We start from the raw sequence: 88,344 nt of genomic DNA, 5'->3' as shown, positions 1-88,344 counted from the left end.
GGGGGCGCCCCCCCCCCCACGACGGCTGCGGCGGCCGGCCGGCCACAGCTCGTGCTGCCGCACATGTACGACCAGTACTACTGGGGTGAGCAGGTCGAGCGGCTGAACATCGGCCGATCCGCGAAAGCCGTGACCACCGAGGTCCTTGCCGAGGTTCTCGAACTGGACGCGGCGCAAGTGGGCGCGCAGGTCCGCACGGACGGTGCGCGGGTTGCCGCAGAACGGTTGATGGCGTTGAACCAAGCCAACTGAGACGTACGTGTGGTGGGTGACCGCGCGCCATAAGGGGTGACCCGCTCATGTCGTACCAGGTTGGGCTCGATCTCGGTTCCGCAGGCACCACCGTCGCCACCGACCGGGGTGTCACGACCAGCGGCCACTCCGGCCGGCGCGGCCCGCTCGCGCCGGCCGGGGAGATCGCGAGGATCCTCGACGACCTCGCGCTGCGGCACGGTGAGGCGCCCAGCCGGGTGGCGATGACGCATCCGTTGTCCTGGCCGCACGAGTACCTGGAGCAGGTGCGGCAGGACCTGATCGAGCTGGGGCGGGCGGACATCCTCTTCCTGCCCGCGCCGCACGCCGCGGCCATCGCGTTCGACGCCGATGCGCAGGTGCCCGAGCACGGCACGGTGGCGGTGTTCGACTTCGGGGCGACCGGGTGTGAGATCACGGTGCTGCGCAAGCAGGGCGTGTTCCTGCTGGCCGGGCGGCCGGAGCGGGTCGACATCGGCGGGTTCGACCTCGACGACCTCGTTGCTGAGCACGTCATCGCGAAGATCGGGACGCACAGCGCGGAGCTGGTGCGGAGCTGCGTCGAGGCGAAGGAGTTGCTCGGCAGCTATCCCGAGGTGCGGATTCCCGTCGTCGAGAGCGGGGAGGTCAACGAGGTCAGGCTCAGCCGGCTGGAGTTCGAGGCGATCATCCGGCCGTCGGTCGAGCTGACTGTCGACGCTCTCGAACGGGTCGTGCGCGCCGCTGGCCTGTGCGAGCCGGACGTGATCCTGCTCGTGGGTGGGTCGGCGCGGATTCCGTTGGTGGCCAAGGAGATCGCGCAACGGCTGCACATCCCGGTGATGCGCGCCCCGGACGGCGCGACCGCGACCGGTGCCTACCTCGAAGCCAAGCAGCTGGAACCCGAGCCGGTGGACGAGCCGGAGGTGTGGGTGCCGCAGCCGCGCGAAGAGGTCACGCCGAAGCGGCGGCTGCCGACGACGCCGTTCGTCGCGGCGGGACTCCTCGCGCTCACGCTCGCGGGTGGCTGGGCCGCGCACGAGGCGATGGACCGGCCGAAGGTCATGATGGAGACCACGAGCGTGGAGCTGGCGCCGCCGGGAACAGCGGTGCTGCCTCAGATCAACGAGTGAATCTCCTTCAGCGTCCGGTCGATCTCCGCCGTGGTGTTGATGACCGCCGTGCCGACCCTCGCGTACGGGATGCGGTAGGACGCCGTGGTGATCTGGATGCGTTTCTGCGCCAGCCGTGACACGAGATCGGGGCCGGTCATCCCGGGCACGTCGAAGCACACCATGCCCGCGGACATCCGGGGATCGCGCGGGGTGTGGATGACGACGCCGGGCATCGCGGCGAGCCCGTCCTTGAACCTCGTCGCCAGTTCGGTGATCCGGCCCGCCACACGGGTGCGGCCGAGGCGTTGGTGGAACCGCACGGCCGCCTTCACCGCGTAGAAGTGCTCGAACGCGTGGAAGCCGCCGGGGCCGAGAGCCACCGCCGGGGTGCGGCCGATCAGGCTCGGCAACAGCGGCACGATCTGATCGTTGACCTGCGGGTTCACCCACACCATGCCGGTGCCGCGCGGCCCGAACAGCCACTTGTGCGTGCCCGCCACGAACACGTCCGCACCCATGCGCGCCGCGTCGTCGTCGACCGCAGCCAACCCGTGCACACCGTCGACGATGAGTAGACAGCGGTCTTCTTGTTTGCGGCCCTTGTTGGCCTCGGCGACGACCTGCGCGCACGCCCGCACGGGCATCTTCAGGCCAGTGCTCGACTGCACCCACGTGATGCCGACGGCACGGGTCTGCGGCGTGATGGAGTTCCGCAGCCGAGTGACGATCTCGTCCTCGGTCGCCTTGGCCGAGTTCTCGTAGAGCGTGCCGATCCGGACCCTCGCGCCGACGCGTTGCGCGGCGAGGTCGGCGGCCTGCCGGTGCCACGCGTGGTCCTGGTCGTTGAGCAGAAGTTCCTGGTCCGCGCGCAGTTTCAGACCGCCGTAGATGATCGAGAGCCCGATGGTGGTGTTCGGGACGAACGCGATGTCGTCCGGGTTGCCGCCGACGTACTCCCCGAGTGCGACGGCGACCTCCTGCGCCTGCTCGAGCATGAGGTCGTGCGAGTTGGCGTCCAGCTTGCGCTTGAACGCGTCGATCTCGGCACGCACCTCGCGCGGGTTCGACGCGAGGTAGAACAGCCCCAGGTTGATCAGTGACGGATCCAGCCGGAACTCGCGGCGCACGGCACCCCAGTCCACTCCTGGCGCGGCCGACGCTGCAGTCGGCGTGACGGCGAGCAATCCGGTCCCCACGAGGAAGTCACGACGATCCATGCCTCCCATGGAACCGCGCCTGCACCTCATTGCGCAGCGTTTTCTCTGGTGCGAACGGAATTCCGGTGTTCAAAGCCTTCGCGCCGACGGTGAACAACTCGCCGAGCATGCTCACTCCAATGGACAACTGCGTCGGCGCGTGATGGTCCGTGAGCAGCGCGAGACCGAAGCTCGCGCCGATCGACGTCACCCACACGAGCAACGTCCACGGCGTGTACCGCTGCCAAAGGTGGCCGTCGCGCTCGAACAGCCGGATCGTCATGCCCCGCAGCGCGCCGAACGCGAACCCGGCGGCGAGCGGCACGAGGTAGACCAGGTGGAACTCGCCCAGCGCCCGGACGCCGAAGAACAACAGGAACACCGGCGGCGCCAGCAGATCGCGAGCGTTGAGCGGTTCGCCCCTGAACCGACGCACGAGCACGTACAGCACACCGGCCGCGATCAGCACATATGTCACCGCACACCCCCCTAAGTAGCATGCCCCTGCTACTTAAACTAGCAGGGGCATGCTACAAAAGGCGAGTGTCGCCCAGAGTCGTGGATCCCGTCGCCCGCCGCCAAGCCGTCGCGGAGGCGGTCTTCCGCGTGGTCGTGCGGGACGGCGTCGAGCAAGCCTCACTGCGCAACGTCGCACTGGAGGCGGGCCTCGCGATCGGCTCGATCCGGCACTACTTCGACAGCCACGACGACATGATCATCTTCGCCGTGGAGGCGTTGATTCACTCCACCGAGCAACGGGTTCTGGCCCACGTCCAGTCGTTGGAAGACCGCACGGACCCGCGCCGCCCGGCCGAGCGCGTGCTGTCGGAGGTTCTTCCGCTCGACGAACGCAGGCGCGACGAGGCCGTGCTCTGGCTGGCTTTCGCCACCGCCGCGCGCACCCGGCCGTCGCTGCTGCCGCACGCCGAACAGCTCTACGACGGCCTGCGCCAGCTCTGCCGCCGCGCGCTGACCGTGATGGTCGAGTCAGGCACGGTGGCCGCGGGTCTCGACGTCTCGCTGGAGGCGGAACGGCTGGCGTCGCTGCTGAACGGGCTCACCGTCGACGGCGTGCTGCACCCGGACCGGATGACACCTGAGCTCACGGTGTCGTTGCTGCGCAAGCATCTCGACTCGTTGCGGTAGCTTCCACCACTCAGGAGGGTAGTTCGGGGAGGTCGTTGACGCCGGTCAGGGTGACGGCGTCGAGTTCGAACCGGGTGATCTCCCAGTCGGCCTGCTCCAGGGCGGAACGGAGCTCGGATTCGTGACGGCGAACGGTCCGTCCTCGACCGCGCGGCCGCCACCACGGGTCCGGCGAACCTGGTCGCCAGCGTCACGTGCCGGAGCAGCGGTGACCTGTACCGGTACCTGACTGAGCGCATCGGTGCGCTGGACGGCGTGACCGAGACGGAGACCGCACCAGTGATCCGCACGCTCAAACGTGTCGCAATCAGCGCGGATGAGGCATTCTCTTAGCGCACCGAAAGGTCATCTGGGGGATGGGGGTGTGAGCGTGCGAGCGCTCGTACTTGGGCCGATCGAGGTTTGGGTCGGCGACAGACAGGTGAGTCTCGGCGGACCGAAGCCGAGAACGCTGCTGGCTGCGCTCTTGCTGCAGCCGCGACAGGTCGTGCCGGTGGAACGGCTGATCGACCTGATCTGGGACGAGTCACCGCCGCAAACGGCCGGTGCGCTTGTCCACACATATGTGTCGTCGTTGCGCCGTGCGGTGGGGAAGGCGCTGGTCACGAGGGCGCCGGGGTACGTGCTGGACGTCGACAGCGACGTGGAGGAGTTCAACAAGCACCTGACAACGGCGCGGCAGGCCGAGAGGGCCGACGATCCGGCCACCGCGATCACGCACTACCAGCACGCGCTCGCGTTGTTCCGCGGACCGGCGCTGCACGGCGTCGAGGCGCAGTTCGCCCGCGGGCACGCGATGGCGCTCGAAGAGTCCAGGCTCAGCGCCGAGGAGGGGCTCGGGCGGTGCGAGCTGGCGCAGGGCCGCATCGAGGACGCCATCACCAGGCTCAACGCGCTGGCGAACGCGCACCCGGCGCGCGAGGACACGCGTGAGCTGCTCATGCGGGCGTTCCACCGGGCCGGACGGCAGGCCGACGCGCTCAACGTCTACCGGGACGCGCGGGAGTACCTGCTCGACGAGCTCGGCATCGAGCCGGGGGAGAAGCTGCGCGACCTGCAGACCGCGATCCTCAACGGCTCGATCGAGGTCTCCCGGCCCACGACGCCGGTGCCGCCCACGCCGGCCGTGACGCCCCAGCAGGTGATTCCGCACCACCTGCCGCCGGACATCAGCGACTTCACCGGCCGTGAGGAACCGTTGAAGCAGGTCCTCGGGCTGACCGAGAAAACGGAGGACCGGACCGCGACGCCGACCGTGGTCGTGTCCGGGTTCGGCGGGGCCGGGAAGTCCGCGCTGGCCGTCCACGCCGCGCACCTGCTGCGCAAGTCGTACCCGGACGGGCAGCTGTTCGCGGACCTGCGCGGTGCCGGGCGCGATCTCGAACCGCAGGAGGTGATCGGGCGGTTCCTCGGGCTGCTCGGCATCCCCGGTCACGACCAGCCGGTCGCGCCGGACGAGCGGATCGAGCTGTACCGGCGCACGGTGGCGGATCGGCGGCTCGTCATCGTGCTCGACAACGCCCGCAGCGAGGCGCAGGTCCGGCCGCTGCTGCCGGGCAACGCGAACTGCTTCGTGATCATCACCAGCCGCAGCCGGCTCACCGGGCTGGAGGGCGCTGAGCCGATCGAGCTCGGGTTCCTCAGCGACGAGGTCAGCGGGGAGATGCTCAGCCGGATCGTCGGGCCGGAGCGGATCAGCGCGGAACCCGAGTCGGCGCAACGGATCGCGCAGCTGTGCGGAGGTGTGCCACTGGCGTTGCGGGCGGCGGGAGCCAAGCTGCTCGCGCGGCCGCACTGGCCGTTGAAGACGCTCGCCAAGCGTCTTTCCGACGAGCGGCGAAGGCTCGACGAGCTGGAGATGGGCGACCTGGCCATCCGGTCGTCGCTGAAGCTGAACTACGCCGAGCTGGACGGCCTGCACCGCACGGCTTTCCACCTGCTGTCGCTGCTCGACCTGCCGGACTTCGGCGCGTGGATCGCGGCGCCGTTGCTGGACATCTCGCCGTACGACGCGGAAGACGTCGTGGAGCACCTCGTCGACCTGCGGCTGGTGGACGTCGCGGGGGTCGACCAGATCGGCCGGGTGCGCTACCGGTTCCACGACCTGGTGCAGCTCTTCGGCGCCGAGCAGGCGGCGAAGGAACCGGCCACCGAGGCCGTCACGCGGATGCTGGAGACGTGGCTCGCGCTGGTCGAGACCGGGGTGAAGAAGCTGCCGCGCGTGACCCTGGGGCTGCGACCGCAGTTGCACACCGAGGTGGAGCTGGATCCGCGGCTCGCCGAGGACGTCGAAGAGGACCCGACCGGCTGGCTGCACTCCGAAACCGGCGCAGTCGTGCGTGCCGTTGAACGTGCGCACGACCTCGGCGTCGACGAGCTGACCACGACCGTGATCACATCGCTGCTCTCGTCACCGTTCGCGGCGCGCAACGAGTTCGGCAACTGGCAGCGCACCCACGAGGTGGCGTTGCGGTCGGCACGTGAACGGGGCAACCGTCGTGCGGAGGCCGTGCTGCTCGCGGGGCTCGGGCAGTTGCGGTACGAGCAGGACGACTTCGTGGCGGCGCTGACGAACTTCCAGCAGGCGGCGGAGATCGCGGCCGACATCGACGAACCCGAGACGCTCGCCGTCGCGTACGTCGGGCTCGGCACGGTGCACCGCGACCTGGCCGAGTTCGAACGGGCGCGCGAGCTGCTCGACAAGGCGATCACGTTGGGGGACAACGGGGTTGTCGCGGCGGCGAGCTACGGCGTCGGTGCGATCCACCGCGACCACGGCGACCTGGCCGAGGCCACGCGGGCGTTCGAACGCTGTGTCGAGCTGTACCGCGAGCAGGACGACAAACGCGGCGAAGCGCTGGCGTTGCGCGGACTCAGCCTGTGCCACCGGGCGGCGGGCGCGTTCGCGGACGCGGTGGAGCTGAGCCGGCAGGCCGAGCAGATCCTGCGCGAGGCCGGCGATGAACTCGGTGCCACGTATGCGGTTCAGTCGTTGGCGAAAGCCTCACTGCGGGCAGGCGAGCTCGAAGGCGTCGAGGATCTGCTGGCCGAGTGCCTGGAGGTCTGCACGCAGCAGCACGACCGGTTCGGCGTCGCGTTGATGACGCGCACGCTCGGCGAGGTCGCGCTGGCCCAGGGCAAGGACGACGAAGCGGCCGGACTGCTCGAAGACGCGCTGGACCAGTGGACCACGCTGGGGTTGCCGCTCTGGCAGGCCCGCACGATGCGTGATCTTGCCGCGGCGACGGGCAACGACGAGATGTGGTTGCGCGCCAAGGAGTTGTTCACCCAGCTCGGCGCACGCGAGGCGAAGGAGCTGGAAGGGCTGAGCGCCACGGAATGGCGCTCAGCCCTGTAAGTCACGACAGACGCGGGGCGTCCACGGCCCAGTACCAGTTGTTGCCGGCGTCGAAGAGGCGCCAGGCGACGCGAACGGTGCGGGCACCCGACGGGACGGCCACGTTCAGCGAGATCTGCTGGGCGAGGCCGTCCGCGTTGTGGGTCCGGACGATCTGCTCGGGTCCGCCGTCGAACGACACGCTGACCGTGCCGCGCTGCGAGCCTTCCTGCAGGTAGTGGGAGCCGTACTCCAGACGCGCGTTGGACTTGCCCGTCACGTCGTAGGCGGGAGAGGTCAGCGTGGAGTCGAACTTGCCGCGTGAGGACGGCGAACCCTTGTCGTCCCACTCATCGGGGTCCGCGACCGCGAAGACGCCACGCGCGCGCACGTTCGCCTCACGAGACTGAGAAGGCGCGGTGCGGGTCCAGAAGTCGTCGGTGGTGAACGACCAGCCCTGCCACTCCGCGACACCCTGCGGCATCGACGACGCCGTGGTCACGGTCCAGCCCGCCGGACCCTGGTGCGTCCAGCCCAGAACCGAAGCGGGCACCCCGGTTTCGTCCTGGCGCGGCTTCAGCGTCGCCGAGTCGAACGCGTCAACGGGTGCGGTGCCGATCGCGTAGCCGTCCAAGGAAGCGGCGACACCGAGGTGCTTCAAAGCGGAAGCGGCGACGTCGACCAGCTTCGGTGCCACGGCCGGGCGCGCCGAGCCCGTGGAGATCACGAACGTCATCCGTTCCTCCGGCGAGTCACCGCCGTGACCACCTGACGCCGTGTGGCCGTGGTCGGTGGTGATCATGATCAGCCAGTCCTCGGACGCGTACGTCGAGCGCGACTCGATGGCCCGCACCAGGCGGCCGATCTGGGCGTCGTTCGTGCGCATCGCGGCGGCGTACTGCGAGGAGTCGGCGCCGTGGTCGTGGCCCGCGATGTCGATCTGGCCGAGGTAGACGAACGAGGCGTCCGCGGCGTTCGTGCGCAGGTGCTGCTCGGCGTCGACGGTGATCTTCTCGTCCGAGCCGGTGTAGCCGGCGGTGTCGCCGTCCAGCACGAACTTGCGGTCCTGGCCCGTGCGCAGGATCCGGTCGCTGATCGGCTTCCAGTCCACCGCGGCGTACGTCGACAGGGCCGGGTTCGCGGTGTTGGCGCGTTCGAGCCAGCTCGGGTACGACGCGAGGGCGTTGCCGGAGAAGGAGTTGTCCTTGACCTTGTGCTTGTCCGGCCACACGCCCGTCAGGATCGTCGACCAGCCGGGACCGCTGGAGGTCTGGGCCATGCCCGAGCCGTACAGCGCGCTGCGGGCGCCGTGACCGCGGTCGAGCAACGCGTGGATGGTGGGGGTGTCAGCTGAAAGCAACTTGTCGTAGCGTGCGCCGTCGAGTCCGATCACGAGCACCTTCGGCGTCTTCGCGGGTTCCGCGACCGCGGCCGGGGTGATCAGCAGCAGGGGCAGCAGTAACGCAAGAGCAGCTCTTGTCATGACAAGCACACTTGCGGCCTGCAACCGTCTTCAGCAACGGCAACGACCCGAAGTTCACCCGGGCTTCCGCAGTTGTCAGTACAAGTTCACGAACGCGCCGTCACCTGCACGTCCCGTGCGGTCAGCTCGACGCCGCATTCGGTGCACTCGACCTTCGCCCGCACGCCACCGCCGCAGTCGCGGTGGTGGAGGTGGAACGACTCCTCCTCGTCGGGTGCCATCCACTTCTCGCCCCACGTGCGCAGTGCCATCAGCACGGGGTAGAGCTCCTTGCCCTTGGTGGTGAGGCGGTACTCGTACCGTGTGCGGCCGTCTTCCTGATACGGCACGCGCTTGAGCACGTCCTCTTGCCGCAGCACGTTCAGACGGTCTGTCAGCACGCTGCGGGAGATCTCCATCGAGGTCTGGAAGTCCTCGAACCGGCGGGTTCCCAGGAAGATCTGGCGAAGCAGCAGCAACGTCCAGCGCTCGCCCAGCAGAGCGGCCGGGCGGCTCAGAGTGCACGGCATGCTCGCGAAGTCCGAGTACGGCATGAGCTGAGAATACTCCTTGCGTTCGTTTTTCGAACTCAGCTACAGTTCGGATTCCGAACCCAGGGAGTCGATCCTCATGCGCGTCACCGAGCTCAACCGCGACACCGCGCCGGAAGTTGTCGACGCGGTGTTCGCCGGGCTGTCCGCCCGGAGCCGTTACCTGCGGTTTCACGCCCCAACGCCACGTCTCACGGCATCCGCGCGCCGAGTGCTGGTCGACGTGGACGGCGAACGGCACGCGGCCGTGTGCGCCAGGATCGGCGGCGACCCGGTCGGCATCGCCCGGTTGATCAAGACCGGCGAGTGCGGAGCGGAGATCGCGGTGGCGGTCGTCGACCTGTGGCAACGACGGGGCGTCGGCAGGCGTCTGCTGGAGGAGCTGACCACCATCGCCGCGCGAATGGACCTCGCCGAACTGCACGGCGAGGTCCTCCCGGACAACGAGGCCATGCTCGCGCTGGTCCGCAAGGTGCTCCCCGGCGTGCGTCTGACCAGGGAAATCGACGCGATCAGGCTGAGCTATCCACTCGCGTGGGTGACCGCGGAGATCACGGATGCCGATCTTATAGACAGCTTGCAGGGGATTTAGAGGTCATGATCCGACCATGGCCGCGTGACCACCGCACGTGCCGCCGGCCGCCAGATCAGCCGCTCCGAGATCGTGGAGCGCGCCTGTTCCTGGCTGCGTGACGCGGTCCCGTACAGCCAGACGAAGTTCCACCAGAACGAGCACGGCATCTACCGCGCGGACTGCTCGGGCTTCGTGTCGATGGCGTGGGGGTTACCCGGCAAGCCGGAGGACCGGCACGGAGGCCTCGACACCGAGGGCCTGGCCGATGTGAGCTCGTTGATCGTGGCCGACGACCTCCGGGCGGGCGACGTGATCATCCGCACGGACGGCACCAGCCAGACCAGACACGTCGTGATCTTCGCGGCGTGGGCGGAGGAAGACGGCAGGTACTGGGCGTACGAGCAGGCGGGCGGCCAGCGCACCCGCCTGCGGCACATCGCTTATCCGTACGACAGCGCGGCCGAGCTGTACCTGCCGCGCCGCTACCTCAGCGTTCTCGAACCGTGAACGAGTAGTCGCCGGTCCTGCCGCTCTCCGACCAGATCAGGATCTGCGTCTTGCCGTTCTCGCTCTCGTGCTTCGGGTTCCAGCAGACGTAGTGCGGCGTGTAGGTCTTCGCCTCGTCCGCGGGGTCGGTCGAGAAGCCGAGCTGGATGTCCTCGCACGGCTTGCCGTCCTCGATCACCACGTTCGCGGCCTCGATCACGTGGACGTTCACGCGGCCGGGCACGTCGAGACTGCCCTTGATCTCGCCCGGCTCGGACTCCAGCTGCCGCTTCTTGATCGTGACCAGGCGGAAGCTGTACTTGCCCGGCACGCCTTCGTGTCCGGAGACGACGAGCTTGTGCTTGCCGGGCGCGGAGACGCCGAACTGGTTCGGGCCGGGCAGGCCGTTGCCCTTCGAGCTGGTCTCCTCCTGGGTGGCGATCTTGAAGTCGACCTCGCCCTGGACCTCGACCAGTTCGAACTCCGTGGCGTCGCCGAGGTCGATGTCGTAGGTGTCCTGCTCGTCCGCGCTCACGATCTCGCCGCTGCGGGACTGGCCGTCCTGCACGTCGCCCTGGTCGGTGGCGTTCGCCTGCGTCTGCGTCGGTGCGGCCGTCGGGGCGGTGGTCTTCGGTGCCGGTTGGGCCGCCGCGCACCCCGCGAGCAGCGCAACGAGTGCGGCGATGATCGTGGTCTTCACTGTTCTCCCTCGTGGACGGTCCATCCCTCGTGGTGCGGGACCAGGACCCTCAGTGCGGTGCTCGTGTCTTCGAAGTGGCGCAGCAGGTCCGGCGTCAGCTCGGGGACCTCGGCGGTTTCGCAGCGCAGATGGTGCGGCACGTGGTCGTCGAACAACGACTGCTGTTCCACATAGGCCAGTGGCCGGGCCTGATCGACCAAAGGCCTTGCCTTGACCCGCAACGGCCTGGCACAAGACGCCCCGATCACGGGGTCGCCGACGAACGTGGGGACGACCGCGAGCACCCGCCGCCCGACCAGGTCGCCGGGCACGAACCGTTCCGGCGGCGCCGTCACGTAGGCGGCCAGCCCGGCGAACTCGCGCCCCCTCGACGCGAGTTCGCCGAGCACCCCCAGTGCGGTGGGCGCATCGGCCAGCCGGTACAGCAGCACGCCGCCGTAGACCTTGTGGGCCAACGGGTGCAGCTTCAGCGTGACGCTCGTGATCACGCCTTCCGGTTCCTCGGTGGTGATGAGCCGACCATCGGCCGTGATGCACTCGGCGCGAACCAGGTTGTCCCTGGTCGTGCCGTACAACGGCGTCAGCCAGCCCGGCGCCCTCCCCAGCACCGCGCTCACCACCGAGCAGCGCGACAGCCGCGGCCCCGGAGTGACCAGGCCGTGCGCCTGCGTCGCCGCGTCCAGCTCCGCCCACGTCGTGCCCGCCTGCACCTCGACGGTCCGCTCCCCGGCGTTGACCGTGACCCCCTTCAGCGCGGTCAGGTCGAGGACGACGTCGTTCTGCAGTGGCCGGCGGCTCGTGGTGACCCTCAGCTGTTGCCGTGCCGCGAACCGCATGGTCGCCGCGATGTCGTTCGGCGTCGCCACATGCACCGTGCCCAACGTCGTGATGTCCATGGAACAGAGCGTGGCGACCGGGAGTTTCACGGACGTCTCACGTGAGATGCTGACCTTGTGCCAACCCTCTCGGTCCACCTTCTTGGGCCTGTTGACGTGCGGGTTTCCGAGGTGACGATCACGCTGGACCGGCCGCTCGAACGCGCGCTGGTGGCCCGGCTGGCCCTGGCGCGCGGCGTCGCGGTCTCCGACGAGCGCCTCGCCCGCGACCTGTGGGGCGACGTCGACCTGGCTCGTCCGCGCGAACGTTTGCGCGTGCTGGCCTCCCGGCTGCGGGCGAACCTGGGTGACGCTGCTTCGGCCTTGTCACGCACTTCGGCGGGCTACGTGCTGGACGCTTCTCCGTCCGATGTGGTCGCTGCCGAGCAGGCCTTGTCCGTTGGGTCACGAGAGGCGATCGCGGCTGCTTTGGCGTTGTGGCGCGGCGACTCGTTGGCCGACTTGCGCGCGGTGCCGTTCGGTTTCGCCGAGGGGGAGCGCCTTGACGCTCTGCGCGTGGACCTCCGTGTTGCCCGTCTGGCCGTTGAACAGGAGGCCGGCGCGGGCATCGAGCTGCGGGCGGAGCTGGAGGAGCTCGTTGGCGCGCATCCGTTGCACGAGCGGTTGAGCTGCATGCTCGCGCTCGCGCTGTATCGCGGTGGGCGTCAGGCGGACGCGTTGACCGTGTTGTCGCGTCTGCGTTCTCGGCTGTCCGATGAGCTCGGGGTGGATCCGGCACCGGAGACCGCGTCGGTGGAGCTGCAGATCCTGCGGCAGGAGGCTCCGGGTGGCGCTCCTCGGCGTTCGTTGCCCGCTGCCGGCACGACCTTCCTGGGTCGGGACGCCGATCGGGCCGCCATCGCGGAACGTCTGTCGGTGACGCGGTTGGTGACGCTGACCGGTGTGGCGGGTAGTGGCAAGACACGGCTCGCTTTGGAAGTCGCGCGCGTTGTCGAACGTCCGGTCGTGTGGCTGGACTTGACGGCTGTCCGCGCCGAGGACGAGATCCTGCCCGCGTTGATCGCCGTGGCCGGCGACGACTACCTGACCGAGCTGGAAGGCGCGGTGCTCGTCGTCGACAACGCAGAACACCTGCTGTCGGCCGCTTCTGCCGTGGTGACGGACCTGTTGTCCGCCACGGGAAAGCTGTCCGTTCTCGCCACCTCGCAACGGCCTCTGCTGGCCGAGGGCGAGGAGGTCCGGCACGTCGGTGCGCTGCCTCCTGCGGCCGCCACTCTGCTCTTCTGCGATCGCAGCGGTGCCGAACCTTCTGCCGATGTCGACGCCATCTGCGCGGCGGTCGACCACCTGCCGTTGGGCGTTGAGCTGGCGGCCGGTCTCACGCGCACGTTGTCCGTTCCGCAGTTGGCACGCCGTCTGGACGACCGCCTGCGTCTGCTCGTGGGCGGCCTGCGGGGAAGCCGCCAACGCCACAGCAGCCTGCGCGCTGCTCTCGACTGGAGCCACGAACTGCTCGACGACGTCCAACAGGCCGTGCTGCGCCGTGCGGGCGTGTTCCTCGGCGGCTGGACCCTCGAAGCAGCCGAGGAGGTCCTGGCGTTCGACGGCGTGGAGGTCTCGGACGTCGCCTCGGCGCTGACCGAGCTGGCCGACCGCAACCTGATCGCCGTGTCCGAGGGCCCGCGCTTCCGGATGCTCGAAACCGTCCGCCACTACGCCCTCGACAAGCTGGCCACCGAGTCCGAGACCGTGCGGGCCCGGCACCTGGCCTGGTGCTCGGCGTTCGTGACCGCCCGCGACATCCGCGCGGACACCTCGGTGGTGATGGCTTCGTTCTACGAGGAGTGGGCGAACCTCCTGTCGGCCATGGAGACCGCGGTCGGCACACCTCGCGCCGGCGACGGCCTGCGCCTGGCCGTCGACATGTACGACGCGTGGATGGTGCGAGGCCTGGTCGTGCAGGCCGCCCGCGTGTACGAGGCCCTGATCGACGCCGACGTTCCCGACGAGGTCCGCGCCCCGGCCCTGTGCAACTACGGCTTCTTCTGCACCCAGATCGGCCGCCTGACCCTGGCCTCCTCGCTGCTGGACCGCGCCGCTCCGTTGGCCGAGGGCGACGACCTCCTGACCATCCGCGTCCTCTACTACCGCGCCATCACCGACATCCAGCGCGGCCGCCCGGCCGCCGCCATCTCCTGGGCCGAACGCGGCTACGCCGTGGCGAAGCGCATCGACCACGTCACCTACGTCTCCGCCCTGCGCTGCGTGCTCGCGATCGCGCAGATGTACGCGGGCGACCTGGACGCGTCCCTGGAGAACCACGTCGCGGCCAACGCCATCGACCGGTCTTCGGGTGACGAACACGGCCTGGCCCGCGGCCTGGTCAACGAGAGCATGACGCTCCTCAGCGCCGGTGACGTCATGACCGCTGTGGATCGCGCGGAGGAGGCCGAGGCACTCTCCGAACGCCTGGGCGACGCCATCGGCCTGACCCACGTGGGCATGATCGGAGCCCGCGTGTGCCTGTTGGCTTGGGACTTCGACGAGGCCGTCGACCGCCTCCGCACCGTCCTGGACGACGCCGAGGCCGGGGCGGACACCGGGCTGCTGCGGGTGGACCTCGCCTACGCCCTGCTGTGCCGTGAGGACCTGGCCGGAGCCGCCGCGGAGCTCGCCCTCGCGTTGTCGTACAGCGACGAACAGGACCTCACCTGGCTGGCTGCCCAACCCGTGGCCGCCCAGCTGGCCGAGGAGGAAGGTGACGCCGCCCGCGCGAACGAGATCGCGACGGCCGCGAGGGCGGAGTTCGCTGCCCGCGGGTTCGGATGGCCCTTCACGGTTGACCGGCTGCCGGTCCTCGACGACTGACTCCGGGCTCTGTACGTCTGCTGGACCAATGCCCGCCTTCTTGGCGTTCGAGTCGATTTGCGGCGGGTGGTTGCGTTTCAGCGGAGAGGTCGCCTTGCGTGGGTGGTTGCTCAGGTCCTTGGACGGGCTTTGGTTGCGTTATCGCCGCTGCGCGACGATTGCGATTGGGGCTTGACTTCGGGGCCCTTACGAGGCGCTGGTCGGCCTGTAAAAGCCGGGCATGTAAAGCGCNGGTCCTTAGACGGGCTTTGGTTGCGTCATCGCCGCTGCGCGACGATTGCGATTGGGGCTTGACTTCGGGGCCCTTACGAGGCGCTGGTCGGCCTGTAAAAGCCGGGCATGTAAAGCGCCCGGCCGATCCGAACAGGGTAGCGCCTCGAACCCAAAGTCAAGCCCCAATCGCCGTCGTGCGTGCTTGCGCTGACACCGCACGTCACCATTACCGGTACCCAGTCGGGCATTAGGCCTTTACGGGCTCGGCTTCGCCTTCGCCACTAGCGGGCGAGATCGGTCGATTCATCCGATCGTGTGTCGCTTTACGCGTAATCTAATCGTGATCTTGCGGTAGATTAGAACACGTGATCGAAGGCCTCCCGCTTCTCTCCACCGACGATGTGCTCCGCCACATCGTCGGTAAAGCGATGGAGATTCGTAGTGGCGAGCACGAGTTGATGCGGATGATCGCCGAATTGGATCGGCGAGGCGCCGCGGCCGAGCTTGGTTATAAGGATTTGCCGTATGTGTTGAAGCATGCCGTGCGGTGGGATCGGACTGTCGCCAAGTAATGGGTTGAGAACGCGGCGTTGCTGAGCGCTGAGATCACACCCACCGGCGCCGAACTCGCGCCGGAACTCCCCGCTACCGCGTCCGCGGCGGCGGAGGGCGCGTTGTCGGTCGAGCACGTCAAAGTGGTCGCCGAGGTCATGAAGAAGCTGCCCGCCGAAGCCGAGGCCGCGGTGGTGGATTTCGCCCGTGAGCATGAGCCGAGTTCGGTGCGGTCGTTCGGCAGGGAGCTGGCCTACCGGCTCTATCAGGACGATCCCGAGCCGCGTGACGCCCAGCCCGCGCCACAGGTCAATGACCTCACGCTGGAGTGGCGGGGCGACCGGTTGAAGGTCTCGGGAACGTTGGACAAGATCACCGGCGCGAAGTTCGAGGCGCTGATCGACCCCTTGGCCAAGCCGCGCCCGACCACGCCAGAAGGCCCAGACCCGCGTATCCGCAGGGAACGTCAGGGTGACGCGTTCGCCGAGCTGGTCGACTTGATGCTGCGCGCCGACCAGCTGCCCTCGCATGGTGGCGAGCCGGTGACGCTGACTCTGACGATGCGCTACGAGGACCTGGTAGAGCAAGTCGGCGCGGCGATGCTGGACACCCGCGACCGCGTCCCGGCCGAGCAGGTCCGGCAGCTGGCCTGCAGCGCTGGGATCATCCCGCTGGTCTTGGGCACGCAGTCGCAGCCGCTGGACGTCGGCCGCAAGGCCCGCACCTTCACCGCCGGAATCCGCCGACTCCTGGTCACACGAGACCGAGGCTGCGCCTTCCCCGGCTGCGACAGACACCCGAAACACTGCGACGCCCACCACATCCAGCATTGGGCCGACGGCGGCGCCACCTCCGTCGACAACGGCGTGCTGCTCTGCCACCACCACCGGCTGATCCACCACAGCGGCTGGACAGTAAGAATGGCCAACGGCATCCCGGTCTTCACTCCACCGAAGTGGCTAGATCCGGACCGCAGACCCAGACGCAACCTCATCAACGCCTTCTAACGGACAGGCCGATAGTCGCCGCGCCGTCGAACGGCCACGCCGGATAAGGGACCGCGCTGGGTAAAGGCCTGCGCTGCCCATCGGGCGTGCGGGGAAAGGGCGCAGACCGGCCCGCCGCCACCCCCAATCCCGCGCGCAGCCAATGCCGAAGGCGAGGCACACCCCCAATGGCGATGCGAAGCGAGCCCGTAAGGTCCAATACCACGCACGGGAACCGGAAATCGCGAAGCGAAGCGAGCCCGTAAAGGCCTAATGCCCGACTGGGTACCGGCAATGGTGACGTGACGTGTCAACGCAACCACGCACGACGGCGATTGGGGCTTGACTTCGGGTTCGAGGCGCTACCGTGTTCGGATCGGCCGGGCGCTTTACATGCCCGGCTTTTTAAGGCCGACCAGCGCCTCAGTAAGGGCCCCGAAGTCAAGCCCCAATCGCAATCGTCGCGAAGCGGCGATGAAATGACCCGGCCCGTAAACCTGCCTGAGCAACCACCTGGGCAAGGTGATCGCCCGCATGGCAAGCGACCCCTCCGCTGGAACGGGACCTGGCCGGTGAAGGCCGACAGCCGGCACGGCACACACCTTCCGCCGCACCGGGACCCGCCCCGACGGCCAGACCAATCCAGGCACATAACCGCTGAGCAAACACCCCGCCACCCACCGTTCAAGATCGTCACCCGACCAGGCGGTGAGGTGGAACATGGGACCTTCGACTGGACCAAAACTTCACATCGCCTTGCTACGGTGACCCGCATGAGATCGTGGGGGATGTTGGCGGTCGCCGCGGCGGCCATCACGTTCGGCTCGACGCTGGCCATGCCTGACGTCGCGGTCGCGGCTGCCGAGGGCGGGGTCAGCTGCGGGACGTACGCGGCGAACCAGAAGATCACCCGGAGCGAGATCCTGGCGCGCTCGCGCACGTGGATCAGCGCGCGGGTGCCCTACAGCCAGGCTGACTGCTTCGGCAACAAGTACGGCGCGTACCGCACGGACTGCTCCGGCTACGTCTCGATGGCCTGGGGCCTGCGCATCTCCTACACGACCCACATCCTCGAGCAGGTCGCGCACCGCATCGACTGGGCGGACCTCCGTCCCGGCGACGCGCTCAACGACCGCGAGAACCACGTCGCGCTGTTCATCGGCTGGGCGGACGCGGCCAAGACGCGGCCGATCGTGCGCGAGCAGGCCGGTCCGGACGGCTCCCGGCCCGTGCAGCGGGTGTGGAGCGCCGCCACGGCCAAGCGTTATGTGCCGCTGCGCTACAACAACCTCGTCGAGGCCGGCGGCAGCAAGGACACGACCAGCGACACCCCGGTGACGGACAAGCCGGTCGTCAACGCGGGCCCGCAGATCTCCAACACCGCGCAGCAGCAGCTGGAGATCTACCAGCGCGCCGCGGACGGCACGATCATCACGAACTTCCACAAGACGAGCCGGTGGGCCGGCTGGCAGCAGCTCGGGCCCGAGCTCTTCGCCAGCGACCCGGTCGCGTTGATGAACCCCGAGACGAAGATCGTCGAGGTGTACGCGCGCGGCACGGACGGCAGGATCTACCACCGGGCCGACGGCAAGTGGCTCGCGGTCGGCGACTCGATCGTCGAGGGCAACCCGGTGCTGTTCTGGAACGACAAGAGCAAGGCCGTCGAGGTTCTCGCTCGCGGCGTCCAGGGCGACCTGCTCCGGTTCACGGACAAGTGGGCGCCGGTCGGCGACCGCAAGATCCAGGGTGACCCGGCCGTCGCCGACAAGGACGTGTACGCGCGGTCCGCGGACGACAAGCTCGTCAAGTGGGACGGCGAGAAGTGGCAGGACCAGGGCGTGACGAAGATCGTCAGCGACCCGAGCGTCGCGGTCGACCAGGTCTTCGTGCGCAGCGCCACCGGCTCTGTCGAGCAGTACGCGGCCGGCGTCTGGAAGTCGCTGGGCGGCAAGGGCACCGGCGCGCCGTCGGCGGTGTTCAACACGACGACCGGGTCCATCGACGTCGTGCAGCTCGGTGAGGGCGGCATCGTCGAGCACACGCGTGCCACGGCCAACGGCTTCACCGCGTGGGCCAAGCTCGGCACCACCAAGGTGTCCGAGGCGCCGACCGCGATGTACCACGCGCAGACCAAGACCATCGAGGTCTTCGCCCGCACGGACGACGGCAAGCTGATCCGCCGCTTCTACAAGGAGAAGGCGGGCTGGAGCCAGTGGGCGCTGCTGAGCGACCGCGCCATCGGCTGACCTGAACAGCGAAAAGGGCCGCGACCTCGAGTCGCGGCCCTTTTTCGTCTGCTCAGCAGTGCGTGAAGATCTCGCGCCCCGCAGCCTCGCCCTTGGCCTCGTCGTTCGCGATGGCCGCCGCCCGCAGCGCACGTGCCGCGTCATTGCACTTCTGCGAGCTCACCGCCGACTCCTCGGCCCGCTTCTGCGCGGCTTCGGCGGTCTTCTGCGCGTTCAGAGCCTTGGTGGCGTCGTCCTTGCTGTCCTTGGCCTGCTTGCCGAGGTCGGTGATCTCCCGGTTCTTGCCGTCGATCTCCGTGGACAGCTCGGTGGAGTGCTTCTTCTCCAGGAAGAAGAGCGCGCCGAACGCACCCGCCGCGCCGAACATCAGCACGGTGAACACCGCGAGGATCACCACGCCGGTCCGCTTCGGCTTCGGTGCGAGCGGCGCGACCGGTGGCGGCATCTGCTGCTGGACGGGCAGCACGAACTCCGGCGTGTGCACCTCGAACTGCTGCTGCACCGGGTTGTCCGCAGGCTGCTGCTGCGGATCGAACACAGGGTTGGTCATGGTTCCCCCCAAGGAAGTCGCCCCTGCGCCTATCATCGCCGCGCAGTCAAAGCCGTTACCCGTTGAACGCCGAAAGCCGCGACTCTGTTGAGCCGCGGCCTTGGTTCCGGTGCGTCAGATCAGCACTTCGACATCATGCTGAGGACCGCGGTGAGGATCTTCTGCTGGTCCTGGGAGAGACCGGCGGCGGTCACCTCGCGGGCGGCGTCACGGCAGACCTTGGCCGACTCCAGCTCCTTGCGAGCTTCTTCCGCCGCAGCCATGTGCTTGCGCTGCGATTCGAGGTTCTCCTGGGCCAGGATGGTCTGCGCCGTCAGCGACTTCTGCTTCTCCTCGACCTGCTTGGACAGGTCGGCGGCGCGGTTGCGCTCCTGCACGTAGAGCGCGCCGAACGTGCCGGCCGCACCGAGCAGCAGCACGACGAGCACCGCCAGCACCACGACACCGGTCTTCTTCGGCTTCGGCGCCACCGGAGCCGGCGCGACGGCGGCCTCGGGCTGCGGCACGAACTCGGGCGTGTGCGCCTCGAACGTCGGCTGCGGCACGAACTCGGGCTGCGGCTGCGTCTGGGCAGGCTGAGGCTGAACAGGGTCGGTCATGGTTCTTCCCCCAGGTGGATTGGTCTCTCGGGGCTAACATCGCCACCCGGTCGGCGGTGTTACGTGAGCCGGGCCACTGCATCGATCACCCGGTCGAAGAACCGATCCACGTCGAGCCCGACGGCCACCTGCGCGTTCGGCTCGAAACCCATCCGTCCGTGCAGGTCGACCACGGTCGCGCCACGCGTCAGCGTCCCCGTGGTCTCGATCCCCACGAACGCCTCGACGCACGTCACCAGGGACGGGTCGATCACCCGCGCCACCGCCACCGGGTCGTGCAACGGCGGCGCGGCGAACCCGAACACGTCCCGGTAGGTCGCCGCGAAGAACGTCATCAGCTCCCCGCACAACCGTCCCAACGGCCCCAACGCCTCGAACCGCGCGACCACCGAGGGTGTCACCAACGCCTGGTGCGTCACGTTCAACCCGATCATCGTGACCGGCACGCCGCTCGCGAACACGACAGCGGCGGCCTCGGGATCCACGTAGATGTTGAACTCCGCGTACGGCGTGGTGTTGCCGCGTTCGGTCGACCCGCCCATCAACACGATCTCGCGCACCCCGGAAGTCCCGTAACGCTGCAGGTACAGAGCCACGTTCGTCAACGCCCCGGTCGCGATCAACGTCACCGGCTCACCGGCGTGCATGATGTCGACAGCGTGATCTTCAACAACGCCAACGGAAATCGCACCGAACGACGGACCGTCCAATCCGGACTCGCCGTGGATGTCCTCGGCCACGTACAGCGGACGGACCAACGGCCGTGAACACCCGCGCGCGATCGGCACCGAAATTCCGGCCGCCGAACAGATCCGCTGAGCGTTCAGAGTGACCTTGTCGAGAGTCTGGTTCGCGGCGACCGTGGTGATCGCGCGCAGGTCGAGCTCGGGTGCGCCCGCCGCGAGCAGGATCGCGATCGCGTCGTCGTGGCCGGGGTCGCAGTCGAGCACCACAGGGGTCGGCATGGACCCATCTTCGCCGTTCACGTCCATGAAACAGCTGAAAACCTTTTCGCCAAGCCTTGACGAGGTCAGGGCATGTGCGGCTAGCGTGTGGAAACCGTTTACCGGGGAGGTTTGCGATGACCCGCAGGCGCTATGCCGTGGTCGGCACGGGATCGCGGGCGGAGCGGCACATCCACGCCATCGCGGTCGAGCACGCGGACACCTGTCAGCTCGTCGCGTTCGCCGACGTGAACCGCACCCGGATGAACGTGCACAACGACCGGCTCGCCGATCTGGGGGTCGGGCCGGTCCCCACGTACGACGCCGCCGACTACCTCAAGATGCTCGACGAGCAGCAGGTCGACGTGGTCGTTGTGACCACTGTCGACCGATTTCACGACATGTACGTCGTGGAGGCACTGGACTCCGGTCGCGATGTCGTGACGGAGAAGCCGATGACGACCGATGTGCCGTCGGCGGGCAAGATCCTCGACGCCGTGCACCGCAACGACGGCAACGTCACCGTCACGTTCAACTACCGCTACAACCCGATCCACGAGAAGGTCCGCGAGCTGCTGGCGGACGGCGCGGTCGGCGAGATCGGGTCGGTGCACTTCGAGTGGCTGCTCGACACCCGCCACGGCGCCGACTACTTCCGCCGCTGGCACCGCGACAAGGCCAACTCCGGTGGTCTCATGGTGCACAAGGCCACGCACCACTTCGACCTGCTCAACTGGTGGGTCGGTTCGACGCCGGAGACCGTCTACGCGCACGGCCGGTTGTTCTTCTACGGCGACGAGAACGGCAAACGGCACGGCTACACCGATGACGAGCGGTTCGCGCTCAAGCTGGAGCAGAACGACTGGCTCAAGAAGCTCTACGTCGACGCGCAGCACGAGGACGGTTACCGCCGCGACCAGAACCCGTTCGGGTCCGGTGTGTCCATTGAGGACGACATGTCGGTGCTCGTGCGCTACGCCAGTGGCGCGAACCTGACCTACCACCTCACGGCGTACTCGCCGTGGGAGGGCTACCGGCTGATGGTCAACGGCAGCAAGGGACGTCTCGAACTCGAAGTCGTCGAGAACTCCTGGGTGTCGAGCCAGAACCCGACCGTGCACGGCGTGAACGCCAACCCCGAGGACGGGTGGGCGAAGCTCTCCGTGCAACGGTTGTTCGAGGAACGGGAAGAGATCCCGCTGGAGTACGACCGGGACGGTCACGGCGGCGCCGACCAACGCATGGTCGACGCGCTGTACGGACCGGCCGGGCAAGAAGACCCGTTGGGACGCAAGGCAACGCACTACGACGGAACGCTCTCGCTGCTGACTGGTTTCGCCGCCAACCGCAGCTTCGAGACCGGGGAACCGGTCCGCGTCGTCGACGTCATCGACCTTCGATAGGAGAGATGTGAAAGCGCACAAGGTTGTGGGCTTGATGCTCGGCGCCGCGCTCGTCGCGTCGGGATGCGGTGGCGGATCGGCGAGCAGCGGACAGGCCGAGATCCGGTTCATCTGGTGGGGCAACGACGATCGCGCCAAGGTGACCAACGAGGCGGTGAAGCTCTTCGAGAGCCGCAACTCGAACATCAAGGTCTCGACGTCGTTCCAGAACTTCCAGAACTACTTCGAGAAGCTCTCCACCGAGATCGCCGGCGGCAACGCGCCGGACGTGATCCAGATGGACTACCGCTACCTCAACGAGTACGCGGGCCGCAACGTGCTGCTGGACCTGAGCCCGTACGTGGGCAAGGAGATCCGCACGACGGACTGGGACCAGGGCTTCATCGGCAGCGGCAAGCTCAAGGGCAAGCAGGTCGCCATGCCGTTGGCGCAGAACTCGACCACGATCGTCTACGACCCGAAGCTGTTCCAGGCGGCCGGCGTCAAGACGCCGGAGATCGGCTGGACCTGGGCCGACTACAAGGAGGTCGCCGGCAAGATCCAGGCGAGCACCGGCGGCAAGATCGCGGGCTCCACGGACTTCGGCGGCACCGAGGACGTCTTCGAGACCTGGCTGCGGCAGCGCGGCAAGGCTCTCTACGACGACGACGGCAAGCTCGGCTACTCGAAGGACGACCTGAAGGCGTTCTGGCAACTGTCCAAGGACTTCCGCGACAGCAACGCCACCACCCCGGCGGAACTGGTGACCACGCTGAACGCCGGTGCGGAGCAGACCCCCATGGGCAAGAAGCTCAGCGCGTCCGAGCACAGCTACGACAGCCTCTACGGTGGCTACAACACGGTGCGGCCCGACGAGCTCAAGCTCGGCCCGTACCCCAGCGACAGCAAGGAGACGCTGGGTTCGTACCGCAAGCCGTCGCAGCTGATCAGCGCCTCCGCCCGCACCAAGAACAAGGACGCGGCGGTCAAACTGATCGACTTCCTGCTGAACGACCCGGACGCGGGCAAGATCCTCGGCGCCAACCGCGGCCTGCCGGCGAACCTGAAGATCCGCGACGCCGTGGCGCAGAACCTCAGCGGTGCCAACAAGGTGATCTTCGAGTACCAGAAGTCGGTCGACGCCAAGCTCGGTGACGCGCCGCCCGCACCGCCGAAGGGCGACGGCACGATCTACAAGCTGATGCAGCGCAAGCACGAGGAAGTCGTGTTCGGCAAGAAGACCATCGACCAGGCGCTGGACGAGTTCTGGCGTGACGCGGAAGACGCGCTGAAGTAGTGCCGTACCTGTTCCTCGGACCGTGGTTGCTCGGCGCCATCGGTCTCACCGTCGCGCCGATGGTCGTGTCGCTGTACCTGTCGTTCACCGACTACGACCTGTTCAACGAACCGAAGTGGGTCGGGTTCGACAACTACGCCAAGCTCTTCAGCGACGACCCGCGGTACCTGGACTCGGTCGGCGTCACGCTGAAGTACGTGACGTGGTCGGTGCCGTTGAAACTCCTGCTCGCCCTTGCCGTCGCGTTGCTGCTGAACTCGTTGCGCGGCAAGGGCCAGGCGTTCTTCCGCTCGGCCTTCTACGCGCCCTCGCTGCTGGGCGCGTCGGTCGGGCTGGCGTTGGCGTGGCGGGCGATCTTCGACACCTGGGTCGACACGCCGGACTACGCGCTGGTCACCATCGTGCTGCTGTCGGCGTGGCAGTTCGGCGCACCGATGGTGATCTTCCTGGCCGGGTTGCAGCAGATCCCGCGCGACCTGTTCGACGCGGCCGCGGTGGACGGCGCGGGCTGGTGGCGCAAGCTGTGGTCGATCACGCTGCCGATGCTGTCGCCGGTGCTGTTCTTCAACCTGGTGCTGGAGACGATCCACGCGTTCCAGGCGTTCACGCAGGCGTTCGTGGTGAGCGGTGGGCGCGGCGGACCCGCGGACTCGACGTTGTTCTACACGCTCTACCTGTACGAACGCGGCTTCACGGAGTTCCGCATGGGGTACGCGTCGGCGATGGCGTGGGTGTTGCTGATCGCGATCGCGCTGATCACCGCGGTGCTGTTCCGGACCTCGCGGTACTGGGTGTTCTACGGAGACCAACGATGAAGCGGGCCGCGATCTTCCTGCTCTGCCTCGCCGCGCTGGCCCTGGTGCTGTACCCGATCGTCTGGCTGATCTCGGCGTCGCTGACCCCGGTCGAGGACCTCGTCTCGAACCTGCGGTCGCTCTTTCCCGGCCGGATCACGGCGGACGGCTACGCGGGTGCGCTGGAGGGGGCGGGCGGCGAGTCGTTCTGGACGTTCCTCGGCAACTCCACGATCGTCGCTTCGGGCGCTGTCGTCGGCAACGTCGTGTCGTGCTCGCTGGCGGCGTACGCGTTCGCGCGTCTGCGGTTCCGGCTGTCAGGTCCGCTGTTCGCGTTCGCGCTGATCACGATCATGCTGCCGGCGCACGTCACGCTGATCCCGCAGTACGTGGTGTTCCAGCAGCTGGGGATGATCGACACCTTCGTGCCGCTGATCCTGCCGAAGCTGCTGGCGACCGACGCGTTCTTCGTGTTCCTGATGGTCCAGTTCATGCGCGGGATTCCGTACGAGCTGGACGAGGCCGCGAAGATCGACGGCTGCGGGCCGATCCGCAACTACCGCTACGTGGTGCTGCCGCTGTCGAGGCCCGCGATGGTGACGACGGCGATCTTCACGTTCATCTGGACGTGGAACGACTTCTTCTCGCAGCTGATCTACCTGTCGTCGACCGAGAACTACACGATCCCGATGGGGCTGCGGCTGTACATCGACCAGACGTCGTCGTCCTCGTACGGGCCGATGTTCGCGATGTCGGTGTTGTCGCTGGTGCCGATCGGGCTGTTCTTCCTGGCGTTCCAGCGGTTCCTGGTCGCCGGCGTGGCCACGACGGGGTTGAAGGGATGACGCGCGAACGGTTGGAGACGCTCGCCGACACCCTGTTGGTGGGGTTGTTCGTGTTCGTGGCCTCGCTGCCGTTGGTCACCGCGTACTCGGCGTTCGGGGCGGGGTGCGAGGTCCTGCGCTCAGGGGTCCCCGTGGGCCGGTTCTGGTCGCTGCTGCGTGTTCAGTGGGTGCCGGGCGTGGTGTTCGCGGTGGCGTGGGCGGTGCTGGTGGTGGACGTCGTGGTGGTGCTCACCGTGCTGCCGGCGCCGCTGCCCGTCCGGGCCGCCGTTCTGTCCGCTTCGGTGGCCGTCGGGGCCTGGTTGCTGTCACAAGCGTGTCTTGGTTGGCGCGGCGCATTGAAATTGAGGGCACCTCGGCCGATGCTGATGGCCGCGTTGGTGGTCGCCGGTGTGCTGGTGTGGGCCCTGCCTCCGCTGGCGCTGGTGATCGGCGGACCCCTGGCGCTGGCTGCGGAGTCCACCCGAGAAGGGTGAGAACGATGCGTGTTGCGCTGGTTGGAGCGCGCGGGCACGGGGCGCGGCACGTGGAGAACCTGCTCCGGCTCGGCCACGACGGCACAGCGACGTTCGTCGGCGTGGTCGACGTGGCGGACGTCGACGTTCCGGTGCCGTCCTACCCCGACCTGCCGTCGCTGGCCGCCGAGCTCCACCCGGAGATCGTGGTGATCTCCTCGCCGCCGTCGACCCACCGGGATCTGGTGCTGAGCGCCTTCGCGCTGGGGTGCGACGTGCTGGTGGAGAAGCCGGCCGTGTTGTCGGTCACCGACTTCGAGGAGATCTCCGCCGCGGCCCTGGAGCGCGGGCTGGTGTGCCAGGTCGGGTTCCAGTCGCAGGGGACAGGGTCGTACCGGCGGCTCTGCTCGTTGATCGGCTCCGGCGCGTTGGGCGACATCTCCGGTATCGGCGCCGCGGGCCGTTGGGTGCGCGCGGACTCCTACTACGAACGTGCCACGTGGGCCGGGCGGCAGGGCGAGGACGGGACGTTGGTCAACCCGTTCGCGCACGCCCTGCAGAACGCTCTGTTGCTGGCCGACGTGGAAGAACGCGCGGACATCTCGGTCGAGCTGGAACTGTTCCGATGCCGCGACACGATCACTGCTGACGACACCGCCTGTGTGCGCGTCACGGCTGATGGCGCGCCTCCGGTCACGGTCGCCACGACGCTCTGCGCGTCGGCATCGTTGCCACCGGTGGTGCTCGTGCACGGCTCGCTGGGTCAGGCCGTGTGGTGGTACGACGACGACAGGCTGACCGTCAACGATCACCGGATGGCGGGCTCGCCTCCGGTGGATCTGCTGGAGAACCTGATCCGGCACCGCCAGACCGGCGAGCCGTTGGTCGCCCCGCTGGCCGCGGCGCGGGCGTTCACGTCGGTCGTCGAGCAGTGCGGGAAGGCGGATGTGCCGCTGCTGCCCGCCCGCCGCGTGGGCGACCGGGTGGTGCTGGACGGCATCGACGAGGTCGTCGTGCGCGCCGCGGAGAAGATCGCGACCTTCGACGAGCTGGGCTGCGGTTTCGGGCGGTAGTCTCCCCGCCGGGTCCGTCAGTGCTCGGGGAGTTTCGTGTGGACACCTACATCGACTTGAAGGACGTCCGGCTGACCGGTTACGTCAGCCAGGGCCTCATCGCGCTGGTCGCCGCCGAGTCCGTCTGGGGCACGGTCAACGACTGGCAGGACGGGTCGTCCTCGTGGAGCTTCCTCGCCATCGTGCTGCTCGTGCCGGCGGCCGTGGCGTTCGTCCTGTGGTTCCGCGCCGCCACGCACAACGCCGAGGCGATCGCCCTGCACGGCGTGCGGATGATGCCGCAGGTGTGGAAGGCCAGCGACCCCGCGCAGCGCGACGTGCCGTTCGACCAGCGCGTCGCCAGCCCGTTGATCAAGCCCTGGCAGTACGCGTTCCTCGCGATGGTGATGTGCGACATCTTCGAGTCGCTGCTGCTCGACACCCCCGCCTACGTGGTGTTTTCCACGCTGTCGACGCTCTGCGCGGTCGTGGCGGCCGGTCTCGCGTGCTTCCTGATCTTCCGGATCTCGACGATGCAGCAGCGGTTCGCGGTGCCTCAGCGGAAGCGGCGCTAGACGTTCGTCCGGATGCGCTACACTATGGCGTTGGTTGCGGTTTTGTGTTCGTGTCATTTCACGCTCGCCGAACTTCAGTTGCGAGCGCTTCTCCTTCTTCGCGTAGGGGCAGGTCGGCTCACGACCAACCACAGGGCGGCCCGCAAAGTGCGGTCCGCAGCATTGAAGGAGCAGTAAATGGCTAACGGCACCGTCAAGTGGTTCAACGCCGAAAAGGGCTTCGGCTTCATCGCCCCCGAGGACGGCGGCGCTGACGTCTTCGTCCACTACTCGGCCCTCAACGGTGGCGGCTACCGCAGCCTCGAGGAGAACCAGAAGGTCTCGTTCGACGTCACGCAGGGCCAGAAGGGCCCGCAGGCGACGAACGTCACCGCTCTCTGAGCTGACGTGTGAAAGCAGGGCCTCCGGACGTGTTCCGGGGGCCCTGCTTCTTTAGCGGTGTGACTCGGAACGTTGCCGTGCGAACTCGCGGTCAGACGGGTGCATCGCGGTGCCGCGAGGCGCCCTGCCGAGCGTGAGTTCACCGCCAACGTTCCGAGTCGCGCCGCTAGCCTGGGCCGATGCCGTTGCTCGGACCCGCAGATCCGCTGCCGCACGTCCCTCGGCGCGTCCTGGTCGCCGGTAACGCCGGATCCGGCAAGTCGACCCTGTGCCTGCGCATCGCCTCGCAGTGCGACCTGCGGCGGGTGGAGCTGGACAGCCTCTACTGGGGTCCACAGTGGACACCGCGTCCGGAGTTCCGCGACGAGGTGGCGGAGTTCGCCGACCAGGAGCACTGGGTCACCGAGTTCCAGTACAACGAGGTGCGCAAGGCGTTGCTCACCCGTGCGGACACCGTGGTGTGGCTCGATCACCCGTTCGCGACCGTGATGGTCCGGCTCGTCAGTCGCACGATCAGACGTCGCGCGGGTGGGGTGGAGTTGTGGAACGGTAACCGGGAACCGTCGTTGTGGTCGGCGTTCACGGACTCCGAGCACATCTTGCGGTGGGGCTGGAAGACCTACCGGCGCAGCCGGACCAGGGTGCTCGCCCTGGTCGACGAGATCGTGGTCGTGCGGCTGCGCGGGCAGGGGCAGGTGGAGCGGTGGCTGGCCGGGCCGCTGGCCTCGGTCGGGGAGGAGCGTGCTCGGTGAGAACGGCTCTGGTGCTCGGTGGGACCGGCATGTTGGCCGGATGCGCGCAACGGCTGGTGGCGCGCGGGTGGCAGGTGGTGTTGCCGTCGAGGACGCAGCCGCTGATGGCCGACGACGGGCCGGGCCGGGCGGCGCGGGCGTCGATCTCCCGAGGACACCGGCCGACGTGGGTCAAGGCCGACTGGGCCAAGCCCGAGGAGCTGGCGTCCGAGGTCGAGTACGAGCTGCAGGGCCGGCCGGTGAACCTGCTGGTCGCGTGGGTGCACGAGAGCTATCGCGTGGGTGTGATGCGGGCCGTGCGCCACCTTCTGGCTGAAGACGCGCCGGTGGTGGAGGTGCACACGCACGCGCCGGTGCCGGACCCCGTGCTGGCTCATCCGACGCAGCAGGTGCTGCTGGGCCACTTCGCGCACGACGCCGCGCAGCGCACGACCCGGGCCGTGCTGGACGCGGTGGAACGGGCGTTGGAAGGGCGGGCGCCCTCGCTGCACCACGAGGACGCCCGCTGAGCTGTCAGCCCTTGATGATCTTCGTCCTGCCGATCTCCGCCTGGACCTTGATGCCTGCGGCCACGTCCACGAGCTGGCGGACGACCACGTCCTCGTTGCGAATGTCGGCGATCTTCTGCTTGGTCTTCGTGGTGAACTCGAATTCGGCGACCCCCGCCGCCTCGATCTCCGCGACTTCCTGGAAGTCCTTGCTGAAGTCCAGGATCACTGTCGAGTTGTCGAGCACCAGCAGTTGATAGTCCGCGGGCTTGTCGGAGGCGAAGCCCTTCTGGAACGTGCCGGTCACCTTGATGCCGTCGGCGGTCTCCTCGAAGTCGAGGGTGCCGTCGACGGGGTTGAACAGGGCTTCCTGGAAGTCGGCGGTGGCGGTCACGGGTTCGGCGGCGAGCGCCGGTGATGTCGTGAGTGCGGCGCAGGCGAGAAGCGTGACGAATATGCGTAGCGGTTTCGACATCCTTCGTTGGTACCGGCAGTCATTTTGCCCCGCACGACCAAACACATCGCCCGATCGGTCAGTTGTCGGTTACTCTTCGCGCCGACGTCGGGGGACGTGCTCATTTCTGGGGGTTTCGCCGTGAGCGCTCTTCGACCTGTGCGCGGGGTGGGCTTGGCCGCGACGATCCTGATCGGCGTCGTGGCGTTGGCCAAGATCCTGCTCGCCGCCCTCGTCTGGACGGTGCACGACGCCGACGTGCTCACGCCGCTCGGTGCCGCGGTGTGGGACTCGCTCAACCTCATCTGGATGGTGGCGTTCTTGGGCGCGGGGGGCGCCTTCATGGTGTGGCTGGACCGCGCGCGGCAGATCTCCGTCGCCATGATGGGGGCTGACCAGCACCGCTTCACCAAGGCGTGGGTGTACGCCGGTTGGTTCGTCCCGTTCGCGAACTTCTACATCCCCTACGCGGTGGTGCAGGACGTCTGGCGCGGGTCGGACCGCTCGCAGGCCGCGCTCGGGTTGCCGCAACGCGAGATCAGCGGCGTGATCCTCGTGTGGTGGCTCTGCTTCCTGTTGTCGAACGTGTCGGTGACCCTGCCTCAGAAGGACGCGGTCGAGCTCGCGGTGTTCGCGACGATCTCCGCGGCGCTGTCCGTCGTGGCCGGGGTGCTCGCCGCGCGGATCATCCGGCAGATCAACGACATGCAGATCGATGACCGTCAGGTCGTCGCTTAGTTCTGGGGGATTTTCATGAATGACGTGGTTGTGAGACCGGTGCAGGGCATCGGCACGGCGGCGACGGGGGCGATCGCGTTCGCGGCGGGACTTCATGTCGTCACGGCCGTCCTGCTGTGGGTCTCCGTGGGCGAGGCGTCGAGCAGGGCGGCCAACTGGATGGCCTTGTTCGTGCAGGTCGTGGCCGGTGTGCTGTTCATCGTGTGGATGGTGAGGGCACGGCTCAACTCCGACGACATCACGTCCAGGCACCAGCACCGCTACACGAACGTGTGGGTGCCCCTGGGGTGGTTCATCCCGTTCGGGAACCTGGTCATCCCGTTCGTGGTGATGCAGGACATCTGGCGCGGCTCGGACCGGACGCAGCCCATGGTCGGGTTGCAGCAGCGGGCCAAGAGCGGCCTCGTCACCGCCTGGTGGATCACCTACATCGGTTCGAACGTGCTCGGCGTGATCGCCGGCCGCAGTGCCGTGCAGGACGGCCCGCTGTTGTACACGATCTCCGCGCTCGGCCTGGTCGCCGCGGCCGTGCTCGCCGGGCGGATGATCAATCAGGTCAACGGGATGCAGGCATGAGCAGGGCGCTGATCGTCCTCATCGGACTGACGTCGGTCATCTCCGTCGCCGAGGCCCTGCTGCGGTGGCTGATCATCTACGCGGGTCTCTACGGCGTCGTCACGACGCTCTCAAGCCTGTGCTACCTCGCCGCCGGCATCACGTTCATCGTCTGGATGTTCCGGGCGCGGGGCGTCGCGGACACCATCGTGTCGACGCGGCAGCACCGGTGGTCCAAGCCGTGGACGATCGCCGCGTGGTTCGTCCCGATCGTGAACGTGTGGATCCCCGGCGTCCTCGTGCAGGACATCTGGCGTGCCTCGGATCGGTCGCAGCGCCTGGTCCCGGTGACCGACCGGCGCAAGAGCGTGCTGGTCAGGGCGTGGTGGGTCAGCTACACCGTGTCGCTCCTGGCAGGTGTGCTGACCGAGGCCGTGGACGATCCGGAGACCGCCACCGCGCTGTACTCGGTCTCGGTGGTGGCGCTGGCCCTGGCGGGCGTGCTCGTCGTCCAGGTCATCCGGCAGATCGACGAGATGCAGCTCAGCGCGCCGAACGCATGCCCCGCACCAGCAGCATGACCGACTCGCGCACCTGAGCTCGCGACCGTTCCGGCTGGAAGACCTGCCAGTCCAGCGCGATCACGAGCAGGGTGCCGAACAACGCCGCCGACGCGGTGCCGACCTCGACCCCTTCGGGGAGGCGGCCCGCGTCGGACAAGCGCTTCATGTGACCGCGCACGATCGACACGATGTCGTCGCGCAGTAACGAGAGAGTGCCGTGCCACTGGCCCGGCGTGCGCCACAGCTCGGAGACCAGCAGTTGGCCGAACGCCGGGTACTCGGCCCAGAAGCCGAGCATCTCGTCGACCAGCGCCTCCAGCGAGTCCTCGGACTCCTCGGCGGAGCGCAACCTGCCCGCGAGGATCTCGACGCCGTGCCGCAGCAGGGCCTCGACCAGGGCGTCCTTCGAGGCGAAGTTGTAGTAGATCGTGCCCTTGGCGACGCCTGCCTCCGCGGCGATCTCGTCGACCGTCACCGAGGCCGCGCCCCGCTCACCGACCAGCTTCAACGCCGCGTCGAAGAGCTTCTGCTTCGTCGCGGTGGTTCGCGCGCTCACAGCACGAGCTCCGGCTTCAGCTTGGACGCTGTCCACACCCGCTGCTTGTAGGCCGCCACGGAAGTCAAGGCTAGGGCCCCGACCAGCCAGGCGAGAAGGATCAAAGCGTCCTTGCCCACGCTGCCGAGGTCACCGCCGTACATCAGATGACGCAGGCCGTCGACCGCGTAGCCCATCGGCAGGCCGTAGTGCAGCGGATACAGCGGCACGGGGATCGTCTGCCACGGGAACGTGCCGCCCGCGCTGACCAGCTGCAGGATCAGCAGGATCAGGCCGAGGAACTTGCCGACTGCGCCGAACGCGGCGTTCAGGGCGTGCAGGATCGCGACGAACGTCAGTGACATCAGTGCGAGGAACCCGAACGTGCCGAGGGGGTTCGACGGCTCGATGTCCACCACGAACCGCACCACCGAGAACATCACCAGCACCTGCACGATGCCGAGCAACGCACCCGGCAGCCAGCCGCCCAACGCGACGCGCAAAGCTGACTGACCAGCGGCCAGCGCACGGCGTGACAGCGGCCGCAGCAGCAGGAACAGCACGAACGCGCCGATCCACGTCGCGAGGCCCAGGAAGAACGGGGCCAGGCCGGCGCCATAGGTGGCGGCCTTGGTCTGGGACAGGCCCTGCACCGCGACCGGGTCGCCGATCGCCTGCGCCATCGCGGCCCGCGTCGGGTCGTCCGGGTTCGGGATCCCGTTCACGCCACCGGTCAGACCGTTCCGCAGCTGGGCGGAGCCGTCCGCGAGCTGTGCAGAGCCGTCCTTGAGCTTCGTCGTGCCCTCCACGGCCTTCTGCTCGCCGTCGCGGAGCTGCGCGGTGCCGTCCGCGAGCTGGGTGAGGCCGTCGTCGACCTTCACCACGCCGGCCGCCAGCCCGGGCATCTTGCCCGCGAGATCCTCGGCGCCGTCGGCCACCTGGTCCGCGCCGTTCGCGAGCCGGCGCAGGTCGCTCGCACCACCCTGGACCTTGGCGTTCGCGTCGTCCACCGGCTTGCGGACCGCGCCGAGCGTGTCCAGCACGCGCTGGACCTGGTCGGGAGTGAAGCCCAGTGCGCGCAAACGGTTGGCCACGTCACCGTTCGCCTGGTCGAGCACGCCCACGAGCGCCTGGGCCTTCACCGCGTACTCCTCGACCTGGCGCGCCGCCTGCTCGTTGCCGTCCGCGACCTGCCGGGCGCCGTTCGCGAGCTGACGGGTCTTGTCGGGGAGCTGGTCCGTGCCCGCGCGGATCTGGTGCGTGCCGTCGCGGAGTTCGGCGGAGGCCGTCGCGGCCTTCGTCACACCGTCGAGCAGCTTGCGCTGGCCGGCGTCGAGCTCGTTCACACCGCTGCGCAGCTGACCGGCGCCGTCCGCGAGCTTCGTCGCGCCGTCGGCCGCCTCGGTCGTCTTCTGGCGGATCGTGGAGAAGCCGAGCAGCAGCTTGTCCGCGGCCTCGGAGGAGACCTTCGCCGTCACCACCCGGCGCACCTCGGCGACGACCTGGTTCGCGATCGTGCTGCCGAGGTAGTTGTTCGCGTCGTTGGTCGTGAGAGTCAGCACGCCCTGGCGCGGCTTCTGGGACTCCGGCGACGTGAGCGCCTCGGAGAAGTCCTCCGGCAAGGTCAGCGCGAAGATGTACTTGCCCTTGCGCACACCCTCCTCGGCCTCGGAGTCGTCGACGAGGTTCCAGTTGAACTTCTTGCCGTTCACCAGCTCGTCCGCGACCTCCTTGCCGGCGTTGAGGTCCTTGGCTCCCTTGTCCTTCACGACCAGCGCGGCGGGGACCTGGTTGAGGTTCGCGTACGGGTCCTTGTTGGCGTACAGGTAGAGCGACGCGTAGAGCAGCGGCACGAGCGCCAGCGCCAGCACGGCGAGCTTGGGCAGCGTGCCGGAGGTGACCCGGCGAAGTTCGTTGAAGGCCATGCGAAGGGCGCTCATGCGGTGATCTCCATCTTGGTGTCGTTGTCCTCACCAAGGCGCGCGTGCGGGAGGTCGAGGATGTGAGCGGAGGAGTTCGAGCACAGGGCGATGACGGACCGTTCGGGGGTCACGTAGTCGTGCGCCAAGGCGAACCACTCGCGCGGGTTGGGGTGGTAGCGGTCCGGGCAGTCGAGGACGAGCGACGTCACGCCGGGGCGTGCGGAGGCCAGTTCGAGCATCACTGCGCAACGGGTCTGCGCCGGCACGTGCTCGAAACGCTTCGTGGCGTGCTCGTCGGCGGCGTGTTCGACCAACCAGTCGTGCACTGCCTTCTTGCCGGAGGGCATGCCGTTCATAGCGAGCTCCTCGCCGACGACGGCGGCCAGGGAAAGGGAGTCCTCCGGCTCGTTCACCTCGGGGGCGTCGACCAGCACGACCTTCTTGCGCAACGTCTTCGCGTCCGGTGACACGGTGCCGGTGGAGGGCTTGATCCGGCCGGAGAGCAGCAGGCCCAGCGCGGTGTGCCCGGCGCCTGGCTCGCCCGCGACCAGCGTCAGCTCGCCCGGCTTCACGACCAGCGAAGTCGGCCGGAGCAGAGGACCATGTGCCCCGTTGACGCCTGCGCGTTGGGCGTGGATCTCCACGGCTTTACCTTCCGTTTAAACTGACCGGTCAGTACAAATTCTCCCGCAGACGTCGGCCGGTGGCAACTCGGACATAGGTCACCTAAGGGCGGAGGCGGGGCGTACTTCCCACACGGTCCACAGCGGCCGGTAGCCGTGGCGCGGCCAGAACACGCTGCTCAGCGGGTTCGGCGGGTTGTAGTAGAGGTACGTGCCGACCGTGCCCATCCGGTGAAGCTCCTGGTGGGCGTGGGCGACGAGCTGCTGGCCGATGCCGGTGCCACGGGCTCCCGGCAGCACGGAGACGCAGTTCACATAACCCCAGCGGCCGCGCGGCAGCCTCATCGACGCGTTCGTGCCCGGTTCGGACGACACGATCGCGCACTCGGCGAGGCCCACCGCGATGCCGTCGCGTTCCGCCAGCCAGATGGGGCTGGCGTTGGCGAGGCGTTCGGTGAGCGCGCGTCGTTTGAGAGCCGGCGCTTCGGGGCGCACGACCGTGGAGCCGACGAACGACGAGTACTCCAGCTCGGCGAGCGACAGCTCCAGCACGGTTTCGAGGTCGTGCGGGGTGGCTCGGCGGATCGTGAGCGTGCGGGGGACGGGTGGCTGGGGAGTCCGCAGTCTGACCGCGAGCACCGAGAGCGGCACGAGGCCATGGTCGAGGAACGCCCGTGCGGCCTTCGTGTCGCGGCTCGGCCAGTGCACGACGCACGCCGTGTCCTCGCCTATCTCCTGTGTGTCGAGGTGTTTGCGCCAACGTGTGAGCAGCGCGTCCATGCCCTGCGTCTGGCCCACGAGCGGAAGCAGTTCCCACACTTCTGCCGCCGACCACAGGCGTGTGATGGATTGCCGGTCGAACTGCTGGTGGCTGATGACCCCGGCCACGCGCGCGCCGTCCGCCAGCGCCGCGGTGATGACGTGACCGTCCGTCGGTGGCTCGGCGGCGGGCGGGAGTAACGGGTCCAGTGCCGCGAAACGTGCTGACTGGGCCGCCACTAGTCCGCGCGCCGAGGTCATGACAGTGAAGATTACGACGTCAGGCGGGTCCGGAAGATCGCGGTGCCGGGGAAGAGCTTGCCGCGCAGCGGGCTCCACTGGCCCCAGATGCGCGTGTGCCCCTTCGGCCACTCGGGCTCGACGAGGTCTTCGAGCACGAAGCCGGTGTTCGTGAGTGCGCGGATGTAGTCGCCGAGCGTGCGGTGGTGCTCGACGTAGGTGGCGCGGCCCTCGCCGTCCACCTCTACATAGGGGGTGCGGTCGAAGTACGACTGGGTGACGGTGAGGCCGAGCGGGCCGGGGTCGTCGGGGAAGATCCAGCGCATCGGGTGGTTGACCGCGAAGACCCAGGGCGAGCCGGGCCTGAGGACGCGGGCGACCTCGCTGAAGACCTCCTGGACGTCGGCCACGAACGGCACCGCGCCGAACGCCGAGCAGGCGGCGTCGAACGAGCCGGTCCTGAAGGGGAGCTGGTCGGCGCTGGCCTGCACGAGCGGGATCTCGATACCGGTCTTGGCGTTGTTCTCACGCGCGTGGCGGAGCATGCCCTCGGAGATGTCCAGGGCGGTGACGTTCGCCTTGTTCGCCTTGAGCCAGCGGGCGCACGGGGCACTACCGCAGCCGACCTCCAGGACGTTCTGACCTGCTACTTCGCCGAGGAAGCGGGTTTCCTCCTCGCGGAGCCCCTCGGGGCACCAGACGAAGTCCGCCGCGCCCAGGAAATCGCCGTGCGTGTCGTGGTAGGCATCGGCGTCCGCGTCCCACCAGATGCGGTTCGCCACGCGTGACTCGGAGGCGTCCGCCCCGCGCTTGACGATGCCGGCCGTGCCGAGCGCTTGTTCAGCGCTCGCGTGCTGGTTGGACACACTGCTCCTTCACATGGGGGCTGGTTTGCTCGGGGGTCTCGCGGCCGCGTACGATATCGCGTGCGTAGTGGGTTAGTGCTGCCCATGATCCAGAACTGTCGGGATTCCAGGTCGCTGCGACGCTGCGCGCGCACCACTACCACTCATTAATGCCAATCCGTACCGGAGCCACCTACCTAATGTCCACCGACACCACCACCGCCCCCGTTGCCGCTGCGCCCAAGCAGGTCGCGATCAACGACATCGGGACGGAGGAGGACTTCCTCGCTGCTATCGACAAGACGATCAAGTACTTCAACGATGGCGACATCGTTGAGGGCACGATCGTCAAGGTCGACCGGGACGAGGTCCTGCTCGACATCGGCTACAAGACCGAGGGCGTCATCCCCTCGCGCGAACTGTCGATCAAGCACGACGTCGACCCCAACGAGGTTGTCAAGGTTGGTGACGAGGTCGAGGCACTTGTTCTCCAGAAGGAGGACAAGGAAGGTCGCCTGATCCTCTCCAAGAAGCGCGCCCAGTACGAGCGCGCCTGGGGCACCATCGAGGCCCTCAAGGAGAAGGACGAGCCCGTCAAGGGCACGGTCATCGAGGTCGTCAAGGGTGGTCTCATCCTCGACATCGGTCTCCGCGGCTTCCTCCCCGCTTCCCTCGTCGAGATGCGTCGCGTCCGCGACCTCCAGCCGTACGTCGGCCGCGAGCTCGAGGCGAAGATCATCGAGCTGGACAAGAACCGCAACAACGTGGTCCTGTCCCGCCGCGCGTGGCTCGAGCAGACCCAGTCCGAGGTCCGCAGCGAGTTCCTCAACCAGCTGCAGAAGGGCCAGGTCCGCAAGGGCGTCGTGTCCTCGATCGTCAACTTCGGTGCCTTCGTGGACCTGGGTGGCGTCGACGGTCTCGTCCACGTCTCGGAGCTGTCCTGGAAGCACATCGACCACCCGTCCGAGGTTGTCGAGGTCGGCCAGGAAGTCACCGTCGAGGTCCTCGACGTCGACATGGAGCGCGAGCGCGTCTCCCTGTCGCTGAAGGCGACCCAGGAAGACCCGTGGCGCCAGTTCGCCCGCACCCACGCGATCGGCCAGATCGTGCCGGGCAAGGTCACCAAGCTGGTTCCGTTCGGTGCGTTCGTCCGCGTGGACGAGGGCATCGAGGGCCTGGTCCACATCTCCGAGCTGGCCGAGCGCCACGTGGAGATCCCGGAGCAGGTCGTCCAGGTCGGCGACGACGTCATGGTCAAGGTCATCGACATCGACCTCGACCGTCGCCGCATCTCGCTGTCGCTCAAGCAGGCCAACGAGGGCTTCACGGTCGACACCGAGTTCGACCCGACCCAGTACGGCATGGCCGCCGAGTACGACGACCAGGGCAACTACATCTACCCCGAGGGCTTCGACCCGGAGACCCAGGAGTGGCAGGACGGCTTCGACAAGCAGCGTGAGGAGTGGGAGCGTCAGTACGCTGAGGCCCACACTCGTTACGAGGCCCACATGAAGCAGATCCGCAAGGCTGCCGAGGCTGAGGAAGAGGCTTCCGCCGAGGGTGCCGGCAACTACACCTCGGGTGGGGACGCTCCGTCCGCTTCCGTTGGTGCGCCGGCTCAGTCCGGTGGGACGCTGGCTTCCGATGAGCAGCTGGCTGCTCTGCGGGAGAAGCTGTCTGGCGGTATGTGAGTCGCGGCTCGTCAGAGCTAGTTAGACCTTGAAGGCCCCCGCACTTCGGTGCGGGGGCCTTTTTGTTGTTGCGTGCGGGTGGTCGCCTTGCGGGCGGCGAGTCCTGTTTCGTGCTTCTGGGAGCTCCGCCCCAGACCCCGCCAATCTGATCAAAGACCGGCCAGCGCCACACGCAGGCTGATGGCACGCCTGTTGATTTCGGCGGCCTGCGGTTTCGTAGTGTGGTTGCGGTGACGGGACCACCCCACCCGGCCCGTTCGGGAAAAGCGGGCTCGGCTTCGCCATCGCATCGGCTCGCCTTCGGCTTCGCTGTGGGTGGTCGTTCTCTGACCGTTCACTCTGTGGTGGAGGGCTTTGTCCGTTGTGTAGGTTGGCAAACCTATGCGTGGGAACAGGTTCTTCGTTGTGCTTGGCGCGGTGGCGCTGTCGGTTTGTGCCGCCTGTTCGGCTGCCGTTCCGCAAACTCAGGCGCCTCCGCCGCAGATCCCGAAGATCACGCCGCCCACCACGCCGTCGAAGGTTCCGGTGATGGTGGATCGGCCGTTGCCGGACGACTGTGAGCTCGTCGTGCCGGTTGACGTCATGAATGCCACGCTCGGGCAGGAGTTGCCTGGGGAGCCTCGGATCATCATCGGCATCAAGGAGCCGGGGATCGGGCGGACCGGGAAGATCGACTGTTACTACGGGATCCCGCCCAAGCAGAACCTGCCTGCCGCGAAGATCGTGATCGGGCTGTCGACGTACACGGATGAGTTGACTGCTCGTACTCGTGTCACTGAGAGCATCGAGGCTGAGCGGGCCGACGGGGCGAAGATCACCGAGGTTGATGTCGGGCGGCAGAAGGGGACGTTGGTCGAGGGCAAGGAGGAGCAGTTGCTCATCGGGTCCCTTGGCAAGTCGACGTTCGTCGTGCGCAACCGGAACAACTTCATCCCGCAAGCGAAGTTGATCGCGATTCTGCCGGTGCTTGCGCAGCAGTCGATGACGCCGCCGGTTTAGCGGTGATGATGGCGTCCAAAGCGGACTGAGCTTCCTGGAGGGAGCGGATCGAGTCGGCGATTCGGGCTCGTTCCACGAGTAGTTCGTCGACTAGTTCTGGGCAGATGGAGGCGATCAGGCGTTCGCCGTCCACGCCCATGCACGGCAGGACTTCGGCGATGGTCTCTGTCGAGAGGCCTGCTGCCAGGAGGCTGCGGATGTGGGCGACGCGGAGTTCGTCGGCGGGCTCGTAGACGCGGTAGCCGCTGGTCAGGCGGTGTGGGGTCAGCAGGTTCTGTTCTTCGTAGTAGCGCAGCAGGCGTTGGCTCACGCCGGTGCGGCGGGACAGTTCTCCGATGCGCATGCGATTTCCCCCTTGACTCTCACACCCATGTGAGACTTTAGCGTCGCGCCATGACAAATCGATCAAAGGAGGACGTGCGGTCCTGGCTGGGGCTGGCTGTTCTCACGTTGCCCACGGCGATGCTCGCCATGGACGTCACGATCCTCTACCTCGCGTCGCCGCACCTTGCGCGGAGTTTGCAGCCCACGGACGCGGAGTTGTTGTGGGTGCTGGACAGTTACGGGTTCATGATCGCTGCCCTGCTCATTCCGATGGGGGTGCTCGGGGATCGGATCGGGCGGCGGAAGTTGCTGCTCATCGGGGCTGCGGCGTTTGCTGGTGGGTCTGTGGTCGCTGCCTGTGCACCTTCGGTGGAGGCCTTGATCGCGGCGCGGGCCCTGTTGGGGGTTGCTGGGTCGGCGTTGATGCCGTCGACGTTGGCGTTGATCAGTTCGATGTTCCGGGAGCGGCGCGGTACTGCGATTGGGATTTGGGCTGGGGCGATGTCCGGGGGCGTTGCGCTTGGGCCTGTGGTGGGTGGTGCCCTGCTGGAGACGTGGTGGTGGGGGTCGGCGTTTTTGGTTGCTGTGCCGGTGATGGTGTTGTTGCTGGTCACTGGGCCGTTTGTGTTGCCGGAGCAGCGGGGGCCGGTGCAGCGGGTCGATCTGGCGAGTGTTGCGTTGGTGCTCGTTGCGACGGTTTTGACGGTGTACGGGATCAAGCACTTTGAGGTTGTGCCTGCTGTTGTCGGGGTTGCGGTCGGGGTCTGGTTCGTTCGGCGGCAGGGGCGGGTTGCGCGGCCGTTGATCGAGGTCGCGCTGTTTCGCGGGCGGTTCGGGCGGGCGGTTGTGGTGTTGGTGGCGGACGCTGCTGTCACGGCTGGGGTGTATTTGCTTGTGACGCGGCAGTTGCAGGAGGAGTTTTCGCCGTTGCAGGCCGGGTTGCTGTTGTTGCCGGCTTCAGTGGCCATGATCGTCACGTCGGTGCTCGCGCCGCGGTTTGCCGGGGCGTTCGGGGCTGGGCGGACTGTGGCGGTGGCGCTGGGGGTGTCGGCTGTGGGGTTTGTGGTCGTGCCGCATGCGGCTGTGCTCGGGATCTTTGTCGTTTACCTCGGGCAGGGGCCCGTGATGGCGTTGAGCACGGAGTTGATCGTTGGGGCTGCGCCTGTGGAGAAGGCCGGGTCGGCTGCTGCGTTGTCGGAGACCGGGATGGAGTTCGGACTGGCGTTGGGGGTCGCGGTGATCGGGACGTTGGGGGTGGTGACCGGGTTTGGGACTGTTGCTGTGGTGGCGGCGGTGGTGTCGGTGCTGCTTGCTGCGGTGGCGCGGTTAACCTGACGGCATGCTCAGGGTGGGGTTGACCGGGGGAATCGGGTCCGGCAAGTCGACGATCGCGCGGCTGCTCGAGGAGCGCGGCGCGGTTGTCGTCGATGCGGACAAGCTTGCTCGTGAGGTGCTGGAGCCTGGCACCGAAGGGCTCAAGGAGGTCGTCAAGGCGTTCGGGGAGGACGTTCTCCACGACGACGGGACGCTGAACCGGGGTGCGTTGGCGGCCAAGGCGTTTGCGTCCGAGGAGGCTCGGCAGACGCTCAACGGGATCACGCATCCGCGGATCGGGGCGTTGACGGGGCGGCGGATGGCGGAGGCTCCTGAGGACGCGATCGTGGTGCACGACATCCCGTTGCTGGTGGAGCGGGATCTGGCGGCGGCGTACCACCTGGTGATCGTGGTTTACGCGGATGCCGGGACGCGGTTGCACCGGCTGGTGAGCAGCCGGGGGATGGATCGGGCGGACGCGGAGAACCGGATTGCCGCGCAGGCCACGGATGAGCAGCGCAGGGCCGTTGCTGATGTGTGGCTGGACAATTCCGGGGAGGTTCCGGACGTCACGGGTCTGTGGGATCGGCTGGTGGGGTTCGAGAAGAACGTTCGGACGCAGTCGTACGCGTCCGGGTCGCCGATCGTTGTGCCGTATGACGAGCGGTGGCCCGCGCAGGCGCGGCGGGTTGCGCGGCGGATCAGCTTGGCGGCTGGTGGGCGGCACGTCGAGCACATCGGGTCGACCGCGGTGCCCGGGCTGGCGGCGAAGGACGTGCTGGACTTTCAGCTTGCCGTGGAGGACATGGAGACGGCCGACGCGTTGCGGGACACGTTGGCGCAGGCCGGTTTTCCGTATGTCGGGCCGTACGTGGACACGCCGCGTGGTGAAGGGGACTGGAGCAAGCGGCTGCACGCCGGAGCGGATCCTGGGCGGCGGGTGAATCTGCACGTTCGGGTCGAGGGCGCGCCGAACTGGCGGTGGGCCGTCGATTTTCGTGACTGGCTGCGGCACGACGCGCAGGCGCGTGATGAGTACGCGAACCTCAAGCTTGAGCTGTCACAACGGTTTGCGGCCGATTCCGGGGCGTTTGCCTACGGTGAGGCGAAGGAGCCGTGGATGGAAGCCGCGGTGAAGCGGGTCGAGGCCTACAAGGGTGGCCAGGTGTCGTAGATGCCGTGCCACGTCAGCCACGAGGTGAGGTTGTGGTTGACGTTGCTCAGCTCTTCGAGCGTGCGGTGGACCGTGCGCAGGGCCTGGTCGGCGTCGCCGGGGCGCAGGACTCGGCCGGCGACGGCGGCGGCGAACTCCTCGCTGCGCACGATGCGGGCCGTCGTGCCGCCGGGAACTGCCAGGCCCAGCAACAGATCCGTGGTCTGCCAGTGGCGGTGGTCGCGCTCCACGCGGACCGCGGACAGCACGCTCGGGCCGCCGCGGGCGTGCCGGGAGCGGGCGCGGTAGGTCGTCAGGCGCACGCCCAGCTCGGGCATCAGCCAGGTGACCTCGGCGTCCGAGAAGGGGTCTTCCGGGGTGGGATGCTCGATTCGAAGACCCCAACGTTCGACATCGCACGAACTAAGAGTTCGTGTGCCACCGGACGAATAGCTGCGCACGCCCGAAATGGTGTCGACGACATCGACCAGCTGAGGTGTAGTGACCGCTCCCACGCCGCCGAGGGTAGTCAAATATGTGCTCGCAGTTACACGGCGGGTCGATTCGTTACGTCACGGTCAGATGACGACCACACTCTGTGTATCAACGCCAGGTGGTGGGGCAACCCGAAGAGGTGAGCCACCTGACCACATCGTGACCGTGCGCTGAAATGCCGGACACCGCTGAGTAGGTGGTTTCCAGCGCCCATTGCGCGCGTTCCGGGGAGATCAAGTTGCGTTGAACTGCGGCGATCAACTCGTCCGTGTCCAAAACAGTCACGCTGTGACCCGTTCGGACGATCAGATCGAGGTACAGGTCGGTCGTTTTCCAGACGCTGCCGATCGCGTTGATCTCCACGACGTCGACGTAGAAGTCGAAGTCGAGCTGGTGCCCGGGGTGCCAGGACTGGCGGGTGACCCGGATGTTGAGCTTGGGCAGGAACCAGCTCTCGAAGTGGCTGATCTTCGGGTGCCCGGCGAGCGGCCGGAACATGTACAGGCCCGTCGGGGTGAGCCGGTACTCGTCGACGCTCCTCAACTGTCCCTTGGGATCTGTGTTGCTCTTGGCGTCCAGGTCGAAGTACTCGATCTTCGGCGGATGGATGTGTGCCACGTGGCCGATACTGCCATCGTTGGGCCGTCCGGCCACTTAGGATGCGCCGCATGTTCGGGATCATCCGCCCTTGCCGCAACAGAATGGGCGCTGAGCTGCGGTCCGCGTGGCTCGCGCACCTGTGCGGAATGTGCTTGTCGTTGCGCGACGAGCACGGTCATCTCTCGCGGCTCGTCACCAACTACGACGGGCTCATGATCTCGGCGATGGTCGAGGCGCAGAGCGGTCTCTCGCGTCGGTCGGCGGGGCCATGCGCGTTGCGCGGCATGAAGTCCGCGGACGTGGCCATCGGCTCTGGTGCGCGGCTGGCGGCGTCGGTGTCGCTGGTGCTGGCGTCGTTGAAGATCCGCGACCACGTGGACGACGGGGACGGGCTGGCCGGCAAGGTCGGCTGGGCTGGTCGGGCGGTGGCGCAACGGTGGGCCGCCAAGGGGCTTGGTACGGCCGCTGATCTGGGATTCGACGCGTCGGTGATGGTCGACTCGGTGCGCCGGCAGCCTTCGGTGGAGGCCGCGGCGGGGCTGGGGAGCTCGGTGCTGGTGGTCACCGAGCCGACGGAGACCGCGACCGCGTTCGCCGTGGCGCAGACGGCGTTGATCGCGGGCAGGCCTGAGAACGTTGAGCCGTTGCGCGAGGTGGGACGGCTGTTCGGGCGTGTGGCGCACCTGATCGACGCCGCGGAGGACCTGGAGTCGGATCAGGCGTCGGGTTCTTGGAACCCGTTGCTGGCCACCGGAACCTCGGTCGAGGAGGCGCACCGGCTGTGCCTGGATGCGGTGGCCGGGATCCGGCTGGCGCTGGCCGAGGCGTCGTTCACGGACGGGCGGCTGGTGCACAAGCTGCTGGTGCACGAGCTGGAGGAGTCGATCATCCGGGTGTTCGGCAAGCGGCACCGGCACCAGTACCCGCCGGACAAGCACCGCTGGTCGGATCCGGGCAGCGGGCTGTGGGCGTACCCCAGGCTGAACTGGCAGCCTCAGCCGCGCGGGTGCTTCGCCGGCTGCGGTGCGTTCCTCTACATGTGCGGGACGTGCCAGTTCTGCTGCCGCGACCCGTTCCCGGGTCCGTGGAGCGACAAGCGGCGCGACGGGTGCGATCCGGGTGGCGACTGCGGCCCGAACTGCGACTGCGACTGCAATTGCTGCCCGTGCGATTAGGGCTCTGACCTGGGCCGATCTGAAATTGTCAGACCCCCGGCGTAACGTGCATGCCGTGGCTTTCGCAACCGAGCTCCCGCCAGAGGAGAGCACCGTCAGGGCGCACTCCGAGCACCGTCCCGTCGGCGACATCGTCCGCTCCGACGGGCAGTTCCGCGTGGTCAGCGACTACCAGCCGGCCGGTGACCAGCCCGCGGCCATCGACGACCTGGAACGCCGCGTGCGCGGCGGCGAGCGCGACGTCGTGCTGCTCGGCGCCACCGGTACCGGTAAGTCGGCGACCACGGCGTGGCTGGTCGAACGGCTGCAGCGCCCGACGTTGGTGATGGCGCCGAACAAGACCCTGGCGGCGCAGCTGGCGAACGAGCTGAAGGAGCTCTTCCCGCACAACGCGGTGGAGTACTTCGTCAGCTACTACGACTACTACCAGCCAGAGGCGTACATCCCGCAGACGGACACGTACATCGAGAAGGACTCCTCGATCAACGAGGACGTCGAACGGCTGCGGCACTCCGCCACGATGTCGCTGTTGACCCGGCGCGACGTCATCGTGGTCGCCTCGGTGTCGTGCATCTACGGCCTGGGCACGCCCCAGTCGTACCTCGACCGCTCGATCCGGCTGGAGACGGGCGTGGAGGTCGACCGCGACGCGTTCCTGCGCCTGCTGGTCGACGTCCAGTACACCCGCAACGACATGTCGTTCACCCGCGGCTCGTTCCGCGTACGCGGCGACACCGTCGAGATCATCCCGTCCTACGAGGAGCTCGCCGTCCGCGTCGAGTTCTTCGGCGACGAGATCGACAAGCTGTACTACCTGCACCCGCTGACCGGCGACGTGGTGCGCGAGGTGTCGGATCTCCGGATCTTCCCGGCCACGCACTACGTGGCGGGCCCGGAGCGGATGGAGCGGGCGATCCGCGACATCGAGGCCGAGCTGGAGACGACGCTCGCCCAGATGGAGCGCCAGGGCAAGCTGCTCGAGGCCCAGCGCCTGCGCATGCGGACGTCCTACGACATCGAGATGATGCGCCAGGTCGGCTTCTGCAACGGCATCGAGAACTACTCGCGCCACATCGACGGCCGCGGCGCGGGCACCGCACCGGCGACGTTGCTCGACTACTTCCCCGACGACTTCCTGATGGTCATCGACGAGTCGCACGTGACGGTGCCGCAGATCGGCGGCATGTACGAGGGCGACGCCTCCCGCAAGCGCAACCTGGTGGAGCACGGCTTCCGCTTGCCCTCCGCGCTGGACAACAGGCCTTTGACCTGGGAGGAGTTCGCCGACCGGATCGGCCAGGTCGTGTACCTGTCGGCGACGCCGGGACCGTACGAGATGGGTCAGGCCGGCGGCGAGTTCGTCGAGCAGGTCATCCGGCCCACGGGTCTCGTCGACCCCGAGGTCGTCGTCAAGCCGACCGAGGGTCAGATCGATGATCTGGTGCACTCGATCCGTGAGCGCGCCGAGCGTGATGAGCGGGTCCTGGTCACGACGCTGACCAAGAAGATGGCCGAGGACCTCACGGACTACCTGCTGGAGCTGGGCATCCGGGTTCGCTACCTGCACTCCGAGGTGGACACCCTGCGGCGCGTCGAGCTGCTTCGCCAGCTGCGGCTGGGTGAGTACGACGTGTTGATCGGTATCAACCTGCTGCGAGAGGGGCTCGACCTGCCTGAGGTCTCCCTGGTGGCGATCCTTGATGCCGACAAGGAAGGGTTTTTGCGGTCTGGGACCTCGCTGGTGCAGACGATCGGGCGTGCGGCTCGCAACGTTTCCGGTGAAGTTCACATGTATGCCGACAAGATCACCGATTCGATGCAGCACGCGATCGATGAGACCAATCGGCGGCGGGCCAAGCAGATCGCTTACAACACCGAGCGCGGGATTGACCCGCAGCCGTTGCGGAAGAAGATCACTGACATCTTGGAGGCGGTTTACTCCGAGGTGGAGGATGAGGTTCCGGTTGGTGGGTCTGGGCGTAACCAGTCCCGGGGTAAGCGGGCTACCGGGGAGGGTGGTCGGTCTGCTGGGGTGCTGCAGTCGCATGAGCGGGCCGGGATGGCTCGGTCTGAGTTGGCTGATCTGGTGCAGTCGTTGACTGATCAGATGATGAATGCGGCTCGGGAGCTTCAGTTCGAGTTGGCGGCTCGGTTGCGGGATGAGATTCAGGATTTGAAGAAGGAGCTGCGCGGGATGGATGCGGCTGGGGTGAAGTAGGGCGGGGGTGGCGCACTCGCCTTGCGAGACGCGACCGGGCGGGTGGTCGCCTTGCGGGCGGCGACCGTGCGTTGCGTGCTTTCCCTGGGGGACTCTGTCCCCCAGACCCCTGCCAATCTGATCAAAGACCGGCCAGCGCCGCGGGCGGGTTGATGGCACGCCTGTTACTTTGGGCGGCTGCCTGTTGCGTAGGGGTGCGGTCCAGTGGGTCCTGTCGCGAGTCGAGCTTGAGCGAGCGGCAAACGATCAGGCACGACTCGTGACGGGACCCACCGGACCACACGGAAAAGCATGCCTCGGCTTCGCCTTCGGGGCGCCTCGCCTCGCCTTCGGCATTGGCTGGTCAGAAGTCCCCGGCGTGCTTGAAGATCCAGCGTTGGTTGGTCTGGGACTCGCTGCCGATCAGGTGCCAGAGCTGTACCGGGGTGCCGTTGGAGCCGGTCTTGCTGGCGTCGGCGTCCACGACTTTGGCGGAGTGCTCGCCCATGATCCACCAGTAGCCGGGGGTGTTGGTGCGCAGTGACTTCCAGATCTGGTTCGTCTGGTTCGGGCCCAGGCAGTCCCACAGTTGCAGTCTGGTGCCGTCTGCGGTGCCCAGGTTTCGTGCGTCCAGGCAGCGGCCGCCTGCGACGCTGATCAACTGGTAGGTGTAGTTGGTGACCCAGTGGACTCGCCACATCTGGTTGTACTGCGTGGGTGGGTAGCAGTCCCAGAGTTGGATCGGGGTGTTGTTCTGGCCGTTCCATTGCGCGGCTGCGTCCAGGCAGCGGTTGTTGGCGCGATTCACGATGTAAACGACGTCGTCTTCGGCGTGTGCTGGGCCTGCTGACACCAGTACGCCGAATGCGGCCACCGCCAGGGTCGCCCACAATTTTCGGAACATGGATCCCTCCCTCAATTCCATGCGAACAGCGGCCAACTGTCCGGGAGGTGAACGGCGTGGTCAACGGCTTGGGAAGCGTTGAGAACACATGAGAAGCTGGGGTCATGGAGCAGGCTGGACTGCCGGGTGAACCGAAGACCTGGCGGGAGTTTCGCGGTGCGCTGAGAAACCTGATGAATCGGGCGGAGATGACCGCGCTCGCGGTTGAGCGAATGTCTGTCGATCCGGAAGTGCGCGGTGGGGGAGCGGAAAGCATCTCGGATGCGACGGTTGGTCGGAAAATCGCCGACAAAGACGAACCCGTTGACGCTCGGTCGGTGCGGACGATCGTTGTCACGTGTGGTGTTGCGGTTCAGCGGCGGGGGAGAGTGCCGGTCGACGCTGATGTCGATGCCTGGCTGCGGGCTCGTACTCGGCTTGTTGAGGCGCCCGTCGAGGAACCCGCTGTGGAACCTGTTGAAGAACTCACCGAGGTACCCGTCGCGGAGCCGTCGCGGCGCAAGGTCAGGCTTGGGTGGCTGGCGGCCGTGCTCGTGGTTGTGGTGGTGGGAGTGGTCGCCGCTACCACGAACGCCTGGCAGACGAAGCAACCCCAGACTCAGCAGCAGGTCCAGAAGCAGCCGCAGTCCTGTGCTAGTCCCGACCAGCCGGAGGTTGCGGGACTCACGATGACCGCGCCGGCGCCGGGCACGGTGGTGAGCGGTGACTCGGTGGCGGCGAGTGGGACTGTTGACGCGAAGCAAGGGGAAAGTTTGTGGCTGATGCTGCATGCCACGGTCGCGTGCAAGTACTACCTCGTGTCGCCGGTGGAGGTGTCGGGGCGGGCGTGGAAGAGCACGTTGTACGTCGATCCGGGGCAGCACGGGGTCTTTGGGGCTTACGTCGTGGTGGTTGGAGCGGCGGAGAACGATCGGTTGCTTGAGCTTGTTGCCGCGGGTGGGTCGCCGTTCATCGAGCGGTTGCCGGAGGGGGTCAGGGCGGTGCATGTGAGTGTGCGCTGCTGCTCCTGATGGCGCTTGACGGAAAACCTTTTCCCGGCCAGTGTCGATCTCGCGCACTCGCCGCTGCGCTATCGGGTTCGCTCGTCGGCGGGAGGCGTTCATGCTGCGCGGGGTGGCAATTGGTGCTGTGGTCGTTGCGGTCGCGGGGGCGTTCCTGGTTCCGAACGCCGGCGCCGAACGACCACCTGCGCCGCACCAGCTGCCGGTGGCGCCCAAGACCGTCACGCTTGTGTCTGGCGATCGTGTTGTGGTGCAAGGGGATCAGGTCACGATCATGCCTGGAGCAGGGCGTGACGAGGTGTTGTTCCACCAGCGGCGGACCAAGGACGGGCACGTTCACGTCGTGCCGCAGGACGCAGTGCAGCCGATGAGAAGTGGCAAGGTCGACAAGCGGCTGTTCGACGTCACGGCACTCATTGAGCAAGGACGTGACGACGGCAGCCGGGACACGTTGCCGTTGATCGTCGATCGCGAGGCGCGGGCGACGAACAAGAGCGAGCTCGGAGCTACCTGGGACGCGGTGAAGAGTGATCCTGGGATCCGGAACGTGTGGCTGGACGGGCGCGTCCGGTTGATGGACGCCGAGAGTTTTCCGCAGATCGGTGCGCCTGCAGCATGGGATCTCGGGCTCACCGGGCGTGGGGTCACGGTGGCGGTGCTGGATGGCGGGTACGACCCGGCACATCCCGATCTGCAGGGGAAGGTGCTGGAGGCCAAGGACTTCACCGGGACCGGGGTGAAGGACACGTACGGGCACGGGACGCACGTTGCGGCGACCGTGGCCGGTGATGGGGTGTTTGGGGGCGTTGCCAAACAGGCGCGGTTGCTCGTCGGGAAGGTGTGTGCGGCTGACACCTGTGACGAGTCGGCGATTCTGGAGGCGATGGAGTGGGCTGCGCCGCGGGCCGAGGTGGTCAACCTCAGTCTTGGCGGCGGGGCGACGGACGGCACGGATCCCCTGTCCCTTGCCGTCAACCGCCTCTCCGAGCAGCACGGCACGTTGTTCGTCATCGCTGCGGGCAACGAGGGTGATCCGCAGTCGGTGAGCAGCCCGGCGGCGGCTGACGCGGCGCTGGCGGTGGGCAGTGTCAGCAAAGGCGATCGGCTGAGCCGGTTCTCCAGTCGTGGGCCGCGGGTCGGTGATCTTGCGATCAAGCCTGACGTGCTGGCGCCCGGTGAGGACATCGGGGCGGCGCGGGCGGCCGGCACGTCGATGGGGGAGCCGATCGACGCGTTGCACACGCGGGCCGACGGGACGTCCATGGCCACGCCGCACGTTGCGGGAGCGGCGGCTCTGTTGAAGCAGGCGCATCCGGAGTGGTCCGCGCGGGAGTTGAAGGCAGCGCTCACCGGGACGGCCAAGTCGATCGGGCGCAGCGTTTACGAGGAAGGTAGCGGGCGGCTCGACATCGCGGCGGCGGTGGCGAGTTCGGTCGTTGCCACCACGTCGAGTCTGAACTTCGGGACGTTGAAGTTCCCGCACACCCAGCTGCCGCCGATCACGAAGAAGCTGACCTACCGGAACGCCTCGGCGCAGGCGGTGACCGTGCCGATCAACGCGAATCACGCGGCGATCACCACAAGTGCCAAGGAGATCACGGTTCCCGGCGGTGGATCGGCGGACGTCGAGGTGACCCTGGATCCGGCGAAGGTCGCGGTGGGGTCGGGCGGGGCGCGCATCACGGCGGGGAACAGTGCGCTCGCGGTCGGGTTCACCGCGGAGGCCGAGATGTACGAGCTGACGGTGACGACGATCGGGCGGGACGGGAAGCCGTCGGTTGCCGAGGTCAGCGCGTTGAACATCGGCAGTGGCGACGGCGAGGACTTCGCGCCGCCGGTCGACGGGGTCACGAAGCTGCGGCTGTTGAAGGGCAGCTACTCCGTGGACGCGCTGGTGCACGGCGATCACGAGCACACCTGGGCGAGCACCGGGAAGATCGAGCTGGACCGGCCGTTGGCGATCACGATCGACGCACGCCAGGGCAAAGGTGTCGGCGCGAAGTTCGACCGGACTGTGGCACGGAAGTACGTGGGGATCGACGCGGTCTACCAGGCCGGTGGCAGCAGGGTGCAGACCGGGGTTTCCACGCGGTCGCAGGACGCGTTGTTCGCGGTGCCGGCGAAGGCCGACCCCGCCTACTTCAACTTCGGCACGTTCCAGGTCTGGAGTGGCGGCGGGCACGAGTACTTCGTGGCGTCGCCGCACGAAGGAGGGATTCCTGACGCGCTGACGCCGCGCGTGCGGGACAAGGACCTCTACGCGGAGAAGGTGCGGTATCGGGCGCAGGGCACGCCGGCGATCGGGTCGCGTTCGTCGTCGCCGTTCTACGTGAAGGGGCAGAGCATCACGTTCGGCGTGGTGTTCGACCTGCCCATCCCGCAACGGCGCGTGGAGCACTTCACCGGGCGGCCGGACGTCAAGTGGGTCATGGACTTCTTCCAACGGCCGTTGTCGCAGCCGAACGTCGGGTTCGACGGGCACATCAGCGCCGGGCGGCCGGTGTTCCCGGCGGGGAAGACGGCTTCCAGGTCGTGGAACAGCGTGGTGGCCACGACGGATCTGAACCTGCGCGGGTTCCACGGGTTGGTGCGCTACGGGAACAACGGATACGTGCAGCACTGGCCGTTCGCGCCCGGTGAGCCGGACGCGTCGGACGAGTTCGTCTTCGGTGGACCGTACGTCCAGGCCAGGACACGACTGTCCACTGTGGATGGTCGCGTGCTCGTGGACAGCAGCGGCGTGTTCGCGAACTTCTCCCGGTTGCCGGAGGAGCCGACGCGGTACGTGCTGGACGTCGAGGCGTCGCGGAGCCCTAAGTGGACACCGTTCGCGCCGAAGGTGTCGTCGCGGTTCGAGTTCACGTCGGGCAAGACGGACGGGCAGGTGTACCTGCCCGTGCCCACGGTGCGGATCTCCGGGGCGTTCGACGACCTGAACCGGGCGCCGTGCGGTGTGTTCCCAGTGGACGTCGGTGTCGTGCCCCAGACCGGGTCGGTCGGGGCCGCGGAGGTGAAGAGCGTGACGGTGCAGGTGTCCACGGACGACGGCGTCACCTGGCGGAGCGTACCGGTCGTGGGGTCGAAGGCGCGGTGGAAGGCGCTCGTGCGGCATCCCGGCGGGGCGGAGTTCGTGTCGCTCAACGTGAAGGCGGTGGACGCGGCGGGTAACTCCGTCGAGCAAACCACTATCCGCGCCTACGGCATAAATCGCTCTCTGGGGTGAGATGTCGGCTGACAGCTTTCGTCACGGCCGATCACGGCAATGATCTCACGGTGGATGTGGACTACCACCTCGCCGCGGTGGAGCAGGCGCTGATCGCGATGCGGCGAAGTCAGTCACGTCGAGCCCTGGCCGAGCTGGCCGTGCCCGCTTTCGACGTGCTGGACGTCGTCGAGACAGCCGAGCGCACCGGCTTGCAGGCGACGGTTTCCAGTGTGGCGTCGGCGTTGCACGTCGATCAGCCGCGTGCCAGCAAACTCGTCACGAGCGCGGTCGACGCCGGCCTGGTGTCGCGGGTCGCGGACAAGGCGGACGGGCGGCGCGTGCTGCTCGTCCGCACGCCACGCGGCCGCGCGACCTCGGCCGAGCTGCACCGCGCCCGGCAGGCCGCCTGTGCCACGGCCATGGCGGACTGGTCCGATGCGGAACGGGTGGCGTTCGCGGAGCTGCTCACACGTTTCGTCGCGGTGTTCGGCGCGCGATAATCCCGTTGTGACAATGGATGAGCTGATCGCCTACTGCGCGGGGAAACCGGGCGCGGAGGAGACGTATCCGTGGGGCGACGCCGAGCTGGTGTGCAAGGTGGGAGGGAAGGCGTTCGCCTTCATCGGCCTCGACGTGCACACCGTCGGAGTCAAGTGCGGGGCCGACGCCGAGGCCGCCGCGTTGTGGCGGGAGCGCTTCCCCGACGACATCACGGTCAGCGGGTACATCGGGCGTTACGGCTGGAACACCGTCGCGCTCAAGGGGTCGGTGCCCGACGACGACCTGTTGGAGCTGGTCGACGGCTCCTACGAGGCCGTTGTCGCGCGGTTGCCGAAGCGCAAGCGTCCCTAGCCCTCTTCGGGCTGCAGGATGCCGAAGATGTTGTTCTCGGTGTCCTTGTAGTAGGCGAGCAGGCCGACGCCGGGCATCTTGTCCTTGGGCAACGCCACCGTGCCTCCGTTGACCTCGATGGCCGCGATGGTGACGTCGATGTCGACGACGCTGATCGTCATGACGTACCCGTGAACGGGCGCGTCGGGCGCGGGGTCGGGACCCCTGCGCGGCAACAGGCCGCCGTTGACGCCGGGCTGGTCGTCATCTCCGGTGGTGATGACCCAGTAGGGGATGTCGCCCCACTGCTCGATCTTCCAGCCGAAGACGGAGGAGTAGAAGTTCCGCGCTCGCTCGGGATCTGCGGCGTGGATCTCGAAGTGCACAGGACGTGACATGAACCGGCACGCTACTCCGGACTGTGGTTGTCCGCATTGGCTTCTACGGTGCCTTCATGGCTATCGAAATCCAGGTCTCGTTCGACGCGGCGGACCCCGGCAAGCTGGCTGAGTTCTGGGCGGAGGCACTCGGTTACGTGGTGCAGCCGCCCCCTCCCGGCTTCGACTCGTGGGAGGCGTTCGCCGAGGCCAACAACATCCCGGCGGACAGGCGGAACGACTACTCGGCGATCATCGATCCCGAGGGCAACGGCCCGCGGTTCTTCTTCCAGCGCGTGCCGGAGGGCAAGACGGCCAAGAACCGCGTCCACCTCGACGTGAACGCGGGTCTTGAGGCCGTGGATCGGCTCGTCGCCCTGGGCGCGACCAAGGTCGAGGAGTTCGACCAGGGCCCGATGGGGCACTGGGTCGTCATGCTCGACCCCGAGGGCAACGAGTTCTGCGTGCAGGGCTAGCGCGGTGACCACCGGCCTTTGCCCGTGGTCACCGCGCTAACTCGTGATGTCCTTCGTCTTGAACTGACGTGCCGCGAGCAACGTGAAGATGCCGCCGTAGACGAGCGCGGAGAAGGTTCCGCGGGTCATCTCCGACCAGTCGATGTCGGTCGAGAGCAGGTCGGCCCACGCCATCGCGTAGTGCGTCGGCAGGTAGTTGCGCAGGTCCCCGAGCGGCTCGATCTGGTCGAGGATCTGCGACAGGATCGACACCAGCACCGTGCCGCCGACCGCACCGAGCGGTGCGTCGGTGGACACGGACAGGAACAGCGCCAGGCCCGCGACCCAGAACAGGTTGATCGCGATGTAGCAGACCGCGAGCGCCATCCCGAGCACGCCGTCCGCGAACGGCGCCGCCTCACCGGTCGGGCTCACGACCTCGCCCGCGCCGTACCAGATGACACCGACCCCCAGTGCCACCGCGGGAAGCAGTGCCAGGGCGAAGACGCTCAGGATGCCACTGGCGAGGGCTTTTTGGCGGAGCAGGCGGTGTCGTGGGATCGGTGCGGCCAGCAGGTACTTGAGGCTCGACCACGACGCTTCGGAGGCGATCGTGTCGCCGAAGAACAGCGCCACGATCATCGGCAGCAGGAAACTGCCGCTCACGAATAGTGTCAGCACCACGAAGTTGATGCCGGAAGCCGTTGCGAGGTCTACGAAACCGCCGCTTCTGCGGTTCGGGTCGGACTGGCCGATCTCGAAGCTCAGGGCGAGGATGAACGGCAGGAGCACCAGGAAGCCCAGCACGAGCTGGGTTCGCCTGCGGCGGATCTGGCGTTGCAGTTCTACCCGGATTCGCAGCGTTTTCCGCGCCTTGTAACCCGTGGAGGAGCCGTCCGGGGCCACCTCGGTGTGCTGGTGGGCGGCCGCGTCGGTGAGTTCGGCGATCGCGCTGGGGTCGGTGTGGACGTCGTGCTCGTTCACCGGTTCACCTCCTGTCGGGCTGGTGCCTTCGTGCGGTTCGGGTTCGCGGTCAGCACCGGCTTGAGCGCGGGGGTGTCCGCGATCTCGGCCGTCACGTCGAGACCGGCCTCGGCCAGCACCTCGAGCGCGCCGGTGTCCGGGGCGCCCGCCGTGGTGGACGCCGCTGCCATCAGGAAGTCATTCACCGACCAGCTCCAAGAACGCGTCTTCCAGCCTGCGTCGCGGACCCGCCTGGTCCACCGCCACACCGGCGGCGACCAACGCCGTCAGTGCGGTGGAGCGCGGGACCCCGTTCATCGACGCGTGCACGGCACCCTCGTCCTCGTGCACGTCGTGCACGCCTTCGAGGCTGCGCAGGACATCGGCTGCCTTCGACGGGGAGTCGACGCGGAACGTCGCCTCGCCGCCGCCCGCCGCGATGTCCGCCACCTCGCCGGCGGCGACGAGTTGACCCTTGTGCATCACGACCACGTGCGAGCAGGTCTGCTCCACCTCGGCCAGCAGGTGCGAGGAGACCAGCACCGTGCGGCCCGCTGCGGCGTAGCGGCGCAGGACCTCGCGCATCTGGTGGATCTGGGGCGGGTCGAGACCGTTGGTCGGTTCGTCCAGGATCAGCAGGTCCGGGAGGCCGAGCATGGCTTGCGCGATCGCGAGCCGTTGGCGCATGCCCTGGCTGTACGTGCGCACGCGCCGGTGCACCGCGTCGCCGAGGCCCGCGATCTCCAGGGCCTCCTCGACGTGCGCTTCCTCCAGCGGCCGGCCGGTGGCGGCCCAGTACAGCCTCAAATTGGCGGCACCTGAGAGGTGCGGCAGGAAGCCGGAGCCCTCGACGAACGAACCGATGCGCGACAGCACGGGCGCGCCGGGCGTCACCTTGTGGCCGAAGACCCTGATGTGGCCCGCGGAGGGATGGATCAGGCCCATCACCATGCGCAGAGTGGTCGTCTTGCCGGCGCCGTTGGGGCCCAGCAGACCGAGCACCTGGCCGTGCTCCACGCGGAACGACAGGTCCTTCACCGCGGTCAGGCCGCCGGGGTAGGACTTGGTCAGACCGGAGATGACCAGCGGCACCTCGGACAACGAAGGATCCGAGTCGTGGGCCAAACGCCTCCGGAACATCGCGATGACGCCGGCGCCGATCAGCACCAGCAGCGCGATCACGATGCCCCACAGGGCACTCGTCGGGAACCCGGTCGTCACGTTGCGGCCCGGCACCACCGGCACCGAGATCTCGTCGGAGGCCAGCGAGATGCGGTACGCGGCGGGCTGTTCGGCGTTCGCGAACGCCTGGTCCGTGGTCGACACCACCAGTGCGAGCTTGTGCTCACTCTCTACGGGGCGCACGGCGGGAGGCAGCGTCACGGTCACCTCTGAGGCCGAACCGTCCGGCGGCAGCGCCACGCGGAACGGGGCGACGGCCGAGCCCGGGAGGACGCGGGTGCCGTCCGCGGACACGTCGTAGAGCTTGGCGAAGAGGATCGCCTCGCCGGTGTTCTGGTCGCCACGGGCCACGCGCAGCCGGACCGTGGATGAACCGGTCAGCAGCAGCTGCGAGTCCAGGGCGTCCGAGGTGAACACCGCGGCCTGGCCCGGCAGGTCGATCGACAGCCGTGAAGAGATCGCCGACGAACGGGACAGCGCGGAACCCAGGCCGGGCAGGTTGCTGATCGCCGCCGGGTTGCCGCCCGCCGGGTTCACGGCGACCTGCTCACGTCCGGACAGCTTCAGCGTCCGCCGCTCAGCAGACGACCCCGAGGACAGACCGGGGTAGGACGGCGCGACGACCGTGCGCAGCGAAGGCGTGCCGGACGAGCGGAACGCGCCCTGCACCGCGTACTCGAAGCCGGTGCCGGGGTCGTTGCCCTTGTTCTGCAGGTGGAACGCCATCCAGTCGGCAATCTCACCGCGCAGCGACGTGCCGGGGTTGCCGCCGTCGTGGCCGCCCGCGTACCAGACCATCTTCACCTTGCCGCCGGCCGCGGCGATCTGGCGCGCGGTCGCGTCGGACTGGTCGAGGCCGAACAGCGTGTCCTGCTCGCCCTGCACGAGCATCGTCGGCTGGGAGATCTGGTCGGTCACCGCGACCGGGGACGACTTGCGCAGCAGTTCCAGCGTCTGCTGCGACGCACGGCCTGTCGTCGCGACCTCCGTGTAGGCGGTGCACACCTCGGGGCGGAAGCGGCCGCACGCGCCCAACGAAGGCGTGGGCGGCGGCTGGGACCCCGCACCGGAGTTCCCTCCAGGCTGTTGAGCCGGCTGGTTCGCCTCGGTCTGGCCCATCTCGGGCGCTTCACCCGTGGGCGACGAGAGGTCGATCGACGTCATGCCGGCCGAGAAGAAGATGCCCGCCCACGACCGCTTGAAGACGCCGTCCTCGCTGAACGCGGTCGCCGCCGGGGTGGCGTCGGAACGCGGTGTCGCGAGCGCCGAGTTCGGCAGCAGCGACTGGGCGAGGTCGTTGTAGGTGATGACGGGCACGAGCGTGTCGACGCGCTTGTCGACACCGGCCAGCAGCAACGACAGCGCTCCGCCGTAGGAAGCGCCCGTGACACCGACGCGGGGGTCGCCGCCGCCGTCCTTCTGCACCTCGTCACGCGTGGCGAGGAAGTCGAGCAGCTTCTGGGCGTCGCGGACCTCGCGGTCGAGCGAGTTCAGCGCGATCTGGCCGGTGCTGCGGCCGAAACCGCGCGCGGACCACGTGAGCACGACGAATCCGCGCCGGGCGAACTCCTCGGCCTGGGTGTGCACGCTGCGGAGGCTGCCGCCGAAACCGTGCGCGAGCATGATCGCGGGCGCGGGAGTCTGCTGGGGGAGGTAAAGACGCGTCTCGATCGTCACCGTCTGAGCGCTGTCGGGGCTCTCAGGTGCGTCGATGTTCGCTTCTTTGAAGGAAACGGCCACGGGGTCGTCCCCAGATCGAGTGAAGTACACGCCGCCTGCGACGAGGGCGAGAACCACGATCAATGCGGGGATCGTCCACCTGCCGCGAAGGCGGGAGAGGCGGGACACAGTGATGACGATATGCGAGTTTTGCTGAGAACGGCCTGTCGGGATCCGGTCCCGGTCTCAGCATGAGTGGATCTTCAGCGGGGCTTCAGGTAGCCGCAGGTTCTGATCCGAACGACACGCTGTGTATTCCCGTTGCTCCAGGTTGCGTGGGTCTGCTCACCCTGTGTGGCGCTAACCGGCCTTCGTAGAGCACAATATTCACGCAGCATGGAGGGGAGTACTCCCTAAGCGGCGGTGTCGTCAATACGGAGCTCGGCGTGGAGCTTCCGGTGCCGTCGGTCGTTCGAGAGATCATCTCGGCGGCGGAGGAGACCTCCGGGTTACTTGGCGTGCGCTAAAAGTCCCGGAGGTTGGGTTGTGAACGTCCCCGCATGGATGTGGATCGCGACGATCGTAGGTCTGCTCGTTCTGCTAGCCGTCGACCTCGTCATCGTCGATCGAAAGCCCCATGAGGTGACGATCGGTGAGGCCGCCCGGTGGGTGGTCTTCTACGTGGCGATGGCCGTGGTCTTCGGTGTCGGCATCTGGTACTTCTCGGGTGGTCAGTACGCGACGGAGTTCTTCGCCGGGTACATCACGGAGTACTCGCTGAGCGTCGACAACCTCTTCATCTTCTTGATCATCATGACGACGTTCAAGGTGCCCGCGATCCACCAGCACAAGGTGCTGCTGATCGGCATCCTGCTCGCCCTCGTCATGCGCGGCATCTTCATCGCCGCCGGCGCCGCGCTCATCAGCCAGTTCAGCTGGGTGTTCTTCATCTTCGGCGCGTTCCTCATCTACACCGGCTGGCAGCTGGCGCGGGAGAACCACGACGAGGAAGAGGAGTACAAGGAGAACCTGATGCTGCGCATGGTGCGCAAGGTTTTCCCGGTGACGCCCGACTTCCACGGCTCCAAGTCGTTCATCAAGATCGACGGCAAGCGGTTCGTGACCCCGATGTTCATCGTGATGGTCGCGATCGGCTCCACCGACCTGCTCTTCGCGCTCGACTCGATCCCCGCGATCTTCGGCCTCACCAAGGAGCCGTTCCTGGTGTTCACGGCCAACGCGTTCGCGCTGATGGGTCTGCGCCAGCTGTACTTCCTGCTCGGCGGCCTGCTGGCGAAGCTGGTCTACCTCTCGATCGGCCTGTCGGTGATCCTCGGCTTCATCGGCGTGAAGCTGATCCTGGAAGCGTTGCACACCAACAACCTGCCGTTCCTCAACGGCGGTGAGCCCTTCCACGTGCCGACCATCGGCATCGAGGTCTCGCTGTCGGTGATCATCGGCGTGCTGGCGATCACGACGATCGCCAGCCTGCTCAAGGTGAAGCGCGACCCGGAGTCCGCGAAGCACGTTGGTGCCAACCACTAACTGATGGCGGCGCCGTTCTGGTAGACGGCGCGGATCGCCTGCTTGAGGGTGCCGGCCTTGACGTGCTGCTCGGCGTCACCCTCCACGAGAACGAGATCGGCGAGCTTGCCCGGGGCGAGCTCGCCGAGTTCGTTTCCGAGGCGCATCAGCTCGGCGGCGGACGTGGTGGTCGCGTAGAGCGCTTCCGCCGGCGTCATGCCGTACTCGACCATCAGCGTGAGCTCGTTGAGGTTGTTGCCGTGCGGACCCACGCCCGAGTCGGTGCCCATCGCGATCTTCACGCCGGCCTGATACGCCTTCTGGAACGCCTGGAAGTGCTGCGAGACAACGGCTTTCGCCTTCTCCAGGATGACGTCCGAGATCGCCACGCCGGCCGCCGCCTGGTCGAGCACCATGCGCGGGGCCATCAGCGTCGGTACGAGCCACGTGCCGTTCTTGATCATCTCTTCGACGCCCTCGTCGGTGAGGAACACGCCGTGCTCGATGGACCGGACACCGTTGCGCACGGCGGTGAGGATGCCGTCGCCGCTCATCGCGTGCGACATGACCGCGATGCCTGCGGCGTTGGCCTCCTGCACGATCATCGCGATCTCCTCGTCGCGGAAGTGCGCGTGGCGAGGGTTGCTGCGCGGTGACATCACGCCGCCGCTGGACGCGATCTTGATGATGTCCGCGCCGTGCCGGACGAGCGTGCGGATGACCTTGCGCAGCTCCTCCGGCCCGTCCGCGACGGTGTTCGGCAGGCCGGGGTGCAACGGCGGTGAGATGTGCGCGCCGCACTGCATCCAGTCGTCGTTGTGGCCGCCGGTCTGCGACACCATGTTGACCGCGATCTGCATGCGCGGCCCCTGGATCAGCCCGCGCCGCACCGCTTCCGCGACACCGAGGTCGGCGCCGAGCGCGTCGCGAACCGTCGTGATGCCGCAGTCGAGCGTGGCTTTCATGTTGCCGATCGCCTCGTAGAACGGCAGCGAGAACGGCGTGTTCAGCGACCGCACCAGATCGGCGCCGCTGAACATGAAGTGCACGTGGCAGTCGAACAGCCCCGGCAGGATCGTGTGGCCGGTCGCGTCGACCACGGTGTCGCCGTCGAGCCCGATGCCGACGTCGACGATGCGGTCGCCCTCGACCACCACGTCGCCGGGCTCCGTCGCCCGGCCGGTGAAGACCCTGCCCCCAGAGAACACGATGCGCGTCATACGCGGAAATCTATGCGGCGAGTCAATTTTTGTGATCGGTCAACAACCGGTGATGAGCTTTGCTAACAAGTTCTGTTAACGTCCTGCTCGTGCGCCCCGAAGACCTGTCGCTGCTCACCACACCCGGCACCGTCGCCGTGTCCGGGGACCTGGTGCTGGTCAGCATCGCGAAGCCCGATCTCGACTCCAACACCTACCGGGGCGGTCTGCACCGGGTTCATCCGGACGGCACGACAACGCCGTGGACACACGGTGATCGGGACAATGCGCAGCGCATTTCCCCGGACGGTCGTCTGGTCGCGTTCCTGCGCGTCACCGGAAAATCCAAGCCGCAGCTCTACATCATGCCGGTGGACGGCGGTGAGCCCCGCAGGTTGACCGACCTGCCGCTGGGCGCCGGCGCCCCGGTGTGGTCGCCGGACTCGACCCGGATCGCGTTCGTCGCCCGCGTGCCGGAGGCCGGCCGCTACGGCACGACCGATGACGGCCCCGAGTCCGAGGCGCCGCGCCGCATCACGCGCATGGACTACCGGATCGACGACGTCGGCTTCCTGACCGACCGCCGCCCGCGCCTGCACGTCGTTGACCTGGACGGTGTTGTCTCCGAGGTCACCGACGGCGCGTTCGACGTCGCCGACCCGGCCTGGATCGACGACTCGACGCTGGTCTTCGCCGGCCCGCGCGACTTCGGCGCCGCCGAGACGCTGCACTCCGACCTGTACACCGTGCCCGCCAGCGGTGGTGAGGTCTCGCTGCTCGTGCGCGGGGCCGGCGAGGTCTCGATGCCGCTGGTGGTCGGCTCGTCGCTGTACTGGCTGGGCACCGAGTTCACCGGGATCGACGCCGTCGCGCGCAACCACGGTCTGTGGCGCGCGCCGCTCGACGGCTCCGCTGAGCCGGTCCGGCTGACCGACGTCGAAACCGTTGACGTGGAACGGCAGTCCGGTCCACCCGTCGCCGATGCTTCGGGCGTGCTGCTCGTCGTTCGCAACCGCGGTGCGCTGGAGCTGCGGCGGATCCCGTTCGACGGCGGGCCCGGCGAGGTTCTCGCGGGGTCTTCCGCGGCCGTGAAGTCCTTCGCGTCCGACGGGTCCACTGTGGTCGCCGTCGTGTCCACTCCGGACAGTCCCGGTCAGGTCGAGTTCGTCGGAACCGGTGTGCGCACGGCGTTCTCGTCGGTGTCGGCTCGTTCTGTCGTGGAGCTCTCCGGCTCGGCCTCCGACGGCTACCCGGTTCACGGCTGGCTCGTGCTGCCCGAGGGCGAGGGCCCGCACCCGGTCGTCCTGGCGGTGCACGGCGGCCCGTTCATGTACCACGGCTGGGGCTTCTTCGACGAGGCCCAGGTCTACGCGTCCGCCGGTTACGCCGTCGTGCTGCCGAACCCGCGCGGCTCGGCGGGCTACGGCCAGTCCCACGGCCAGGCGGTGGTCGGCAAGTTCGGCACGGTCGACGTCGACGACGTGCTGTCCGTTTTGGACGTTGCCCTCGCTCGCCCTGACTGCGACTCCGAGCGCGTCGGCGTGATGGGCGGCTCCTACGGCGGCTTCATGACATCCTGGCTCTCCGCGCACCACGGCGAACGCTTCCGCGCGGCGTGGAGCGAGCGCGCCGTGAACGCGTGGGACTCGTTCTCGGGCTCCTCGGACATCGGTTACTTCTTCACCGACGCCTACTGCGGCACCGATCCCGAGGCGCAGCGGGTCATGTCGCCGCTGACCTACGCGGAGAAGATCAACCTGCCGTTCGCCGTCGTGCACTCCGAGCACGACTGGCGTTGCCCGATCGAGCAGGCTCAGCGCATGTTCGTGGCTTTGAAGCGACGTGGCGTCGAGGCGGAGATGCTGATCTTCCCGGGTGAGGGGCACGAGCTGACCCGGTCCGGGCAGCCGCGGCACCGCAGGCAGCGCTTCGACGCGGTGCTGGAGTGGTGGGGCCGCTACCTCAAGGCCTGACCCGGTCGCCGGTGACCGCCCTGAGCAGCTGCTCACGTGGCGGTCCCGGTGGCGCTGGGTGGGTCAGCCCCGCCCAGATCCGTTCGATGCGATCGTGCAGATCGCTGTCGGTGTCGAAGACCGAGACCCGGTCGAGCAGCCCCACGCGGCCGATGGTCCGGCGCAGCACGTGGTCGTCGTGCGGTGCCGTGGCCAGTGCTGTTCCGAAGGCGAACAGGGGATAGCAGCCGTCGCGGCGACTGGGGTCGACCGGCGTGCCGCTCCAGGCTTCGTTGCGTGCCGCGTCGGTCTCCAGCGCGAACCTGTGGCGTTCGCGGGCTTCGGGGCCTACTTCGGCGAGGTAGGCCTCTGTCAGGTCCGCGGGCGTGGTGTGCGTTGCGCTGACCCGACCTAGAGCCTGCGCGTGCACCAACGCGAACGACAGCCCGTAGGCGAACGCGGGATCGGTGTGGCACAACGCGTCGCCGACAGGGATGAGACCTGGCACTCCGGGGCCTGCGGCGCGGTCGATGTTGGCGAGGCCGCCCATCGGCAGCACGTCGGTGATGGGGCGGGCGTGGTCCGGTGAGGTCATCACGTCGAGCGGTGTGATGGTTCCGGCCGCCGCCATCCAGGTGTCGTTGTCCCGCAGCACCCGCAGGTCGTGGTCCGCGGTCGGCACGAGAAGGATCACCGCGAAGGTCCGGTTGTCGCCGCGGAAGGTGTTGAACCCCATGTACCCGAGGTCGCCGCGCGGGTTGAGCAACCACGGCCCGGTGAGGTGCTCGGCGCCGGGGGCGAGGGCGAAGTAGCGGCAGTAGTAGATCGCGCCGCACTCGCTGGGCTTGGCTGCGGCTCGTGGCCAGCCCGGCGGGCAGCGGTACCGGCCGAGCGCGTCGACCACGACGTCCGCGGCGATCTCCTGCCCGTCGTCGAGGTGCAACCCGCGCGCACCGGGCACCAGACAGGTGACCTGCCTGCCCGCGATGAGCCGCACGCCGGGTTCGGCCACCGCCGCGCGGCGCAGGGCCCACTCGATCATCGGGCGGCGCACCCAGAGGTAGACCAGGTCCTCGTCGCCGGGCTGCCGCGGGCCCGACAGCTTCGCGGCCACGTCCTGCTCCTCGGCGCCCGCGTCGAGGAGCGCGGCGATCACGTCCGGAGCGAGTTCACGCAGGACCTTGCGGCCTCGCGGCAGGAAGGTGTGCGGCTGCTGGAAGTGCGGAATGCCCTTGCGCACGACGTCGAACGCGTCCTCCGGGCCGTCCTGCGCCGTCACGTGGTCGCGCTCGACCACTACGGCCGAGTGCCCGGCACGTGCCACCGTCAGGCCGGCGGCCAGCCCGGCCACACCACCCCCGGCGATCGCGAACCGCATCCGTTCAGGCTAGGCACGCGGCCGTTCGGAGGACAGGGTCGTCGGACCTGTCAGTCCGGAGTGGACGGCAGTGGCTGAGTGTCGAGGGCGCGGAAGCGGTCGAGGAGTTCCTTCTCGCGCGCGGATTCCGAGCGAATCGCACACGGTGCTGGGGTTGCCCAGGCTCGTGCATGGCCACAGCCCTGCACGGCAGTGGAACTCCCGGTCGAACCCAACCTCGGTCACGTTCGACACAGCGAGCCGAGCAATCTGGGCTGGCAGCTCTGCCACGCTTCCCCGCGCGTTTCCTCCTGGCGCAACGCGCGAACCCCCGATTTGGTTCCTGCACTGTCCACAGCCTAGCCGAGGACCGATAGTGCCAGGTCAGAGGCTTGCGCGCCTGTGGATAACTCGAGATCAAGCCAGCGTGATCAGCCCAGCAGCGTGTAGTTGAGCTCCTCGCACACCCGCGCCAACGGCAGGTCGAGCCCTGGATGGTCGAGCGGCAGCAGCACGTCCGGGGCGGCCGGTAACCCGGAGGCACCGGGCGGGTCCCACAGGCAGATCGCCGGGTCCCCGGAGTCCATCGACGACCGGTACCAGAGCCCGTCCAACTCCGGATAAGCCGCCCGGATGGCCCGCGACCAGGCCTGCGTCACGATCTTCGGCCCCGTGGAGATCTCCTGCGACGCACCGACCCGAGTGGGCCACAGGCCGCCCAGATCGAGCAGGCGGAGGGTGCGGCGCGGCCGAAGCACGACGAGGAACGGGCTGCGGGTGCGCCGGTCGACGATCGAGGTGGCCTGGAAGACCTCGGCGATCGACGTGCGCACGGACAGACCGAAGTAGAGGACGCCGTTCTCGTGGTCCTGGACCGGGGAGCCGTCTTCGGCTGGAAGCTGGGCGTCGAAGCGGGCGTGCGGGAGCGGGCCCGTGTAGCGGAACGTGTTCCAGCGCTGGGGGTGGGAGCCCTTGGCCGTGAACACGCGGACCAGGCGGGTGGCGCGGTGTACGGCCACCACGTCCTCGGTGCGGCGCAGGTGCGCTTGCAGCACGGCAGGGGCAGGTGGCTGCGGAAGCCGTGACATTCGGGTCCTGTCGGGTGTTCGGGAGCGCTCAGGCAGGGGTGCCGAGCACGGAGGCCAGGTCGGCGACGTGGCGCGGGTCCCCTCCGGCGAGGAGCCACTCGCGCGGGGTCGCGGGCTTGCCGTCTACGGGCAGGTCCTCCTGGGGGGTGGTCATGAACGCGGCGACTACCAGTGCCGGTTGGTCTGACGGGATCGCCGCCAGAACGGTTTCCAGGCCTGGGAGAACGCCGCTGCCCGCGAACTGCCACGCGGGCAGGCGCCAGCTGCCGCGGTCCTTCCAGCCGACGAGCCTGCCCACGCCGAGCCGGTGGCGGATGCGGCTCGTGTCGACCTGGAGCTGGCGTGCGGCGTCGGCGACGGTGAGGGCGGAGTCGCGCAACACGGCGTGGGCGACGACGGTGCGGGTGCGGGGCTTGGCGTCACCGGCGCCCGCCGGCGACAGGTCCAGGCCCACGTCGGTGAGCGCGGACTGCTGGTCCGGCGTGAAGTAGCTGGCTGGTTCCGGGTGCGGTGGAGCGAGCCTTCGTGCCGCGTCGGTCACGAGTGCCAGGAACTCGTCGGGGCTCACCTGCAGGCCGGCCTTGGCCAGCACCGTCTCCAGTGCGGGACTCATGCGCACAGAGTATCTCGCGCGTGCGCATTTGTGCGCCCTACCAACGGCCCAATACGAGAACGTCTACGTTGTGCGCTCACGCAACGACGCTACGTGAGTTTTCGGGTTCTGAGCAGTGACGTGGGCCTCACGCCCGGCGCACGAGACCGCCGTCGAGCTGCTTCAACCGGAAGCTGAACAGCACCAGCACGACGCCCCACAGGATCGCGAACACGCCGATGGTGATCACGAACGCCAGCGCGCCCGCGGTCGGGTTCACGACCAGGATGATGCCGAGCAGCACCGTCAGCACGCCGGTGACGACGTAGAACCACTCGTTCGTCATCACCTTGCGCAGGCGGATGGCGTCGACGATCTGCAGCACGCCGGTGACCAGCGCCCACGCCGCGATCAGGAGCAGCAGTGCGGTCGCGGTGATGCCCGGCCAGAACAACGCGATCAAGCCGGTGACCAGGCCGAGCGCGCCGATGAGGCCGAGTGCCCAGCGGGCCGGCCACTCCTTGTGGGTCAGTGTCAGGTACAGCATCATCGCGCCGTCGACGAACGCGTAGGCGCCCCACAGGATGATCAGGGCGATCAAGGTGAGGCCCGGCCAGACGAGGGCGGCCACGCCGAACAGGACAGCGAACACTCCGCGCACCGTGAAGAGCCACCAGCGTTGCATGGCCCAGATCGTCTCGGCTGTCGTTCGGGTCGGCAACCTGAGACCCTCGTTCGGTGCTGATCCGAGTGGCTGACTGGGAGCGCATCCGGTCCGGTGAGGTCACGTTGCAGTTCCGGCGGTGGAAACGGCCGACGGTGCGGGCCGGCGGGACCTTGCGGACGTCGTTGGGCGTGCTGGCGATCGACGCGGTGGACGTCGTGTCGAGGGTGACGCGTGCCGAGGCGAATGCCGCCGGGTTTCCGACCGTGGTCGCTTTGATGTCCTCAGTGGACGGTCGGGAGGGCTCGCTTTACCGGATTCGCTTGCGGTTCGTGGGTGAAGATCCACGGATCGCGCTGCGTTCGTCGTCCGATGTGGACGGATTGGAGCTGTCCGACGCGGCGGTGGCGTTGCTGCGGTTGATCGCTGCGCACCCCGGCGTGCGGGCGGCGGATCTGGCCGCGTCTGTGGGGCGCGAAAAGCTGCCCTTCAAAGCGGATGTGCGCAAGCTCAAGGCTCGCGGGCTCACCGAGTCACTTGAGGTGGGCTATCGCCTCTCCCCGCGGGGAGAGGCGTACCTGCGTTCGTTGGATTCCTAGCCCTGGCCCGTGATGATCGACACCGCGAGGTCCTGCGTCTGCTCACTGACCTCCGCGATCTGGAACCCGCGCGCCTGTGCGTGCGCGACCAGCTCCGGCTCCGGCGGCAGGCCGTACTTGCGCAGGTAGTGCGGCACGGCGCCGGCCCAGATCCAGGTGCCGTCGGTGCGGAAGTTGAGCGGTACGTCCTGCTCGCCGCTCTGCGAGAACTCGTCCATGTCGTAGCTGCGCGCGGCCAGCACGACCGGCGCCGACTCGAGGTAGGTCAGCAGGCTGTCGACCAGCTGCGGGTCGATCGGCTGCCGGTTGACGATGATGCGGCCCTCGTCGTTCTTGCCGTCGTACACCCTCGCCGTGCGCAGCTCGCCGGACTGCTGTTGCTGCTGGTCCGCCGGCGGGACCTGGTACTCCTGCTGCGCTGCCGGCTCGGGTTCGGGCGCGGGCAGCGGCGGCAGGCCGACGCGCTGGCGCCACCAGTCCGGGATGAGCCGGTCCGGGCGGGGGAACGTCTGCAGCTCGTCGCGGAAACCGATGGGCGGCGGCATGTTGCGCCACCGCGGCTCGTCCTCGGCGTTGAAATCGACCGTGAACGCCGCCGGCGCCTCGATCTCGTAGGTCGCGCTCAGCCACGTGCCGCGGTCCGCGTGGTACATGCCCGCGCGCAGCTGCCCGAACATCTGCACGACGTCCATCGGCGGACGCACCGGCCGCAGCTGCCCGTCCGGACCCGCGAACGCCAGGTCGACCTCGATGTGCCGCCCGGCCGCGCGGTACTCGGCCCGGATGCGCTGCCAGCCCTGCGGTACGGCCGGCAGCATGGCGCGGCCGATCTGCCGCACCAGCTGCTGCTGGTCCTGTTCGCTCAGCGGTGTCGCTGGCTGGCTCATGTGCTCCTCGCCCCTCTCCCCGAAAACGCCCGCTGATCTTATCGGGCCGACGCTGTGCGCGCGGGCCGGTCGGTCAGTCGTGGCCGTTCACACAGATCTGATGGGCCGGGGAGCGCCGCGGTTCCGGTTGCCGGAGCGCGGACTCGCGATGGTCAGGCGCCGGATTCGTTCGACTGCGCCTCGTCCAGCTTCTCGCGCAACCAGTCGGGGGTGTGCTCGTCCGAACGCGGGAAGAACTCGAAGTCGAGCTCGTACGCGCTCGGCTTGAGCGGTGGCACGAACGTCGGCTCGCCGTCGTAGTCGTAGTCGATCTGGTAGCGCCCCGGAGGCTCCAGGGTGAGGGTGCTGGTGAACCAGGTGCCCCTGTCCTGTTCGTACATCCCGTTGCGCAGTTCGCGCATCTTGCGCAGCGCCGAGGTCGGGGTCGGCGTGCGCTGCTCGGTGCCGGACGAGTCGGTGACGATGAACGTGGCCGTGTCGACGCCGTAGGTGGAGCGGAACGAGAGGTTCGCCCGTTGCCACCCCGCGGGGAGCTTGGCCAGGAGCATACCGCCCACCTCACGCACGAGCTCTTCCTGCTCCGGCGGGCTCAGCGGTGCTGGTTCCGTCATCAGATGTCCTCACTCGGCGATCGGTCGGTCGGCTGGAGGTTACCCAGATCGTCCATCACGTCTTCCGGGGCGGGATGTTGTTGTAGACGATTTCGTCCGCCAGCACGCCGTCCACCCAGTACCTCGCGGTGATGTACTCCGGCGTCTTGTTGCTGCCGGACGGGTAGTCCATCTCCACCTCGACGTTCAGGGTGGGCCTGGGGTCGCGGCTGAGGATCTCTCCCCAGTGCTCTTCGAGCGCGCGGTAGTTGTCCGCGAAGGTGCTGCCGGGCTGGCGCTGGTTCAGGGACTCCAGCATCGGCACCATGTTGACGTACTCGCCGGGTCCGTCGAACTCGGTGCCCGCGAGGTGGCCGCCGTTCCAGCCGACGTCCTCGAACAGCTGGACCTCGTGAGGTTCCGGGTCGCGTCCGTGCTGCTCCCGGAAGTTCTTGATGGTCTCCTCGTTGTGCTTGCGGTACTCGTCGCGGCCCTCGTGACCGACAGGGCCCTGGTCCGGGCTGCGCCGCGCGTCGTCCGAGCCGGTGTGGACGAGCTCGCCCTCCATCCTGGACGTGCGGGCCTCGGCGTCGGTGTGGAAGTGGTAGACGCTGCCGGCCTGGCCGGTGACGTGGTAGGTGGCGTTCGGGAACGGCTGCCTGCTGTCCGGCCGCCAGTTGCCCTTCTCGCCCGAGGTCGTGTGGACCTCCACGATCCGGCCGGTGTCGTCGGTGATGAACGTGCCGCGCTCCCGGCCCGCCCTGTCCGTCACCTCGTAACGGGTGTTCGGCTCCAGCACGCTCGGCGTGCCGTCGGGCTCGCGACCGAACGGCTTGCTCTTGAGCGGGGCGTCCGGGCTGTTCGCGTCGATGGTGATCTTCGGACGCGGATCCGGATCGGGTTCGGACCCGTCGCGCGAGGTGTCCGCGTCGTCGGCCGCGCGGTCGCGGGCGTCGGTCGGGTCGAGGTCCTTGTCCTTGTCGTGCGTGCCGGGCGCGAAGCCGTCGTCGCCCGCCTTGGACTTCGAACCGTCCGGGTAGTGGGTCTCCCACTCGCCGTTGGGCGGGATCTTGGGCTGGCGCGTGCCGTCCGGGCGGATCTCGGGGTCGCTGGTGAAAACGCGGCCGTGGCTGTCGGTCCAGGCGGGCTTGGTCGGGGCCAGGACCGGGGCGTCGAGGTGCCGGGAGAGCTGCTGGGCGAAGTCGTTGCTGGCGGCGTCGCAGCCGATCAGGCGAACGGGCCTGCTGCCGTCGTAGCCCGCGCGGCGAAGCATGTCCGCGTACTCGGCCGGGGTGTAGTCGTGGCCGCCGATGCGGGCTCTGCCGTCCGGGGTGATGTGGACGTCCGCGGTGAAGTAGCGCGGGTCGTTGGGGACCCTGTGGGGCAGGTCGCCCATGTCCGTGTCGCCACCGTGGTGGGAGACGCCGGCCGGGGTGCTTTCGGCGTGGCGGGCGTGCGCCTCTTCCGGGCTGGGGCGGTCCGCGGGCGGGGCGTCCGGGTCGTGGCTGTTGGGGTTGTTCGGGTCGCTGTCGTGCGGCTTGTCCGGCGCGTTGTCGCGCGGCTTGTCGGCGTCCGGGCCGTGGTTGGGTGCGTCCGGCTTGTGCGGCGCGTCGGTGTCCGGGCGGTGCGGAGGTGCTGCCGTGTCGGTGCCGCGGGAGCGGGGGCCGTCCGCGCTTTGCGGGCTGTGCGGACGTGAGCCGTCTGGGCGCGTGCCGTCTGGGCGCGTGCCGTCTGGGCGCGTGCCGTCGGGCCGGGTGCCGTCGGGCCGGGTGCCGTCCGGACGCGTGCCGTCTGGGCGGTTGCCGGGGCCGCTGCCGTCGGGACGCGACGGGGCGTCGGGGCGGTGGGGAGCATCCGGGCGCGACGGCGAGTTGGGTCCGTGCGGCGTGTTCGGGCTGTGGGGTGCGTTGGGGCCACCGTGGGGAGCGTTCGGCCCGTGTGGAGCGTTCGGTGCGTCGGGACGCGACGACGGCGTGTTGGGTCCGCCATGCGGTGCGTCGGGACGCGACGGCGCGTGTGGCGCGTCAGGTCGCGACGACGGCGCGGTGGTGCCGGCGTGTGGTGCATCAGGACGCGACGGACCGCCATATGACGCGTCGGGGCGGGACGGCGTGTTCGGGCCGTGTGGTGCGTCGGGGCGCGATGGCGCGTTGGGTCCGCCGTGCGGTGCGTCGGGGCGCGACGGTGCGTTGGGACCGCCGTGCGGGGCGTCAGGACGCGACGGTGCGTTGGGTCCGCTGTGTGGTGCGTCCGGACGAGAGTTGGGCGCGGTCGGGCCGCCGTGTGGAGCGTTGGGGTTGTGCGGTGTGTTCGGTCCGTGTGGTGCGTCTGGGCGTGACGGGGCGTGTGGCGTGTCCGGTCGGGACGGTGCGGACGGGCCACTGTGCGGTGCGTCGGGACGCGTTGGTGCGGACGGGCCGTTGTGTGGAGCGCCAGGACCGCCGTGGGGTGCGCTGGGACCGCCATGAGGTGCACCGGGACCCCCGTGGGGTGCGCCGGGTCCGCCGTGCGGAGTGCTGGGTCCGCCGTGGGGTGCGCTGGGACCGCTGTGGGGCGCGTTAGGACCGCCGTGGGGAGCGCCTGGGGTGGTGTGGGGTGCGCTGGGGCGGGTGTTTGGCGCTTCTGGGCGCGAGGACGGGGCGTTGGGGGCGTCCGTGCGGGCCGAAGGTGCCGATGGGGTGTTGGGGGTGTGGGGTGCGTTCGGAGCCGTTGGGGTGGACGGCTGGCGCATCGGGGTGTCGGTGCGGGGTGCGGACGGGGAGTTCGGGGCGCCGGTGGACGGAGCGTGTGGGGTTCCTGCCGACGGGGTGTTGGTCGGCGTGGATGGTGCTGCCGGGGTGTGTGGGGGCGCGGCGGAGGGGGCCGTTGCGCGGCTTGGTGGGGTTGCGCCTGCGTCTGGGCGGGCGGCGTTCGGGGTGCCCGCTGAGGGAGCGCCTGCGGACGGGGCGTGGGGCATTCCGCCGGTTGGGGCGGAGGGGGAGTGCGGCATGCCGCCTGACGGCATTCCGCTTGAGGGGGCGGAAGGCATTGAGGGTGCCGAAGGTGTCGAGGGCATCGACGGGGACGATGGCATCGACGGCGGGCGTGGTGGGGCGTCTGCTCGGGAGGCCGACGTCGACATGTCCGGGGTGCGCGGGGCCGACGGGGCCGAAGGGGCCGACGGGGTGCTGGCGCCTGGGCTGCCTGGAGTGCCGGTCCAGCCCTGGCCGCCTGTGGACGGACGGCCTGCGGCTGGGGCGGCTGGGGCGTTGCCGGGGGCGTTCGGGGCGCCGCCCATCGGGCCCGCTTGGGACGGCGTCGAGGACGGGGAGGTGTCCGGGGTGCGCGGTGGGGCGGGGGCGTGGGGGACTTCCGCGCGGGTCGGGGCTTCTGGGGCCGAGACCGAGGACTGGGTGGTTTGGCCTGTGTTGCGGGCCGGGGACGGGGTGTCCGGAGTGGAGGACGGGCCCGTGTGCGGGGTGCCGGGGGACGTCGGGGAGCTGTCCGGGGTGCGCGACGACGGGGAGCTGTCCGGAGTGCGTGACGGCGCGTCCGGCGTCGAGGAGTTGTCGGGCGTGCGCGACGGGGACGAGCTGTCCGGGGTCCTGGAAGGGGAGTCCGGGGTGCTGTCGGGCGTCCGGGAAGGCGACGGGGCGGACGACGGCGACGAGCTGTCCGGTGTTCGGGACGGGCTTGGCGCGTCCGGCGTCGACGAAGTCGAAGAAGAAGAGGGCGACGACGAGGAAGGCGAAGAGGAAGAAGGCGAGCTGTCCGGAGTGGACGAAGGCGAGCTGTCCGGCGACGAAGGTGACGAAGGTGACGAGTCCGGCGACGACGGAGAAGAAGGCGAGCCGCCCGAAGGCGAGAGGTCCGGGGTGTCGGTGCGGTGGAACAGACCGCCGGGCTTGATGGACTTCGTGGAGATCACGTCGAGACCGGTGACCTTGCCGACCAGCTTGCCGACGACCTTCATGATCTTGGTGAAGATCTCGACCAGCTTGCCCAGCATGGGCGAGACCTTCTTGATGGTCTTGATGAGCTTCTGGATCAGCTCGCCGATCCTGGTCGCCCACTTCGAGATCGCGGTCACGGCCTGCGCCACGATCACCGGCGTGCCGAAGCCCAGCGTGAAGACGGCCTCCAGCACCCACGTGATCAGCTTCGCGACCAGGTCCGCGATCAGGTCGCGCACCATCTCGCGCACGAACCCGACGACCATGCCCATCACGCCGACGACGGTGCCGACCGAACCCGCGGTGGAAGCGGCACCGGACAGGGCGTCCAGCTGTTCGCCGGCGGCCTTGCGGTACGCGTCCGCGGCGGCGCCGGTCCACTCCGACGTGGCGTCGACGGCGGCCTTGTAGTCGGCCGTGACCTTGCCCAGCTCGGTGGAGACGTTGCCCCACGTCGTGGAGTACGACTGGATCACCGGCGGGTCGCCCGCCAGCCAGTCCAGCGCCTCCTTGAGCGGCTGCATGTGCTCCATCAGGAACGACGCCGCGGACGACAACAAAGTGCCGAACGGGTCGATCGCCATCGACGCGGCGTCGGCGACCAGGCCGACCACGCCGAGGCCGCCCTCGATCCAGTTGCCCTCGGAGATGCCCTTGTAGGCGTCCACCGCGGAGTCGGCGATGTGGAAGCCGGTCGCCCAGCCGTTGTCACCGGTGCCGGCGTTGAAGAAACCGGAAGGCTCGGCGGGAGCCTTTGCCACCAACGGGTTCGGTGAGGACATCAGGCGCCGCCCTTCAAGGTCTTGGCGATCTGGTCCTCGACCTCTTGGTAGTCCTTCGCCGTGTCGGCGACCTTCTTCGCGGTGGAGTCCATCGCCTCGGCGACGCCCTTCAACGCGTCCATGCCCCACTGCTCAACGGGGTCGAGCAGCATCCGGAACGGCTGGCAGATGATCCCGTACGCGTCAGTCGGCATCGACACGGTGTTCGCCGCGTCCACTGCCCCCTGCAACCGCCCGTGCAGGCCCTGCAGAGCCTTGGCGTGCGCTTCCAGCACGTCCGAGGTGACGTTGAAGCCGGTCATCGAACCCCCTCAAGTTCGTGCGGCGAACGGGACAGATCAGGTGAGCACGGACTCCCCGCCGAAGTCGTCGTCGTCATCTGACGGCGGACGGCGGCGCGCAGGAGGTGCGGGCGGTCGCGGCGGCGGAGGAGGCGCGTCGTCCTCCACCCGGAAGTTCATCTCGTTGCTGTCGTACGGCGTGCGGGCCGGCTCTTCGGCCGGCGGCGCCGGGAAGTTCTTCTTGGCCTCGTTGAACAGCACGTTCGCCGTCTCGTCCTGCGTGCCGATGGTCTCGGCCATGGCTTCCTGCAGGAGCTCGGGAATCCGCGACTGCGCGCGCTGCAGCAACTTCATGATCTCGCCGCTGATCTCGGACATCCGTCGTCCCGAGGCGGACTCGTTGATCACCAGGTTCTGCAGGATCCCGTTGGACCCCACGGTGATCTCGACAGCACCGTCCGAGGAGCGTTCGGAGATCGTCATCCCCTGCACGCGCGTCGCCATCTCCTGATAGCGGGCAGCGCGCTCCTGGATCTGCTGGTTCCAGTTCGCGAGCATCTGCTCGGACCCGGCGATGTCCTCGGGCACCCGAAAAACCCCTCCCACAGCGGCAGCGGACTCAAAGGATGACGCAGCCGGGCGTGATCCAGTTCCGTCGGCTCGGCAAATCGACCGCACAGACCAGCGGCGTTCCACTGAGTGGACCAGTGGAACGCCGCCCGGTCAGTGTTTGATGCCCTGCTTCGCAGATGGCGTCGAGATCGTCGAGAAGTCGCCATCCGGCCACCGCTTCGGGCCGAATCGCCTTCGGCGGTTGACCCGAAGGGACGTCCGGATGACCGACACGACCTCGATGTTTCAGTTCACGCCGAGCAGGTCGACGACGAAGATCAGCGTCTCGTTGGGCTTGATCACGCCGCCGGCGCCGCGCGCGCCGTAACCCAGGTGCGGCGGGATGACCAGCTTGCGCCGGCCGCCGACCTTCATGCCCTGGACGCCCTGGTCCCAGCCGGCGATGACCCGGCCGCCGCCGAGCGGGAACTGGAACGCCTCGCCGCGGTCCCAGGACGCGTCGAACTGCTCACCCGTCGAGTGCGAGACACCGACGTAGTGGACGGACACGAACTGGCCGGCCGTGGCCTCCGCACCCTCACCGACGGTGATGTCCTCGATCAGCAGGTCGGCGGGCGCCGGGCCGTCGTGCGGGTCGACCTCAGGCTTCGTGGGGGCCATCAGAACTTCCTCTCGGAACGGGATTGTTCGCCGTCGATCCAATCACGCGCGTGCGCACGCGGCCGAATGGCCTACGAAGACCAGCCCTAGCCCGTCTCGAAATTCTCTGTTGATCTGTAAACGACCCCGGCCCTGCACCGGGGGCACACAACAGAAGAAGGAGATGATCATGGCGGCAACCCTGCACCGCCTCCGGTCATGGCTCGGCGCGGCATTGGCAGCAGCGACGCTGTCGATGGCGTGCGTCAGCGTGGCCGAAGCAGCTCCGACCCCGGACGGCGAGGTCGGCACGCAGATCGTCGGCGGCCAGCGCGCGAGCACGTCCACCTACCCGTGGGTCGTCTACCTGGCGACCAGCAGCGGGTTCCAGTACTGCGGTGGCACGCTCGTCGCCCCGAACAAGGTCGTCACCGCCGCGCACTGCACCGAAGGCGACTCACCCTCCGCGGTCCGCGTGGTGGCCGGCCGTGACGACAAGAACTCCACCGCGGGCACCGTCGCCCGCGTCACGAAGATCTGGATCCACCCCAGCTACACCGACGTGACCCGCGGCTACGACGTCTCGGTGCTCACGCTCGACCGCAACCTGTCGCAGACTCCGATCAAGTTCGCGACCAGCGCGGACAGCGCGCTGTACGCCCCAGGCACCAGCTCGACGATCCTCGGCTGGGGCACCACGAGCTCCGGTGGCTCGGCCTCGCGCTACCTGCTCAGGGCCACCGTGCCGCTGACCAGCAACTCCAGCTGCACCAGCTCGTACGGCGGCGACTTCAACGCCACGCACATGGTGTGCGCCGGCTACGCGCAGGGCGGCACCGACACCTGCCAGGGCGACTCCGGTGGCCCGCTCGTGGCGGGCGGCAAGCTGATCGGCATCACGTCGTGGGGCGAGGGGTGCGCGGCCGCGGGCTACCCCGGCGTCTACGCCCGCGTCTCCACCTACGCGACGCAGATCCAGGCACAGCTGTAGAACAACGGCCGGGAAGGGCGCGCAACCCTTCCCGGCCTTGTTTACGTCCTGGAGGCATGAACGGCAGAAAGCTGTTGGCCGGTGCCGCCGTGCTGGCCCTCGCCGGAGTGTGTGTGAGCTCCGCGGTGCGGGACGAAACCCCCGTGCCACCACCGATCGTGGACTACGGGCCGGTGCGCCTGGTCGCGTTCGACTCGTGCGACAACGCACTGACCGAACTGCGCCGAGCCATGGCCCCGTACGTCAGCGCGTACGGCCTCGGGGGCAACGCGCGCATCTTCGCCGCCGAAGGCATGGCCACCGACTCGAACGCGGCCGGCAACGCGCAGAAGAGCATGCCGCAGGCCGCCACGCCGCCCGCGCAGCAGCAGGAGCACTCGACGACGAACGTCCACGAGCAGGGTGTCGACGAGCCCGACATCGTGAAGACGGACGGAAAACGCGTCGTCTCCATCGCGGACGGCAAGCTGCGCGTGGTCGACGTCGCGAGCAGGACCGTCTCCGGCACGCTCGACCTGGGCAACAACCGTTACGCCACGCAGCTCCTCGTCGCCGGCGACCGCGCGCTCGTCGTCACCAACGGCTCCAGCGTGATCTACGACCGCCCGGTGCCGCAGGGCAAGCCGATCATGCCGGAGCTGTACGCGGGCACCGAGCTGATCCTCGTGGATCTCAAGGCGCTCAAGGAGATCGGCAGCCTCAAGACCGACGGCCTCTACCTCGACGCCCGTCAGATCGGCAACACCGCGCGCGTCGTCGTCCGGTCCCAGCCGCGCATGCCGTGGGTCTACCCGGACCAGACGACCAACGAAGCAGGATCCTTGCGCCGCAACAAGGAGATCCTGCAGAGCGAGCCGATCACGTCCTGGCTCCCGCAGTACGAACTGAACGAGAACGGCGCCAAGTCCAGCGGAACCCTGGTCGACTGCGCGAACGTCAGCCACCCGGTCGTGCACTCCGCGACGTCGATGCTGACCGTGCTCACGTTCGAGCTCTCCGGCCAGCTCGGCACCGGCCAGCCGGTCTCGATCGTGGCCGACGGCGACACCGTCTACGGCACCGAGCGCAACCTCTACGTCGCCGACGACCACCGCTTGACGCCCGAACTTCCCGGCAGGCAACCGGTTCAGCGTCCTGTCACGACGGCGATCCACCAGTTCGACATCAGCCAGGCCGGGCCGCCCAAGCACGTCGCGTCCGGTGACGTCGGTGGCACGCTGCTGAACCAGTACTCGTTGTCCGAACACGACGGCATCCTCCGCGTCGCCACCACCACGGGCACCGAGACCCGTTGCTGCTGGCGCATGCCTTCAGACGTCGTGCCGAACCAGGCCCCTGCGCCGCCTTCGGAGAGCTTCGTCACGACCTTGCGCCGCGACGGCAACAAGCTGGCCAAGGTCGGTGAGATCGGCGGACTGGGCAAGGGTGAGCGCATCTACAGCGTCCGGTTCATCGGCAAGATGGGCTACGTGGTCACGTTCCGCCAGACCGACCCGCTGTACACATTGGACCTGAGCAATCCCGCGCAGCCCAAGGTGACGGGAGAGCTGAAGATCACCGGCTACTCCGCCTACCTGCACCCCGCGGGCGACGGCAAGCTGATCGGCGTGGGCCAGGAGGCGACCGAGCAGGGCCGCGCGACCGGCACACAGGTCTCGCTGTTCGACGTGAGCAACCCCGCGTCACCGCAACGGCTCGCGCAGCACCACCTGCCGGGCACCAGCTCCGAGGCCCAGTTCGACCCGCACGCTTTCCTCTACTGGCCGCAGGACGGCACGCTGGTGATCCCGGTGTCGAACTACAAGACGGCCCCGGAGATCAGCTCGCTGGTGCTGCGGATCGAGGGCAACCAGATGCGCGAAGCCGGCAAGATCGTCGAGCCGCAGAACACCAACTTCGGCGGCGCCAGGCGGACGATCGTGATCGGCGACCAGCTGTGGTCGATCTCGACGAACGGCGTGCAGATCAACGCGCGGAACGGCCTGGCCCAGCAGGCCTGGCTGCCGTTCTAGGCTCCGACGCGGTCTCCGTTGAGCAGGCGGTGCGACAACACCGTGCCGCCTGCCATCGCCGCCGGGATCACGATCATCGCGGCCAGCGGGATCAGGCACAGCAGGTAGGCGGGCACGGCGAACCCGAGCACCATCGCACGCCGGGTCGCGAGGATCTGCCGGCGCTGCTTGAACGACCTGCCGCGCCGCGTGAACGGGATGCCGGTGAGCTCGATCCCGAGCAGGTACCCGTTGATGCACACGGCCAGAACGGGCACCAGCGTCTGCCCGACGATCGGGATGAACCCGCAGAAGAACAACGGGATCGCGAACAGGATCGACACGCTGACCAGCAGCAACGTGCTGCGCAACCCGACCAGGAACCCGCGCCACCAGCCGACCTGCTCCGCCTCGGGCACGCCGCCGAGCTCGTCCTCGACCTCCTCGGCGATGTACTCGTAGAACGGGCCGCCGATCATGATCGTGATCGCGGTGAACAGCAGCACGCTCAAGCCGAGGATGCCCGCGATCACCGAGATGCCGACCGCGACCTCGACGACGTTGCGCCAGGTCTCGCTCCACGAGTCGGCGAACCCCGTCAGCCAGCCCGCGATCGAGTCGATGTGCATGATCAGCAGCACCCAGCCGGTGATCATCAACGCGGCGGTGATCACCGCGGGCAGGGCCCCGACGAGCACGCGCTTGGGTGAGCTGAACACCAGCCTGAACCCGCGCAGCAACAGTCCGACGCCCGCACCGAAATCCTTGATCACGCGCGCAGAATAGTCGGTTCGAACCGGACGGTCCCCGGACACGTGTTGTGTGAGGGACCTTCGGGACCCATTTGAGATGCGGGAAAGCACGAAACCGCTCGACCGGGCATGATCGATCGGCCTAGCCCGGATGGCGGTTCTTGCACACCCGAACCCGCTGCCACCATGCGAGCTGATTGCGGGAGGCGTTGAGGTTGAGCACACCAGCTAAGAACGCCGTCGTCGTCCCGGACGGGCCGCTGCCGATGCTGCCGCCCGCCATCTGGGAGTCGAAGGAAGTGCAGGACGCGGTCGCCGCGGAGTCACCCGGCGCCGTGGTCGCCATCGCGCGCAAGGCGCACGGGTTGCGGCAGGACGAACTGGGCACGCTGGCCGGGTTCTCCCAGTCGGCGATCTCCCGCCTGGAGGCCGGCAGCAACATCGCCTACGACATGCGCGTGCTCAGGACGTTGCAACGGCTGCTCGGCATCCCCGCCCACCTGCTCGGGCTCACGGACCGCACCGTGCCGATGCGCTCGGGCGAGGCGCGGCGGCTCGCGGCCGGGGTGCCGGAGTTCGCCGGGCTCGACGGCGTGGCGAAAGACCTGGTCGTGGGCATGGAGGGCAAGGCGCTGATGGCGTTGTGCGCCTCTGCGGTCTTCGGCGCGGTGAACGGCAACGGCGCCATGGCCGACGACGCCGTGAGCCAGCTGCTCGTGCTGCGCCGGATCGTCAACGACGCGCACAACTGGCGTGGCACCGGTGCGCTCATGCCCGCCGTGCGCAGCATGTACGACTTCATCGACGTGCTGCGTCGTAACGCACGCGGTGACGTGAGGCGCAGGCTCCTCGGCACTGGTGCGATGTACGCGGAGTTCTACGGCTGGCTGCACGAGGAGGTCGGCGACCTGCGCAACGCGGCCGTGTGGACGTCCAGGGCGCTCGAACAGGGACAGGCCGCGGACGACCGGGACGTCGTCGCGTACTGCTACGTGCGGATGAGCCAGCTCGCCGAGGTCGAAGGCGACGACGACCGCGTCATCGGCCTGGCGCGCGCCGCCCAGCGCGAGACGGGGCTGAGCCCGATCGTGCGCGCGATGGCGTTGCGGCAGGAGGCACGCGGGCTCGCTAGGGCCGGTCAGGACGCGTGCATGCCGCGGTTCGACCTCGCGCAGACGCTGGTGCTGAGCGCGGAACGGCCGCAGACCGACGAGTACTCCATCGGCTACTGCTTCAGCGACCTGCACGTGTCGATGCAACGCGCCGCGAGCATGGTCGACCTCGCCGACCACCGCCGGGCCATCAACGCGTACTCGGACCTCATGCCGCGGTGGGGCGCCATCTGCCAGTGGGAGCAGGGCGTGCACACGGCCAGGCTCGCCTACGCGCACGCCGCCAACGGTGACGTCGAGCGGGCCGTCGACTACGGGTTCGCGGCACTGGACCTGGCCCGCGCGACGGGATCGCAGCTGATCGTGAACGAGCTGGACAGGCTCGACCCGTGGAACGAGACGCCCGCGATCGCCGCGCTGGCCGCCGAGGTCACCCAGCTGAGGTAATGCCGTATGCGAGTTCCGCATACGCGACCCGCAATTGGTATGTAACCCTCCCAATTGCGGGTCTGACATCGCACGATCTATGACGTGATCGACCTAGCCGAACGAACGCCGCGCTCGGACGAGGTCAGTTCCGAGATGTTCTGCGCGGCCGTGGCACAGCAGAACTCGGGCCCGTATCGGCTCAAGTTCTACGCGACCACGCACGCCGTCGTGTGTGTGGTGGACGACGCCGAGGTGAAGGCATGAGCATTCAGGAACGAACGGAAGCGCGCATGCCCGTGTTGCTGGTCCGCAAGCGTGCGGGTGTCGTAGGCGAGACACAACGCACGTGTCACCTCGTACCCATGCCCGACGACGACCACACGCCGCTCGCGCTGACCGCGTACTGCGGCGAGCTCATCCACCGCGGTGAGGCCGAACTGCTCGCCCAGCCGTCCGGCATGCCGTGCGTCGGCTGCTTGTTTCGCGTTCCGATGCCACGCAGCGGAGAACTGAGCGGCAACGACTGGTAACGCGAGATCCCGGTCGGGCCACAGACTCGTAAAGCTCCACCGGAACGGTCCACCCGGACGATCACGATGGCTACCTTTGGCGGCATGAGGATCCTGGCGGGGCTGGTCGCACTTCTCCTCGTGCTGACGGGATGCGGCAGCGACGGCGAGGACCGCTTCGCCCGTCCCGGCGCGCCCAAGCAGTCGCCGAGCGGGAAGTTCGTCGCGCACGCCGAGAGCGCGAGCGAGGTGCGGGTGGTCGACCGCAACGGCGGTGACGTGTTCCGCAAGTCCTACGAGTACGCCACGAGCTCGCGCGCCGACGGCATCGGCGTGGTGTGGTCGTCCACCAAGGACCAGCTGTGGGTGCTCGTGCCCGGCGACACCAGCGAACGCATCGAGGCCGGGCCGGACGGCGTGTGGACGGCGACCCAGGCCGAGCTACCCGGGGAGATCACGCGGCTCGGGTGAGGCGTCCTGCTCGCCCTGCTCCAGCCGGCGGCCGCGCTCCAGTTCCGCGTCGAGTTCGGCGCCCAGCAGCACGGCGATGTTGGAGATCCACAGCCACACCAGGAAGACGATCACGCCACCGAGCGAGCCGTAGGTCTTGTTGTACGACGCGAAGTTCGCCACGTAGATCGCGAACCCGACGGTCGCCAGCGCCCACAGCACGATGGCGAGCAGACTGCCCGGTGTGACCCAGCGGAAGCCCGGCTGCCGCACGTTCGGCGCCGCCCAGTAGAGCACCGCGAACGCGAGCGACACGAGCAGCAGGATGACCGGCCACTTCGCGACGTCCCACACGGTGACGACTTTGTCGCCGAGCCCGATCCAGTTGCCGACGGTGTCCGCGACCCCGCCGGTCAGCACGAGTGCGCCCAACGTGAGCGACACCAGCACCACGGAGCCCAGCGTCAGCACGAGCCGTAGCGGCACTGTCTTCCAGAACGGGCGGCCTTCTTCTACGTCGTACACGGCGTTGCACGCGCGCATGAACGCGCCGAGGTAGCCCGACGCGGTCCACAGGGCGGTCAGCAGGCCGATGATGCCGAGCAACCCGGCGGCGGACTGACCCTTCTGCAGCTCTTCGACGGAGGACTTGATCAGGTCGCCGGCCTGGCCTGGTGCGACCTGGTCGACGTACTTCATCAACTCCTGCGTCGTCGAGTCGCCGAGCAACGCCAGCGCGGACGTGAGCACGATGAGGCCGGGGAACAACGACAGCACCGCGTAGTAGGTGAGCGCTGCTGCCCAGTCCGTCAGGTTGTCGTCGTTGAACTCTTTGACTGTCCGTTTGAGAACGCCCCACCAAGCGCTCTTGGGCAACTTGGTGGGGCGGTCGATCGTCTTACCTGCGGGCACGGCGCCAGCTCCACGAACGGCTGCTGGAGCCGATTCCGGCGAGGTGCAGGGCGAGAAGCAGTAATCCGAGCACCACGAGCGTGTTGACGGTGATCACGTCACCGAGCGCTACCTTCGCGAGGTCGAGGATCAGCGCGAGGCCGAACGCCACTGCGGCAATGATGGCCATCATGGTGCCACCTCCTGTCTGGTGACCTGCGGATACCCACTTCGTTAGCCGGGAATCACACCGTTCGGAGCAATGGTCGTGTCATGATCCGCGCTATGAACGTCCAGCGGTGGCAGGCGGCCGCGGTTCCGTGGTGGGTGACCAAGGTCGGGCTCGTCGGTGGCTGGATCCTCGCCTTCTACTTCGCCTCTTCAGCGAACGACGTGCCGTGCACCACTGCTCAGCCGTGCACCCCGGATCCGTTGTTCTCGCTGGCTGTGGTGCCGTTGCTGGCCACGCCCCTGCTGTTGTTGTTCGGCCGTGTGCTCACCGGGTGTGCGATGGGCGTGGCGTTCGGTGCGCTCGACATCGTGCTCGACAGCAGTGCGGCGGCCAACGTCTCGTTTGGTCTGCACGCCGCTGCGTGTGCGGTGGTCGCGGCGTGGACCATCAGGTCGCGCGCGGACCAGCACGCGGCGGCGGGGGCGACCGTTGTTTCGTTGCCGGACATGCCACCGCCACGCGGTGTTCTGCGCATCATCGCTGTGTTGCTGGTGTTGTTCGGGTTCTTGACGTTCGTCCAGTACAGCCTCAGCAACGACGAGATCGAGCAGCACATCGCGAAGTCCAGCCGCGTCGAGGCCGAGGTCGTGGAGATCAAGGACTCCTACGAGGTGTGGGTGGAGCTCCCGGACCGGCAGCGCGCGTCGTTCCAGCCGCTCGCGCCGGAGACGTACCAGGTGGGCGACACGCTGCCGGTGCTCGCGGACGGGTCGTGGGTGCAGCTGGTGAACGAACCCGAGGACGTCACGTGGTGGCTGACGATCGGCGGCGCCGCGGTGTTCCTCGCGATCATGCTGGCCGCGCGTGAACGGCGGCGGCGCGCGTTGTGGACCGGCCCGGTGAAGGCGGTCCGGTTGCAGGCCCACCCGGTCGGGCCGCGCCGCATCCTGTTGCGGCACAACAAAGACGACATCGCGACGGTGACCACGATGGCCGACCTGGGGCTGGAGGAGCCGCTCTACCACGACACCGAGCAGTTCGGCCGGGTCTGGCGCGGTGAGGAGGACCCGCCGCTGCAGCTCGACCCGGTCGAGCTGATGGTCGCGGGGGAGTGGCACCACGGCGGGCAGGTCGCGTTGCTGGTCGAGGGTGAGGTCGTCGCGACCAGCACGCTCAGCAGGGTGCGCCCGCGGCACACCGTCCACAGTGCACACCTGCCGGGCGAACCGGTCACCGCGGGCACGCCGGTCGACTTCCCGCACGCGATGTGGCCGGGGGACCGGCGACGTGCGGAGGGCGTGATGCTGCTGCTCGGCGCGGCCGGGGCGTTGATCTTGCTGAAGTACTACCCGGACTTCATCGTCCTCGGCCTGATCGGCGTGCAGTGCGTGCTGTCGGCGGTGCCGCGGTTCCAGCCGTTGCTGCGGCTCGACCACGGCTCGATCGTGCTCTACACGGGCATCTGGACCTATCGGGTGCCGTGGGCGCAGCTGCACGGCGTGCGGCGCTCCGGCTCGCAGCTCATGCTCGCGTTCGGGCCGGCCGGTGACGTGCTCACCACGCCGCCGCTGCCGGACCACGAGGCGGGCGAGAAGCTGATGTGGGCGCGCGCCCGGTCGTTGATCGCCGACCACCCCGGTGAACGGGTGGGCCGCAAGCTCAACATCAGCGTGTTCATCGGGCTCGCCTACGTCGGCCTGCTGCTGTTCATCTGAGCCGGGCCACGGCTTTCAGCAGACGGTCCACATCGGACTCGTCGTTGTACGGCCCGATCCCCGCCCGCACCGCGCCCTTGTCGCCCAGCCCGAGCCAGCGGGAGCACTCGATCGCGTAGAAGTGGCCCGCGGGCGCGTTCACTCCCTCGGCGCCGAGCCTGCGGTACACCTCGGCCGGGTCCAGCCCGTCGACCGAGAACAGCACGGTCGGGGTGCGCAGCGACGCCTTGCTGTAGACGCGCACGCCGAGCTCCTGCAGCCCCGTCTCCAGCTGGTGGCGGAGCTTGAGCTCGTGCTCCTCCAACCCGTCGAGCGTGCGCATGAACTCCACCGCCGCGGTCGTGCCGGCCAGCAGCTCGTACGGCAGCGTGCCGAGCTCGAACCGTTCGGGCACGGCGTTCGTCGACGGCAGCAGCTTGTCCGGGCGCAAGGTCTCCAGCAGCTCGGGTGCGGCCGCCAGCACACCGAGGTGCGGGCCGAGGAATTTGTACGGCGAGCACACGAAGAAGTCCGCGTCCAACGCCTCGACGTCCACCGGAACGTGCGCCGTGTAGTGCACGCCGTCGACGTAGACGAACGCCGCCATCTCGTGCGCCGCGTTCGCGATCGCCTGCACGTCCGGACGCGTGCCGAGCAGGTTCGACGCCGCCGTGATCGCCACGACGCGGGTGCGGTCGGACAGCAGGTTCGTCACCGCCTCGACGGGCAGCTCGCCGGTGGTGCGGTCGAACGGCGCCCACCGGACCGTGGCCCGTGCCGCCTCGGCCGCCTGCACCCACGGACGGATGTTCGCGTCGTGATCCATCCTGGTCACGATGATCTCGTCGCCCGGCCGCCAGTTCTTCGCGAGCGTGCGGGAGATGTCGTACGTCAGCTGGGTCATGCTGCGGCCGAAGACGATGCTGCCCGCGTTGAGGAACTCGGCCATCGTGCGGCGCGCGGTCCGGACGACCTCCTCGGCCCTGCGTTCCGATGCCGTCACGCTGCCGCGGTTCGAGATCGCCGAGGTCAGCGTGGCCGCGACGGCCTCGGCGACGACGTCGGGCGTCTGCGAGCCGCCGGGGCCGTCGAAGTGCGCGGCACCCTCGCGCAACGCCGGGAAGTGGGCGCGGACAGCGGCGACGTCGTAGGCCATGCCCTCATGGTGCTTGAGCACCCACGAAACGGGAAAGGATCAACCGGAGGGTGCTCACCTGAACGGTGGCGTCGAAGTCCGGGTCGATCAGCCTGCCGAACAGCCCGTCGACCAACCCCTGGGCCCAGGTCGCCGCGGTGCGCGCGTCCACCGGCAGCGCGATCCGGCCGGCGTCGTGCGCCTTCTGCAGGAGCTGGGCCAGCTCGTCGCGGACCACCTGCTCGTTGTGGCCGACGAGCTCCCACAGCTCCGGATCACGGCTCGCCTGCTGGACCACCTCCAGCACCAGCCCGGCGACGGACCGGTCCAGCGCGGGCACGCACAGGTGGTCGATCACCATCAGCACGGCGTCCCAGGGTTCGAGCTCCTTGGCCCGCACGAACATCTCGGCGTTGTCCTGGCCGTCCTGCTCGAAGATCTCCCGGAAGATCGCCCGCTTGGTGGGGAAGTAGTGGAAGAGGCTGCCGGTGCTGATCTCCGCGGCCTTGCAGATGTCCGCGACGGTCGTGCGGTCGAAGCCCTTCTCCGCGAACAAGCCCGCCGCCGTGTCGGTGATGTGCCTCTTCTTCGCGGCGTGCTTGACCGGATCTACAGTTCTCATATCTTTTTGGTCATCACCTGTAGTACTGCCTCTTCTTCTGGTCCTTGACGTAGACGCCGCGTTTGCGGATCTCCCGCGCCAATTCTGCGGCCTCCTCGTGCTCGTACTTCGAGATGGCCTTCCTTCGGGCGGTGAACAGGGCGTTCACGTCCGCCGCCAGCTCGGGTGCGTGCTCGACCCACATCTTGAAGTCGGCCGCGAACGGGTCCTCGGCGCGCCACCGGTAGCCCTGCCCGGTGAACGCCGCTTCGAGCTTGGCCCTGCTGAGATCGGAGGTCTCGCGGGCCAGCTCGGCACCGCTCGGGGACAGCAGCACGAGCTGCTTGCCGTCCGCGAACGCCGACTCGACCTGGTTGCGGCCGAAGTCGAAGGTCTTGTCGTCCTTCTTGAGGGTGACCCGCTCGTGCGAGATCTCGACCGACATCATCTCCGCGGCCCAGAGCAGCGCGAGCAGCCCGCCCGCCGCCGCGCCGAGCCCGAGCGCCGTGAGCGTCGCCCACGGCTCGGAGATGTCCGTGATCAGCTCGAACACGCCCTGGAACGGGAACCACTTCAGCGTCGTGATCCAGCCGGCCACCAGCTTGAGCCCCCAGCCCGCGGCGGCACCCAGCACCGGGCACAGCACCCAGATGCCGTACCGGACCGCCGCGGTCTCCTGCACAGTCGTCATGGGCTCAATACTAGACCGAGCGCTCGGTTTATTGACATGGAACGCTTCAGAGGACTACACATCCGATGAATCGGCCGCCGCCTCCGCTTCGTGGGATGGAGTCGTCGTGCTGTTCTCCCGTCGCACCCTGTTCGCGGGCACCGCTGGTGCCGTCGCGTTGTCGCGGATTTCTCCGGCTGCCGCTGCGGCGGGCCTGGAAGATCGGGTCGACTGGCCGTCGTACCTCGGCGGGCTCGACCCGGTGTGGGCGTCCGTGCCGACGACCTTCTACCAGGGGCCGTTCCTCGGCAACGGAGGTCTCGGCGCCGCTGTCTTCCGGATCGGCAAGCGGCTGGCGTTCAAGATCGGCGACACCCGCGTGCGCGACCACCAGGGCACCGGCGGCACGAACTTCGGCAACGCCCGGCTGCCCATCGGGCACTTCCTGTTCGACACGGCCGGTGACATCACCGATGTCGACCTGCGGCTCTCGTTGTGGAACGCGGAGCTGACGGGCACGGTGACGACTTCTGTTGGCGTGCTGGAGATCCGGGCCTTCGTGCACGCCTCGCGGGACGTGTTGCTGGTTTCGGCGTCGGTTCGTTCTGGTGCGGAACGCGTGCGGTGGACGTTCGTGCCCGCGAAGGCGCGCAGCCCTCGGCTGGACTTCAAGCCCGCGCCGTCCGGGCTCAAGACCAACCCGGATCCCAAGGTGAACGGCACGGTCTGCACGCAGGACCTGGCGGCGGGCGGGCAGACGGTGACCCGGTGGCAGATCCGGTCCGGTACGTTCCTGGCCACGGTCGCGCACACGTTCCCCGCTCGAAATGCGGACTCCGTGGCCAGCGCAACACTCACCAGCGCTTCAGTGCTGACTGATGAACAGCTTCGCGCGGAGCATCGATCGTGGTGGAACGCCTTCTACCCCAAGAGCTTCGTGTCGGTGGCCGACACGCGGATGGAGAGCTTCTACTGGATCCAGCTCTACAAACTGGCCTGCGCGACCCGCCGCGACCGCCCGGTGCTCGGCACGTGCGGCCCGTGGCTGGAGCCGACGCCGTGGCCCGGCACGTGGTGGAACCTCAACGTGCAGCTGGAGTACTGGATCCTCAACGCCACCGGCCACTGGGAGCTGGACTCGCTGACCGGGTCGCTGGACCGCAGCCGGGACGCGCTGGTGGCGAACGTGCCGTCGCAGTACCGCGCCGACTCGGCCGGCATCGCGCGCACGACCCAGGAGGACCTTCGCGGTGCGGTCGCCCAGCCCGGCGCCGATGGTGATCCGGAGTGCGGGAACCTGTTGTGGGCCTTGCACAACGCGTTCCTGACCTACCGGCACCACATGGACGACGCGGTGCTGCGCGACCTGGTGTTCCCGCTGCTGCGCCGGGCGGTCAACTACCACCTGCACTTCCTGACGAAGGACTCGAAGGGTGTCTACCACCTGCCGAAGACGTTCTCGCCGGAGTACGGGTCCACAAAGGACTGCAACTACGACCTGGCGTTGCTGCACTGGGGCTGCAAGACGTTGATCTGGGCGCAGGCGCGGCTGGGGTTGAACGACCCTTTGCTGGCGAAGTGGCGTGACGTCATGGACAACCTGGTCAAGCCGCCACAGGACTCGTCGCAGGGCTTCTGGATCGGCGCCGACCTGAAGATGACGAAGTCGCACCGGCACTACTCGCACCTGCTGTGGTTCTACCCGCTCTACACCCTGGATCCCGCTGTGCCCGCGCATCGGGACGCGTTGCAGAAGTCGGTGAAGCACTGGCTCAGCTTCACGGGAGCGTTGCAGGGCTACACCTTCACGGGCTCCGGCTCGATGTACGCGATGCTCGGCGACGGCGACAAGGCCCGCGCGCAGCTCGTGACGCTGTTCGACAAGTACGTGCAGCCGAACACGATGTACAAGGAGTCCGGTCCGGTCATCGAAACGCCGCTGTCCGGCGCGCAGACCATGCACGACATGCTGATCCAGAGCTGGGGCGGTGTCGTGCGGGTGTTCCCCGCGGTGCCGGCGGCGTGGGCGAGCGTCTCCGTGCACGACGTGCGGGTCGAGGGTGCCTTCCTGATCAGCGCGGTGCGCAAGGCCGGTCGGGTGCAGTTCGCGCGGGTGAAGTCTTTGGCGGGAGAGCCTTTGCGGCTGCATCCGGGCAACCTGGCCGGGCCGTTCGAGGTCGTGCGGTTCGACGGCACCGCGGTCCCGTTCCAGTCCAACGCCGACGGCACGCTGACGATCACGTTGGCGCGCAACGACGACGTGGTGATCAGGACGCGCGGAACCTCGCCGGAGCTCGTGATCGCTCCGGCGGGCGTCAACACCAAACGCTACTGGGGCATGCCCTAGGGGTACGGGAGGTAGAGCGTCAGCAGATCGCTGCTGACCGGCGGGAACAGTGCGAACATCAGGTCCTTGTTCGGCCCCGGGTAGACGTCGGAGTGCCGGCGGTGCAACCCGTCCATGCCGTGCGGGCCGAACAGCAACGGCGCGAGCAGGTCGGGGGCGATGCCGGCCCCGCCCAGCGCGCCGGGGGCCTGCATCACGCCGCCCCACTCGTACGGGCCGATCCCGCTGCCGTCCCAGCGGAAGCGGACGTGCGTGCGGTAGAAGCCGAGCAGCACGTCGGCGGGTTCCTGGCCCTGCAGGCGTTTCGTGAAGACCGGGCGGAGGTGCTCGAACAGCCTCGGCACGTCCGGGAGGCGCAGGAGGTACTCCTCGAGGTCGCCGGAGCGCGGGGCCAGACAGTCCTCCAGTGCCGGGTGGCGTTCGCCGACCAGGTCCGGATTCGTCAGCTGCACCAACGCTTTCACCGCGTCGTCGTCGACACCGGCGATCTCGCCGAGCGCGACCTCGCCGTCTTCTGGCGGCGTGCTGCGGCCGGTGGCCACGATCTCGTCGCCGCGTTCGACGACCCAGGTCGTGCTGCCGGTGCGGTGGATCAGCCAGCGCCAGCACGGCGTGGTGTGGCCCATGCGCAGGTCCGCACCGTTCTGGGCCAGGTCCTGCAGCCGGTCGAGAGCCGGGATGTCGGCCTCGGTGGCCTCGCGGATCGTGTGTCCGGCAACGGGTTCCGGCGCCTTGGCCAGTGCCCGGCCCTCCTTGACCGGCACCGCGTAGCTGTAGCCGAACTGGCGGTAGAAGTACGGGGCGCCGACCACCATCTGCACCAGGTGGCCGCGTCGTTCGGACCGGTCGTGAGCCCAGTCCAGGAGCTGCCGCACGAGTCCTTTGCCCTCGTGCTCGACGTAGGTCGCGACCTGCTCGACCTGGCCGGCCGGGAGATCCAGGCCGGCGAGGGTGAGGGTCTCGTCCAGCAGGGTGAGGGTCGAGACGATCCGGTCCTCGTCGGCGGCGACCGCGACCCAGTCGAAGCCCGCGTCCGGGTCGGTGAGCAGCAGCCGGGCGTCGAAGGCGTCGCTGGGGTCGAAGCGCGTCGTGAGGAGCTTCTCGATCCCGCCCAGATCTTCGGGGCGCGAGGTGCGAATCTCCACCGGCCGAGTGTTTTCCAGGACGGTGGTTGTCCGCAAACGGATTTACGGTCAAGGACATGGACTGGAACAAGCAGTTGACCGACCAGCTCGAGTGGCACTGGACGACGCAGCTCCGGCCACGGCTGGATGGCATGACCGACGACGAGTACTTCTGGGAGCCCGTGCCCGGTGCTTGGACCGTGCGCAGGGACGGCTCGATCGACTGGGCGTATCCCGAGCCGTCGCCGGCACCGGTCACCACGATCGCCTGGCGGATGGCGCACATCATCGTCGGCGTGTTCAACATGCGCACGGCGTCGCACTTCGGTGGCCCTCCGGCCGACTACATGACGTGGCAGTACGCGGTGACCGCCAACGATGCGCTGAAGCAGCTGGATGACGCCTACGAGGCGTGGATGGCCGGGGCGCGCAAGGCCGACCTCTCCCT

General features: G+C 68.2%; 87 protein-coding genes and 1 pseudogene (1 of these 88 cut by a window edge). 47 read left to right on the top strand and 41 right to left on the bottom strand.

Translation table 11 applies throughout. The features are described from left to right. Positions 1 to 252, top strand: a pseudogene (locus LFM09_RS15465) (glycosyltransferase); the annotation flags it as partial. 47 nt (positions 253 to 299) lie between these two features. Continuing rightward, positions 300 to 1,364 carry an Hsp70 family protein gene (locus LFM09_RS15460; protein ID WP_414097124.1) on the top strand — a complete coding sequence of 355 codons (1,065 nt, stop codon included), beginning with the start codon at positions 300 to 302 and terminating at the stop codon, positions 1,362 to 1,364. Here the strand turns inward: LFM09_RS15460 and LFM09_RS15455 are convergent. Beyond that, positions 1,349 to 2,563, bottom strand: a complete 1,215-nt coding sequence (locus LFM09_RS15455; protein WP_414097123.1) for an aminotransferase class V-fold PLP-dependent enzyme — start codon at positions 2,561 to 2,563, stop codon at positions 1,349 to 1,351. The genes LFM09_RS15460 and LFM09_RS15455 overlap by 16 nt on opposite strands. Continuing rightward, entirely contained in the window at positions 2,550 to 3,020 is a 471-nt protein-coding gene (locus LFM09_RS15450; RefSeq protein ID WP_414097122.1) for a DUF1453 domain-containing protein, read from the bottom strand. The genes LFM09_RS15455 and LFM09_RS15450 overlap by 14 nt, the downstream gene beginning before the upstream one ends. 65 nt (positions 3,021 to 3,085) lie before the next feature. Here LFM09_RS15450 and LFM09_RS15445 point away from each other — a divergent pair, with 65 nt between their 5' ends. The 3 genes from LFM09_RS15445 (at position 3,086) to LFM09_RS15435 (ending at position 7,046) form a co-directional block, all read left to right on the top strand. Then, complete coding sequence (locus LFM09_RS15445; protein WP_414097121.1) at positions 3,086 to 3,688, top strand: TetR/AcrR family transcriptional regulator; 603 nt, start codon at positions 3,086 to 3,088, stop codon at positions 3,686 to 3,688. A 117-nt stretch (positions 3,689 to 3,805) separates the two neighbouring features. Next, a complete protein-coding gene (locus LFM09_RS15440) occupies positions 3,806 to 4,021 on the top strand; it encodes an Lrp/AsnC ligand binding domain-containing protein (protein WP_414097225.1) in 216 nt (71 codons plus the stop codon). A 31-nt stretch (positions 4,022 to 4,052) separates the two neighbouring features. Next, entirely contained in the window at positions 4,053 to 7,046 is a 2,994-nt protein-coding gene (locus LFM09_RS15435) for an AfsR/SARP family transcriptional regulator (protein ID WP_414097120.1), read from the top strand. A gap of 1 nt (position 7,047) precedes the next feature. Here the strand turns inward: LFM09_RS15435 and LFM09_RS15430 are convergent, their stop codons facing one another. Further along, positions 7,048 to 8,508, bottom strand: coding sequence for an alkaline phosphatase family protein (locus tag LFM09_RS15430; protein WP_414097119.1), 1,461 nt, complete (start codon positions 8,506 to 8,508; stop codon positions 7,048 to 7,050). 86 nt (positions 8,509 to 8,594) lie between these two features. Then, complete coding sequence (locus LFM09_RS15425; protein ID WP_414097118.1) at positions 8,595 to 9,041, bottom strand: winged helix-turn-helix transcriptional regulator; 447 nt, start codon at positions 9,039 to 9,041, stop codon at positions 8,595 to 8,597. Between the two features lie 76 nt (positions 9,042 to 9,117). On the opposite strand from LFM09_RS15425, the gene LFM09_RS15420 reads away from it, so the two are divergent. Beyond that, on the top strand, positions 9,118 to 9,630 hold the full coding sequence (locus tag LFM09_RS15420) for an N-acetyltransferase family protein (RefSeq protein ID WP_414097117.1): 513 nt from the start codon (positions 9,118 to 9,120) through the stop codon (positions 9,628 to 9,630). Positions 9,631 to 9,654: 24 nt separating this feature from the next. Then, complete coding sequence (locus tag LFM09_RS15415) at positions 9,655 to 10,119, top strand: hypothetical protein (RefSeq protein ID WP_414097116.1); 465 nt, start codon at positions 9,655 to 9,657, stop codon at positions 10,117 to 10,119. Here the strand turns inward: LFM09_RS15415 and LFM09_RS15410 are convergent. Together LFM09_RS15410 and LFM09_RS15405 are read right to left on the bottom strand one after the other, a co-directional pair. Continuing rightward, positions 10,100 to 10,798 carry a hypothetical protein gene (locus LFM09_RS15410; RefSeq protein ID WP_414097115.1) on the bottom strand — a complete coding sequence of 233 codons (699 nt, stop codon included), beginning with the start codon at positions 10,796 to 10,798 and terminating at the stop codon, positions 10,100 to 10,102. The two genes, LFM09_RS15415 and LFM09_RS15410, sit on opposite strands and share 20 nt — an antisense overlap. After that, positions 10,795 to 11,694 carry an FAD-binding oxidoreductase gene (locus LFM09_RS15405; RefSeq protein ID WP_414097114.1) on the bottom strand — a complete coding sequence of 300 codons (900 nt, stop codon included), beginning with the start codon at positions 11,692 to 11,694 and terminating at the stop codon, positions 10,795 to 10,797. The genes LFM09_RS15410 and LFM09_RS15405 overlap by 4 nt, the downstream gene beginning before the upstream one ends. 111 nt (positions 11,695 to 11,805) lie before the next feature. On the opposite strand from LFM09_RS15405, the gene LFM09_RS15400 reads away from it, so the two are divergent. The 4 genes from LFM09_RS15400 (at position 11,806) to LFM09_RS15385 (ending at position 18,499) form a co-directional block, all read left to right on the top strand. Then, positions 11,806 to 14,502 (top strand): BTAD domain-containing putative transcriptional regulator, encoded by a 2,697-nt coding sequence (locus tag LFM09_RS15400; protein ID WP_414097113.1) that lies wholly within the window; start codon positions 11,806 to 11,808, stop codon positions 14,500 to 14,502. Between the two features lie 578 nt (positions 14,503 to 15,080). Beyond that, positions 15,081 to 15,287 (top strand): hypothetical protein, encoded by a 207-nt coding sequence (locus tag LFM09_RS15395; protein ID WP_414097112.1) that lies wholly within the window; start codon positions 15,081 to 15,083, stop codon positions 15,285 to 15,287. 18 nt (positions 15,288 to 15,305) lie between these two features. After that, complete coding sequence (locus LFM09_RS15390) at positions 15,306 to 16,274, top strand: DUF222 domain-containing protein (protein WP_414097111.1); 969 nt, start codon at positions 15,306 to 15,308, stop codon at positions 16,272 to 16,274. 752 nt (positions 16,275 to 17,026) lie between these two features. Beyond that, positions 17,027 to 18,499, top strand: a complete 1,473-nt coding sequence (locus LFM09_RS15385) for a hypothetical protein (RefSeq protein ID WP_414097110.1) — start codon at positions 17,027 to 17,029, stop codon at positions 18,497 to 18,499. A gap of 52 nt (positions 18,500 to 18,551) precedes the next feature. Here the strand turns inward: LFM09_RS15385 and LFM09_RS15380 are convergent, their stop codons facing one another. From LFM09_RS15380 to LFM09_RS15370, 3 genes are all read right to left on the bottom strand, one after another. Then, entirely contained in the window at positions 18,552 to 19,049 is a 498-nt protein-coding gene (locus tag LFM09_RS15380; protein WP_414097109.1) for a hypothetical protein, read from the bottom strand. Between the two features lie 119 nt (positions 19,050 to 19,168). Further along, the gene (locus LFM09_RS15375; RefSeq protein ID WP_414097108.1) at positions 19,169 to 19,648 is read right to left on the bottom strand and encodes a hypothetical protein; all 480 of its coding nucleotides are present in this window, start codon (positions 19,646 to 19,648) and stop codon (positions 19,169 to 19,171) included. A 59-nt stretch (positions 19,649 to 19,707) separates the two neighbouring features. Beyond that, the gene (locus LFM09_RS15370) at positions 19,708 to 20,613 is read right to left on the bottom strand and encodes a nucleoside hydrolase (RefSeq protein ID WP_414097107.1); all 906 of its coding nucleotides are present in this window, start codon (positions 20,611 to 20,613) and stop codon (positions 19,708 to 19,710) included. A gap of 116 nt (positions 20,614 to 20,729) precedes the next feature. Between LFM09_RS15370 and LFM09_RS15365 the strand changes: the two genes are divergently transcribed. The 10 genes from LFM09_RS15365 to LFM09_RS15320 all read left to right on the top strand — a co-directional run bounded on the left by LFM09_RS15365 (position 20,730) and on the right by LFM09_RS15320 (position 28,631). After that, positions 20,730 to 21,995, top strand: a complete 1,266-nt coding sequence (locus LFM09_RS15365; RefSeq protein WP_414097106.1) for a Gfo/Idh/MocA family protein — start codon at positions 20,730 to 20,732, stop codon at positions 21,993 to 21,995. 7 nt (positions 21,996 to 22,002) lie between these two features. Next, complete coding sequence (locus LFM09_RS15360; protein WP_414097105.1) at positions 22,003 to 23,271, top strand: extracellular solute-binding protein; 1,269 nt, start codon at positions 22,003 to 22,005, stop codon at positions 23,269 to 23,271. Then, positions 23,271 to 24,086: a carbohydrate ABC transporter permease gene (locus tag LFM09_RS15355; RefSeq protein WP_414097104.1), complete on the top strand. Its 816-nt coding sequence runs from the start codon at positions 23,271 to 23,273 to the stop codon at positions 24,084 to 24,086. The genes LFM09_RS15360 and LFM09_RS15355 overlap by 1 nt, the downstream gene beginning before the upstream one ends. After that, entirely contained in the window at positions 24,083 to 24,910 is an 828-nt protein-coding gene (locus tag LFM09_RS15350; RefSeq protein ID WP_414097103.1) for a carbohydrate ABC transporter permease, read from the top strand. The genes LFM09_RS15355 and LFM09_RS15350 overlap by 4 nt, the downstream gene beginning before the upstream one ends. Next, the gene (locus LFM09_RS15345; protein ID WP_414097102.1) at positions 24,907 to 25,383 is read left to right on the top strand and encodes a hypothetical protein; all 477 of its coding nucleotides are present in this window, start codon (positions 24,907 to 24,909) and stop codon (positions 25,381 to 25,383) included. Before LFM09_RS15350 ends, LFM09_RS15345 begins: the two co-directional genes overlap by 4 nt. 5 nt (positions 25,384 to 25,388) lie before the next feature. Next, a complete protein-coding gene (locus LFM09_RS15340; RefSeq protein WP_414097101.1) occupies positions 25,389 to 26,435 on the top strand; it encodes a Gfo/Idh/MocA family protein in 1,047 nt (348 codons plus the stop codon). A gap of 38 nt (positions 26,436 to 26,473) precedes the next feature. Continuing rightward, entirely contained in the window at positions 26,474 to 26,989 is a 516-nt protein-coding gene (locus LFM09_RS15335) for a hypothetical protein (protein ID WP_414097100.1), read from the top strand. A 177-nt stretch (positions 26,990 to 27,166) separates the two neighbouring features. Then, entirely contained in the window at positions 27,167 to 27,370 is a 204-nt protein-coding gene (locus LFM09_RS15330) for a cold-shock protein (RefSeq protein ID WP_086665400.1), read from the top strand. Between the two features lie 179 nt (positions 27,371 to 27,549). After that, positions 27,550 to 28,122: an AAA family ATPase gene (locus LFM09_RS15325; protein ID WP_414097099.1), complete on the top strand. Its 573-nt coding sequence runs from the start codon at positions 27,550 to 27,552 to the stop codon at positions 28,120 to 28,122. After that, complete coding sequence (locus LFM09_RS15320) at positions 28,119 to 28,631, top strand: hypothetical protein (protein WP_414097098.1); 513 nt, start codon at positions 28,119 to 28,121, stop codon at positions 28,629 to 28,631. The genes LFM09_RS15325 and LFM09_RS15320 overlap by 4 nt, the downstream gene beginning before the upstream one ends. Before the next feature lie 4 nt (positions 28,632 to 28,635). On the opposite strand, the gene LFM09_RS15315 is transcribed toward LFM09_RS15320, so the two are convergent. Beyond that, entirely contained in the window at positions 28,636 to 29,085 is a 450-nt protein-coding gene (locus LFM09_RS15315; RefSeq protein WP_414097097.1) for a hypothetical protein, read from the bottom strand. Between the two features lie 120 nt (positions 29,086 to 29,205). Between LFM09_RS15315 and LFM09_RS15310 the strand changes: the two genes are divergently transcribed. From LFM09_RS15310 to LFM09_RS15300, 3 genes are read left to right on the top strand one after another with little or no spacing between them, the layout of a single operon-like run. Continuing rightward, complete coding sequence (locus LFM09_RS15310; RefSeq protein ID WP_414097096.1) at positions 29,206 to 29,802, top strand: DUF4328 domain-containing protein; 597 nt, start codon at positions 29,206 to 29,208, stop codon at positions 29,800 to 29,802. A gap of 24 nt (positions 29,803 to 29,826) precedes the next feature. Further along, positions 29,827 to 30,378: a DUF4328 domain-containing protein gene (locus LFM09_RS15305; protein ID WP_414097095.1), complete on the top strand. Its 552-nt coding sequence runs from the start codon at positions 29,827 to 29,829 to the stop codon at positions 30,376 to 30,378. After that, positions 30,375 to 30,938, top strand: a complete 564-nt coding sequence (locus LFM09_RS15300; protein ID WP_414097094.1) for a DUF4328 domain-containing protein — start codon at positions 30,375 to 30,377, stop codon at positions 30,936 to 30,938. The genes LFM09_RS15305 and LFM09_RS15300 overlap by 4 nt, the downstream gene beginning before the upstream one ends. Here the strand turns inward: LFM09_RS15300 and LFM09_RS15295 are convergent. The 5 genes from LFM09_RS15295 to LFM09_RS15275 all read right to left on the bottom strand — a co-directional run bounded on the left by LFM09_RS15295 (position 30,901) and on the right by LFM09_RS15275 (position 35,865). Then, on the bottom strand, positions 30,901 to 31,476 hold the full coding sequence (locus tag LFM09_RS15295) for a TetR/AcrR family transcriptional regulator (RefSeq protein ID WP_414097093.1): 576 nt from the start codon (positions 31,474 to 31,476) through the stop codon (positions 30,901 to 30,903). The genes LFM09_RS15300 and LFM09_RS15295 overlap by 38 nt on opposite strands. Continuing rightward, entirely contained in the window at positions 31,473 to 33,395 is a 1,923-nt protein-coding gene (locus tag LFM09_RS15290; protein WP_414097092.1) for a YhgE/Pip family protein, read from the bottom strand. The genes LFM09_RS15295 and LFM09_RS15290 overlap by 4 nt, the downstream gene beginning before the upstream one ends. Next, on the bottom strand, positions 33,392 to 34,021 hold the full coding sequence (locus LFM09_RS15285; RefSeq protein ID WP_414097091.1) for an ATP-binding cassette domain-containing protein: 630 nt from the start codon (positions 34,019 to 34,021) through the stop codon (positions 33,392 to 33,394). The genes LFM09_RS15290 and LFM09_RS15285 overlap by 4 nt, the downstream gene beginning before the upstream one ends. Positions 34,022 to 34,099: 78 nt before the next feature. Next, the gene (locus tag LFM09_RS15280) at positions 34,100 to 35,020 is read right to left on the bottom strand and encodes an N-acetyltransferase family protein (RefSeq protein ID WP_414097090.1); all 921 of its coding nucleotides are present in this window, start codon (positions 35,018 to 35,020) and stop codon (positions 34,100 to 34,102) included. A gap of 11 nt (positions 35,021 to 35,031) precedes the next feature. Then, positions 35,032 to 35,865 carry a class I SAM-dependent methyltransferase gene (locus LFM09_RS15275; protein ID WP_414097089.1) on the bottom strand — a complete coding sequence of 278 codons (834 nt, stop codon included), beginning with the start codon at positions 35,863 to 35,865 and terminating at the stop codon, positions 35,032 to 35,034. A 179-nt stretch (positions 35,866 to 36,044) separates the two neighbouring features. Between LFM09_RS15275 and rpsA the strand changes: the two genes are divergently transcribed. Together rpsA and LFM09_RS15265 are read left to right on the top strand one after the other, a co-directional pair. Next, positions 36,045 to 37,535, top strand: coding sequence for a 30S ribosomal protein S1 (gene rpsA, locus LFM09_RS15270; RefSeq protein ID WP_045315762.1), 1,491 nt, complete (start codon positions 36,045 to 36,047; stop codon positions 37,533 to 37,535). A gap of 381 nt (positions 37,536 to 37,916) precedes the next feature. Then, positions 37,917 to 38,534 (top strand): hypothetical protein, encoded by a 618-nt coding sequence (locus LFM09_RS15265; RefSeq protein WP_414097088.1) that lies wholly within the window; start codon positions 37,917 to 37,919, stop codon positions 38,532 to 38,534. Here the strand turns inward: LFM09_RS15265 and LFM09_RS15260 are convergent. Continuing rightward, positions 38,464 to 38,877: a MerR family transcriptional regulator gene (locus LFM09_RS15260; RefSeq protein WP_414097087.1), complete on the bottom strand. Its 414-nt coding sequence runs from the start codon at positions 38,875 to 38,877 to the stop codon at positions 38,464 to 38,466. The two genes, LFM09_RS15265 and LFM09_RS15260, sit on opposite strands and share 71 nt — an antisense overlap. Positions 38,878 to 38,927: 50 nt before the next feature. Here LFM09_RS15260 and LFM09_RS15255 point away from each other — a divergent pair, with 50 nt between their 5' ends. Further along, positions 38,928 to 40,193, top strand: coding sequence for an MFS transporter (locus LFM09_RS15255; RefSeq protein ID WP_414097086.1), 1,266 nt, complete (start codon positions 38,928 to 38,930; stop codon positions 40,191 to 40,193). Between the two features lie 4 nt (positions 40,194 to 40,197). Next, positions 40,198 to 41,346: a dephospho-CoA kinase gene (gene coaE, locus LFM09_RS15250; protein WP_414097085.1), complete on the top strand. Its 1,149-nt coding sequence runs from the start codon at positions 40,198 to 40,200 to the stop codon at positions 41,344 to 41,346. Here coaE and LFM09_RS15245 read toward each other — a convergent pair. Beyond that, positions 41,322 to 41,840, bottom strand: coding sequence for a DUF402 domain-containing protein (locus LFM09_RS15245; RefSeq protein WP_414097084.1), 519 nt, complete (start codon positions 41,838 to 41,840; stop codon positions 41,322 to 41,324). The two genes, coaE and LFM09_RS15245, sit on opposite strands and share 25 nt — an antisense overlap. Before the next feature lie 88 nt (positions 41,841 to 41,928). Next, the gene (locus tag LFM09_RS15240; RefSeq protein ID WP_414097083.1) at positions 41,929 to 42,438 is read right to left on the bottom strand and encodes a DUF402 domain-containing protein; all 510 of its coding nucleotides are present in this window, start codon (positions 42,436 to 42,438) and stop codon (positions 41,929 to 41,931) included. Between the two features lie 50 nt (positions 42,439 to 42,488). Between LFM09_RS15240 and LFM09_RS15235 the strand changes: the two genes are divergently transcribed. Next, positions 42,489 to 43,595, top strand: a complete 1,107-nt coding sequence (locus tag LFM09_RS15235; RefSeq protein WP_414097082.1) for a DUF5685 family protein — start codon at positions 42,489 to 42,491, stop codon at positions 43,593 to 43,595. A 55-nt stretch (positions 43,596 to 43,650) separates the two neighbouring features. Further along, entirely contained in the window at positions 43,651 to 45,813 is a 2,163-nt protein-coding gene (uvrB, locus tag LFM09_RS15230; protein ID WP_414097081.1) for an excinuclease ABC subunit UvrB, read from the top strand. 343 nt (positions 45,814 to 46,156) lie between these two features. Here uvrB and LFM09_RS15225 read toward each other — a convergent pair whose 3' ends face one another. Further along, entirely contained in the window at positions 46,157 to 46,696 is a 540-nt protein-coding gene (locus LFM09_RS15225; protein ID WP_414097080.1) for an RICIN domain-containing protein, read from the bottom strand. 104 nt (positions 46,697 to 46,800) lie between these two features. On the opposite strand from LFM09_RS15225, the gene LFM09_RS15220 reads away from it, so the two are divergent. The 4 genes from LFM09_RS15220 (at position 46,801) to LFM09_RS15205 (ending at position 51,754) form a co-directional block, all read left to right on the top strand. Further along, on the top strand, positions 46,801 to 47,706 hold the full coding sequence (locus tag LFM09_RS15220) for a hypothetical protein (RefSeq protein ID WP_414097079.1): 906 nt from the start codon (positions 46,801 to 46,803) through the stop codon (positions 47,704 to 47,706). A gap of 91 nt (positions 47,707 to 47,797) precedes the next feature. Beyond that, positions 47,798 to 50,920 (top strand): S8 family peptidase, encoded by a 3,123-nt coding sequence (locus LFM09_RS15215; RefSeq protein WP_414097078.1) that lies wholly within the window; start codon positions 47,798 to 47,800, stop codon positions 50,918 to 50,920. A gap of 50 nt (positions 50,921 to 50,970) precedes the next feature. Further along, complete coding sequence (locus tag LFM09_RS15210; RefSeq protein ID WP_414097077.1) at positions 50,971 to 51,402, top strand: MarR family winged helix-turn-helix transcriptional regulator; 432 nt, start codon at positions 50,971 to 50,973, stop codon at positions 51,400 to 51,402. A 13-nt stretch (positions 51,403 to 51,415) separates the two neighbouring features. Further along, positions 51,416 to 51,754, top strand: coding sequence for an MmcQ/YjbR family DNA-binding protein (locus tag LFM09_RS15205; protein WP_414097076.1), 339 nt, complete (start codon positions 51,416 to 51,418; stop codon positions 51,752 to 51,754). Here the strand turns inward: LFM09_RS15205 and LFM09_RS15200 are convergent. Further along, complete coding sequence (locus LFM09_RS15200; protein ID WP_414097075.1) at positions 51,751 to 52,131, bottom strand: VOC family protein; 381 nt, start codon at positions 52,129 to 52,131, stop codon at positions 51,751 to 51,753. The genes LFM09_RS15205 and LFM09_RS15200 overlap by 4 nt on opposite strands. A 56-nt stretch (positions 52,132 to 52,187) precedes the next feature. Between LFM09_RS15200 and LFM09_RS15195 the strand changes: the two genes are divergently transcribed. Then, positions 52,188 to 52,586 carry a VOC family protein gene (locus LFM09_RS15195; protein ID WP_414097074.1) on the top strand — a complete coding sequence of 133 codons (399 nt, stop codon included), beginning with the start codon at positions 52,188 to 52,190 and terminating at the stop codon, positions 52,584 to 52,586. 36 nt (positions 52,587 to 52,622) lie between these two features. On the opposite strand, the gene LFM09_RS15190 is transcribed toward LFM09_RS15195, so the two are convergent. The 3 genes from LFM09_RS15190 to LFM09_RS15180 are packed head-to-tail and all read right to left on the bottom strand — an operon-like array spanning position 52,623 to position 56,558. Further along, positions 52,623 to 53,549: an ABC transporter permease gene (locus LFM09_RS15190; protein WP_414097073.1), complete on the bottom strand. Its 927-nt coding sequence runs from the start codon at positions 53,547 to 53,549 to the stop codon at positions 52,623 to 52,625. Next, positions 53,546 to 53,734 carry a hypothetical protein gene (locus tag LFM09_RS15185; RefSeq protein WP_414097072.1) on the bottom strand — a complete coding sequence of 63 codons (189 nt, stop codon included), beginning with the start codon at positions 53,732 to 53,734 and terminating at the stop codon, positions 53,546 to 53,548. Before LFM09_RS15185 ends, LFM09_RS15190 begins: the two co-directional genes overlap by 4 nt. Beyond that, positions 53,727 to 56,558 (bottom strand): alpha/beta fold hydrolase, encoded by a 2,832-nt coding sequence (locus LFM09_RS15180; protein ID WP_414097071.1) that lies wholly within the window; start codon positions 56,556 to 56,558, stop codon positions 53,727 to 53,729. Before LFM09_RS15180 ends, LFM09_RS15185 begins: the two co-directional genes overlap by 8 nt. A 357-nt stretch (positions 56,559 to 56,915) precedes the next feature. Here LFM09_RS15180 and LFM09_RS15175 point away from each other — a divergent pair, with 357 nt between their 5' ends. Beyond that, on the top strand, positions 56,916 to 57,914 hold the full coding sequence (locus LFM09_RS15175) for a TerC family protein (protein WP_414097070.1): 999 nt from the start codon (positions 56,916 to 56,918) through the stop codon (positions 57,912 to 57,914). On the opposite strand, the gene LFM09_RS15170 is transcribed toward LFM09_RS15175, so the two are convergent. Then, complete coding sequence (locus LFM09_RS15170) at positions 57,911 to 59,113, bottom strand: amidohydrolase family protein (RefSeq protein WP_414097069.1); 1,203 nt, start codon at positions 59,111 to 59,113, stop codon at positions 57,911 to 57,913. The genes LFM09_RS15175 and LFM09_RS15170 overlap by 4 nt on opposite strands. 89 nt (positions 59,114 to 59,202) lie before the next feature. Between LFM09_RS15170 and LFM09_RS15165 the strand changes: the two genes are divergently transcribed. Further along, positions 59,203 to 61,065 (top strand): S9 family peptidase, encoded by a 1,863-nt coding sequence (locus LFM09_RS15165; RefSeq protein WP_414097068.1) that lies wholly within the window; start codon positions 59,203 to 59,205, stop codon positions 61,063 to 61,065. On the opposite strand, the gene LFM09_RS15160 is transcribed toward LFM09_RS15165, so the two are convergent. The 4 genes from LFM09_RS15160 to LFM09_RS15145 all read right to left on the bottom strand — a co-directional run bounded on the left by LFM09_RS15160 (position 61,055) and on the right by LFM09_RS15145 (position 64,766). Beyond that, positions 61,055 to 62,422: a hypothetical protein gene (locus LFM09_RS15160; protein WP_414097067.1), complete on the bottom strand. Its 1,368-nt coding sequence runs from the start codon at positions 62,420 to 62,422 to the stop codon at positions 61,055 to 61,057. The genes LFM09_RS15165 and LFM09_RS15160 overlap by 11 nt on opposite strands. 410 nt (positions 62,423 to 62,832) lie before the next feature. Beyond that, positions 62,833 to 63,489, bottom strand: a complete 657-nt coding sequence (locus LFM09_RS15155) for an RES family NAD+ phosphorylase (protein WP_414097066.1) — start codon at positions 63,487 to 63,489, stop codon at positions 62,833 to 62,835. Between the two features lie 28 nt (positions 63,490 to 63,517). Then, positions 63,518 to 64,102 (bottom strand): DNA-binding protein, encoded by a 585-nt coding sequence (locus LFM09_RS15150; RefSeq protein ID WP_414097065.1) that lies wholly within the window; start codon positions 64,100 to 64,102, stop codon positions 63,518 to 63,520. Positions 64,103 to 64,229: 127 nt separating this feature from the next. Next, entirely contained in the window at positions 64,230 to 64,766 is a 537-nt protein-coding gene (locus LFM09_RS15145) for an HdeD family acid-resistance protein (protein WP_414097064.1), read from the bottom strand. Positions 64,767 to 64,819: 53 nt separating this feature from the next. Here LFM09_RS15145 and LFM09_RS15140 point away from each other — a divergent pair, with 53 nt between their 5' ends. After that, entirely contained in the window at positions 64,820 to 65,344 is a 525-nt protein-coding gene (locus tag LFM09_RS15140; protein ID WP_414097063.1) for a hypothetical protein, read from the top strand. Here LFM09_RS15140 and LFM09_RS15135 read toward each other — a convergent pair. The 6 genes from LFM09_RS15135 to LFM09_RS15110 form a co-directional block, all read right to left on the bottom strand. Then, on the bottom strand, positions 65,341 to 66,231 hold the full coding sequence (locus LFM09_RS15135) for a hypothetical protein (protein WP_414097062.1): 891 nt from the start codon (positions 66,229 to 66,231) through the stop codon (positions 65,341 to 65,343). The genes LFM09_RS15140 and LFM09_RS15135 overlap by 4 nt on opposite strands. Before the next feature lie 152 nt (positions 66,232 to 66,383). Beyond that, the gene (locus LFM09_RS15130) at positions 66,384 to 66,842 is read right to left on the bottom strand and encodes a hypothetical protein (RefSeq protein WP_414097061.1); all 459 of its coding nucleotides are present in this window, start codon (positions 66,840 to 66,842) and stop codon (positions 66,384 to 66,386) included. Between the two features lie 55 nt (positions 66,843 to 66,897). Then, on the bottom strand, positions 66,898 to 71,535 hold the full coding sequence (locus LFM09_RS15125) for a DNA/RNA non-specific endonuclease (protein WP_414097060.1): 4,638 nt from the start codon (positions 71,533 to 71,535) through the stop codon (positions 66,898 to 66,900). Continuing rightward, a complete protein-coding gene (locus LFM09_RS15120; protein ID WP_414097059.1) occupies positions 71,535 to 71,837 on the bottom strand; it encodes a type VII secretion target in 303 nt (100 codons plus the stop codon). Before LFM09_RS15120 ends, LFM09_RS15125 begins: the two co-directional genes overlap by 1 nt. A gap of 36 nt (positions 71,838 to 71,873) precedes the next feature. Then, positions 71,874 to 72,404 carry a YbaB/EbfC family nucleoid-associated protein gene (locus LFM09_RS15115; RefSeq protein ID WP_414097058.1) on the bottom strand — a complete coding sequence of 177 codons (531 nt, stop codon included), beginning with the start codon at positions 72,402 to 72,404 and terminating at the stop codon, positions 71,874 to 71,876. A 270-nt stretch (positions 72,405 to 72,674) separates the two neighbouring features. Next, positions 72,675 to 73,049 carry an FKBP-type peptidyl-prolyl cis-trans isomerase gene (locus LFM09_RS15110; protein ID WP_414097057.1) on the bottom strand — a complete coding sequence of 125 codons (375 nt, stop codon included), beginning with the start codon at positions 73,047 to 73,049 and terminating at the stop codon, positions 72,675 to 72,677. A 169-nt stretch (positions 73,050 to 73,218) separates the two neighbouring features. On the opposite strand from LFM09_RS15110, the gene LFM09_RS15105 reads away from it, so the two are divergent. Together LFM09_RS15105 and LFM09_RS15100 are read left to right on the top strand one after the other, a co-directional pair. After that, positions 73,219 to 74,019 (top strand): S1 family peptidase, encoded by an 801-nt coding sequence (locus tag LFM09_RS15105; RefSeq protein WP_414097056.1) that lies wholly within the window; start codon positions 73,219 to 73,221, stop codon positions 74,017 to 74,019. A 56-nt stretch (positions 74,020 to 74,075) separates the two neighbouring features. Further along, on the top strand, positions 74,076 to 76,031 hold the full coding sequence (locus tag LFM09_RS15100; protein ID WP_414097055.1) for a beta-propeller domain-containing protein: 1,956 nt from the start codon (positions 74,076 to 74,078) through the stop codon (positions 76,029 to 76,031). Here LFM09_RS15100 and LFM09_RS15095 read toward each other — a convergent pair. Continuing rightward, entirely contained in the window at positions 76,028 to 76,783 is a 756-nt protein-coding gene (locus tag LFM09_RS15095) for an EI24 domain-containing protein (RefSeq protein WP_414097054.1), read from the bottom strand. The genes LFM09_RS15100 and LFM09_RS15095 overlap by 4 nt on opposite strands. A gap of 194 nt (positions 76,784 to 76,977) precedes the next feature. On the opposite strand from LFM09_RS15095, the gene LFM09_RS15090 reads away from it, so the two are divergent. From LFM09_RS15090 to LFM09_RS15075, 4 genes are all read left to right on the top strand, one after another. Then, entirely contained in the window at positions 76,978 to 78,321 is a 1,344-nt protein-coding gene (locus LFM09_RS15090) for a helix-turn-helix domain-containing protein (protein WP_414097053.1), read from the top strand. Positions 78,322 to 78,405: 84 nt separating this feature from the next. Next, on the top strand, positions 78,406 to 78,567 hold the full coding sequence (locus tag LFM09_RS15085) for a hypothetical protein (RefSeq protein ID WP_414097052.1): 162 nt from the start codon (positions 78,406 to 78,408) through the stop codon (positions 78,565 to 78,567). Continuing rightward, on the top strand, positions 78,564 to 78,833 hold the full coding sequence (locus tag LFM09_RS15080; RefSeq protein WP_414097051.1) for a hypothetical protein: 270 nt from the start codon (positions 78,564 to 78,566) through the stop codon (positions 78,831 to 78,833). Before LFM09_RS15085 ends, LFM09_RS15080 begins: the two co-directional genes overlap by 4 nt. A gap of 84 nt (positions 78,834 to 78,917) precedes the next feature. Next, positions 78,918 to 79,283 carry a hypothetical protein gene (locus tag LFM09_RS15075; RefSeq protein ID WP_414097050.1) on the top strand — a complete coding sequence of 122 codons (366 nt, stop codon included), beginning with the start codon at positions 78,918 to 78,920 and terminating at the stop codon, positions 79,281 to 79,283. Here LFM09_RS15075 and LFM09_RS15070 read toward each other — a convergent pair. Together LFM09_RS15070 and LFM09_RS15065 are read right to left on the bottom strand one after the other, a co-directional pair. Next, the gene (locus LFM09_RS15070) at positions 79,254 to 80,174 is read right to left on the bottom strand and encodes a YihY/virulence factor BrkB family protein (RefSeq protein ID WP_414097049.1); all 921 of its coding nucleotides are present in this window, start codon (positions 80,172 to 80,174) and stop codon (positions 79,254 to 79,256) included. The genes LFM09_RS15075 and LFM09_RS15070 overlap by 30 nt on opposite strands. Next, entirely contained in the window at positions 80,161 to 80,346 is a 186-nt protein-coding gene (locus tag LFM09_RS15065; RefSeq protein WP_359857668.1) for a hypothetical protein, read from the bottom strand. Before LFM09_RS15065 ends, LFM09_RS15070 begins: the two co-directional genes overlap by 14 nt. A 92-nt stretch (positions 80,347 to 80,438) precedes the next feature. On the opposite strand from LFM09_RS15065, the gene LFM09_RS15060 reads away from it, so the two are divergent. Further along, positions 80,439 to 82,040, top strand: a complete 1,602-nt coding sequence (locus LFM09_RS15060; RefSeq protein ID WP_414097048.1) for a hypothetical protein — start codon at positions 80,439 to 80,441, stop codon at positions 82,038 to 82,040. Here LFM09_RS15060 and LFM09_RS15055 read toward each other — a convergent pair. The 3 genes from LFM09_RS15055 to LFM09_RS15045 are packed head-to-tail and all read right to left on the bottom strand — an operon-like array spanning position 82,033 to position 84,446. Then, positions 82,033 to 83,175 (bottom strand): cysteine desulfurase-like protein, encoded by a 1,143-nt coding sequence (locus tag LFM09_RS15055; RefSeq protein WP_414097224.1) that lies wholly within the window; start codon positions 83,173 to 83,175, stop codon positions 82,033 to 82,035. The genes LFM09_RS15060 and LFM09_RS15055 overlap by 8 nt on opposite strands. A gap of 4 nt (positions 83,176 to 83,179) precedes the next feature. Continuing rightward, the gene (locus LFM09_RS15050; RefSeq protein WP_414097047.1) at positions 83,180 to 83,776 is read right to left on the bottom strand and encodes a TetR/AcrR family transcriptional regulator; all 597 of its coding nucleotides are present in this window, start codon (positions 83,774 to 83,776) and stop codon (positions 83,180 to 83,182) included. 13 nt (positions 83,777 to 83,789) lie between these two features. Then, positions 83,790 to 84,446 (bottom strand): hypothetical protein, encoded by a 657-nt coding sequence (locus tag LFM09_RS15045; RefSeq protein WP_414097046.1) that lies wholly within the window; start codon positions 84,444 to 84,446, stop codon positions 83,790 to 83,792. A 106-nt stretch (positions 84,447 to 84,552) separates the two neighbouring features. On the opposite strand from LFM09_RS15045, the gene LFM09_RS15040 reads away from it, so the two are divergent. Continuing rightward, positions 84,553 to 86,772 (top strand): glycosyl hydrolase family 95 catalytic domain-containing protein, encoded by a 2,220-nt coding sequence (locus tag LFM09_RS15040; RefSeq protein ID WP_414097045.1) that lies wholly within the window; start codon positions 84,553 to 84,555, stop codon positions 86,770 to 86,772. On the opposite strand, the gene LFM09_RS15035 is transcribed toward LFM09_RS15040, so the two are convergent. Beyond that, on the bottom strand, positions 86,769 to 87,917 hold the full coding sequence (locus LFM09_RS15035; RefSeq protein WP_414097044.1) for a GNAT family N-acetyltransferase: 1,149 nt from the start codon (positions 87,915 to 87,917) through the stop codon (positions 86,769 to 86,771). The genes LFM09_RS15040 and LFM09_RS15035 overlap by 4 nt on opposite strands. A 56-nt stretch (positions 87,918 to 87,973) precedes the next feature. Between LFM09_RS15035 and LFM09_RS15030 the strand changes: the two genes are divergently transcribed. Next, positions 87,974 to 88,344, top strand: the 5' portion of a protein-coding gene (locus LFM09_RS15030; protein ID WP_414097043.1) for a DinB family protein. Its footprint extends 133 nt past the window's final position; only the first 371 of its 504 coding nucleotides appear in the window; its start codon is at positions 87,974 to 87,976; its stop codon lies off the right edge, out of view.

Origin of the sequence: Lentzea alba (assembly GCF_047445655.1) — a bacterium.
GTDB classification, from domain to species: domain Bacteria; phylum Actinomycetota; class Actinomycetes; order Mycobacteriales; family Pseudonocardiaceae; genus Lentzea; species Lentzea alba_A.
The sequence above is the reverse complement of the archived record's forward strand: the minus strand, read 5'-3'. Positions and strand labels throughout refer to the sequence as shown.

Excerpts from the sequence above, each read along its gene's own strand:
- LFM09_RS15235 (WP_414097082.1), top strand. The coding sequence starts at position 42,489 with ATGTTCGGGATCATCCGCCCTTGCCGCAACAGAATGGGCGCTGAGCTG.
- LFM09_RS15105 (WP_414097056.1), top strand. The coding sequence starts at position 73,219 with ATGGCGGCAACCCTGCACCGCCTCCGGTCATGGCTCGGCGCGGCATTG.
- LFM09_RS15045 (WP_414097046.1), bottom strand. The coding sequence starts at position 84,446 with ATGACGACTGTGCAGGAGACCGCGGCGGTCCGGTACGGCATCTGGGTG.
- LFM09_RS15225 (WP_414097080.1), bottom strand. The coding sequence starts at position 46,696 with ATGTTCCGAAAATTGTGGGCGACCCTGGCGGTGGCCGCATTCGGCGTA.
- LFM09_RS15200 (WP_414097075.1), bottom strand. The coding sequence starts at position 52,131 with ATGTCACGTCCTGTGCACTTCGAGATCCACGCCGCAGATCCCGAGCGA.
- LFM09_RS15130 (WP_414097061.1), bottom strand. The coding sequence starts at position 66,842 with ATGACGGAACCAGCACCGCTGAGCCCGCCGGAGCAGGAAGAGCTCGTG.
- LFM09_RS15425 (WP_414097118.1), bottom strand. The coding sequence starts at position 9,041 with ATGCCGTACTCGGACTTCGCGAGCATGCCGTGCACTCTGAGCCGCCCG.
- LFM09_RS15050 (WP_414097047.1), bottom strand. The coding sequence starts at position 83,776 with ATGAGAACTGTAGATCCGGTCAAGCACGCCGCGAAGAAGAGGCACATC.
- LFM09_RS15365 (WP_414097106.1), top strand. The coding sequence starts at position 20,730 with ATGACCCGCAGGCGCTATGCCGTGGTCGGCACGGGATCGCGGGCGGAG.
- LFM09_RS15430 (WP_414097119.1), bottom strand. The coding sequence starts at position 8,508 with ATGACAAGAGCTGCTCTTGCGTTACTGCTGCCCCTGCTGCTGATCACC.
- LFM09_RS15345 (WP_414097102.1), top strand. The coding sequence starts at position 24,907 with ATGACGCGCGAACGGTTGGAGACGCTCGCCGACACCCTGTTGGTGGGG.
- LFM09_RS15290 (WP_414097092.1), bottom strand. The coding sequence starts at position 33,395 with ATGAGCGCCCTTCGCATGGCCTTCAACGAACTTCGCCGGGTCACCTCC.
- LFM09_RS15300 (WP_414097094.1), top strand. The coding sequence starts at position 30,375 with ATGAGCAGGGCGCTGATCGTCCTCATCGGACTGACGTCGGTCATCTCC.
- LFM09_RS15375 (WP_414097108.1), bottom strand. The coding sequence starts at position 19,648 with ATGACCGACCCTGTTCAGCCTCAGCCTGCCCAGACGCAGCCGCAGCCC.
- LFM09_RS15195 (WP_414097074.1), top strand. The coding sequence starts at position 52,188 with ATGGCTATCGAAATCCAGGTCTCGTTCGACGCGGCGGACCCCGGCAAG.
- LFM09_RS15080 (WP_414097051.1), top strand. The coding sequence starts at position 78,564 with ATGAGCATTCAGGAACGAACGGAAGCGCGCATGCCCGTGTTGCTGGTC.
- LFM09_RS15160 (WP_414097067.1), bottom strand. The coding sequence starts at position 62,422 with ATGCGGTTCGCGATCGCCGGGGGTGGTGTGGCCGGGCTGGCCGCCGGC.
- LFM09_RS15065 (WP_359857668.1), bottom strand. The coding sequence starts at position 80,346 with ATGATGGCCATCATTGCCGCAGTGGCGTTCGGCCTCGCGCTGATCCTC.
- LFM09_RS15060 (WP_414097048.1), top strand. The coding sequence starts at position 80,439 with ATGAACGTCCAGCGGTGGCAGGCGGCCGCGGTTCCGTGGTGGGTGACC.
- LFM09_RS15455 (WP_414097123.1), bottom strand. The coding sequence starts at position 2,563 with ATGGATCGTCGTGACTTCCTCGTGGGGACCGGATTGCTCGCCGTCACG.
- LFM09_RS15420 (WP_414097117.1), top strand. The coding sequence starts at position 9,118 with ATGCGCGTCACCGAGCTCAACCGCGACACCGCGCCGGAAGTTGTCGAC.
- LFM09_RS15380 (WP_414097109.1), bottom strand. The coding sequence starts at position 19,049 with ATGACCAACCCTGTGTTCGATCCGCAGCAGCAGCCTGCGGACAACCCG.
- LFM09_RS15055 (WP_414097224.1), bottom strand. The coding sequence starts at position 83,175 with ATGGCCTACGACGTCGCCGCTGTCCGCGCCCACTTCCCGGCGTTGCGC.
- LFM09_RS15350 (WP_414097103.1), top strand. The coding sequence starts at position 24,083 with ATGAAGCGGGCCGCGATCTTCCTGCTCTGCCTCGCCGCGCTGGCCCTG.
- LFM09_RS15215 (WP_414097078.1), top strand. The coding sequence starts at position 47,798 with ATGCTGCGCGGGGTGGCAATTGGTGCTGTGGTCGTTGCGGTCGCGGGG.
- LFM09_RS15110 (WP_414097057.1), bottom strand. The coding sequence starts at position 73,049 with ATGGCCCCCACGAAGCCTGAGGTCGACCCGCACGACGGCCCGGCGCCC.
- LFM09_RS15330 (WP_086665400.1), top strand. The coding sequence starts at position 27,167 with ATGGCTAACGGCACCGTCAAGTGGTTCAACGCCGAAAAGGGCTTCGGC.
- LFM09_RS15340 (WP_414097101.1), top strand. The coding sequence starts at position 25,389 with ATGCGTGTTGCGCTGGTTGGAGCGCGCGGGCACGGGGCGCGGCACGTG.
- LFM09_RS15370 (WP_414097107.1), bottom strand. The coding sequence starts at position 20,613 with ATGCCGACCCCTGTGGTGCTCGACTGCGACCCCGGCCACGACGACGCG.
- LFM09_RS15145 (WP_414097064.1), bottom strand. The coding sequence starts at position 64,766 with ATGCAACGCTGGTGGCTCTTCACGGTGCGCGGAGTGTTCGCTGTCCTG.
- LFM09_RS15135 (WP_414097062.1), bottom strand. The coding sequence starts at position 66,231 with ATGAGCCAGCCAGCGACACCGCTGAGCGAACAGGACCAGCAGCAGCTG.
- LFM09_RS15260 (WP_414097087.1), bottom strand. The coding sequence starts at position 38,877 with ATGCGCATCGGAGAACTGTCCCGCCGCACCGGCGTGAGCCAACGCCTG.
- LFM09_RS15460 (WP_414097124.1), top strand. The coding sequence starts at position 300 with ATGTCGTACCAGGTTGGGCTCGATCTCGGTTCCGCAGGCACCACCGTC.
- LFM09_RS15405 (WP_414097114.1), bottom strand. The coding sequence starts at position 11,694 with ATGGACATCACGACGTTGGGCACGGTGCATGTGGCGACGCCGAACGAC.
- rpsA (WP_045315762.1), top strand. The coding sequence starts at position 36,045 with ATGTCCACCGACACCACCACCGCCCCCGTTGCCGCTGCGCCCAAGCAG.
- LFM09_RS15255 (WP_414097086.1), top strand. The coding sequence starts at position 38,928 with ATGACAAATCGATCAAAGGAGGACGTGCGGTCCTGGCTGGGGCTGGCT.
- LFM09_RS15155 (WP_414097066.1), bottom strand. The coding sequence starts at position 63,489 with ATGTCACGGCTTCCGCAGCCACCTGCCCCTGCCGTGCTGCAAGCGCAC.
- LFM09_RS15170 (WP_414097069.1), bottom strand. The coding sequence starts at position 59,113 with ATGACGCGCATCGTGTTCTCTGGGGGCAGGGTCTTCACCGGCCGGGCG.
- coaE (WP_414097085.1), top strand. The coding sequence starts at position 40,198 with ATGCTCAGGGTGGGGTTGACCGGGGGAATCGGGTCCGGCAAGTCGACG.
- LFM09_RS15315 (WP_414097097.1), bottom strand. The coding sequence starts at position 29,085 with ATGTCGAAACCGCTACGCATATTCGTCACGCTTCTCGCCTGCGCCGCA.
- LFM09_RS15100 (WP_414097055.1), top strand. The coding sequence starts at position 74,076 with ATGAACGGCAGAAAGCTGTTGGCCGGTGCCGCCGTGCTGGCCCTCGCC.
- LFM09_RS15150 (WP_414097065.1), bottom strand. The coding sequence starts at position 64,102 with ATGAGTCCCGCACTGGAGACGGTGCTGGCCAAGGCCGGCCTGCAGGTG.
- LFM09_RS15325 (WP_414097099.1), top strand. The coding sequence starts at position 27,550 with ATGCCGTTGCTCGGACCCGCAGATCCGCTGCCGCACGTCCCTCGGCGC.
- LFM09_RS15280 (WP_414097090.1), bottom strand. The coding sequence starts at position 35,020 with ATGACCTCGGCGCGCGGACTAGTGGCGGCCCAGTCAGCACGTTTCGCG.
- LFM09_RS15385 (WP_414097110.1), top strand. The coding sequence starts at position 17,027 with ATGAGATCGTGGGGGATGTTGGCGGTCGCCGCGGCGGCCATCACGTTC.
- LFM09_RS15265 (WP_414097088.1), top strand. The coding sequence starts at position 37,917 with ATGCGTGGGAACAGGTTCTTCGTTGTGCTTGGCGCGGTGGCGCTGTCG.
- LFM09_RS15120 (WP_414097059.1), bottom strand. The coding sequence starts at position 71,837 with ATGACCGGCTTCAACGTCACCTCGGACGTGCTGGAAGCGCACGCCAAG.
- LFM09_RS15220 (WP_414097079.1), top strand. The coding sequence starts at position 46,801 with ATGGAGCAGGCTGGACTGCCGGGTGAACCGAAGACCTGGCGGGAGTTT.
- LFM09_RS15205 (WP_414097076.1), top strand. The coding sequence starts at position 51,416 with ATGGATGAGCTGATCGCCTACTGCGCGGGGAAACCGGGCGCGGAGGAG.
- LFM09_RS15125 (WP_414097060.1), bottom strand. The coding sequence starts at position 71,535 with ATGTCCTCACCGAACCCGTTGGTGGCAAAGGCTCCCGCCGAGCCTTCC.
- LFM09_RS15075 (WP_414097050.1), top strand. The coding sequence starts at position 78,918 with ATGAGGATCCTGGCGGGGCTGGTCGCACTTCTCCTCGTGCTGACGGGA.